Source organism: Streptomyces sp. NPDC017993, from assembly GCF_044328065.1.
Lineage (GTDB): Bacteria > Actinomycetota > Actinomycetes > Streptomycetales > Streptomycetaceae > Streptomyces.
Genome location: NZ_JBIRGO010000020.1, coordinates 1 through 115,343, shown reverse-complemented (window position 1 = coordinate 115,343; position 115,343 = coordinate 1). Strand labels below are relative to the sequence as shown.

The window sequence follows — 115,343 nt, the reverse complement described above, 5'->3', positions numbered from 1 at the left end:
CCGGCGGGAACCTTCTCGCGGACCACGCCCTCGGGGCCCGCGGCCAGTTCGCTCAGGCAGTCGATGACCAGGCCGGTGTCGACCTGGAGCAACTTCACGGTGTCGGCGATGAGTTGTTCCTCGGGGAGGAAGCAGTGTCCCTGGTCGGTCGACTGCGACAGGGCGTACTGGAGGCCGGCCTTGACGCGGTCGGGGCTGTCGTGCGGGATGCCGACGGAGCGGGCGATGCGGTCGGCGGTCAGGAAGCCGATGCCCCAGACGTCCGAGGCCAGGCGGTAGGGCTGGTTGCGGACGACGGAGATGGCGGCGTCGCCGTACTTCTTGTAGATGCGCACCGCGAGGGAGGTCGAGACGCCGACGCCCTGGAGAAAGACCATCACCTCCTTGATGGCTTTCTGCTCCTCCCATGCCGCGCCGATCATCTTCGTCCGCTTCGGGCCGAGACCGGGCACCTCGACCAGCCGTGCGGGCTGCTGCTCGATGACGTCGAGGGTGTCCGTGCCGAAGTGCTCCACGATGCGGTCGGCGATCCGCGGGCCGATGCCCTTGATGAGGCCGGAGCCCAGATAGCGGCGGATGCCCTGGATCGTGGCGGGCAGCACGGTGGTGTAGTTCTCGACGGTGAACTGCTTGCCGTACTGGGGGTGGGAGCCCCAGCGGCCCTCCATGCGGAGCGACTCGCCGGGCTGCGCGCCGAGCAGCGCGCCGACGACGGTGAGGAGATCGCCGGCGCCGCGGCCGGTGTCGACCCGGGCGACGGTGTAGCCGCTCTCCTCGTTGGCGTAGGTGATCCGCTCCAGGACCCCTTCCACCACGGCTGCGTTGACCATGACCCGACGGTACCGCCGGGGTCTGACACCGCGTCCCGCGTGCGCCGCGTTGCCCGCGCGCCCCCGGTCGTCATCGAGGGGCCCGTCCGATGGTCGGGCCCCTCGATTCCCCCTCCGCGTCAGCCCCCGGATCCCCCCGGATCCCTCCCCTTCACGAGACCGACGCCAGCTATGACTTCCGTGCACCGCCAACGGTTGTGCGTATTCGGTGAGTTATTTTCCGGTCACCGCAGGTACGGCTCACGGCAGGGGTCTCAGCCGACGTGCGCGCCGAATCGCGCGACGATCTCGGCCACGACCTGGGCCCCGTCCCGCTCCCACAGCGCCGGGTTGAAGATCTCGACCTCGATGGGGCCCCGGTAGCCGGTCGCGTCGACCTGTTCGCGGAACCAGCGCAGGTCCACCGACCCGTCGCCGAGCTGGCCGCGCCCCAGCAGGACGCCTTCCGGCAGTGGCGTGATCCAGTCGGCGAGCTGGAAGGCGGCGATCCGCGAGCCGTCCCGGCCGGGCCCGCCCCCGGCGCGGGCGATCTGCTCGCCGACGGTGTCGTCCCACCAGAGGTGGTAGGTGTCCACGACCACCCCCACCTGTTCGGCGGGGAACCGCTCGGCGAGCGCGAGCGCCTGGGCGAGTGTGGAGACCACGCACCGGTCCGCCGCGTACATCGGGTGCAGCGGTTCGATGGCCAGCCGTACGCCCCGCTCCGCGGCGTACGGCGCCAGTTCGGCCAGTGCCTCCGCGATCCGCTCCCGGGCGCCGTGCAGATCGCGGCTGCCGGCCGGCAGCCCGCCGGAGACCAGCACGAGGGTGTCGGTCCCCAGGGTGGCGGCCTCGTCGACGGCGGCCCGGTTGTCGTCCAGGGCGGCGGCCCGCGCGGCCGGTTCGGGGGCGGTGAGGAACCCGCCGCGGCACAGGCTGGTGACGGTCAGTCCGGCGTCCCGGACGAGCCGGGCGGCCGCCGTGACGCCGTAGTCCTGTACCGGCGCCCGCCACAGGCCCACGCCGCGCAGTCCCGCCCGTGCGCAGCCGTCCGCAAGCTCCGGCAGCGACCATTGCTTGACGGTCTCCTGGTTGATGCTCAGGCGGTCCAGCAGCGTCCGCGCGGCCGTTGGCGGCGTCTCCTGCGTCCCCTGGTCCGTCATGCGTCCTCCAGCCCGTGGAGGGCGAGCAGGGTGCGCATCCGGGTGGCGGCGAGTTCCGGGTCGGGGAACAGGCCGAGGCCGGACGCCAGTTCGTGGGCGCGCCGCAAGTGGGGCAGCGAGCGGGCCGACTGCAGGCCGCCGACCATGGTGAAGTGCGACTGGTGGCCGGCGAGCCAGGCGAGCAGGACGACGCCGGTCTTGTAGTAGCGGGTGGGCGCCTGGAAGAGGTGCCGGGAGAGGGCGACGGTCGGGTCCAGGGCCGCCCGGAATTCGGCGGTGGCCCCGGGGTGTTCGGTGTCCAGCAGGCGGACGGCGGCGGCGGCCAGCGGCGCCAGCGGGTCGAAGACGCCCAGCAGCGCGTGGCTGAACCCCTGGTCGTCGCCCGCGATCAGCTCCGGGTAGTGGAAGTCGTCGCCGGTGTAGCAGCGCACGCCGGCCGGGAGGCGGCGGCGAAGCCCTACCTCCCGGCCGGCGTCGAGCAGCGAGACCTTGACGCCGTCGACCTTGCCGGGGTGGTCGGCGATGATGGCCAGGAAGGTGTCCGTGGCGGTGTCGAGGTCGGCGCTGCCCCAGTAGCCCTCCAGCGCCGGGTCGAACATCGGGCCGAGCCAGTGCAGGATCACCGGGCGGGTGGCCTGGCGCAGCAGATGGCCGTAGAGCTCCCGGTAGTCCGCGGGTCCGCGGGCGGCCGCGGCGAGCTGCCGGGAGGCCATCAGGATCGGTTGGCCGCCGACGTCCTCGACGAGCCCGAGCTGTTCCTCGTAGGCGCCCCGGACGTCCGCCAAAGTGGCTTTGCCTGGTGGGAGTTGGTCGGTGCCGACGCCACAGGCAAGCAGGCCGCCGACGGCCCGTGCCTCGGCGGCGGAGCGGCGGATCAGTTCGGCGGCGGCCGGCCAGTCCAGGCCCATCCCGCGCTGTGCGGTGTCCATGGCCTCGGCGACGCCCAGGCCGTGGGACCACAGGTGGCGTCGGAAGGCGAGGGTGGCGTCCCAGTCGAGGGCGGCGGGGCCGTCGGGGGTGGTGTCGGCCAGCGGGTCGGCGACGACGTGGGCGGCGGCGAAGACGGTGCGGGAGACGGGCGGCGCGCTGCCGCCCGGCAGGGGCCCGCCGGCCGGGTGCGGGCCGGCTGCGGTGCGGCCGGGCGCGGTCACAGCGTCAGCTCCGGCACGTCGAGGCGGCTGCCCTCCGCCGAGGAACGCAGGCCCAGTTCGGCCAGCTGGACGCCGCGGGCGCCCGCCGCGAGGTCCCAGCGCCAGGGCTCGTCGCGGACGACGTGCCGCAGGAACAGCTCCCACTGCGCCTTGAAGCCGTTGTCGAAGTCGTCGTTGTCGGGCACCTCCTGCCACTGCGCACGGAACGGTTCGGTCGCCGGGATGTCGGGATTCCAGACCGGTTTGGGGGTGCCTGCGCGGTGCTGGACGCGGCAGCCGCGCAAGCCCGCGACGGCGGAGCCCTCGGTGCCGTCCACCTGGAACTCGACCAGTTCGTCGCGGTGCACGCGGACGGCCCAGGAGGAGTTGATCTGCGCGACGATGCCGCCGGCCAGCTCGAAGATGCCGTAGGCGGCGTCGTCGGCGGTGGCGTCGTAGCCGGCGCCGGACTCGTCCCAGCGGCGCGGGATGTGCGTGGTGACATGTGCCTGGACGGACCTGACCGGCCCGAACAGCTCGTGCAGGACGTACTCCCAGTGCGGGAACATGTCGGCGGCGATGCCGCCGCCGTCCTCGGCGCGGTAGTTCCAGGAGGGGCGCTGCGCCTCCTGCCAGTCGCCCTCGAACACCCAGTAGCCGAACTCGCCGCGCACCGACAGGACGCGGCCGAAGAATCCGCCCTCGACGAGGCGGCGGAGCTTGCGCAGGCCGGGCAGGAAGAGCTTGTCCTGGACGACGCCGTGCTTGATGCCGGCGTCCCGGGCCAGCCGGGCCAGGTCCAGGGCGCCGGCCAGGTCGGTCGCGGTGGGCTTCTCGACGTACAGGTGCTTCCCCGCAGCAATCGCTCTCTTCACCGCCTCCTCGCGGGCCGCGGTGACCTGGGCGTCGAAGTAGATGTCGATGTCGTCGTCGGCCAGCACGGCGTCGAGGTCGGTGCTCCAGTGGTCCAGGCCGTGCCGCTCGGCGATGGCCCGCAGCTTGTGCTCCGCCCGGCCGACGAGGACCGGCTCCGGCCAGATCACCGTCCCGTCCCCCAGGTCGAGTCCGCCCTGTTCGCGCAGGGCGAGGATGGAGCGGACCAGATGCTGGCGGTATCCCATGCGTCCGGTCACGCCGTTCATGGCGATGCGTACGGTCGTGCGTGTCACGGCCGGGCCCCCTCTCGCTTTCGGCTGTCGCCGGGTCGGGTCGTGCGTCATCGACGGCCGTCACCGGTGTGCGTGAGCGGTGTGCGCCATCGGTCTAGTAAGCGCTTTCTATCGCGGCAGAAGCTAGCCTGCGCTCAGGACACGGACAAGAGGTGGGACATGAGGAGCACGGGGAGCGCGGGGAGCGCCGGGGCCCTGCGGAGCGCGCCGTGGGGGTGACACTGGCGGATGTGGCGGCGCGGGCCCGCGTCTCGGCGGCCACCGTCTCGCGCGTGCTCAGCGGCAACTACCCGGTCGCCGAGAGCACGCGCGGCCGGGTGCTGCGCGCCGTCGAGGAGCTGGAGTACGTCGTCAACGGCCCGGCCAGCGCGCTTGCCGCGGCCAGTTCGGACCTGATCGGCATCCTGGTCAACGACATCGCCGACCCGTTTTTCGGAATCATTGCCGGCGCCGTCCAGACGGAGCTGAGCGGCGCGGCCGGGCCCGGCGGCGAGAAGCTGGCCGTGGTGTGCAGCACCGGCGGCTCCCCCGAGCGCGAACTGAACTACCTCACGCTGCTCCAGCGGCAGCGGGCGGCCGCCGTGGTCCTGACGGGCAGCGCGTCGGAGGACGCCGCGCACGCCGGGGCGCTGGAGGCCAAGCTGGCGCGGCTGTCCGGCGCCGGCACCCGGGTCGTGCTGTGCGGGCGGCCGGCCGCCGGTGCCGCGTCCCCGGACGCCGCCGCCCCCTTCACCACCCTGGCGTTCGACAACCGGGGCGGCGCAGAGCAGCTGACCGCGTACCTCGCCGGGCTCGGGCATGTCCGTATCGGCTGCGTCGCCGGGCCGGCCGGCCGCACCACCACCGGCGAACGGCTGGCCGGTCACCGCGCCGCGCTCGCCGCGCACGGCATCGAGGACGACCCGCGGCGCACCGTACAGGGCGCCTACGACCGCGCGTCGGGCTACGACGCGGCCGTCGAGCTGCTGCGCCGCGACGGGGCGCTGACGGCGATCGTGGCGGCCAACGACACCGCCGCCCTGGGCGTCTGCGCGGCGCTGCGGGACCGGGGGCTGCGGATCCCGCAGGACGTGTCCGTCGCCGGCTTCGACGATCTGCCGTTCAGCGTGGACGCGGCACCCGCCCTGACCACCGTCCGGCTGCCGCTGCAGGAGGCCGGGGCGCGGGCGGGCCGGCTGGCGACGGGACGCGAGGAGCCGCCGCCGGGCGGACTCGCGACCCTGCGCGCGGAATTGCTGGTACGCCGGTCGACCGCGGTCCCGCACGCCTGACCGGGCCGGAAGCGCGCACCCGGCTGCGGAGCGGGATGCGCGCGGGCGGCGTGCGCCGGATCGGCGGAGCCGGGCGCCACGCGCGGGCCGGTGGGCCTCTCGTCCGGCGCGCCGCGGACGGGGAGCGTCCACCGGCGCGCCGGACCGGAGCGGTCGCCGGGGCGGCGCACCATGGACCCGGCCGTGCCCGTGTACCGGCCCCGTCCCGGGACGGGCATGGACAGCGGGATCGCGGGCACGAACGACGGCACGGCGAGCTACGGCACAGGAGGCGGCATGGCAAGGGGCAGGGACGACACCAGGAGCGCGGTGCGGTTTGCGTTCTCGACCCTGGGGGTGCCCGGCATGCCGCTGCCGGACGTGCTGCGGCTGGCGAACGACGCCGGGTACCAGGGGGTGGAGCTGCGCGCGCATCCCGAGGAGCCGGTGCACCCGCTCCTCGGCATGCGCGAACGGGCCGCCGTGCGCGAGCGGTTCGCGGACGCGGGCGTGCAGGTCCTGGCGCTCGCCGGGTACGAGGAGGTCGCGGCCGCCCACGGCGAGGCGGGCGAGGAGAAGCTGGCGAACGAGCTGACCGAACTGGTGCTGCTCGCCTCCGATCTCGGGGCGCCGTTCGTGCGGGTCTTCCCCGGTGCCGGTGACCGCCCGGCCGCCGAGGCGGAGGCCGACGCGGCGCGGCGCCTCGGTGCGGTGGCGCCGCTCGCCGCCGACCGGGGCGTCCGGGTCCTGCTGGAGACCCATGACTCGCACCGCACGGGTGCGGACGCCGCGCGCATCCTCGGCCCGGTGGGGCACGGCAGCATCGGCGCCCTGTGGGATGTGCTGCACAGCTGGCTCGGCGGCGAGGATCCCGCCGACACGCACGCCGCGCTCGCCCCGCATCTGGGCTATGTCCAGGTCAAGGACGTCGCGTCGGCGGAGGACACCACGCCGCTGCCGCTCGGCGCAGGCCGATTGCCGCTGGCGGCGGTGCTGGCCTCACTGGGCGAGGGGCCGGCGGGCGCGGACGGCCAGGAGACGGGCAGCTGGCTCTGCTGGGAGTACGAGAAGCGCTGGTACCCCGAGGCGCAGGACCTCGCTCCGCTGCTGGCCCCCGGGCGCGCCCATCTCCAGCGCCTGCTGGACGCGCGGCCCGTCTCCTGAAGGAACGCGGCGCGGACGGGAGGGGCCCAAAGATGTCCGACTACCCCTCACACAGCCCTGCCCGCCCCGCAATACCTGAGCGCCACCACGTCCCCAGTCATTGACCGGCAATAGTTTTCCGGCTATCCGTGTCTCCTTGGAAGTTTCCTTCATTCAGCCGAGGAAGCCCTCCGGAAGGAGCGCACATGCACTCCAGACGTACCGTCCTGACCACTGCGGCGGCCGCGGCCGCCGCCTGCGCCGCGGGCGCCGTCCCCGCACACGCTGACGAGTCCCCCGCCGGGCGCCGGCCGCCCTCCCCTCCCACCGCCGCCACCCGTGCCCGGCTGCGCCGCCTCATCTCCCGTATGACGCCGGAGGAGAAGGTCGGCCAGCTCTTCGTGATGCGGGTCTTCGGGCACTCCGCCACCGACCCCGACCCCGCCGATGCCGCGTCCAACCAGAAGGAGATCGGCGTCGCCAACGCCGCCGAGCTGATCGCCAAGTACCACGTCGGCGGCATCATCTACTTCGGCTGGGCGCACAACACCCGCGATCCGCACCAGATCGCCGATCTGTCCAACGGCATCCAGAAAGCCGCCGCCGCCCAGCGAGTCCCCCTGCCGCTGTTGATCTCCACGGACCAGGAACACGGCATCGTGGCCCGTATAGGAGCGCCCGCCACGCTCTTTCCGGGGGCGATGGCGCTCGGCGCGTCCGGGTCCCGCGAGGATGCCGGTGCGGCGGCCCGGATCGCCGGCGAGGAACTCTTCGCGATGGGCGTCCGGCAGGACTACGCCCCGGACGCGGACGTCAATGTCAACGCGGCCAACCCGGTCATCGGGGTGCGCTCCTTCGGCGCCGACCCGCAGGCCGTGGCCCGGATGGTCGCCGCCGAGGTGAAGGGGTACCAGGCCGGCGGCGTGGCAGCCTGCGCCAAGCACTTCCCCGGGCACGGCGACACCGACACCGACAGCCATGTCGGGCTGCCGTACATCCACCACACCGCGGAGGAGTGGGAGCGGCTGGACGCGCCGCCGTTCACCGCGGCGATCGCCGCCGGCATCGATTCGATCATGACGGCGCACATCGTCGTGCCCGCCTTCGACCCGAGCGAGGACCCCGCCACCCTCTCCCGGCCGATCCTCACCGGCATCCTGCGCGAACGCCTCGGCTACGACGGTGTGGTGGTGACGGATTCGCTCGGCATGGAAGGCGTACGGGTGAAATACGGCGACGCCCGGGTGCCCGTCCTCGCCCTCAAGGCGGGCGTCGACCAGCTGCTCAACCCCCCGGACCTGGCCGTCGCGCACGGCGCGGTCCTCAAGGCCCTCAAGGACGGTGAGCTGACCGAGCGTGAGCTCGACATCAAGCTGCTGCGCATCCTGCTGCTCAAGGAGAAGCGCGGGCTGTTCGCGGACCCGTACACCACCCACGCGGCGGTGGACCGGGTCGTCGGCACCCGCGGCCATCTCACCACCGCGGACCGGATCGCGGACCGCACCACCACCCTGCTGCACAACGAGGGCGGGGTGCTGCCGCTGTCGCGCCGGCGGGAGCGTTCGGTGCTGGTGGTGGGGGCCGACGCCGCCGCGCCGTCCGGCACCGGCGGCCCGCCCACGAAGGTGCTGGCGACGGCCCTGACCGAGCTGGGCTTCACGGCCACCGCCCTGCCCACCGGCATGACGCCGACGCAGGAGCTGATCGACCAGGCGGTGGCGGCGCTGGGCGAGCGGGACGCGGTGGTGGTGGCCACCTACAACGTCACCGCCTCCTCGTCCCAGCGGCAGCTGGTCTCCGCACTGCTGGCCACCGGAAAGCCGGTGGTGCAGCTTGCCGTCCGCAATCCGTACGACATCGCCCAGCTGGCCGGTGTCAAGGCGGGGCTGGCGAGCTACTCGTGGACGGATGTGGAGCTGCGGGCCGCGGCGCGGGTGATCGCCGGACGGGCGAAACCGGGGGGCAAACTGCCCGTCCCGGTGATGCGCGCCGACGCCCCGGGCACCGCCCTCTACCCGATCGGACACGGACTGACGTACTGACGTGCGTGACGCGGCGCGCTCCCCGCCTCGGCGAGGGGCGCGCCGCGTCGTCGTGCGGACTACGGCCGCAGCAACGGCATCCGCCGGACTTCCTGCTTGTCCAGCTTCTTGTCGTACGGGGCCTGCGGAGTGGCCTTGCCGTTCTCGGGGACGGGGAGACCGGCCCATTGCAGGAGTTCGGCGGTGGCCTTGGTGCGGTCGGCTTCCTTCAGCTTGGCGATGTTCGAGCCGTGGTTGCCGCCGGGCACCGTGAAGCGATAGGCGTCCCGGGCTCCCTTGCCGAGCTCGAAGTGCTCCGAACTCCACGGGTCGTACTGGCCGTTGACGAACATCATCCGGTGGGCGTGGTGGCGTACCCAGCGGTCGATGTCCGGCATGGCGCGCGCGTCGAAGCGCATCGGGATGTCCTTGGGCACGAAGGTCCGGGAGTTGTTGATCCCCGGGTACTTCAGGAGGTCCGTGAGCTGGGGGTAGCCGTAGCCGGGCTCACCGAGCTGGGTGCCCGCCTGGTAGTAGTACGGCGTGTACGGGGCCATGCCCTGGTCGGTGTAGCTGGCGAAGCCGCCGACCTCGTCCATCCAGGCCCACAGGTCGTCCGTGGAGACGGTCGGCGCGGGCACCTGGGGGCAGGCGGTCTCGGCCGGCTGGTACTGCCAGAATCCGAACACCAGGTCGGTGACCATGACTTCGTAGGCCCGGTCGGCGCTGCCGACGGTCGTGAAGGTGTTGCCTTCCTTGTCCGCCCACTTCTGGAAGCGGTCGACCATCTCCGTGCGGCGCACCAGCGCCTCGCGCTCGATGGCCGCGAGGTCGGCGCGGCACTGCGCGGTGCCGACGGTCGCGAAGAACCGGTCGTAGGCGGAGTCCTCGTCGTTGCGCACGTCGTTGGGCGCGACATAGGCGACGGTGCCGTCCATGTCGTGCGGGAAGAAGCGGCGGTAGTACGTCGCCGTCATGCCGCCCTTGCTGCCGCCGGTGGCGATCCAGTTCCGGTCGTAGATCCGGTGCAGCGCCTTGAAGATGCGGTGCTGGTCGGTGGCCGCCTGCTGGATGTCCAGCTTTTTCCAGTCGGTCGGCGTGGGGCGGGACGGGGTGAAGTAGCGGTATTCCAGGGAGACCTGGTTACCGTCGATGATCTTCGTGGGTTCGCTGCGGGACGCCGTGGTGCTGACGTTGTAGCCCGAGGTGAAGAACACCGTCGGGCGGTCCACCGACTTGTGCAGCAGGGTCAGCCGCTGCTGGAAGGTCCCCTTGGCGGGGTGGCGGTGGTCGATGGGCTGGGTGTAGTTCAGGACGAAGTAGCGGTAGCCGTCGACCGGCTTCTCTTCGACGAGACTCATCCCCGGTATCGCGAGGATCCGGTCCTTGATGTCCTTGCTCTTCGGCTCGGCGGCTGTGGCCGCCCCTGCCGACGCGCCGCCGACTCCTACCGTGCCTATGAGCACGACGAGCGACAGCAGCCATCTGATGGCCTTGCGCATGCACCCTCCCCTTGGGATGACAAAGGTCGGGCTGAACCTATCCGCGCAACGAGACCGCCACCAGCCCTTGTCGCGTGCCGGGTCGGCCCGGCAGGCGGACGGGTGACGGCGCTCCGCTGGGCGGGTGGCGGTGCGGGTGTCCCTCAGGCCGCCACGGGTTCCTCCTCGCCGGTGAAGGTGCGCCACAGTTCCGCGTAGCGTCCGCCGCGGGCGAGCAGCTCGGTGTGGGTGCCGTCCTCGGCGACCCGGCCGTGGTCCATCAGCACGACACGGTCGGCGCGGGCCGCCGTCGTCAGCCGGTGGGCCACGACCAGGGTCGTACGGCGTCCGACGAGGCGGTCGGTGGCGTGGTTGACCACGGCCTCGCTGGCGAGGTCCAGGGCGGCGGTGGCCTCGTCCAGCAGCAGCACGTCGGGGTCGACCAATTCGGCGCGGGCGAGGGCGAGCAGCTGACGCTGGCCCGCCGAGAGGTTACGGCCGCGTTCGGCGACCTCGTGGAGATAGCCGCCCTCCAGGGTGGCGATCATGGCGTGCGCGCCGACCGCCCGGGATGCGGCCTCCACCTCGGCGTCGGTGGCGTCCGGCCGGCCGTAGGCGATGGCGTCGCGGACCGTGCCGGCGAAGAGGAACGACTCCTGGGGGACGACGCCGAGGCGGTGGCGGTAGCCCGTCAGGTCCAATTCGCGCAGGTCGGTGCCGTCGATGCGGACGGCGCCCGAGGACGGGTCGTAGAACCGCGCGACCAGCTTGACGAGGGTGGACTTGCCGGCGCCGGTCTCGCCGACGAAGGCCACGGTCTGGCCCGCCGGGATCGTCAGGTCGACGCCTGCCAGGGCCTGTTCGTCGTTCTCGCCGTAGTGGAAGTGCACCTTGTCGAAGGCGATCTCGCCGCGCAGCGCGGGCACCTTGCGCGGCGCCTCGGCGGCCGGTGTGGTGGTGGGCTCGCGCAGCAGCTCCTGGATGCGGCCCAGCGATACCGAAGCCTGCTGGTAGCCGTCGAAGACCTGGGAGAGCTGCTGGACGGGGGCGAAGAACAGGTCGATGTAGAGGAGGTAGGCGACCAGCGCACCGGCGGTGAGGGTGCCCGAACCGACCCGGCCGGCACCGACGATCAGCACCAGCGCCGCCGCGACGGAGGAGAGCAGCTGGACGAAGGGGAAGTAGATCGATATGAGGAACTGGCCGCGCACCCGCGCCTGGCGGTAGGCGTCGCTGCGGGCCGCGAACCGCTGCGCGCCGCGCTCCTCGCGCCGGAATGCCTGGACGATACGCAGGCCCGCGACGCTCTCCTGGAGGTCGCCGTTGACGACGCTGATCCGCTCGCGGGCGAGTTCGTATGCCTTCACGCTCTGCTTGCGGAAGAAGTACGTGCCGATGATCAGCGGCGGGAGGGTCGCGAAGACGACCAGCGCCAGCTGGATGTCGAGGGCGAGGAGGGCGACGAGTATGCCGAAGAAGGTGAGGGCGGAGACGACCGCGGTGACCAGGCCGGTCTGCAGGAAGGTGGACAGCGCGTCCACGTCCGTCGTCATCCGGGTCATGATCTTGCCGGTCAGCTCCCGCTCGTAGTAGTCGAGGCCGAGGCGCTGCAGCTGCGCGAAGATCTTGACGCGCAGGGAGTAGAGGACCCGTTCACCGGTGCGCCCGGTCATGCGGTTGGCGCCGATCTGCGCCGCCCACTGGGCGAGGACGACGCCCAGGGCCAGCGCGGCGGCCGTCCAGACGCCGACCAGGGCGCCGAGGCGGACGCCGTCGTCGATGCCCTGCCGGATCAGGATCGGTACGAGCAGTCCGGCCAGCGCGTCCACCGCGACCAGGGCGAGGGCGACGGCGAGCGGTGCGCCGAAGCCGTGCAGCAGCCGGCGCAGGCCGTAGGAGTTCTCGGCGCGTACCGCGCGGTCCTCGTCGACGTCCGGGGCGTCGGTGGCCGGCGGCAGTGCGGCGACCTGGGCCAGCAGCTCCGGTGTGGCGGGCAGTCCGGCCATGGCGGCACCGATCCCGGGGCCGGCCGCGGCGGCCGCTCCGGGCATCGCCCCGGCCAGGCCCTCCTCGGTCTCCTGCTCGCGGCGCACCCACAGCTCGGGGGTGATGGTGCCGGGCGCCCCGGTCCCCGGGCTCCCGCGGTCCGGGTCGGTGGTCTCCGCCTCGCCGGCCGGCAGCCCGGTGGTGGCGTGGTCGTCGCTGAAGGCGCCGGCCAGTTCGCCCGCCGGGTCGTGCTCGACGCCGCTCAGCTCCTCCGGGTCGGTCAGCAGCCTGCGGTACAGCGCGCAGCGGCCTTCCAGTTCCTCCTGGGTGCCGATGTCGACCAGCCGCCCGCCGTCGAGGACGGCGACCCGGTCGGCGAGCGCCAGGGTGGAGGCGCGGTGGGCGATGAGCAGGGTCGTGCGGCCCGCCATGACCCCGCGCAGCGCCTCGTGGATCTCGTGCTCGACGCGGGCGTCGACCGCGGAGGTGGCGTCGTCGAGGACCAGCAGCCGGGGGTCGGTGAGGATGGCGCGGGCCAGCGCTACGCGCTGCCGCTGCCCGCCGGACAGGGTCAGGCCCTGCTCGCCGACCGCGGTGTCGTAGCCGTCGGGCAGTTGGGATATGAAGTCGTCGGCCTGGGCGGCGCGGGCCGCGGCGCGCACCTGCTCGTCGGTGGCGTCCGGATGGCCGTAGGCGATGTTGTCGCGGACGGAGTCGGAGAACAGGAAGCTGCTCTCGGGGACCAGGCCGATGGCGGCCCGCAGGGACTCCAGGGTCAGGTCGCGTACGTCATGGCCGCCGACGAGGACGCGGCCCGCGGAGACGTCGTAGAAGCGCGGCAACAGCAACGAGACGGTGGACTTGCCGCTGCCGGAGGTGCCGACGACGGCGACGGTCTCGCCCGCTTCCATGCGCAGCGAGAAGTCCTTCAGGACCGGCCGGACGGTGGGGGCCTCGTCCGAGGAGGCGGCCTTGGAGAACTGTGCGGCGGTGCTGTGCTCCGACGGGGGCAGCGGGGCGTAGCCGAAGGTCACGGCGTCGAAGGTGACGGTGGCGGGGGCGTCGGCGGGCAGCTCGTGCGCGCCGGGGCGCTCGTGGATCGACGGCTCGGTGTCGATCAGCTCGTAGACCCGCTCCACACCGGCCCGTGCCTGCTGTCCGACGGTCAGCATCATCGCCAGCATCCGGACGGGGCCGACCAGCTGGGCGAGGTAGGTGGAGAAGGCGACGAAGGTCCCCAGGGTCACCTGGCCCTGGGTGGCCATCCAGCCGCCGAGGCCGAGCATCGCGACCTGGCCGAGCGCGGGTACGGCCTGCAGGGCGGGGGTGTAGCGGGCGTTGAGGCGGACCGTGCGCAGGCGGCCGGCGAACAGCCGGCGGCTCACCTCGCGCAGCTTGCCGGTCTCCTGCTCCTCCTGCCCGAAGCCCTTGACCACGCGGACGCCGGAGACCGCGCCGTCGACGACACCGGCCACCGCGGCGGCCTGGCCCTGGGCGTACCAGGTGGCCGGGAACAGTCGGGCGCGGCTGCGTTTGGCGATGAACCACAGGGCGGGGGCGACGGCCAGCGCCACGACGGTGAGCAGCGGCGACAGGATCGCCATCACCACCAGGGAGATCACGAAGAGCAGGACGTTCCCGATCATCATCGGGAGCATGAACAGCAGGCCCTGGATCAGCTGGAGGTCGCTGGTGGCGCGTCCGACGACCTGGCCGGTACTCAGCTCGTCCTGCCGCCGGCCGTCGAGCGCGGCGATGGCGCCGAACATGCGGGTGCGCAGATCGTGCTGGGCGTCCAGGGCGAGGCGGCCGCCGTAGTAGCGGCGGATGTAGGTGAGGACATAGACGGCGATCGCGGCGACGACGAGGACGCCGGCCCAGGGGGCGAGGGAGCGCTCGTGCTTGATGATGACGTCGTCGATGATCAGCCTCGGGACGAGCGGGACCAGGGCCATCACTGCCATGCCGGCGAGTGAGGCGCCGAGCGCGAGCAGCACGTCCTTCTTGTACTGCCAGCAGTCGCGCGACAGCCGCCGCGCCCAGCCCTGTCGTGCCGTATCCGTCCCCGCCACCCGATGCCTCCCGCACCTCGACCGTTGCCGCTGTCACCAACGCCGAGCGGGGCAGATTTCATCCCGCTGCAACATTCACCGACCGGTTTCGGCCACACTCCGCCCCCGGAGCGGGCGTGTACGGGCGGTGTGGGCGGCACCGGGTGGGGACCCTGAGACGGCGTCGGGGAAGACCGGGGTCCACTGCGGGGGATCCCTGATGGGTGACGGGCCGCTCGGGGCCAAGCTGAGCGTCATGAGGAAGCAACGGAACGTTACCAAGTACTCGATCGGGCGCCGCGTGGCGGTGGGCCTCGCCGGCGCCGCGTCCGCCACCCTGATCGCCGGCACGACCACGGCTGCCGCCGCACCCACACCACCATCCGAGCCCGCCCCTTCCTCCCTACCTGCCCCGCCCTCTCCTCCCCCTCCTTCCTCTTCCTCCTCTCCCCCTTCTCCTTCCTCTCCTTCCTCTCCCTCCACCCCGTCCTTCGACTTCCGCGACTGTCCGGCGCTGCCGGCGGGCGTCGACCCGGCCGCATGGCGCTGCGAGGTGTTCGTCATGGACAGCCACTTCACGGCCGGCGGGCTGGACGTCCCGGCTCTCGCCCCGATGACCGCCACCAATGCCGAAGGCCCCATGCCGGACGGCAGCCGGGGCCAGGTGTTCGGCGGGCTGCGCGCCGGCGAGGCGGACGCGGCAGCGATCCCCGCGCCGTTCGACGGGCTGCGGGTGCGGCCGCAGTACGCCGGCTTCTCCGACTTCTATTCCGACGGCGTGCACCGCGGCGCGATCGACATGACGTTCCGCCTCACGCATCCGCTGCTGGGCAAGCACTGCACGCTCGGCGCGGACTCCGACCCGGTGAAATTCCGGCTGATCCAGGACGGCGCGACGGAATGGGTCTCCAAGGAGCCGCCGATCGTGAGGTTCGCGGTGCACGACACCACCTTCGCGGCGCCGCGCGCCCACAACTGCGGCCCGCTCGGCAGGCTTCTCGACAAGCGGCTCCATCTGCCGGCGGCCTCCGGGGAGAACGGAATACGGGCGACCGCCTCCTACACCTTCCGCTCCTACGACCGGTTGCCGGAGCGGCAGGCGACGGAAGGCGGTCGCCCACCGGGGTACGCCGCGGGGTGAGGCGCTCGGCCTTGCCGAGCCCGGTGCCCGGCGTAGCGTGGGCAGTGTCTCGGGGCCCTGCCCAGGGAGTGCGCCATGGTCACCACCGCACCGGCCCCGGCCGTCGACATCCCTCGTACTCCGCCCGCCCGGGCCCGTGAGGTGAACGCGGCGGAAGTCCGCGCGACGCTCGACACCCTGCGCGCGTTGGCCCCGGCCGACTGGTCGCTCGATACGGCCTGTGCGGGGTGGACCGTGCGGGACGTCACCGCACACATGGTGGGGCAGCTCGAAGAACTTCCGCGGCCCTGGCTGATGATCGGCCGGACGCTGCGTGCCCGCAGGCGTTACCCGCGGCTGACGCCCCTGCACGGACACAACCAGTGCCAGGTCGACGACCGGCGGTCCGTCCCGCCCCAGGACCTGATCGCGCTGCTGAGCCGGTTCGGACCGCAGGGGGTGCGGGCGGCGGACCGCATACCGGGCGCCGTGCGGCGGCGGATACGTCTGAGTCCGCTCTTCCCCGAGTCAAAGGAGCTGCCTGAGGACTCCATGGACTACATGGACCGGGTCCTGATGTCACGCGACCCCTGGATGCACCGGGTGGACATCGCCGACGCCACCGGCCGTGAGCTGGTTCTCGACGACCACGACAGGGAGGTCGTCGGGCAGGTGCTGCTGGATCTCGCCCTGGCCTGGCGTGGCCCGCCGACCCTGCTGGACCTCTCAGGACCGGCCGGTGGCCGCTGGAGTCTGGGCCGGGGAGCGCCTGCCGTGACGGTCCGGGCGGACGCCGTCGCGCTGATGCGGCACCTGTCCGGCCGGGCGCCGCTCGACGCAAGGGCGTATGAGGGTGCCCCGGACGCCGGTGCGACCGTCGCCGCCGCCCGCGTCGTGTTCTGAGCCGGGAGCCCGGGAGCCCGGGAGTCGGGTGGCGCCCGCTGGGACGAGGTGCTGGGAGCGCGGGACGGCGCCCCGAGCCGGCCGGCTCGGGGCGCCGCGTCAAAGGCAGGTCAGCTGGCAGGTCAGCTCTTCTCCGCTGTCAGTCCTTGTCCACCGTCAGCTCCGAGATCCCGGGATGCTTCGCCGGCTTTCCGTCGCCCTTGGAGGCTCCGTCGCCGTGGACCTCGACGCGTACGTACCTCGCCCGGGTCCGGCCTTCGTCGCTCGTCGCGTGCCAGTGCTTTCCGTCCTGCGAGGTCTGCACGACGTGGGACTTCGGCCGGGTCGCCGTCCAGTGCGGGGTGATCCGGCCGACGCGGGTGGTGCGGCCGAGGTCGACGGTGAGCGTGCCGTCGGCGGCGTCCGGCACCCAGGCGGTGGTCGCGTTGCCGTCCACCGCGGCGCCCGCGTACATCCCGGGCTCTTCGGAGGTGGCGCGGGCCTGCGTGCACCGGGCGACGTTGTCGGTCGGGGTCAGGTCCGGGCGGCGGGTCTTGAGGACCGCCGGCTGACCCCGGCTCACGACCTTCTCGCCCTCCGGCGTGTCGATCCGCATCGGCGCACCGTCGGTCAGCCGCACGGTCGTGCGGTGCGCGCCGAGGGCGATGTCGTAGGTGCGCCCCTGCCAGCGCAGTCCGCGCAGGGTGACGCCCTTGGAGAGCTGCGGCGGCAGCATCGGGTCGAGCCGCACCTTGTCCTCGCGCAGCCGCAGGCCGGTCAGCCCGTGGGTGAAGGTCTGCAGGAAGCCGCCCTTGCCGGTGAGGAAGTCCTGTGCGGGCCGCCCGGCGTGCGGGTCGCCCGCGCCGGCCTTGTCGCCGCGCGCCTCGGAGAACTGCTTGAACGGGCCGCGGACGAACGGCTTGATGGAGCGCATCAGGTAGGTGTTCGTCGAGCAGCCTGCCTCGCCGATGCCGGCCGCGTCGATGGCGTGCACGGAGTCCGTCATGGCCGGGCCGTCCGGGTCGGTGCGCGCGGCGTAGTGGTCCAGCGTGCCGGCGGCCTGGTCAGGCTTCATCGGCCATTCCAGCGGATACATCAGCAGCACGGTGTCCGCCTGCTTGATGGTGGTGCCCTTGTATCCGGCGTACTGCTCGAAGACCTTCTTCTTCGCGTCGTAGGGGATGCGCAGCTTGTCGGCGATGGTGCGCCAGGAGGCGGGCGCCCGCTCGCCGAGGATGTCCGCGACGCGGGTGGCGTGCCGCAGGGCGGTGGCCGCACCGGCGTTGGTGAACACCCCGTCGTCGACACCGTTGCTGTACTCGTCCGGCCCGGCGACGTTCCGGACCGAGTAGCTGCCGTCGTCGTTACGGGTCGCCCGGGAGGCCCAGAATTCGGCGATTCCCTTGAGGACCGGCCAGCCGCGCGACCGCAGCCATCCGGTGTCCTTGGTGGCGAGGTAGTACTGCCAGGTGGCGAGGGAGATGTCGCCCATGAGGTGGTTCTGGGTACGGCAGTGCGGCGGGTCCCAGCTGTGGCACTCGTTGTTCAGGTCGCCCTTGCTGCCGCTGGTCCAGGAGTAGAACAGCCCGTCGTAGCCGAGCTTCTTGGCGTTGGCGCGGGCGCCGGCACGGGTCTTGTAGCGGTAGTCGACCACCGACCTGGCGAGGTCGGGGTGGCTCGCCAGCAGCCCTGGATACATCCACGTCTCGGCGTCCCAGAAGACCTCGCCGGCGTAGTTGTCGCTGGTCAGGCCGGTGGGCCCGATGCTGTTGCGGTTGCCGGCCCGGGTGCTGGACAGCAGTCCGTACTGCGCCGAGCGCACCCACGACTGCAGTTCACGACGCCCGTGGACCTCGATGTCACTGCGCCACAGCCGCTGCCAGGCCGCGGTGTGCCGTGCGAAGATCGCGTCCCAGCCGCGGTTCGCGGCCTGCCGGGAGGCGGCGTGGGCGGTGGCGCGCGGGGAGCGGGAGGTGAGTGCGGTGTCGACGCCGACGTACTTGGTGAGCTCGTACGAGCGGCCGCTGCTGACCGGGAAGCGCAGCTGCTGCCTGTTGCTCAACTTGGCGTTCTGCGCGCCCTGTCGGGGGCGTTCGGCGTGCACCTTCCGGTCGGCGCGCAGGGTCGAGGCGACCGCGCCGTCCGTCTTGGTGCCATCCGTGCGGAAGGCGACGTCCATCGTGTCGCGGGAGCCCCGCCCGCCGGCGGGGTCGCCGGCCTGCGTCATCCGGCGGGCGCCGCGCCCGTCGAGGGCGTCGGTGACGGTGGCCGAGCCGCTCCAGTGCGGGGTCATCCGCAGCCGTACGGCGCCGGTGTGGGCGCGCGTGCGGTCGGCGAGGACGTCGTAGACCAGGTCGGTGGCGCGGCCGTCGGCGGCCGTCCAGGTCAGCGAGGTACGGACGAAGCCGCAGCGCAGGAAGAGGGTCTGGCGGTAGTCGGAGATCCGGCCGGGCTTCGTGGCCGAGGAGAAGGTCTCGGAGTGCGCGCCGCCGGTGGCGACGTCGAGCGTGGTCCAGGTGGGGATCGCCGCGATGGCCTGGCGGCCCTTGAGGTCCTTGGGGCCCTTGGCGTAGAGGCCCGAGACGAACGAGCCGTCGTATTCGGGGGTCTTGAGCGGCCAGCCGGTCTCGCCTCCGGAGGCGGCGTAGCCGGTTCCGTTGGGCGGCACCCGCTGCCCGAGGTAGCCGTTGCCGACGAAGGCGTGGTGGCTGTCCTTGGGGTCGATGCGGGTGGCGGTGGCCGTCCAGCCGTCGCCACCGGAGGCGCCGTCGCCCTTCGTACAGGATCCGTGTGCGGCGCCGGGTGGCGCCGCAGCGGGCGCCGTCTCGTTCCTGGCCGAGGCCGCGGCGGGTGCGAGCACCGCGACGAGGGCTCCGGCGAGCAGCGGCGCGACGACCTTGCGCGGGAGACGCGCCCCGGGCCGGGCGGGGTGGTTCGACGGGGCCTGCGGTGGCGGATCCGCGGGGTGATGTGTCGAGCGATCCATGGTTCTCCGTCGTACATGCACAGCCGTACCCGGGTCCTGCGGTACGGACTGCGCCTTGAGCATGGCAATACATCGGCCCCCGCCGTGAAGGCACCCTAAAACGACACCCCCGTCCGGGTCACGGAGTCCAGGCCACGAATTCCCGTCCCCGCTCCGGCGCGCTCGCACGAAACTCCCCCCGATTGGTCAATAGGGCCACACTTACGGCACACTTTTAGACTGACCAGTCAGAACAAAGGAGGGGTTGTGGACACCACCCGTCAGGGGGCGGCGGTCAACGCCAGGGGGATCGGAGTCGAGGGCCCACGAGGATGGGCCTTCAGAGGTGTCGACGTCTCCGCGGAACCGGGCACGCTGATCGCCGTCCAGGGCCCTTCGGGCTCCGGCCGCACCTGCCTGCTGCTCGCACTCACCGGCCGGATGCGGATCACCGAAGGCGACGCGACGGTCGCCGGATTCCCCCTGCCCAAGCGGATGGGGGCGGTACGCGGCCGCACGGCCCTGGCGCACGTACCGGGCGTCGCCGACCTCGAACCGGCGCTCACCGCCGGCGAACACCTCCAGGAACAGGCCCTGTTGGGCCACCGCCTGCAAGGAACCCTGAGCGGCTCGCTGCCCTGGGGCCGCCGCCACAAGGAGACCACCCGGGCCCGGATCGAGGCGGCGCTGGCCGCCGTCGGGCTCGACCCGGACACGCTGCCCAAGGGGCTGCGGACCGCCGTACGCGACCTGGAGCGGCTCGAAGCGCTGCGGCTCTCCCTCGCGCTCGCCGTCATGCACGGCCCCCAGCTGCTGGCCGTCGACGACGTCGACCTCAAGCTGTCCGCGGACGAACGCGCCCTGGCCTGGCAGCTGTTGCGGGACCTCGCGCTGGCGGGCACCACCGTCGTGGCCTCCGGCAGCGACGCGCCGTCGGACGCACTCGTCGTCCGCACCAGGCAGGCCGCCACCGCGCGCACCGGCCCCGGCGCCGCGTCCGGCCAGGACGGCCAGGACAGCCAGGACGGCCAGGACGCACCCGCATCACCCACCACCACTTCCGGCCGGAACGACCCGGCCGACACCGATGAGGAGGAAGCAGCGCATGCGTTCGCCGCGACTGGCCGCGCTTGAGCTCAGGCGTTTCGGCAGGGGGAAGCTCCCCCGGCTGGGCCTCGTCGCCCTGATGCTGATCCCCCTGCTCTACGGAGCCCTGTACCTCTGCTCCTTCTGGGACCCCTACAGCCGCTTGGACAAGATCCCGGTGGCACTCGTCAACAACGACAAGGGCGCCTCCGCCGACGGCAAGAAGATCAACGCGGGCGAGGAGCTGGCCGGGAACGTCACGGACAGCAAGACCTTCCACTGGGAGGAGGTCAGCGCCGCCGAGGCCGCCAAGGGCGTCGAGGACGGCACCTACTACCTCTCCCTGACGGTCCCGAAGAACTTCAGTGAGCGGATCGCCTCCAGCTCGGGTGACTCCCCGCAGACCGGCGCCCTCAAGGTCCGGACGAACGACGCCAACAACTACATCGTCGGCTCGATCTCCAAGACCGTCTTCTCCGAGATCCGCGCCAAGACCTCGGCGAAGTCCTCCCGGGCCTTCCTCGACAAGATCTTCGTGTCCTTCTCCGACCTGCACGACCGGACGGCCGAGGCGGCCGACGGCGCGAGCAAGCTGGACGACGGGCTGGACGACGCCAAGAAGGGCTCCGGCAAGCTCGCCGACGGCCTCGGGACCGCCAAGGACAGCACCGGCAAGCTCTCCGGCGGCCTCGGCAAACTCGACAAGGGGTCCGGCGACCTGAGCAAGGGCGCCGGGGACACCCACCGGGGCGCCAAGACGCTTCAGGAGAAGCTCGGCCTCGCACACTCCAAGATCGAACAGCTCAGCCAGGGCACCCGGCAGGTCGCGGCCGGCACCCAGAAGCTCGCCGACACCGCCAACGGCCTGGCCGGCAAGGCCCGTCCGTTCCTCAAGCAGTACGCCAAGGACCTGGGTGAGAAGGCCCGGGTCGTCGCCGGCGCCTCCGGGGCACTCGCCGACGACCTCGGCACGCTGCCGCGGGACACCGCCCACGCGGCCTCCGAGGCGCGCGACGCGGCCGACCAGCTCGACACCCTCTACGACCAGCGCTGCGGGAGCGCCGTCTCCCTCGACGCCGACTGCCCCGCGCTCAAGAAGGCCCGGGACGCCACCGCACTGGCCGCCGACACCGCGGAGAAGGTCAACTCCCTTGTCAGTTCGCACACCTCGGGCATCGACAAGCTGACCGGCGATCTGCGCAGGCTCGACAAGGTGGCCACCGCCGTCGCCGACCGCGCGCCGACCTCCGAGAAGGACCTCGAAACGGCCGTCGCGGAGATCAACCGGCTCAACGCCGGCGCGCACAAGGTGTCCGACGGCGCCGGCAAGATCGCAACAGGGGCCGGGCAGCTCACCGACGGCGCGGGCCGGCTCACCGACGGGACGGGCAAGGTCGCCGACGGCGCCGGGCAGATGCACGACGGCATCGGCGCGGCCAAGAACGGCACCGACCAGCTGGAAGGCGGCATCGGCAAGCTCAAGGACGGCGCGGTCTCGCTCAACGGCGGTCTGTTCAAGCTCAAGGACGGCTCCAACCAGCTGGCCGAGGGCCTGCACAACGGCGTCGCCAAGATTCCGGACTACGACAAGCACGACCGCGACGCCCGCACCGAGGTGATGGCCGACCCCGTCGGGCTGGCCTCACAGTCGATGCACAAGGCGCCCAACTACGGCACCGGCCTGGCGCCCTACTTCATCCCGCTCTCCCTCTGGGTCGGCGCGATGGTCGCGTACATGCTGTTCGCCCCGCTGAGCAAGCGCGCCCTGGCCGCCGGCGCCCCCGGCTGGCGGATCGCACTCGGCTCCTGGCTGCCGGCGTTCGCGATCGGGGTGGCGCAGGTACTCGCCCTGATGGCCGTCCTCCACTGGGGGCTCGGCCTGGAGATGGCCCGCTCCGCCGCCACCATCGGCTTCCTGCTGCTGGCGACGGCCTGTTTCACCGCGGTCATCCAGCTGCTGAGCGCCTTCTTCGGGCCGGCCGGGCGGGTGCTCACCCTCGTCGTGCTGATGCTCCAGCTGACCTCGGCGGGCGGCACGTACCCGGTGCAGACCAGCCCCGGGTTCTTCGCCGCCATCCACCCGTTCCTGCCGATGAGTTATGTCGTCGACGGGCTGCGCCGGCTCATCACCGGCGGCGGTCTCGAACCCGTGTGGCAGGGCAGCATCGTGCTCACGGCCTTCACCCTCGGCGCGCTGGCGCTCACCGCTCTGGCGGCGCGCGGCCGGCAGGTCGTACGGATGAAGGACCTGCACCCGGAGCTCAGCCTGTGACCGAGCGTTCCGGTCCCGGGGGCGGTGCCGGCAACGGCACCGCCCCCGGGGCGCACCCCGGCACCGGCGCGGAAGCGGGCCACGCGGCCGCCTCCGGCAGCCATCGGCACGCCCCCGCCGGGCTCCGCCGTGCGGCCACCCGGCGCAAGCTCTTCGACGCCGCCGTCACCCTGATCGCGGAACAGGGCTTCTCCGCCACCACCGTGGACGAGATCGCCGACCGCGCCGGCGTCGCCAAGGGCACCGTCTACTACAACTTCACCAGCAAGAACGTCCTGTACGAGGAGTTGCTGCGGGACGGCATCGACCTCCTGGCCGGGTCCCTGCGGCAAGCCGCCGAGACGACCGCGGCGCGCGGCGGCACCCGGGTCGACGCCCTGGACGCGATGATCCGGGCCGGCCTGGACTTCATCGCCGGCTCCCCCGCCCTCACCCAGCTGTACGTCGCCGAGCTCTGGCGCACCAACCGGACCTGGCGCGACACGCTGCGGTCGGTACGGGGACGGGTGCTGACGGTCGTCGAGTCCGTCCTGCGGGAGGCCGTCGCACGCGGTGAACTCACCGCGGAACTCGACATCCCGCTCACCGCCTCCGCCCTGCTCGGCATGGTCCTGGTGGCCGCCCTGGACTGGCAGTCCTTCCAGCCGCACCGCTCGGTCGAGGACGTGCACGCGTCACTGTCCCGGCTGCTCCAGGGGCGCGTCGGCGCCGCACCCGCGTGCCGCGTCCGCGAGGTGCGCGCGCCGGGTCCGTGAGGCGGGAAGCGGCGTCACCTGCCGTCGGCCGGTACCTCGTCGAGGTGCGTCGGCGCGAACATCCGCAGCCGGGCGGGGAGCACCACCACCGAGGGCCCCGGCTCCGCGAGCGCCGCCGCCAGGTCCTCGCGCAGCCGCTCCGGATCCGTACGGACCGCGGGCACCCCGAAGGACTCGGCCAGCGCCACGAAGTCCGGCCGGGCCAGCTCGGTCGCGGTCGCCTCGCCGAACGCGTCGGTCATGTACTCCCGCAGGATGCCGTAGCCGCCGTCGTCCACGATGAGCCAGGTGACCGGCAGGTCGTACTGCCGGGCGGTGGCCAGCTCGGCGATCGAGTACATCGCGCCGCCGTCGCCGGAGACCGCGAGCACCGGCCGGTCGGGGTCGGCGACGGCCGCGCCGAGCGCCGCCGGAAAGCCGTAGCCCAGGCCGCCGGAGCCCTGCGCGGAGTGCAGCGCGTTCGGGCGGCGCGCGTCGAACGCGGACCAGGCCCAGTAGGCCAGGATCGTCATGTCCCAGCAGCTGACCGCGTCGTCGGGCAGCGCGTCGCGCACCGAGGCCAGGATCTGCTGTTCCAGGTCGAGTCCCTGCCCGTCGATACGCTGCCGGACCCTCTTCAGCAGGTCCGCCACCGCGTCCTGCGGGGCGGAGGCCGCGCCGTCGGCGCTCTCCCGTACCGGGCGGCCCGCCACCTCCTTCACCAGCGCGGCCAGGGCCGGCCGGGCGTCCGCGTGGACGCCGAGCGCGGCATGGTTCGACTCCAGCTTGCCGAGGTCCGCCTCGATCTGCACGACCCGGCCGCGGGGCCGGAACGTGTGGTAGTTCGAGGAGAGTTCGCCGAGCCCCGAACCGACCACCAGCAGCGTGTCGGCGTCCTCCAGGAACTCCGTCGTGTGGCGGTCCTCCAGCCAGGACCGGAGCGAGAGCGGATGCTCCCACGGGAAGGCGCCCTTGCCGCCGAACGTCGTGGCCACCGGCGCCCGCAACCGCTCGGCGAGCGCCAGCAACTCCGCCTCGGCGCCGGCGCGCACGACGCCGCCGCCGGCCAGGATGACCGGCCGTCGGGCCTCCGTCAGCCACCGCGCGGCCTCCGCCGTCACCTCCGGCCGTGGCGTCAACTCACGTGGTACGGCGTGGAGTTCCGCCACAGGCGGCACCTCGACGGGTGCCAGCAGCACGTCCTGGGGGATCTCCAGCCACACCGGCCCGTGGGGCACGCTCAGCGCCGATTCCCAGGCCGCGGCCACCGCGGACGGGATCTGCGAGGCCGTCCGAGCGGTGTGGACGGACTTGACCACGCCCCGGAACACGGCGCTCTGGTCGGTGAGTTCATGCAGATAGCCGTGGCGTCCGCCGCCGATGCCGGCCAGCGGCACCTGGCTGCCGATGGCCAGGACGGCGGCCGAGCCCGCGGCGGCCTCCTGGAGCGCGGCCAGCGTCATCAGCGCCCCGGGCCCGGTGGAGACCAGCAGCGGCGCCACCCCGTGCGTGGTCCTGGCGTACGCGTCGGCCGCGAAGCCCGCGTTGTTCTCCACCCGCAGCCCGACGTAGCGCAGCGCGGAGCGGCGCAGCGCGTCGAACACCCCGAGCGCATGCTGGCCCGGCAGCCCGAAGACGGTGCTCGCGCCGAGCGCGGTCAGCGATTCGACGACCAGATCGCCGCCGTTGCGCCGGTGCGGTGCCGCCGTGGGGGTGGTGGTGCTCATGGGTAGGTGCTGCCTTCCTGAGGAGGGTGAGCGGGGAACGGCACCGCGGAACGGTGCGCGAGGACGAGGTGCGTGAGGCGGGCGGCGCGGGCCGGGAGCCGGCTCAGACGCCGTGGGCCGCGGACGAGGGCGCCGGCTCCTCGCCGGCCTCGTCCGGCGCCGCCTCGCCGGCAAGCCGGGCACGCCAGGCGGTGAGCACCGCGGGATCGGTCGGCTTCGAGGCCAGGCTCACGGCGACGTACGTCACCAGCGAGGCCAGCAGTCCGTAGTAGATCGGCTCGTTGGCGAGGACGCCGAGCGTGGCCATCAAGCCGATCACCGTGAGGCCGCCCACCGCGACCGAGGCCAGGGCGCCGGTGGCGTTGCCGCGCTTCCACAGCAGCCCGCCCAAAATGGGCACCAGCAGGCCGCCGACGAGGACGTTGTAGGCGAGGGTCAGCGCCTCGACGACGTTGTTGAGCGCGATCGCGATGACGATCACCGCGACGCCCATGAGCAGGATGAACAGGCGGTTGTCCCGCACCTCGTCGGACCCGCCGGCCGCCTCCTCGCCCCGGCCGTCAGCGGGGTCTTGGCCCGTGTCCTGGCCGCCCGGCGTCGCCCCCCGAGCCGCCAGGAAGCCCTTCACCCGGGCCCAGATGTCGTTGTTGGCGACCGTCGCGCACGCGATCAGCGCTCCCGACGACGTCGACATCACCGCGGACAGTGCCGCCGCCAGCACCAGCCCGCGCACCCCCATCGGCAGCGCGTCCTTCACGATCGTCGCGAACGCGTCGTCCGGGCTGCCCAAGTGGGGGTAGAGCACCTTGGCCGCGGTACCGATGACCGCGCCGGCCACCGCGTAGACCAGACAGTACGTACCGGCGGCGGTGCCGCCCAGGCGCGCCACCTTGTCGCCGCGTGCGGTGAACACCCGCTGCCAGATGTCCTGCCCGATCAGCATGCCGAAGGAGTAGATGAGCACGTAGGTGAAGACGGTCTGGCCGCCGATGCCCAGGGGCGCGAAGTAGTCGTCCGGCAGCCGGTCCCGCATCTCGGCGAAGCCGCCCGCCTTGACCACCGCGATGGGCAGCAGGAGCAGCAGCACACCGATGGTCTTGACGACGAACTGGACCATGTCGGTGAGGGTGATCGACCACATCCCGCCGAGCGTCGAATAGGCGACGACGATCACGCCGCCGAGCACGATCGAGAGGGTGCGGTCCATGCCGAAGAGCACATCGAAGATCGTCGCGTAGGCGATGGTCGAGGTCACGGCCAGCATGAGCGTGTACGCCCACATCACGACGCCGGAGATGATCCCGGCCGAGCCGCCGTAGCGCAGGTCGAGCATCTCGGAGACGGTGTAGACCTTCAGCCGGGCGATCCGCGCCGAGAAGAAGATGCTCAGCGCCAGCAGCCCGAGACCGATGGTGAAGACCATCCACGCGCCGGAGAGCCCGTACTGGTAGCCGAGTCCGACGCCGCCGATGGTCGACGCGCCGCCGAGCACGATCGCGGCCATGGTGCCCGAATACATCGCGGGCCCGAGCCGGCGCCCGGCGACCAGGAATTCGCTCTTGGACTTGGCGCGCCGCATGCCCCACCAGCCCATGGCGAGCATTCCGGCCAGGTAGAGCACGATCACCGCGTAGTCGACAGCCATGGGCCATCCCTTCCAGCAACGCCGAGGGGAGAGGGGGAACGCAGAACGGGGGCGAGAGAGCGGTGCGGCGGGGGTGTGACGGGGAGGGGTGCCGTACGTGCGTCTCGTCTTGGGGGTTGACCCTAGGAGGCTGAAAGTCGACGCTGAAGTGTACGTTTCCTCCACTCACCGCTCCCTCAGTGGATGGTTCGCACATGACTCAGCCCACGCCGCCGGACCCGCACCCGTCACCGGGCCCGTCCGCACCCCCTGAGGCCGCGCGCAACGTGCCGCCTTCGACGCCGCCGGTCGCGCTGTCCGACCTCCTCGCACGCACCGACCTCGGCCTGCGGCAGATCGCGGGACCGCGGGAAGGCGTCGTCATCCACTGGGTGCACACCTCGGAGATGGCGGACCCGGTGCCGTACCTCCTGGGCGGCGAGATGCTGCTCACAGCGGGGATGCACCTGGCGGAGGCGGCCGGCGGGACGGAGGAGAAGGCGGGGCCCACAAGCGGCTCCGGGCCCGGCACCGGCACCACCGCCGCCGAGACCGACACCGACACCGACACCGACGGCACCGCCCGCTCCCCCGCGCCCGCCGCCTCCCCCGACGCCTTTCCCCCTGGCCCTCTCGACGCCTATCTCGACGGCTACGTCGCCCGGACCGTGGCCGCCGGTGCCGCCGCGCTCGGCTTCGGGATCGCGCCGGTGCACGACACCGTTCCCCGCGCCCTGGTGGCCGCCTGCGACCGGCACGGTCTGCCGCTGATCGAGGTGCCCCCGGCCACGCCGTTCACCGCCGTGGAGAGCGCCGTCTGGCAGGCCGTGACGGAGGCCAGGCACCGCGAGCTGACCCGGCTCAGCGAGGCCCAGCGGGCGTTGGCCTCGGCTGCCGCCCGCGCCGATCCCGCACCGGCCGTCCTGCGCGCACTGGCCCGCCATGTGCACGGCTGGACCGCCCTGCTCTCCCCGGACGGCACCGAGCACGGCACGGCCGGTCCCCCGCCCACTGCCGCCTGCCGGGCCGCGGCCGCGCACCTCGCCGGCATCGTCGGCCGCGGCGGCCCGTCCTCGGCGACCGACACCCTGCCCGACACCCACCTGACCGCGTACGCCCTCACCGGCCGCGGCCCCCGTCGCGAGGCGCCGGCCCTCGTGGTCGCCGCGCACCCCCTCGACCCGCCCGCCCACACCATCGCGGGAGTCGCCGCCGTCCTCCTTTCCCTGATCACCGGCCCGGCCTCGGGCCAGGGCCCGGTCGGGACGGACCACTCCGCCGCGTTGGCCGAACTACTGCTCGGCGCCGACCCCTCGCAGGTCGGCCCGCTTCTGGGCCACCCCCTCTGGACCGTCGTGCACGCCGAGCCGCGCCGCGACACGACCGCTTCCCCCGCCGCCCTCGCCGCCGCCCTCCACACCCCCCTCGTCGCCCGCTGCCCCACAGCGAACGCCACACCGGGCCCTACGGCTCCGGTCCGCGCCGAGGCCGGGTCCGGGCGGCCCACCGCACCGCACGCCGCGTCCCCCGCCCTCCGCGCCCTCGTCCCCGCCGACCGCGACGTCACCGGACACCCGGGCTGGACTCTCGGCGTCAGCGAAGCCGCCCCGGTCACCGAGCTGCCGGCCGCCGACCGGCACGCCGCCTCCGCCCTCCGACGCGCCCTCGCCGGCCGCGTCCCCCTCGTACACCACCGCACCCCTGGCCCCCACGGCATCACCTCCCTCGTCGCCCCCTCGGACGCCCGCCACCATGCCCAGGCCCTCCTTGCCCCGCTGGCGGGCTCCTCGCCCCTCCTCGCCACTCTCCACAACTGGCTCTCGCTGCACGGTAATTGGGATCGCACCGCGACCGCCCTTGGCATCCACCGCAACACCGTCCGCCAGCGGATCACCCGTATCGCGAGCCTCCTCGACACCGATCTGGACGACCCCGACGTCCGTATGGAGCTGTGGTTCGCCCTCCGCGCCCTCGACCGCGGCACACCGCGGGAACCGTGACGCCCACCAGGTCGTCATCACTCCGGAGTCGCCGGGCTCACCAACTTTCCACTGCCGCCCGCCGGGACGGTCTAATGTCAGCGTTGTCGCCCGTCCTCCGCACGCGCCGGGTGAGGGGATCGCACACCGCTCGGCACCGGTAACACGGCTGTGACAGAAGGCGTCTTGAGGCCGGACCGCCTCTCGTGCCTAGACTTGCCAGGCGCCACATGGTTACGACCAGCTCTTGAAACGAGGGATGCTGTGGCAGGGGACGGACTACAGGCCGACGTACCGTCACTCAAGGCGGGCGGCAAGGACTTCACCAGCGTGGGCCAGCGCTATCAGACAGCTGTGGACAAGCTCCAGACCGGACTGACCGGCCTGGAGGGCCAGGGCACCCCGCCGTGGGGCGACGACGACATCGGTTCGAAGTTCGGCGTCGTCTATGAAGGTCTGCGCGACGGCATGTACGAGTCGATGGGGCATCTCGCCGCCAAGCTCCAGGAGATCGGCGGCGCCTTGACCACGATGGGCAACAACCATGAGGCCGACGAGGACTTCAACGACTCGCTGATGAAGCAGCACATCGCGAACGCCGAGGCCCAGAGCACGTCGATCGCAAGTCTCAAGTCGCCCCACTCCGCGTAACCCTGCAGCACTCTCCTCTCCTCTCCGCCTCGCTCTGCTGTCCTACGGGGGATCGCCGTCATGTCGCTCATGCTTCCCGACTGGCTCGAATGGGTCCTTGAGATGCTCGGCTACGACTGGCCGACGGGCGACGAGGACAAGATGATGGAATCCGCCCAGCAGTGGCGGGACTTCGCGGCGGCGGTCGAACAACTGCAGGCGGAGGGCGTCAGCGCGGCCGGCAACGTCCTCTCGCAGAACGCCGGCGACAGCATCGACGGATTCAGCAAGACCTGGGAGAAGTTCTCCGGGACCGGCTCCGGCTATCTGGACGACGCACGGACGGCCGCCGAGCTGATCGCCATCGCGCTGGACGTGGGCGCCGGGATCATCATCGGGATGAAAGTCGCGGTGATCGCCCAGTTAGCGATCCTCGCAGCCGAGATCATCGCGGCGCAGGCGGCGGCCCCCTTCACTCTCGGCCTGTCCGAAATCGGTGCGGCAGGGGCCACCCAGCTCACCCGCGTGATCGTGCGCCGCCTGCTGAAGGAGGCACGCGAGGCGCTGGTCGAGGCGATCATGGAGACCCTCAAGGAGCCCGCCGTCTCCGCTCTGGAGGCGATGATCTCCGACGCCATCGCACAGGGCATGAACATGAACTTCGGGGCCCAGCAGGGCTTCGACGTCAACCGCAGCCTCAAGACCGGCGCGGATGCCGGCATCGAGGCCGCCAAGAACTCCGGCCAGACCTTCACGGAGGCGCTGCGAGACGGCGCGGGCGGCAGGGCCGGGGCGCACGCGCGCGGCGGCCTGGACTCGGCCGCCGGGCACGGCGGAGGGGGCTCGGACAGCAGCGGCGGCAGCAGTAGCAGCACCGGCAGCGAAAGCGCCTCCGGGAGCGGCTCGGGCAGCGGGAGCGGGAGCGGTTCGGGCAGCGGGAGCGGGAGCGGTTCGGGCAGCGGGAGCGGGAGCGGTTCGAGCAGCGGGAGCGGTTCGGGCAGCGGGAGCGGGAGCGGTTCGGGCAGCGGCGACAGCGGCGGCTCGGGCAGTGGCGGCTCGGGCAGTGGCTCGGGAGCGTCCGGCAGCGGCAGCGGCAGCGGTACAGACGGTGGCACGTCCGGAAGCGGTAGCGGTAGCGGTACGGACAGCGGCAGCGGCACGTCCGGGAACGGGAGCGGTCCCGGCAGCGGCGTGGGTACCGGAAGTGGCTCGGGCGGCGGAAGCGGCTCGGGCGGTCGAGCCGGCGACGGAGGGGGCTCCCCTTCGTCCACCGCCTCCGACGGCGCGCCTTCCACCAGCGGCCCGGCCGGTACGTCCGACGGTTCGACGGGCTCCACCCCCGGCTCGAACTCCGGGAACACCCCTGAGAGTCGGCCCCTGCCCCCGCCGGAGCAGCGTTCGCCCTTCGACGAGGGCTACCAGGGCGGCAACAACAGCCCCTACGCCGGCTCCACCACACCGGACGCGAGCAGCACACCGAACTCGGGAACCACACCCGATTCCAGCAGCGCTCCGGGCGCAGGCAACTCCCCTGACTCGGGCAGTACACCAGGCACGGGCAACTCCCCTGACTCGGGCAGCACACCGAATACCGGTGCCACACCTGACACCGGCGCCACGCCGGACTCACGCCCCGCACCGGACTCGGGTTCCTCACCTGATGCGGCGAGCACCCAACCGACGCCCGACAACACCCCGGACAACGCCCGCCCGAACCCGGACACGGTGAGCACCCAGCCCACCCCCGACAACACCCCGGACAACGCCCGCCCCAACCCGGACGCCACCAGTACGCAGCCGGCCTCCGACCCCTCCGCGCGCCCCGATGCGGCCCCGACGCCCGACGCCGGGCCGGACCGTTCCTCGCCGGGCCCGGACCAGTCGAGCGGCCACCAGTCCAACTCGCCTGCTTCGGACGGGACTTCGCGCCCGGATAACGCGCCCTCCCCGCAGCCGTCGGCCACCCCCGACCAGCCGTCCTCCCGGCCCGACCAGCCGTCGTCCACGCCCGACCCGGTGGCCGGCAACCCGCCCACCACCAGCGACACCTCCAGCCCCAACGCCGGCCCTCACAACGGGGACAGCAACAACACCGGCAACGGGAACGGGAACGGCAACGGGGACAACACCGGTGGCAGCGGACGCACCTCCACGCCTCACGTCAGCGTCCCCTCCCAAGGCGCCTCCACCCCCCACACCTCCTCCGGCCCACCTCTCGGCCAACGCGACCCCTCGCCCGCCGACGACACCACCGTCACCACCCAGTCCGCGGACACCATGACGGCGCCCCCGCCCACCCAGCACACGGCGGACCCCAACACCCCCACCACACCCGGCGCTCCATCCCAGCAGAACCCCCAGAACACGCCGCAGAACGCCGCCCCCATGATGGGCGGCCCCATGCCGCCCCAAGGCAACACCGCCACCGCCACACCCCCCACCGCCCCACCACGCGGCACCACACCCCCCACCGGCAATGGCAACGGCGGTACGGGCACCCCACCGTCCAACCGCCGTCCCGACGGCACCCAGCCCATCCACGACATCACCCAACAGCGCCGCCCCGACCGCCCCGCCTACAACCCCCGCCTCGACGGCCCCGACTCCAACCGCCCGGGCACCAACCGTCCGGACACGAGCCGTCCGGACACTCAACTCCCCTCGCAGCGGCCTCCGCGCGACACCGACCAGCAGCGTCCGCAGGACCGGCCCCGGAACGACCGCCCCGAGCAGGACCCCGCGCGTCCGGAGCAGGATTCGCCGCGCCCCGAGCAGGGCTCGGACGACCCGCGGAACCGGCCCTCCGAGGACACGGCGACCGACGACCGCCCCGAGCAGCAGCCGGACCAGGACAACGCCACCGACCAGGACGACCGTCCGGACCAGGACAACGCCACCGACGAGGACTCCGGCACCGACCGGAACAGCCCCGAGAGCGACCCGGCCGACAACGACACGGACAACCGCAACACCCCCTCGGACACCACGGACGCAACGAACGACAGCGACCGCGACAGCGACAGCGACAGCGACTCCGGCGACCCCACCCCGGCCTCCGAAACCCGTAACCGCGAGCAGCCGGGCGGTCTCGAAGGTCCCACCGACGAGCACCAGAACCAGGTGGCCGACAGCGTCCCCAAGGACGAGAACGGCAATCCGCAGCGTCACCCGGACCCCGACGACGGCAACTGGGTCGACACCATCAACGGCCCCGGCCCCGACGCCCCCGGCCGCAACAACAACTGCGTCGACGCCGCCCTCGCCACCGCCGACACCTACTCCGGCAACCCCACCGCCGCCGCCCAACGCACCCCCGACACCAACCCCGACGGCAGCCCCTCCGACCGCGGCGAGAACAACGGCCGCGACCGCATCGAAAACACCCTCGGCGCCCGCTTCAACGACTACGGCAACGGCCCCGACGCCTTCAACCGCCTCGAAAACACGCTCCGCGACTCCGGCCACGGCTCACAGGCCGTCATCATCACCCAGGACAACAACGGCCGCGCCCACGCCTGGAACGCCGTCAACCACAACGGCAAAATCACCTACGTCGACTCCCAGACCGGCCAACGCAGCGACCAGCCGCTCCACAACGGCGACAACGGCGTCTTCGCCGTCCCCCTCGACTCCGACCGCCGCCCGGTGCCGTCCACTCCGGACGGCCGCGCGGACGGCGAGACGGCGAACCAGGGCGACAACCGGCGCCCCGGTGACGCCGAACGGCCCGGGGACCGCACCCAACCCTCGGACACCAACCGGCCCAACGACGGGACCACGGACACCAACCGTCCCGACGACGGCACCACGGACACCAACCGTCCCGAGGACAGCAACCGCCCCGACGACGACAGCCGGCCTTCGGACAATGAGCGCCGACCGCACCCGGAGCCGGCCGACAACGACCCCTCTCAGCAGGACCGGACGCCCGACAACGACTCCGCCGACCCGGACCGGACGCCCGACAACGACCCCACCCAGCAGGACCGGACGCCCGACAACGACTCCGCCGACCCGGACCGGACACCCGACAACAACAACGAAGGCCCCGCGCACGACAACGACACGCGCGACGACAACAAGCACGACAACGACAAGCGCGACGACGTCAACGACGATCCGGACGGCGAGCGCCGGCCTCCGGCCGAACCGGCGGGCACCGACAACAACAAGCATCCGGACCAGACCGACGACGACGCCGACAGCGAGATGCCGGACGCGGACCACGACTCCGAGTCCGACGCCGACTCCGACTCCGACGCCGACTCCGACGCCGACATGGAGGACGCCGACGGTTCGGACGACGAACACGACGGCCGGCTCCGTGACGAACCGGACACCAGCAAGTTCACCGCGGCCGAGGCGCAGGATCTCGTCGGATCGCAGGAACGGGACTGGGACGACGGCGATCTGGGCCGGATGGTCGAGCGCGCGCGGCTCGACCACGAGTTCTTCCAGCAGTACGCGGTGCCCGACTCCGCCGCCGACCAGCACAGCGGCAAGAACAACTTCGGCATGTCACCCTCCGCGAACTACGCGGCGTTCAGGTACGTCGTGGAGCCCGGGACCCAGGAATACGTGATGCTGGCGCGCAGCTTCGGCACCACCGGAGCCGTCAACAAGGTCGACGACCAGCCCTGGACGGGCAAGTCGAAGCACTCCGAACGGGCCGCGGTCGAGTATCTCCAGCACATGCAGTCGACCCTGGACCCCGGCCAGCGCATTCGTCTCATGGAGGTCTACACCGAGCGGGCGCCCTGTGCGCAGAAGGGCTGTGCGGCCCTGATGTACCGCGTCTTCGGCAAGGTGCCGACGACGCACACCCTGCCGCATCCGGATGACGGCACGGGTTCGCAGAAGATGCGGGAGCACCTCAAGGATCTCAAGGCACGCCGAGGCGAGATCTTGGATGACGACTCCCGCGAGCACCCCGCGGGCATGGGCCCGGCGGACTCCGACGACGAGTAGTCGAACGGCTAGTAAGGTTGCGGACCATGGAATTTCGCCTGGTAGGCCGCTCGACCGCAGCGCATGCGCTGGTCACCTGGCTCGCCTCCGAGGCGCCCGACGACCATGTGCGGATCGTCACGGGCGCCCCCGGCTGCGGGAAGAGCTGGCTCTTGGCATGGCTGGCGATGGCGGCCGACACGGACGCGCGCGCGTTCGTCGACCAGTCCGTCGCGCCTCCCCCGCCGCCCGACGCCTTCGACCTCGTGCTGGACGCGCGGGGGCGTACGCAGCGGGAGATCGCGGCGGAGGTCGAGCGGTCCCTGCTGCCGGGAAATGAGCCCACCGGCCCCTTCCCCGAGGGAACTTGGTTTCCCGCGCCGCTGCTCTACCGGGCGGCGAAGCGACGCGGCACCCCCTTCACCGTCGCGCTGCTGGACACGGCGCGGGCCGGCCGGACGGCGCTGAGCCGGGTACCGGAGCGGCTGACCGAGGACGTCCTGCTGCCACTGGTGCGGCAGGGCGACGTGACCCGCAAGCGCGTGGGGGACGGCGCCGAGCCTCTCCGGCTGCTCCTCGACCTGCCCCGCGAGGAGGCCGAACAGCTGGTGCGCCGGGCCAAGTTGCCCGCCCATGCGCTCATAGATCTGGACAGCCCCGCCTTCGCACCGGACCGTGCCGCGTTCCAGCATTGGGTCACCGGCCTCCTGCGGGTCAACGGCTCCGCGTACAGCGAGGCCGACCCCGCGGCCGCCGAGGCCGTCGCGGAAGCCGTCACCCGCAGTTCCTGGCCCAACTTCCTGCTGGCCGAGACGATTTCCCTGGACCTGCGGGCCAGGGAAGAGGTGTGGGCACCGGACACGTCGGAGACACTGCCGACGACACTCGAAGCGGCCTGGCGCTTCTTCCTCAACTCCTTCGAGGAGGCCGCCGACGACGTGGGCACCGCGCTCACCCCGGTGGCGCTGGCCGAGGCGGAGCCGGGCATGCCGGTATCGCTAGCGGCCCGTGCCGTGTCGGCGCTCAGCGGACAACGGACGTCCGAGGCGGCGCTCGACCGCGTGGTCCAGGCAGCGGCCGCCTTCGTCACGGAGGAGGTCGTCACCGACGGTCCCCCCGGGGAGGAGGCGGGCGCGGAGGACTCCGGCAGCCCGGCGACCCCCGGTGCACAGGGTGCCGTGAGCGCGCCCGTCCGGCACCTGCGGCTGCGCGACCCCGCCCTCGCCGCCGCCGTCCGTCGCTCGTACGGCCAGGCCCTGCCCGGCTTGCAGCGCACGATCGCGACAGCGCTGGCCCCGGACGAGGTGCTCACCGACGCCGAACGCGCCGCCGCGGGCGGGCAGTCGCTCTCGCCGGAGGCCGAGTACGCGCTCGGCCCCGGGCTGGCCCACGCCGCCTCGGGGGGCGTCCTCGACGAGTGGATCGCCGACCCGGCCGTGGCGTTCCTGCTGGACCTGCCGTCCTTCGAGGACGCGGACAGCCACGCCGACCGGTCGCTCAGGCCGGAGCTGCGCGCGCGCCGTCGGGCCCTCGTACAGGCGCACCGGCTCTACGTCGGACCGCGCACCGGCCATGTCTCGGAGCACGCCGCGCGCCTGGGCCTGACCGCCGCGGTCTGCGGCGACACCGCTCTGCTGGACTGGCAGCAGCGGCTAGGCGTGCCCCGGGTCTGGCGCACCCACTGGGCGCACTGGCGGCCGCTGGGAGCCTTCGACCCGGCGGACTTCGACAGCGAATGGCCCGGCCCGGTGGAACTGCACGGCTGGCGCAGCGTGGAGGGGGCCGAGCAGTTCTGCACCCGCGGCGAGCTGAGCGGGCTCTACCAGTGGTGGGTGCTCGCTGACGGCTCTCCCGTCGGCGACGCGTCGACGGAGCCTCCGGAGGCCTCGGAGGAGCCCGCGAAGGACGCGTCGGCCCGGAGCGGGCCGGTGGAAATCGTGCTGGACGACATCGACGGCTGGGTCGGGGTGCGCCCGGTCGGTGACGAGTCCCTCGACACCACCGCGCTGGTCTGCCCCGAGGAGCATGCCGGGGAGGTGCATCCGCTGTCCGGCGAGCGCGCGTTGCTGCTCGGGCGCAGCGGGATGATGCTCATCGATGTGGCGCAGGGCCGCGGGGGGCAGCGGGCACTCCCGCAGCGACCGCGCCGGCGCTCCTCGTGGGTGCTCGTGGACGACGCCCTGTGGGGCGGCTCCGCGCTGGCTCCGGAGCATCTGGAGTCGCTGTTCGCCGTGGTCGGCAGGCCGGTGCGCGCCGATCCCGCGCGCCTCGGCCCGCTGGCGTCGCTGCCCGACACCGCGCGCCTGCTCACCGATGTCGGCCTGCCGGCGTCCGAGTTCTGGTTCGAGGGCGTGGAACGCTTCGTGCCGACGCTGCCGCTGCTGGGCGGCGGCGAGGACGCCCCCGGCGAGGCGTCCCCCGGGCAGGCCCCCTGGCCCGGCGCCTCCGTCATCGGCTTCGTGGGCGACGAGGGGATGCAGCTGTGCGTGGAGCACGGTGGGGGGCGCGTTCTGCTGGCCGAGGCGGGCGAGTTCGTGTGCCTGGTCAACAGTTCGCTGGATGCCTTTCTGCGCTGCTGGACGGTCGCGCTGAAGGCGGTCCTCACCTCGAAGGCGCGTGACGATCACGAAGCGGAGGAGTTCCGGGAGCACATCCTGGGGCAGCTCGGCCGGATCGACCCCGCGTGCACACGCCGTGCGGGGAAGGGCGCACTGGCCACCCTGTGGCCTCGGCTCGTCAGTGACAGCACCTACATTCTCGATTGACGCGCAGAAGCGGCCGCGGTCCGACGCGGGCTGCCGACGACGGGTAAGAGGACTCTCCAGATGAGCAGCGATGACAGTTACGACGGGGTGCCGCTGGGCACCGGCATCGGCTACACCGCGGTGTGCCGCTTCCGCGACCGTGACGGGTCGGAGGCGACCCAGCTGGCCCGCAGCGGCCCCGGACGCCCGCACCCCGAGTGGCAGTTGGTGGACCACCTCGCGCAGCGGGGCATCGCCCCCGAGGACGTCCTGGAGCTGTACAGCGAGTTGCAGCCCTGCGCCCTCCCCGGGGGGAACTGCGCCGCGCTGATCGTCCGTTCTTGGCCGCGGGTCAAGGTCAGTCACACGGTGGAGTACGGGACGGACGCCCGTTCCCGGGACAAGGGCCAGGAGGCGCTCCACCAGCACGCCGCCGACCTGGCGCGGCGCGAGGGCAGGCCCCTCGCGGCCCGCCCGGGGCGGCTGCCGCTCCCGCCGAGGCCGGAGGCCGCGGCGCCGCCCGCCCCTTCGGTGTCCGAGGTCGCCGCCGAGGTGCTCGCCGCGTTCGGCGAGGGGGCGCTCACCCGCCGCGACGCCGAGGAACTCCAGGACGGCCCGCTGCCGCCGGACGCGCTCGGCGTGCTCACCCAGGCCGGGCTGCCGGCCCGCTTCGCGCCCTTCTTCCGGCTGCCGGCGGAGGAGCCGGCAGCGGTGGAGCTGCCACGCCTCGCGGAGCTGCGCGGCGAGCCCCTCAAGCCGCACCTCAAGGAGTCGTACGACGAGTACGGCTACGTCCGGATCGGTGACGACTGCGGGCGGGAGATCTGCGTCGAGCCGGGGACCGGCAAGGTCTGGGCGGTGGAACTGCGGTCGGGCTGGGCGTCGTTCGTCAATTCCGACCTCGGCTCCTTCGCCCGTTCCCTGGCCCTGCTGCAGAGCCGCTGGGAGGGGCGCAGGCAGCTGAGTCCGATCGGCGCCGCGCAGGACACCGCCCGCTTCCAGCGGGAGCTGGCCTCTCTCGACCCGCAGAGCCTCGGCGGGCCCAACCGCTGGTGGTCCATGGTCGTGGAGCAGATGTGGGACGGGCTGCTGTGACGGCCCCGGGCGGGCCCGCGTCCCGGCGCGGGCACTGACAGCGGCGGGCCGTCGAAGCACGGCCCGCCGGACTCACTCACCCGAAAAGCACTCGCCGGGCGCCGCACACGGCGGGGCCCGGCGAGTGGCGTCGCATCGTGCGCGCCGGGGTCAGCCCCGCGCCGCCGCGATCTGCCGCGACATGATCGTGGTCAGCTCGTAGGCGGTGTGCGAGGCGGCCACCGACGTCATCTCCGCGTGGTCGTAGGCCGGGGCGACCTCGACCAGGTCGGCGGAGACGAGGTGGCAGGACGCCAGGCCCCGCAGGATCTCCAGCAGTTCGCGGGAGGTGAGGCCGCCGGCCTCGGGCGTTCCGGTACCGGGGGCGTGCGCCGGGTCCAGGACGTCGATGTCGATGGAGATGTAGAGCGGGCGGTCGCCGATGCGCTGGCGGAGCTGGTCGGCCACCTCGTCGACGCCGCGGCGCATGACGTCCGCCGAGGTGACGATGCCGAAGCCCATCTTCTCGTCCTCGTCGAGGTCCTTCTTGCCGTACAGCGGGCCGCGGGTACCGACGTGGGAGAGCGCGGAGGTGTCGAGGATGCCCTCCTCGACGGCGCGGCGGAACGGCGTGCCGTGGGTGTACTCGGCGCCGAAGTACGTGTCCCAGGTGTCCAGGTGGGCGTCGAAGTGGAGCAGGGCGACCGGGCCGTGCTTCTTGGCGACGGAACGCAGCAGCGGGAGGGCGATGGTGTGGTCGCCGCCCAGGGTCATCAGCCGGGCTCCGGTGCCCAGGAGGTCGTCGGCGGCGGCCTCGACGGTCTCCACCGCCTCGTTGATGTTGAAGGGGTTGGCCGCGATGTCACCGGCGTCCGCGACCTGGGCGAGGGCGAACGGGGACGCGTCCTGGGCCGGGTTGTACGGGCGCAGCAGACGGGACGCCTCCCGGATGGCGTTGCCGCCGAAGCGCGCGCCGGGCCGGTAGGAGACCCCCGAGTCGAAGGGGACACCGACGACGGCCACATCGGCCCGGGAGACCTCGTCGAGGCGGGGCAGCCGGGCGAAGGTCGCCGGACCGGCATAGCGCGGGATGCGGGAGGAGTCGACGGGGCCGACGGGCCCACTGGATGCGGTGGTCATGAGGCTGACATTAGGGAGGCCCGCGAGATCCGCACATGGACATTTCCGGGGACGGGGCGAGAGGCGTTCGACGTTTTGGCCAATCGGACGCCCACCGCCCGGCCTGCCGCCCGCCCTGCCGTCGCCGCCGGCCGCGGGCGCCGACCCCAGTCCCGCAGTCTCGCTGTCCAGCTGTCCCGCTGTCCCGCTGTCCCGCTGTCCCGCTGTCCCGCTGTCCCGCTGTCCCGCTGTCCCGCTGTCCCGCTGTCCCGCTGTCCCGCTGTCCGCGCTGCGGAACTCCGCCGCCCCGGGAGATCGGTACGGGCACAATGGCGCTATGCCGATAGCCTCTGCCGCCGCAGCCCCCACCCGCGCCGAACTCGTCGACCATCTCGTCCGGACCCGGATCGCCGGTGACGTCGCCACCCCCCGCGAGAACAACCTCTCCCACTACCGCAAGCTCGCCAACGGTGACCGCCACTACTGGCTCGGGCTGGAGCTGGGCGACCGGTGGAGCGACGAGCAGGACGTGCTCGCGGTGATGGCCGAGCGCTGCGGCGTGAACGACGACCCGCACCACCGGCAGGGGCAGGACACCATCGACCCCGAGCTGACGGTGGACGCGCTGGACCGCGCCGCCGCGGTGCTGCGCAAGGCGGCGGCCGACCGGCAGCGGGTGCTCTTCGCGACCGGCCACCCGGGCGGGCTGCTGGATGTGCACCGTGCGACGGCCGAGGCGCTGCGCGCGAAGGGCTGCGACATCGTCGTCATCCCGGAGGGGTTGCAGGCGGACGACGGCATGGTCTTCCAGTTCGCCGATGTGGCGATGTTGGAGCGCGGTGCCACGCTGTGGCACACCCACTCCCCCGCGCCGATGGCCGCGATCCTGGACGGCCTGGAGCGTGCGGGGCAGCCGCTGCCCGATCTGGTGATGGCCGACCACGGCTGGGCGGGCTGCGCCGGCCAGCGCGGCATCGAAGCGGTGGGCTTCGCGGACTCCAACGACCCGGCGCTGTTCCTGGGCGAGGCCGAGGGCACCCTCCAGGTGACGATCCCGCTGGACGACCACGTGCTGAGCCCGCGCCACTACGACCCGCTGACCGCCTACCTGCTGAACGCCGCCGGTCTGCGCTGACCACCAGCGGCCCCACCACGGCCGCGGCTACGGGCGGGGTACCCGGATCACGCCTTCCTGGATCACCGAGACGGCCAACTCCCCGTCGGCGGTGAAGATACGGCCCTTGCCGAGTCCCCGGCCGCCCTGGGCGGTGGGGGACTCCTGGTCGTACAGCAGCCAGTCGTCGGCGCGCAGCGGCCGGTGGAACCACATCGCGTGGTCCAGGCTCGCGCCGACCACATCGCCGACCGCCCAGCCGCCCCGGCCGTGCGCGAGCAGCACCGAGTCCAGCAGGGTCATGTCGGAGACGTAGGTGACCAGGCAGATGTCCAGCAGGGGCCGGGTGAGGGCGTCCTCGCCGTCGGCGCCGGCTTCCCTGACGGCCGCGTCGAGCGCGCCGTTGGTACGGAACCAGACCTGCGAGCGCGGCTCGCGAGCCTCGCCGACGCTGCCGAACGGCGGCTCGTCGACATACCGCAGGTCGACCGCGGCACGCGCCTCCAGCAGCCGCTCGACGACGCCCGGCTCGACGAACCTGTCGGCGTGGCGGGGCAGCATCTCGGCGGCGGTGGGCAGCGTCAGCGGGTCGGGCGCCTTGGGCATCGGCTCCTGGTGCTCCAGCCCCTCCTCGTGGATCTGGAACGACGCGGAGAGGTGGAAGATCGGCTGCCCGTGCTGGACGGCGACCACCCTGCGGGTGGTGAAGGAGCGTCCGTCACGGATCCGGTCGACCGTGTAGACGATCGGGGCGCCGGGGTCGCCCGGCCGCAGGAAGTACGCGTGCAGGGAGTGCGGCGGGCGGTCGGCAGGGACCGTCCGCCCGGCCGCCACCAGCGCCTGGGCGGCGACCTGCCCGCCGAAGACCCGCGGCACGACCGCGGCGCGGCTCAGGCCGCGGAAGATGTCCTGCTCGATCCGCTCCAGGTCGAGCAGGTCGAGCAGGGACCGCAGGGCTTCGTTCACGTGCGTGCGCTTTCGCTCAGGGCTCGGTGATACGGGCGCTACCGGCTCACAGGCCCATGTTCTTGGCGATGATCGTCTTCATGACCTCGCTGGTGCCGCCGTAGATGCGGTTGACGCGGTTGTCGGCGTACAGGCGGGCGATCGGGTACTCGTTCATGTAGCCGTAACCGCCGTGCAGCTGGAGGCACTTGTCGATGACGCGGTGGGCGACCTCGGTGGTGAAGAGCTTGGCGGAGGCGGCCTCGGCCGCGGTCAGCTCGCCCGCGTCGAGGGCTTCCAGGGCGCGGTCGGCGACGGCCTCGGCGGCGTCCACCTCGGCCTGGCAGGCGGCCAGCTCGAACTTGGTGTTCTGGAAGGCGGCGACGGGCTTGCCGAAGACGGTGCGCTCCTGCACGTACTCCTTGGCGAACCGGACGGCGGCCTTGGCCTGCGCGTAGGCGCCGAAGGCGATGCCCCAGCGCTCGGAAGCGAGGTTGTGGCCCAGGTAGCCGAAGCCCTTGTTCTCCTCGCCGAGCAGGTCCTCCGCCGCGACCTTGACGTCGACGAAGGCCAGTTCGGCGGTGTCGGAGACCTTCAGGCCGAGCTTGTCCAGCTTGCGGCCGACGGAGTAGCCCGGGGCCTTGGTGTCCACGGCGAAGAGGGAGATGCCGAACCGGCGGTCGTCCTCGCGGGGGGCGGCGGTGCGGGCGCAGACGATGACGCGGTCGGCGTGCACGCCGCCGGTGATGAAGGTCTTGGCGCCGTTGAGGACGTAGTGCGTACCGTCGTCCGACAGCTTCGCGGTGGTCTTCATGCCCGCGACGTCGGAGCCGGTGCCCGGCTCGGTCATCGCCAGCGCCCACATCTCCTCGCCGCTGACGAACTTCGGCAGGAAGCGCTTCTTCTGCTCGTCGGTGGCGAGCATCTCGATGTACGGCAGACCGAGCAGCACGTGCACGCCGGAACCGCCGAAGGTCACGCCCGCGCGGGCGGTCTCCTCGTACATCACGGCCTCGAACTTGTGCGATTCGATACCGGCGCCGCCGTACTCCTCGGGGACCCGGATACCGAAGACGCCCAGCTCACCGAGCTTGTCGTAGAAGTCGCGGGGCGCCTGCCCGGCGGCGTACCACTCGTCGTAGACGGGGACGACCTCGGCCTCTATGAAGGCGCGGATGGTGTCGCGGAACGCCTCGTGATCCTCGTTGAACACCGTACGACGCATGCCCATGGCCTCCTTGACCGCCGCAAATGGCTAAGCGCTTGCTCAGCTCTCTCGTCAGCGAAAGCTACCGGCCGGTCACCAGGACTGTCCAGAGGTATCGCCCGGTCCGCGGTGCGGCATGCGACACGTCTCCACCGGGAACCCGCCGCACCGGCCCGAAGGGCTCCGGGCGGCCGGCGGCCCCCTCTCCGCCGCCTACGCCCCCGCCGCTACGACCGCCACGGGGTCCGCGGCCACCGCGCCGAACGCCCCCAGCGCCAGCCGGTGCAGCAGTTCCGCCATTTCGGTACGGCCCGGCAGCGCGCCCGGCCTGCCCAGGTGCGGGGTGGAGTTCAGCAGGCCGAAGACGGCGTGCACGGAAGCGCGCGCCTGCGCCTCGGACGAGCCGGGGTGCACCCGGCGCACGACCTCCACCCACAGCTCCACGTACTGCCGCTGCAGCTGCCGTACCCGCTTGCGGTCGGCCTCCCGCAGCCGGTCCAGCTCACGGTCGTGGACGGTGATCAGCGGGCGGTCGTCCAGCGCGAAGTCGATATGGCCGTCGATCAGCGCGTCCAGCACCGCCTCGGGGCTCTCGCCGCCCTCCGCGACCCGCATCCGCCCGCCGTCCAGCAGCCGCTCGCTGATCCCGACCAGGAGTTCGGCGAGCATCGCGTCCTTGCCGGCGAAGTGGCGGTAGAGGCCGGGGCCCGAGATGCCCACGGCCGCCCCTATCTCGTCCACCCCGACGCCGTGGAAGCCGCGCTCCGCGAAGAGCCGGGCCGCCTCTTTGAGGATCTGCTCGCGGCGGCTGGTCGCGGCGGGCGCATGCGCATTGTTCATGCCGTCAATTGTAGACAGCCGGGTTAGTGCTCGTTAACCTGAAGGAAATGAGGTTAACGCCCATTAACAACGTGCCGTCGCCCCGCACACCGTGGCGGCCACGGCAGGTGACCGAGCAAGGGGGCTCGTACTGATGGAGCAGGCACCGGTGCTGGGGAGTGCCGCCGATCCGGCGTCCGACTCCTGGCGGGCCAACGAGGCCGCGCACCGCGAGCTGACCGCCCGGCTGCGCGAGAAGCTCGCTGCGGCCCGGCTGGGCGGCGGCGAGAAGGCCAGGGCGCGGCACACCGCGCGCGGCAAGCTGCTGCCGCGGGAGCGGGTGGACGCCCTCCTGGACCCCGGGTCGCCGCTGCTGGAGCTGGCGCCGCTGGCCGCCGACGGGATGTACGGCGGGGGCGCGCCCGCCGCCGGGGTGATCGCCGGGATCGGCCGGGTCTCCGGCCGCGAGACGGTGATCGTCGCCAACGACGCCACGGTCAAGGGCGGCACCTACTACCCGATGACCGTCAAGAAGCATCTGCGGGCGCAGGAGATCGCCCTGGAGAACCACCTGCCGTGCCTGTATCTGGTGGACTCCGGCGGGGCCTTCCTCCCGATGCAGGACGAGGTCTTCCCCGACCGCGATCACTTCGGCCGGATCTTCTACAACCAGGCGCGGCTGTCCGGCGCGGGCATCCCGCAGATCGCGGCCGTGCTCGGGTCCTGCACCGCCGGCGGTGCCTACGTCCCGGCGATGAGCGACGAGGCCGTCATCGTGCGCGACCAGGGCACGATCTTCCTGGGCGGCCCGCCGCTGGTGAAGGCCGCCACCGGCGAGGTCGTCACCGCCGAGGAGCTGGGCGGCGGTGAGGTGCACGCCAAGACCTCCGGCGTCACCGACCACCTCGCCGAGGACGACGCGCACGCCCTGCGCATCGTGCGCACCATCGTCTCCACCCTCGGCGACCGCGGCCCGCTGCCGTGGTCGGTGCGGCCCGTCGAGGAGCCGAAGGTCGATCCGGCCGGCCTCTACGGCGCGGTGCCCGCCGACTCCCGTACCCCCTACGACGTCCGCGAGGTCATCGCCCGGCTCGTCGACGGCTCCCGCTTCGCGGAGTTCAAGGCCGAGTACGGCACGACCCTGGTCACCGGCTTCGCGCATCTGCACGGCCACCCGGTCGGCATCGTCGCCAACAACGGCATCCTGTTCTCCGAATCCGCCCAGAAGGGCGCCCACTTCATCGAGCTGTGCGATCAGCGCGGCATCCCGCTGCTGTTCCTCCAGAACATCTCCGGCTTCATGGTCGGCCGCTCCTACGAGGCGGGCGGCATCGCCAAGCACGGCGCGAAGATGGTGACCGCGGTCGCCTGCACCCGCGTGCCCAAGCTGACGGTCGTCATCGGCGGCTCCTACGGCGCGGGCAACTACTCCATGTGCGGCCGGGCCTACTCCCCCCGCTTCCTGTGGATGTGGCCGAACGCCAAGATCTCGGTGATGGGCGGCGAGCAGGCCGCCTCCGTCCTCGCCACCGTCAAGCGCGACCAGTTGGAGGCGCGCGGCGAGGAGTGGAGCGCGGCGGACGAGGACGCCTTCAAGGACCCGATCCGCGAGCAGTACGACACCCAGGGCAACGCCTACTACGCGACCGCCCGGCTGTGGGACGACGGCGTGATCGATCCGCTGGAGACCCGGCAGGTGCTGGGACTGGCGCTCACCGCCTGCGCCAACGCGCCGGTCCCCGAACGGGACGGCGCGGCCACCGGCTACGGCGTCTTCCGGATGTGAGAGGGATGTCCAAAGGTATGTCCACGACGATGTTCGACACGGTCCTGGTCGCCAACCGCGGCGAGATCGCGGTCCGCGTCATCCGCACGCTGCGCGCCCTGGGCATCCGCTCGGTCGCGGTCTTCAGCGACGCCGACGCCGACGCCCGGCACGTGCGCGAGGCCGACACCGCGGTACGGCTCGGCCCCGCGCCGGCCTCCGAGAGCTATCTCTGCGTCGACCGGCTGCTGGCAGCCGCGGCGCGCAGCGGGGCGCAGGCGGTCCACCCCGGCTACGGCTTCCTCGCCGAGAACGCCGGCTTCGCGCGGGCCTGCGCGGACGCCGGGCTGGTCTTCATCGGCCCGTCCGCCGAGGCCATCGCTCTGATGGGCGACAAGATCCGCGCCAAGGAGACGGTGCGCACAGCCGGCGTACCGGTCGTGCCGGGCTCCTCCGGCAGCGGTCTCAGCGACGCCGAACTGGCCGCCGCGGCACGGGAGATCGGCATGCCCGTCCTGCTCAAGCCGTCCGCGGGCGGCGGCGGCAAGGGCATGCGGCTGGTCCGTGACGCCTCGATGCTCGCCGACGAGATCGCCGCGGCCCGCCGTGAGGCCCGCGGCTCCTTCGGCGACGACACCCTGCTCGTCGAGCGCTGGATCGACCGCCCCCGGCACATCGAGATCCAGGTGCTCGCGGACGGCCACGGCAACGTCCTCCACCTCGGCGAGCGGGAGTGCTCGCTGCAGCGGCGTCACCAGAAGGTGATCGAGGAGGCTCCCTCGGTGCTGCTGGACGAGGCCACCCGCGCCGCGATGGGCGAGGCGGCCGTGCAGGCGGCCCGCTCCTGCGGCTACCGCGGCGCCGGCACGGTCGAGTTCATCGTCCCGGGCAAGGACCCGTCCGCGTACTGCTTCATGGAGATGAACACCCGCCTCCAGGTCGAGCACCCGGTGACCGAGCTCATCACCGGCCTCGACCTGGTGGAGTGGCAGCTGCGGGTCGCGGCGGGCGAGCGGCTGCCGTTCCGCCAGGAGGACATCACCTTCACCGGGCACGCCGTCGAGGCCCGGATCTGCGCCGAGGACCCGACACGCGACTTCCTGCCGACCGGCGGCACGGTCCTCGCGCTGCACGAGCCGCAGAGCGCGTGGGGATCCCCCCTGCCCGACGGGAGCCGCCGGCTCGGCAGTGTGCGCACCGACTCCGGCCTTTCGCGGGGCGCGGAGGTCGGCAGCCTCTACGACCCGATGCTCTCCAAGGTCATCGCCCACGGCCCGGACCGCGCGTCCGCGCTGCGCACCCTGCGCGCCGCGCTGGCCGAGACCCGCACGCTCGGCGTGACCACCAACGCCGGTTTCCTGCGCCGTCTGCTGGCCCATCCGGACGTGGTGTCCGGCGAGCTGGACACCGGACTGGTGGAGCGCGAGGCGGCAGGGCTGGTCGACGGCGAGGTGCCCGCCGAGGTGTACGCCGCGGCCGCCGCGGTGCGCCAGGCCGCCCTGGAACCGGCGACCGCCGACGGCGGCTGGCGCGACCCGTTCGCCGCCCCGACCGGCTTCCGGCTCGGTGGCGAGCCCGCCCCGACCCGGCACTGGCTCAAGGTCGCCGGACACGACCCGGTGGCGTACGACCTGCGGCCGGCCCCGCGCGGCGAGCGCACCTGGCAGGTCGAGCCGGACCTCGTCCGGGTGACCGTCGACGACGTGCTGCACACCTTCCACCGCAGCGGCGACTGGCTCGGCCGGGACGGCGACTCCTGGCACGTCCAGGACCACGACCCGGTGGCGGCGACGCTGCGCGGAGCCGCCGGAGCACACGGCGCGGACGCCCTCAGCGCCCCCATGCCGGGCACCGTCACCGTCGTGAAGGTGGCCGTCGGCGATGACGTCGTCGCAGGTCAGGGCCTGCTGGTGGTGGAGGCGATGAAGATGGAGCACGTCATCACCGCGCCGCACGCCGGGACCGTCACCGAGCTGGACGTCACCGCGGGCACGACGGTGGCCATGGACCAGATCCTGGCCGTCGTCGCTCCGCACGAGAGTGATCAGGACGTCCCGCGGACCTCCCCCGACGGTGAGCAGGAGAGCGCATCATGACCGCGGCAGGACTGCCGATGGAGGTCCCCGCCGAGGGGCTGCCCGGCCGCGTCCGTATCCATGAGGTCGGCGCCCGCGACGGCCTGCAGAACGAGGCGTCGGTCGTCCCCACCGAGATCAAGGCCGAGTTCATCCACCGGCTCGCCGACGCGGGGCTGCCGACGGTCGAGGCCACCAGCTTCGTGCACCCCAAATGGGTGCCCCAACTCGCCGACGCCGAGGGCCTGTTCCCGCTGCTCGGGGACATCGACGCGCACCGGCTGCCGGTCCTGGTGCCCAACGAGCGCGGCCTGGACCGCGCGCTCGCCCTGGGCGCCCGCCGGATCGCGGTGTTCGCCAGCGCCACCGAGTCGTTCGCCAAGGCCAACCTCAACCGCACGGTCGACGAGGCGCTGGCGATGTTCGCGCCCGTCGTGGAGCGGGCGAAGGACGCCGGGCTGCACGTACGCGGCTACCTCTCGATGTGCTTCGGCGATCCCTGGGAGGGCCCGGTGCCCGTCGCGCAGGTGGTCAGGGTCTGCCGCGCGCTGACCGACCTCGGCTGCGACGAACTGAGCCTGGGCGACACCATCGGCGTCGCCACCCCCGGCCACGTCCACAAGCTCCTCACCTGCCTCAACGAGGCCGGCATGGCCACCTCCCGGCTGGGCGTCCACTTCCACGACACCTACGGGCAGGCCCTCGCCAACACCCTCGCCGCGCTCCGGCACGGCGTCACCACCGTCGACGCCTCGGCGGGCGGCCTCGGCGGCTGCCCGTACGCCAAGAGCGCCACCGGCAATCTCGCCACCGAAGACCTCGTGTGGATGCTGCACGGCCTCGGCATCGAGACCGGTGTCGACCTGGAGCGGCTGACCGCCACCTCCGTGTGGATGGCCGAAACCCTGGGCCGCCCGAGCCCCTCCCGCACCGTCCGCGCCCTCTCCCACAAGGAGTGACCCCCATGTCCCTGGACCACCGCCTCCCCTCCGAGCTGGAAGAACTCCGGCGTACGGTCGAGGCGTTCGCGCACGACGTGGTCGCCCCGAAGATCGGCGACTTCTACGAGCGCCACGAATTCCCGTACGAGATCGTCCGCGAGATGGGCCGGATGGGCCTGTTCGGCCTGCCGTTCTCCGAGGAGTACGGCGGCATGGGCGGCGACTACCTCGCGCTCGGCATCGCCCTTGAGGAACTGGCCCGCGTCGACTCCTCGGTGGCCATCACCCTGGAGGCCGGTGTCTCGCTGGGTGCCATGCCGATCTACCACTTCGGCACGGCGGAGCAGAAGCGCGAGTGGCTGCCGCGGCTGTGCGGCGGCGAGATGCTCGGCGCGTTCGGCCTGACCGAGCCCGACGGCGGCTCGGACGCCGGCGGCACCCGCACCACCGCGGTGCGCGAGGGCGACGAGTGGGTGATCAACGGCACCAAGTGCTTCATCACCAACTCCGGTACGGACATCACCGGCCTGGTCACCGTCACCGCCGTCACCGGCCGCAAGGAGGACGGCCGCCCGCAGATCTCGGCGATCATCGTGCCGGCCGGCACCCCCGGCTTCACCGTCGGCGCCCCGTACTCCAAGGTCGGCTGGAACGCCTCCGACACCCGCGAGCTGTCCTTCTCCGACGTCCGCGTACCGGCCGCCAACCTCCTGGGCGAGGAGGGCCGCGGATACGCGCAGTTCCTGCGCATCCTCGACGAGGGCCGGATCGCCATCGCGGCGCTGGCCACCGGTCTCGCACAGGGCTGCGTCGACGAGTCGGTGAAGTACGCCGGGGAGCGGCACGCCTTCGGCAGGCCGATCGGCAGCAACCAGGCGATCCAGTTCAAGCTCGCCGACATGGAGATGCGCGCCCACACCTCCCGGCTGGCCTGGCGGGACGCCGCGTCCCGCCTGGTGCACGGCGAGCCCTTCAAGAAGGAGGCCGCCATCGCCAAGCTGTACTCCTCGGAGATCGCCGTCACCAACGCCCGTGAGGCCACCCAGATCCACGGCGGCTACGGCTTCATGAACGAGTACCCGGTCGCCCGCATGTGGCGCGACTCCAAGATCCTGGAGATCGGCGAGGGCACGAGCGAGGTCCAGCGGATGCTGATCGCACGGGAGTTGGGGGTGTAGCGAGCGCTCCACGGCCGGCTCGGCGCTGCCGGGCCGGCCGGGCGGGCAAGCGGCCCCTTCGCGCTGCCGCGGCCCGCCCGGCGGCCCGGGGGCGGCCGCGGGCGGGGCGCCCGCCGACGCCCCGCGGGCTCAGCTCACTTCGCGGGCCACGGCACCTCCGGCGCCCGGTAGTACCCGATGCCCATCGCGTCCCAGCGGGGCCCCTGGGCGGCCAGCCGGACCTTGTACGTCTCCCAGTCGTGGGTCGAGGCCGGCGACCAGCCCAGCTCCGCGATGCCCGGCAGGCGGGGGAAGGCCATGTACTCGATGTGCGCGGACGTCGACAGCGTCTCGGACCACAGGGGCGCCTCGACGCCGAGGATCGACTCCGGCGGCGCGCCCTGGAGGTAGCTGCCGGGGTCCCAGTCGTAGGAGCGCCTGGTGTCGACGTAGCCGGCCCAGGACAGGCCCAGCGGCGTGTTCTTGTCGTACTTCATGTCGAGGTAGGCGCGGTCGGCGGGCGAGAGGATCAGCGGGGTGCCGTTCCTGGCGGCCGCGGCGACCTGTTCGCGCTCCGCCGCGCTGGTCGCGTCGTAGCCCCAGTACTGCGCGACGGCGCCCTTCGCCGGGTGCGCGCCGGTCAGCTGGTGCCAGCCGATCACCTTCTTGCCGTACTTGGCGACCACCGGCTGGACCTTGTCCATGAAGGCCACGTAGTCCTCATGGCTGGTGGAGTGGGCCTCGTCGCCACCGATGTGGATCGAGGGGCCGGGGGTCATCGCCGCCAGCTCCCGGATGACGTCGTCGACGAGGTCGTACGTCCGCGCCTTCGGCACGCACAGCGAGCTGAAGCCGACCTGGGTACCGGTGTAGAGGGGCGGCGCCACGCCGTTGCAGTTCAGCTCGGCGTAGGAGGCCAGCGCGGCGTTGGTGTGACCCGGCATGTCGATCTCGGGGACCACCGTCAGAAAGCGGTCGGTGGCGTAGTCGATGATCTCGCGGTAGTCGTCCTTGGTGTAGTAGCCGCCGGGACCGCCGCCCACCTGGGTGCTGCCGCCGTAGGTCGCCAGCTTCGGCCAGGACTTCATGGCGATCCGCCAGCCCTGGTCGTCGGAGAGATGCAGGTGCAGTTTGTTGATCTTGTACAGGGCCAGCTGGTCGATGTAGCGCTTGACCTGCTCGACGGTGAAGAAGTGCCGCGAGACGTCGAGCATCGCGCCGCGGTAGCCGTAGCGCGGCGAGTCCGCGATGGTGCCGCCCGCCACCTGCCAGGCCGCGTGCTGCGTGCGTCGCGTCTCCAGGCTCGCCGGGAGCAACTGCCGCAGGGTCTGCACGCCATGGAAGAGGCCCGCGGGGCGCGCGGCGCTGATGGTGACCCCATGGCCGCCGGAGGTCAGCCGGTAGCCCTCCTCGCCCAGCCCCTTGGCGCCCCGGCCGCCGAGCCGCAGGACGATGCCGTCCCGGCCGTCCTTGGCGGTCACCGGCAGCGCGAAGCCGGTCGCGGGCCGCAGCAGCCCGGCGAGATAGCCGGCGACCTGCCGCGCCTCTCCCGAGCCGCCGGGAACGCGGATCACGGTCCGGCCGCCGATCGTGTACGGATCGCCGCCGCTGTGCACCGAGGCGGGCGCGGGGATCACCTGCCCCAGCGGCGTGGCGGCCCGGTCGGCGGCGGGCTGGGGCGGTACGGCGGCGGTTCCCATTCCCGCCGCCGCGGCCAGCAGCAGCGAAAACAGGAGTCTGCGTCGTCTCATCGACGGTCCCTTCGGCGAGCATCGTGCATGGATGGCGTGGAGAGCACCTTCTGCATGGCATGGAGCGACCGAACGGTGACCATGCGTACCGTGAGCCTCGGATCTGGTCAAGGTTTAGACCACTTTCCGGCCGCCATCTCAGGGACCTGCCCGATATCGGGCAGATTTCTTGCGTTCCTGCGCCGGGCCCCGCAGTATCGACGAGTGCTCGATCGCCGCCCGTCCCATGAGGACCTCGTGGACCACCTGGTGCGCAGCACGCCGCTGCACCGCGGCGAAGCTGCCCGGGTGGTCCTGGACGTGCTCGCGTACTTCGACGAGACCACGGAGGACTTCGTCCGCCGCAGACACCGCGAGCTGCAGTCCCAGGGGCTGCGCAACGAGGTGATCTTCGAGCGGATCGCCGACGAGCTGCCGCACCGCGCGGTGGCCCCGCCGTCACTCTCGATACGCCAGCTACGCCGCCTCGTGTACGGCTGACACGCCGGACGCACGCGAACGCAGTCACCACGAACGCAGTCATGAACACTCGTCAACACGTTTCTCGGAGGGCCACTGTATGTGCGGGATCGTCGGATATATCGGCAAACGCGACGTTGCTCCCCTGCTCCTTGAGGGCCTGCAGCGCCTGGAGTACCGCGGCTACGACTCGGCCGGCATCGCCATCCACGCCAAGGCGGCCGGCAAGACCCCGGGCGGCCTGAAGACCGCCAAGGCCAAGGGCCGGGTCCGGGAGCTGGAGTCCCGGCTGCCGAAGCGGTTCGCGGGCAGCACCGGCATCGCGCACACCCGCTGGGCCACGCACGGCGCGCCCACCGACGAGAACGCCCACCCCCACCTCGACACCGAGGGCAAGGTGGCGGTGGTCCACAACGGCATCATCGACAACGCCTCCGAGCTGCGCGCCCGGCTGACGGCCGACGGAGTGGTCTTCGCCTCCGAGACCGACACCGAGGTGCTGGCCCACCTGATCGGCCGCTCCACCGCCCCGAAGCTGGAGGAGCGGGTCCGCGAGGCGCTGCGCCACATCGAGGGCACCTACGGCATCGCCGTGCTGCACGCCGACTTCACCGACCGCATCGTCGTCGCCCGCAACGGCTCCCCCGTCGTGCTGGGCATCGGCGAGCACGAGATGTTCGTCTCCTCGGACGTCGCCGCGCTGGTCTCGCACACCCGCCAGGTCGTCACCCTGGACGACGGCGAGATGGCCACCCTCAAGGCCGACGACTACCGCACCTACACCACCGAGGGCTCGCGGACCACGTCCGCTCCGGAGACCGTCGAGTACGCGGCCGAGTCGTACGACCTGGGCGGCCACGACACCTACATGCACAAGGAGATCTCCGAGCAGGCGGACGCGGTGGACCGCGCGCTGCGCGGGCGGATCGACGACCGGTTCTCCACCGTGCACCTGGGCGGCCTGAACCTCGACGCCCGCGAGGCGCGCGGCGTGCGCCGGGTGAAGATCCTGGGCTGCGGCACCTCGTACCACGCGGGCCAGATCGGCGCGCAGATGATCGAGGAGCTGGCCCGCATCCCCTCGGACGCGGAGCCGGCCTCCGAGTTCCGCTACCGCAACCCGGTCGTGGACCCCGACACGCTGTACGTGGCGGTCTCGCAGTCCGGTGAGACCTACGACGTGCTGGCGGCCGTCCAGGAACTCAAGCGCAAGGGTGCGCGGGTGCTCGGCCTGGTGAACGTGGTCGGCTCGGCGATCGCCCGGGAGACCGACGGCGGCATCTACGTGCACGCGGGGCCCGAGGTCTGCGTCGTCTCCACGAAGTGCTTCACCAACATGGTGGTCTCCTTCGCGCTGCTCGCCCTGCACCTCGGCCGGATCCGCGACCTGTCCGTCGCGGACGGCAAGCGGGTCATCGAAGGCCTGCGCAAGCTGCCCGCCCAGATCACCGAGATCCTGGAGGGCGAGGCGGACATCAAGAAGCTGGCGGAGCTGTACGCGGACGCCAAGTCGATGATGTTCATCGGCCGGGTGCGCGGCTACCCGGTGGCGCGCGAGGCCTCGCTGAAGCTCAAGGAGGTCTCCTACATCCACGCCGAGGCCTACCCGGCCTCGGAGCTCAAGCACGGCCCGCTGGCCCTCATCGAGCCCGCGATGCCGACGGTCGCGATCGTCCCGGACGACGACCTGCTGGAGAAGAACCGCGCCGCGCTGGAGGAGATCAAGGCCCGCAGCGGCCGCATCCTCGCCGTCGCGCACCAGGAGCAGGAGAAGGCCGACCACACCATCGTGGTGCCCAAGAACGAGCCGGAGCTGGACCCGATCCTGATGGGCATCCCGCTGCAACTGCTCGCCTACCACACGGCGTTGTCCCTCGGCCGGGACATCGACAAGCCGCGCAACCTGGCCAAGTCCGTCACCGTGGAGTAGATCCGGCAGGCCCGCAAGGGTCGGGAGCCGGCGGCTGCGCGCGAGCCACCGAACGCGCGCGGCAACCGGCTCCCTGTGCCGGCGTCGCCCGAACGCCGGCAGGATGCCGCCACCCCGGGAGCCGTCATCTCCCGGCCGGCAGCACGCCGTTGAACCGTGGCGCGGCCGCCGGCGGCCCGTACCGTGGCGCGCTCACGTGACCGTTTCCTACCCCTCACAAGCGCACAATCCACCTCTACGCATCAGTAGACACGGCGAACCCCGCGCGACGTGACGTGCACTCAGGCGGCTGCGGTGTGAGGGGGGTTGGCGGATTCGGCCGCTCAGGGAATGACGATCACCGGGCGCTGCGCGCGGCGCGCCAGGCGTCCGGCGACCGAACCGAAGATCCGGCCGACGATGCCGTGCGTGGAGCCGACCACGATCGCGTCGGCCTCGTACTCCTGGCCGACCTCCTCCAGCTCGTGGCAGATGTCCCCGCCGCGCTCGACGAGGATCCACGGGACCTCGGTGAGGTGATCGGCGCACGCGAGCTCCAGCCCGAGCACTTCCGTACGGTGATCCGGCACGTCCACGAAGACCGGGGGCTCACAGCCCGCCCAGACGGTCGTCGGCAGCCGATTGGCCACATGGACGATGATCAACCCGGAGCCGAGGCGCCGGGCCATACCGATTGCATACGCCAACGCGCGCTCGCTCGACATGGAGCCGTCGAAGCCGACCACGACGCCGTGCTGGAAGGCGGGGTCGCAGGAGTGGCGTGTCTCTTCCACCGCTTCCAGGCCCGCCAGAGGATCGGCGACCTGCTTGCGGTCCGCGGGTTCGGGGATTTCGTGACCGGCCATGGGTGTCTCGGCGAGGACATCCTCTTGCGGAGGGGCGAACGGGGAACGGCGATTGACTTGATCCGGCAGTTGACTGAGCTGGCTCGATGGCGGAGCGCGAGCCATAGTTCAATGAGGAACGATACGACTGGGAATCACCTTCCCAACCTGATACCCCAAGAGTACGGCGCCACCCCTCCGCTGCCCAGAGCCCACCGCGGACACAGTGGCCCGCCCACGGCGACCCCGGGCCTCGAACGTTCCCCGGAGCATGCCGGAGCGTGGCCCGGATGGCAATGCCCCGCCCTGCCCCCGTACGTACCCCTCGCGGTGACCCATGATCGCCGGAGACGTTGTAGTAGCTGCCTGTGTGAAGGGAGCACGACGTGCCCGTGCCGTCCGACAGATCACCCGACCCGGTGAGCGATGTGGTGCGCTGGGGGGCGTTCAGCTGCGCCCTGGTACCCCTCGTCCTCCTCGTGAGCGGCGCCTCCCTGGCCGGCGCGCTAGGTGCCGCCGCCGGCCTGGCGGCCGTGACCTGCGCCTGCCGCGCCCTGCTGCGGCAATCCGAACGGACCGCCGCGCGGGCCCTCACCGAGGACACCGGCCGACACCGGTACAGAAGGGCGGAAAGCGGGACGGCGGCGCATGGGGGCGGACGGCATTCCGGACGGCGTACGCCGGTCGATTAGGCCGCCCGCAAGTCTGCGCGCGACCGTTTTCAGCCAACTTCCGGCCGGGTCCCCTCCCTTGTCCCCACCACCCCACAACCCCGGTGTGAGCAGGGAGGAAAGGACCGCTGGGCATGGTTGTGCCCTACGGCGAGCGGGCAGAGCCGAGACGCGTACTTCCCATGCAGGCCCGACGAGTGGAACGCTTCGTGATCGAATGCTTCGCGCCAAGTTGCCATATCGACATACCAGCGGGTGGTGAACTTGGCACTCCATCCTCACGGGACACAGTAGATTCGATCTTGGTAGTGACGGCGGGGGAACTGTGCAGTACCGAGAGGGCGAGACGACCGAGGGGGGCTTAAGTGCCATGAGCCAGGACTCCGCTGCCGTACCAGATGCCGCACGCAAGCTCGCCGCCCGACGACGCCGCGAAATAGTCGCGGTGCTCCTCTTCAGTGGCGGCCCCATTTTCGAGAGCTCCATTCCGCTCTCGGTCTTCGGCATCGACCGCCAGGACGCAGGCGTTCCGCGGTACCGGCTGCTTGTGTGCGCCGGCGAAGACGCACCTTTGCGCACGACCGGGGGGCTCGAACTTTCGGCCCCCTACGGGCTGGAGGCGATCTCCCGTGCCGGGACGGTCGTCGTACCGGCCTGGCGCTCCATCACCCAGGCCCCGCCGCCCGCCGCGCTCGACGCGCTGCGCCGCGCGCATGAAGAAGGGGCCAGGATCGTCGGGTTGTGCACGGGGGCGTTCGTCCTCGCCGCAGCCGGACTCCTCGATGGCCGCCCCGCCACGACTCATTGGATGTACGCACCGACGCTCGCCAAGCGTTATCCGTCCGTCCATGTCGACCCCCGCGAGCTCTTCGTCGACGACGGCGACGTGCTCACCTCCGCGGGGACGGCGGCCGGCATCGATCTGTGTCTGCACATCGTGCGGACCGACCACGGCGCGGACGCCGCGAACGCGCTGGCACGCCGGCTCGTCGTACCGCCCCGCCGCACCGCGTCCGACCTCGGGCACCAGCGCTACCTCGATCGGTCATTACCGGAGGAGATCGGCGCCGACCCGCTTGCCGAGGTCGTCGCCTGGGCGCTGGAGCACCTCCACGAGCAGTTCGACGTGGAGACCCTGGCCGCCCGCGCCTACATGAGCCGGCGCACCTTCGACCGGCGGTTCCGTTCCCTGACCGGGAGCGCCCCCCTGCAGTGGCTGATCACCCAGCGGGTGTTGCAGGCCCAGCGACTGCTGGAGACCTCCGACTATTCGGTGGACGAGGTCGCGGGGCGCTGCGGATTCCGCTCGCCGGTCGCCCTGCGCGGCCATTTCCGGCGGCAGCTGGGCGCCTCGCCCGCGGCCTACCGCGCGGCGTACCGCGCGCGTCGACCGCAGGGTGGGCCCGATTCGCTGCGGCCGGAGCGCGGCGAGCGTACGGCGCCGGGATCCGGGGGCGCGGACCGGTTCTCCGCCGCCGCGGTGGCCGGCCACGGGCAGACGCCCGCCATGGCGGCCGCGGAAGCGGGCGAACAGGGCGAAGCGGGCAAGCCGCGTTCCGACGCCTTCGCCTCACGACTGCCGGAAGCACCCGTCGGGAGGGGCGCCGGACGCCCCGTGCTCCCCAGCCAGCGTGAGCGCCCCGTAGGGTGAGGCGTATGAACGATCGCATGGTGTGGATCGACTGCGAGATGACCGGACTCTCGCTGGCGAATGACGCGCTCATCGAGGTGGCCGCACTGGTCACCGACTCCGAGCTGAATGTGCTGGGCGACGGGGTGGATGTGGTGATCCGCCCCCCGGCCGAGTCGCTGACCACCATGCCGGAGGTGGTGCGCCAGATGCACACCGCCTCCGGGCTGCTGGAGGAGCTGGACGGCGGCACGACGCTGGAGGCCGCTCAGGCGCAGGTGCTCGCGTACATCAAGCAGCACGTGCCGGAGCAGGGGAAGGCCCCGCTGTGCGGGAACTCCGTCGGCACCGACCGCGGCTTCCTGCTGCGCGACATGCCGACCCTGGAGAGCTACCTCCACTACCGGATCGTCGATGTCTCGTCCGTGAAGGAGCTGGCCCGGCGCTGGTTCCCGCGGGCCTACTTCAACAGCCCGGACAAGAGCGGCAACCACCGGGCCCTGGCGGACATCCGCGAATCCATCGCGGAACTGCGCTACTACCGGGAGGCGGTCTTCGTGCCGCAGCCCGGTCCCGACTCGGACACCGCCAAGGCCATCGCCGCCAAGCACGTCCTGCCCACCGAGCCGCAGTCCGCGGCGGAGTGAAGCGGCCGGGGACCACTCCCCGGCGCACAGCAGGCCACGCCTTGTGGGCTTTCCCGTGGACCTCCGCCCGCCTTCCCGGCAGGGGGAGGTCCACGGGGCTTTCCGGGGTCCGGCAGGGCGAAGCGCCCGGCGGGCGGTCTGCGGACGCCTCGTGACGGACCCGCAGGCCCGGCCCCCGAACCGCGAGACACGCCCGTGTTCCCGGGCCGCGAAACCTGGGAGCGAGCACCCCTCGGGACCCTGTACACTTTTTCTCAGCCGGTGGGGAACAAGAACCACACAGCACCGGTCATGGTGGGTATAGCTCAGCTGGTAGAGCACCTGGTTGTGGTCCAGGATGTCGCGGGTTCAAGTCCCGTTACTCACCCCACTGTCAAGGCCCCCGACCTCGGTCGGGGGCCTTGCTGTTTCCGAGCACACCGCTGCGGTCGCTGTCCGTTCCGGGCGCTCCCCCGGCTCGCCTCCGGCCGGAGCCGCCGGCGAGCCCGCGGCAGGCCGAGCGCACGGTGCGTCAGTAGGCGACGGTGAAGCGCTCGCCGAGGTGGCGAGGCCGCTCGATCTCGTCGAGGACGGCGACGGCGTAGTCCTCGGTGGAGATGCGGCTCACGCCTTCCGCGTCGACGATCAGGTCGTCGGTGGCGGTGCGGTAGCTGCCGGTGCGCTCGCCGGGCTCGATGGTGGCGGCCGGGCTGAGGTTGGTCCAGCGCACGTCGGAGACGGTGCGGTAGTGGTCCAGCGCGTCGCCGTGCGCGTGCATGATCTGCAGCAGGAACTCGGGCAGGCCCTCCGCGTCCCACACCTGCTTGCCGTCGGGGGTGCGCAGCGAGCCGGCGCCGCCGACGGTGATCAGGCGGGGTGCCACGTCGCCCAGCGTGCGGAGGCCGGCGACGAGGGACTGGGCCGCGGGCTCGATAGTGGCGAGGTGGCCCGGACCGTCGCCGCCGCCGACCGCGCTGATCAGGACGTCCTGCCCCTTGGCGACCGCGGCGACGGACGCCGGGTCGAGGATGTCGCCGGTGGTCACGGTCAGCTCGGGGTGGGTCGTGGTGATTTTCGCGGGATCGCGGACGACCGCGGTGACCCGGTGGCCGCGCTGCAGGGCCTCGTGCAGGATGCGGCTGCCGATGGTGCCGTTGGCCCCGAACAGAGCGATCGTGGACATGGTGGGTCTCCCAGGTGTTTCGTGCGTCCGGTAAGGACTTCCGTTTTCGGTCATCAGCCTCGCTGACGTCTTCTACGCTAGGGGCACCAGCTGGACATTTCGGGGTACCCAGGAGACGGGTGATGGTCAAAAACCGACAGCACGGCGGGGAGCCCGTGACCGAGATCCCGGAGGTGGCGTTCTCTGCGCCGGCCGGGCGGCCCGCGGGTGTGGAGGTGATGACGCTCGCCGAGCTGCGCGAGCGCGCCGATGCCTGTCAGCTGTCCACACCGCACCGCCCCGGCTTTCACCATCTGCTGACCTTGGAGAGCGGTCGGCTGACGCACAGCGTCGACTTCCGCGAGCACCTCCTCACCCCGGGTGATCTGCTGTGGTCGCGTCCTGGGCAGGTCCAGCACTTCGGTGACCTGACCGGGGCGGAGGGGCTGCTGGTGCTCTTCGAGGCCACCTTCCTCGACCCGTCCACCGCGGCCGCGGCCCGGATCGAGGACTGGTACGGGCCTGCCGTGCGGCGTCCCGAGGGGGCCGCGGCGCGGGCCCTGAGCGAGGCGATGCGGCAGCTGCATCGCGAGTTCGGCGCCCTGGGCGGGTTGCCGCTGGAGGTGCATGTCGAAGTGCTGCGGCATCTGCTGGCCGTGCTCGTGCTGCGGGCCGCCCATCCGGCCGGTGCGGTGGACACCGACAGGGAAGGGGCCTGTGAGGCGAGCGAGACCTATTTGCGCTTCCGGGACGCGGTGGAGCGGGAGTTCACCAGGAGCCGACGGGTCGCGGACTACGCCCGGTCGCTGGGCTACGCGCCGCGCACCCTCTCCCGCGCGACCGAGGCCGCCGCCGGAGTCGGGGCGAAGGAATTCATCGACCGCCGGGTGGTGCTGGAGGCGAAGCGGCTGCTGGCGCACGGCGACCAGTCGGCGGCCCGGATCGCGGACCGGCTGGGCTTCGACGACGCGACCAACTTCAGCAAGTTCTTCCAGCGGCGGGCGGGCACCACGCCCATCGCCTTCCGGGCGGCCGTCCGGGGCGGCGCGGTGGCCGCCGTCTCTCCGGGCTGAGCCGCCCGGCGCTCAGGTCGAGGATCTGAGCACCAGCTCGGTGGGGAGCACCAACTGGGCCCCGGGCGAGGGGCGTTCGGCGATCTCTCCCAGCAGGACCCGCACCATCGCGCGGCCCATGTCCTCGATCGGCTGGCGGACGCTGGTCAGCGGCGGCTCCATGTGGCGGGCGACCGGGGAGTCGTCGAAGCCGACCAGTGCGACATCGTCGGGGACCCGCCGGCCGCGCTCGCGCAGCACCGCGCGGGCCCCGGCGGCCATCACATCGGAGGCGGCGAACACCGCGTCCAGACCGGGGTTGCGATCCAGCAGCTCGGCCATGGCGCGCCGGCCGCTCTCCTCGGTGAAGTCGGCGTGGGCGACCAGGGGTGGGGCCGGGTGGCGGCCGGCCGCGGCGGCCAGGGCCTGCCGGTAGCCGTCCAGCCGGCAGCGGGCGACGTACATGTCCAGCGGCCCTGTGATGGTGGCGATGGCGCGGCGGCCGGTGGCGAGGAGATGCTCGGTGGCGGCCCGGGCGCCGCCGGCGTTGTCGGAGTCGACGTACGGCACGGACTCCCGGGCGGTGCGACGGCCGCTGAGCACCGCCGGCAGGGCGAGCCGGTCCAACAGGGCGGGGAGCGGATCATCGGCGTGCACCGAGAGCAGCAGGACGCCGTCGACGCGCTGCGCGGTGAGGAACTGGGCCAGCCGGCGGCGCTCCTGGGGGGTGGCGATCAGGGTGAGCAGCAACTGGTAGTCGGTCGCGGCGAGTTCGGCGCTGACGCCGCGGATGATGCCGGAGAAGTAGGGCTCGGCGAACAACCGGGTCTCGGGCTCGGGGATGACCAGGGCGAGGGCGTCGGTGCGGTTTGCGGCCAGCGCGCGGGCGGCGCGGTTGGGGACGTAGCCGAGTTCGGCGACGGCGCGCTCGACGGCCTCGCGGGTGGCGGGGCGGACGCGGGGCGAGCCGTTGATGACGCGGGAGGCCGTGCCGCGGCCGACGCCCGCGCGGGCCGCGACGTCCTCCAGGGTGGGGCGGCCCGTGCGCCGCCTGCCGTACGCCGCCACTGCCATGCTGACCGCCTCCGGGTTCCGGGACCGCGCCGAGCCGCAGCGGCACCGCCACCGGCGCGCCGCTGTGTTCCGTCATTGAACACCGGAGCACTGACAGTACGTGGGCCCGGCGTGCCGCTCGGTAAGCGGCCATCGGTCAACTCCGGCCAGAGTCATACGAGTTGATGCGCACTCCCTTGACACCACGGAGCGTTGCGGTGACTCTTCAACTCATCACGGCTGGGAGCGCTCCCAAGGTATCCATTCCCTACATCTCTCGTACGCACACCGTACGCGTCAGGGCACCAGGAGGACGCACATGCGCAGCGGTTCCACCCCACCACGCAAGCTGGTGATCCTCACGACCGTCGCCGCTCTCGGCGCCGCACTGCTCGCCGGCTGCGCCGACGACTCCGCGGGCGACGACGCCGAAGGCGAGACCACTGTCACCGTCGGCACCTTCGGGGTCTTCGGTTATCAACAGGCCGGTCTTTACAAGGAATACGAGAAGCTGCATCCCGGCGTGAAGATCAAAGAGAACGTGATCGAGCGCAATGACGCCTACTATCCGCAGCTGCTCACCCACCTCGCCGCGGGCAGCGGACTGTCCGATGTCCAGGCCATCGAGGTCGGCAACATCAACGAGGTGGTCACCACCCAGGCCGACAAGTTCGAGGACCTCAGCCACGCCGAAGGTGTCGACAAGAGCCGGTGGCTGGACTGGAAATGGGCTCAGGCCACCACCGAGGACGGCAGGACGGTGGGGCTCGGCACGGACATCGGCCCCACCGCGATGTGTTACCGCAAGGACCTCTTCCGGAAGGCGGGGCTCCCCACACAGCGCGAGCAGGTCGGCAGGCTGTGGGCCGGCGACTGGCGGAAGTACGTCGACACCGGCGCCTCTTACATGAAGAAGGCCCCCCAGGGGACGGTCTTCATGGACTCCGCGGCCGGACTGTTCTCCGCCGTCTACAACGGCTACGCGGAGCGCTTCTACGACTCCGGCGGCAAGCTCATCTACCGGGACAGCCCCGCCGTGAAGACCGCCTGGTCGCTGGCGATCCGTGCGGCGGAGGAGAAGATGACCGCCCGGCTCAAGCAGTTCGAGAAGCCCTGGGACCAGGCGTTCGCCAACGGCAGGTTCGCGACGGTGGCCTGCGCTCCCTGGATGCTCGGCTACATCAAAGAGAAGGCCGGCGCGGCCGCCGAGGACAAGTGGGATGTCGCGCCCGCCCCCAGGCCGGGCAACTGGGGCGGTTCGTTCGTCGGGGTGCCCAAGGCGGCGAAGCACAAGGCCGAGGCCGTCAAGCTGGCGGTCTGGCTGAGCGCCCCCGAGCAGCAGGCCAAGGTCTTCGCCGCGCAGGCCAGTATCCCCAGTACCCCGGCCGCCTACGACCTGCCCGAGGTGAAGAACGCCAGGAACCCCTACTTCGGTGACGCACCGACCGGCAGGATCTTCTCCGCCGCGGCCAGGCGCATCCCGACGCTGGTGCTCGGCCCCAAGGACCAGCAGATCGGCAATGCCTTCACCGATATCGGCATTCTGCAGGTCGAGCAGCAGGGCAAGTCTCCCGCGGCCGGATGGCGGGCGGCGCTCAAGGAGGTCGAAAGCGCGGTGGACGGGTGACCGGCACGGTCGTGCGCCCCGCCGCGGGCGCGGCGGCGGACCACAAGGAGGCCCGCCGCCGCGCCCGGCGAAGCCGCCGCTACCGCTGGGACGTGCGCTACAGCCCGTACGCCTTCATCGCGCCGTTCTTCCTCTTCTTCATCGCCTTCGGGCTCTTTCCGCTCCTCTATACGGGGTGGGCCTCGCTGCACCGGGTGGAGCTGTCGGCGCCGGACGACATGGAGTGGGCGGGGCTGCACAACTACACCCGGCTGCTGGAGGACGAGTTCTTCTGGAACGCGCTGCGCAACACCTTCACCATCGGGGTGCTGTCGACCGTCCCGCAGCTGCTGATGGCCCTCGGCCTCGCCCATCTGCTCAACCACCGGTTGCGCGGCTCGTCCTTCTTTCGCGTCGCGCTGCTGACGCCGTACGCCACGTCGGTGGCCGCCGCGACGCTGGTGTTCGTGCTGCTCTTCGGGCGGGACTACGGGATGATCAACTGGGCGCTCGGGGCGGTCGGCTTCGGGCCCGTCGACTGGCAGAGCGGCACCCTCGCCTCGCAGCTCGCGGTCTCCTCGATCGTGATCTGGCGCTGGACGGGCTACAACGCGCTGATCTATCTGGCCGCGATGCAGGCGATCCCCCGGGATCTGTACGAGTCCGCGGCCCTGGACGGCGCCGGCAGCGGCCGGCAGTTCCTCCATGTGACCGTGCCGTCGCTGCGGCCGACGATCCTCTTCACGGTCGTCGTCTCCACGATCGGCGCGATGCAGCTCTTCGGTGAACCGCTGCTCTTCGGCGGCGCGGCCGGCCACAAGGGCGGCGCCTCGCACCAATTCCAGACCCTGGGGCTCTACCTCTACGACCAGGGCTGGTTCAACTTCCATCTCGGCCGGGCCTCCGCCGTCGCCTGGGCGATGTTCCTGATCCTGCTGCTGATCGGCGCGGTGCATCTGCTGATCGCCCGGCGGCTGCGCGGGGATCGGTGAGGAGACACTGTGCTGCTCAAGGCCGAGGCAAGCGAGCACCGGGACGGGCGAAGGGCGACGGGCCTGTCGGGAGGCGGCGGGCGACGTGGCCGGTGGCGCACCGCTGAGCGTCGGACGGGCGGGCGGCGCGGGGGCGTCGAAGGGGGCCGGGCTCTGCGCGGTGGGCCCTTCACTCTCGCCGTGCTGACGCTGTTCAGCGTCGGTTCGCTCTTCCCGCTGGTGTGGACGGCGATCGCCGCCTCCCGCGACAACGGCCGGCTCGCCCGGACGCCGCCGCCGTTCTGGTTCGGCTCCGATCTGCTGAAGAATCTGGGAACGGCCTGGACCGACGCCAACATGGGCCTGGCGCTGGCCAATACGACGGTGGTGGCCGGCACCATCGCGCTGGGCACCGTGCTCTTCTCGACGATCGCCGGCTTCGCTTTCGCCAAACTGCGGTTCCGGCTGAAGAACCTGCTGTTGTTGCTGGTCATCGGGACGATGATGATTCCGCCGCAGCTCGGTGTCGTGCCGCTGTTCATGACCATCGCCGAGCTGGAGTGGACCAACCATCTGCAGGCGGTGATCCTGCCGACGCTGGTGAGCGCCTTCGGGGTGTTCTTCATGCGGCAGTACCTGATCCAGGCGCTGCCGACGGAGCTGGTCGAGGCCGCGCGGGTGGACGGCGCGAGCAGCCTGCGGGTGGTGTGGCACATCGTCCTGCCGGCCGCCCGCCCCGCGATGGCCGTCCTGGGAATGCTGACCTTCGTCCAGGCGTGGAACGACTTCTTCTGGCCGATCATCGCGCTCACCCAGGAGAACCCCACGGTGCAGGTCGCGCTGACCGGTCTGGGCCGGGGCTATGTCCCCGACCAGGCCGTGATCATGGCGGGCGCGCTGCTCGGCACCCTGCCGCTGCTGCTGGCGTTCGTGCTCTTCGGCCGGCAGATCGTCGGCGGCATTATGCAGGGCGCGGTCAAGGGGTGAGGTCTCCGCTCTTCCTCGGCCTCCCCCTTCTTCCTCGCCCTGTCGCCTCGGGCCGCCGGGCGGTCCGCGTCCCCTGACACCGAACAGGAGCACCTCCATGACTCATCGCTTCCCCCCTGGATTCCTGTGGGGCTCGGCCACCGCCGCGTACCAGGTCGAGGGCGCGGCGCGGGAAGGCGGCCGCACCCCCTCGATCTGGGACACCTTCGCCCACACGCCCGGCAAGGTCCTCGCCGGCGACACCGGTGATATCGCCGTCGACCACTTCCATCGCAGCTCCCAGGACGTGGCCCTGATGGCCGAACTCGGGCTGGGCGCCTACCGCTTCTCCGTCTCCTGGCCGCGGGTGCAGCCCACGGGCCGCGGTCCGGCCCTCCAGCGCGGCCTGGACTTCTACCGGCGGCTGGTCGACGACCTCCTCGACCACGGGATCAGCCCGATGCTCACCCTCTACCACTGGGATCTGCCCCAGGAGCTGGAGGCCGACATCCATGGCGGATCCGCCGCCGGGGGCGGCTGGCCGCACCGGGACGCGGCCTACCGCTTCGCCGACTACGCGGCGATCATGGCCGAGGCCCTGGGCGACCGCGTGGAGTTGTGGACGACCCTCAACGAGCCGTGGTGCAGTGCCTTCCTCGGCTACGCGTCGGGGGTGCACGCCCCGGGACGTACGGACCCGGTGGCCGCACTGCGCGCCGCGCACCACCTCAACCTCGCGCACGGCCTCGCCGCCCGGACACTGCGCGAGGCTCTGCCCTGCCGCGCCGACATCATGGTCAGCCTCAACCCCGCGGTCGTGCGGGCGCGTTCGTCCGACCCGGCCGACCTCGACGCTCAGCGGCAGATCGACGCGCTGGCGACGCGTATCTTCACCGGGCCGATGCTGCACGGTGCGTACCCGGACGACCTGCTCGCGGACACCGCGCCGCTCACCGACTGGTCCTTCGTGCACGACGGCGATCTGGCCATCGCCCACCACCCCCTCGACGCGCTGGGCATCAACTACTACACACCGTCAGTGGTATCAGGGAGCACTGACAACGCCCCGCCGCGCCATGACGGCCACGGCGCGGGCAGCCGCTCGCCATGGGCCGGCGCCGAGCACATCGCCTTCCACCAACCGCCCGGCGACCGCACCGAGATGGGCTGGTCCATCGACCCGTCGGGCCTCTACGACCTGCTGCTGCGCTTCCACCGCGAGGCCCCGGGCCTCCCCCTCTACATCACCGAGAACGGCGCCGCCTTCGACGACAAGCCCGACGCCGAGGGAGCCGTGCACGACCCGGAGCGGATCTCCTATCTGCGCGGCCACCTCGCTGCCGCCCACCGGGCGCTCGCCGCGGGCGTCGATCTGCGCGGCTACTTCCTGTGGTCGCTGCTGGACAATTTCGAGTGGTCCTACGGCTACAGCAAGAGATTCGGCGCCGTGCACGTGGACTTCCCGACGCAGACCCGTACGCCGAAGTCCAGCGCCCGGTGGTACGCCGCGGTGGCCCGCGACAACGAGCTGCCGGACAGCTGACGGACCGCGCCGCGCTCCGGGCAGGACGACGGGGCGCAGCGGGTGGGGGAAGCCGCTGCGCCCCGTCCGTGGCGGCCGGGGAGCGCCCGGCCGCCACGGGATCAGCTGGCGTACGCCCCGAACGCCTTGGTGAAGTCCAGCGGACCCTGCTCGATCGAGCTGCAGGTCGGCTGCGCGGAGGGCGAGGTGCCGCCCTCGCATGCCTTGTCGCGGGTCGAGGACCACATCGACAGCCAGCCCAGATGCTTGTCCTGGGCGAACTTCACCAGCTCGGTGGCGTCGTCGACCTTGAAGACCTCGCTCTGGACGTCATTGACGCCGATCATGGGGGTCACCGCGACGGTCTTCCAGGCGTCCGCGTCGTTCAGCCCGAGGGCCTCCTTGATCTGCGCCTGGGTGGCGGTGGCGGCCTTGGTGGCGTAGGTGCCCATGTCCCCGTCGTAGGAGGGGCCGTAGTCCATCGCCATGATGTTGACGGCGGAGACCTCGACACCGTTCTTCTTGGCGTCCGCGACGAGCTTCACGCCGTCCGGGGTCAGCCCCTCGGGCATCACCGGCAGGGTGAACGAGACGTCCAGGTCGGGGTGCTTCTTCTGCAACTGGGCGATGGCCTGGGCGCGGCGGGTGTTGGCCGCGGTGTCCGGGAGCGCGCCGCCCTCGATGTCGAAGTCGACCTTGGTGAGCTCGAACCGGTCGATGACCTTGCCGTAGGCGGCGGCCAGTTCGTCGGCGGACCCGCAGGCCAGTCCCAGCTCCGAGCCGTTGGCGCCGCCGAAGGAGACCCGGACGTCGCCGCCCGCCGCCCGCAGATCCGGTATCTGCTTGGCCACCGGGTCGCCGTCCAGCTCGCCCGAACCGCCCCACTTGGGGTCGCAGCCGCCGCCGGAGGTGATGAACGCGAGGTTGAAGTTCTTCACCCCGGTCTTCTCGGCGGTGCCGAGGAGGTCGTAGGCGGGGGCGAGGGAGGTGTCGACGAACGGGGCGAAGGCGGCGGACGCCTTCGCGGGGCTCGCGTCGCCGCTCCGCGGCGTCTTGGTGGCCATGGCCGAACCGGTGACGGCGATCGCGCCGCCCGCCGCGATCGCGGCGGCCACGGCGGCGCCGATCAGCTTGGTGGTGCGGCTCATGCGCCTGCGGTGTGCCGAGGAACTCATCTCGTGCCTGCCTGTCGTCACGTGGGGGGTATCCGGTGCGTCCCGCACGCTAGCGACTGCGAAACGGACAAATGCCCGTTTCTGTAAGGCTGTTGACGGACTTATGGACCGCTTAAGGCAGGGGAAGGGAGCGCTTAAGAGCGGGCGTCCCAGAGCCCCTAGGGCGACACGTCAGAGGCGAGCGTCCGCGCCCTTGGTGACCGGCGCCCGGCCCCGGACGCGGGCACCGCGGGAGCCCTCAGACCCTGCTCGCCGCGCGCTTGCCACGGCTGCCGAGCGTGCGCCGCAGGCGGTGCCCGCGCCGCTCTCCGTGCCGTGCGCGCCGGTCGTCCAGTGCCAGCCAGACCCGTACCTCGGTGCCGCCCAGGACCGAGCGGCCGATGCGCACATCGCCGCCGGTGGACTCGGCCAGCCGCCGCACGATGTCCAGCCCGAGGCCGGTGGAGCCGTCCCCGCCGCCGCCGTGACCGCGGCGCAGTGCCGCGTCGGGGTCGGGGATGCCGGGCCCGGCGTCCGAGACCAGCACGATCACCGCTTCCTCGGCGTTGTGGACGTCCACCGCGAAGGCGGTGCCCTCGGGGGTGTGCCGGAAGACGTTGCCGAGCATCGCGTCCAGGGCGGCGGCCAGTTCGGGCCGGGCGACGGGGACGCGGACCGGGCGGTCGGCGCCGGCGACGCGCACGGTGCGCCCCTCGTCCTCGGCGAGCGCCGACCAGAAGCCCATCCGCTCGCGGATCACCTCGGCCGCGTCGGAGCCGGCCGCGGCCGCGGCCTGCTGCGTCTGCGCCTTCTGTTCGCGTGCGGTGCGGATGATCTGGTCGACCTCGCGCTCCAGCTGTTCCACGGCGGCTCTGGTCTGCTCGGCGGCCGGCCCGTCACCGAGCGAGGCGGCGTTCAGCCGCAGCACGGTCAGCGGCGTGCGCAGCCGGTGCGAGAGGTCGGCGGCCAGCTCACGCTCGTTGGCCAGCAGCTGGACGACCTGGTCGGCCATGGAGTTGAAGGCGACCGCCGCGGACCGCAGCTCCTTGGGCCCGTCCTCCGGGACCCGGACGCCGAGTTCGCCCTTGCCCAGGTCGTGAGCGGCGCCGGCCAGCCGCTCGGCGGGCCGCACCATCCGGGTGCCGAGGCGGTCGGCGACGGCGACCGAGCCGACGATGAGCGCGAGCCCGACACCGGCGAGCACCACCCAGGAGGTGGCGACGCCGTTGGTGAGGGCGTCGTCGGGGACATAGATCTCGACGACGGCGATGCCCGAGGCGACCGCCGTCGGCTGGAGCAGCGAGGAGCCGCCGGGTACCGGTGAGATGGAGGCCCGGCCGAGCCTGGCCGCGGACGCGACGTCCTCGGGGGCCGCGCGCCGGGAGCCGATCTCGGCGGGCTTGCCGCCCTTGGGGCCCGGCGGCACATGCACGCCGATGCGGCCACCGGCGCCGGTCTCGGCGCTGGCGACGGCCCGCTCCAGCTGGGCGCGGTCGGAGGTGATGGCGAGTACCGGCCCGATGGTGGCGGCCTGCCGCTCGGCGTTGGAGAACGCGCGGTCGCGCGCCATCTCCTTGACGACGAGCCCGAGCGGAACGGCGAAGGCGACCACGACCATGGCGGTGACGGCCAGGGCCACCTTGACCAGGGCCCATCTCACAGCGGGGGCTCCAGTTTCACGCCGACACCGCGCAGGGTGTGCAGATAGCGCGGATTCGCCGCGGTTTCCCCCAGTTTCCGGCGCAGCCATGAGAGGTGGACGTCGATGGTCTGGTCGTCGCCGTAGGACTGCTGCCAGACCTCGGCGAGCAGTTCCCTGCGGGCCACGACGACGCCGGGGCGGCCGGCGAGGAACGCCAGCAGGTCGAATTCCCTGCGGGTCAGGTCGAGCGCGGCACCGTCCAGTTCGGCCTGGCGGCGCAGCGGGTCGATGGCGAGGCCGCCTACCCGGATCACTCGTGAGGGCGGTTCTGCGCCGGCCGTGGTGGCGCGGGAGCGACGCAGTACGGCCGCCATCCTGGCGGAGAGGTGCTCCACGGAGAACGGCTTGGTGAGGTAGTCGTCGGCGCCGTCGTTCAGCAGCCGGACGATTTCCGCCTCATCGTCCCGCGCGGTGGCAATGATCACGGGTACATCGGTGATCCCGCGCAGCATTTTGAGCGCCTCGGACCCGTCCAGATCGGGCAGTCCCAGGTCGAGGATGACGACGTCGAATCCGACGTGCGCCACCTCGCGCAGCGCCTCCAGAGCGGTGCCGACGCTCCGTACGGTGTGGGATGCCTCGGTCAGATGCCGGATGAGGGCCGAGCGTACGAACTGATCGTCTTCGACGACGAGCACACGAGCCATGGGCGGCACCGTACGCCATACGAGCGGGTTTCCTTATCCGGGGTTGACGCCCGCATCGCGGTTGACGGCAGCCGCTGACGGGCTGCGACCCGGCGGGCGGGTGGTGCAGTATGAGCCAAATGCAACGAGGACTGGTTCACGCCGCGGCCTGGACGTTGGCGACGGGTGCCGCGGTCACGCTGTCGTGGTTCGGTGTGCACACCGTGCTGGCCGGCACGGCGTACGACGCGCCGCGCGCGCTGCCCCTCTCCGACCGGGCTCCCGCCGCGGGGAGCGGGCCGGACAGCGGCATTTCGCCGCGTTCCTCCTCCACCCACCGGCCGAAGCCGTCCGGCTCGTCGGACCGGTCCGGCAACGGCACCTCCCCGTCGGACGCGAAGGCGTCGCAGCCTTCGGTGCCCTCCCACTCCGCGGGCGCCGGGACGCGCGGCCCCTCCGCCACCGCGCCGGGAAGTGCGTCGCCCGCCGGCGGTGGCCAGATCAAGAGCTACTCCACGCAGGGCGGCCGGGTCGTCTTCGACATGGGCACCGATTCCGCCCAGCTGGTGTCGGCGACCCCGAACTCCGGCTGGGAGATGCAGGTGTGGAAGCAGGAGAAGTGGATCCGCGTGGACTTCACCGGCGGTGCCGCCCACACGTCCGTGATCTGCACCTGGAACGATCACCCGCCGACCGTCGTGACCAGCAACAACGCGACGTAGCAGGCGGTTTGGCCGGGCCCACCCGGCTCGTGGTGAAGGGGCGCTCCTCACCACGGCGGACTTCCCGCCGCCGTCTCAGTCGAAGACCTCGGGGGGCGGGGGCGGCGAGGCCACCGCTGTGGCGTCGGTCACCGCGGCCGCGCCGCCGGTGAAGTCCAGCAGCGCCCGTCCGTGTTCGACCCGGCCCGCGTGCGGGTCGGTCGCCGCCCGCCGGGTCAGGTCGGCGACCGGCAGCTGCCCGTCGGCCGCCAGCAGGATGGCGTTGCCGAAGCGCTTGCCCCGAAGGACGGCGGGCTCGGCGGTCAGACACAGCTCCGGGAATATCGTATGGACGGTGGCGATCTGCCCCCGCAGGAACCGCAGCGGCGGACCGTCCGCGAGGTTCGCCGCGTACCAGCCGCCGGGCCGCAACGCCCGCCTGACCTCTCCCACGAACTCCGCACTGGTCAGATGCGCGGGCGTGCGGGCCCCGCTGAAGACATCGGCGATGACGAGGTCCGCCCAGCCGTCCGGGATCTTCGCCAGTCCCGCACGGGCGTCCCCGCCGCGCACCCGGATCCGCCAGCCGCTCTCCAACGGGAGTACGCGGCGAACCAGTTGCACCAGCGGCGCGTCGATCTCGACGACCTGCTGGGTGGAGCGCGGGCGGGTCGCGGCGACATAGCGCGCCATGGTCAGCGCACCGCCGCCCAGGTGCACGACCTGGAGCGGTTTGCCGGACGGCGCGGCCAGATCCACGACGTGCCCGAGCCGCCGCTGGTAGGCGAAGTCGAGGTACGCCGGGTCGTCGAGGTCGACGTGGGACTGCGGGGCGCCGTCGATCAGCAGCGTGAATCCGCGCGGCCGGTCACGGTCGGGGCGCAGCTGCGCGACCCCGCCGTCCACCGTCTCCTCGACGGTCTCCGGGCCGCCGCGCCCGCGCCTGTTTTTGGCCATGCCCCCAGTATGGCGCCCGGTGCCGTGGCCGTATCCGCTGGTCAGCACCTGGGGCGGGCACCGGCTCGCGCACATGGCGATGCGGTGGGCCGTCCACGCGCGAAGTCGTGGACGGCCCACCGCTGTACAGCCTCACCACACCGGCCCGACACCTTCCGGAGCCGGCAGCGGGATCACTTGTTGACGCAAGAGTTCCCGAAGGCCGGGTTCAGCAGCGCGAGCACGTTGACGGTGTTGCCGCACACGTTGACCGGGATGTGGATGGGAATCTGGATGACATTCCCGCTCAGGACACCCGGGGAGTGCGACGCACGGGCCTTGGCCGTCGCGCCCTTGCCGCCCTTGTGGTGGTGGTGACCACCGTTGGTGGCCGATGCGACACCGGCGCCACCGATCACCATGGCGCACGTGACGGCAGCCGCCGAGGCGGTCTTGGCGAAGCGCTTCATCATCATTCTCCTTTCAGTTCACGAATGGGGCACCGCACTCAACGAGCGAATTACGGCATGGATGCGGGGCGTTCGGCCGTCCGGTAAAACGTTCTTCCTGCCGCCGGCCCGCACTCCGCCACCCTCCGCAGTCCGTTATTCGGACGATGGAATCCCCCACGGGTCGCGGCGTGCCTCCCGCAATTTCCAACAGGCTTAATGTCAGAGTGCTCTCCTGTTTGACTGATAGAAGTCGGAGAGGAAGACATGCGGAAGTCGATGGGCCTCACCGGGCGTGGTGTCGTATGTGCGCTCGTGTCCGTGACACTGTCGGCCACCCTGTCTTCGGCGGCAGCTGCGCCGGCCCCGGAGGAATCCTCACGAATTCCCTTCGCGGAGCGCTACCGCGCCGTCCAGCACGGCGGAATCGCGCGTGCGGCCAACTCCTCGATCACCTGCGGGGCGGCGGTGGCCGGCACGGCCGCGCCGTGCGCGGGAGCACAGCAGGGCGGCCCCGGCGTCAACGGCCATTACAAAATGGCGTACATCGACGTCGACTCCGACGCCAACACCTACAACTCCAGCAGCGCCGACCTGCGGTTGCCGGCCGACTCCCGGGTCAGCTACGCCCGGCTGTACTGGGGCGGCAATCTCCGGGTCGGTGAGCAGAAGCCGCCCAAGGACAACCGGCGGGTGCTCATCGCCGAGCCGGGCGGCCGGTACAAGCAGGTGCTCGCCGACACCGTGACCGGACACCGCACCACGTCCAGGACCGATGCCTTCCAGGCGTCGGCGGACGTCACCAAGCTGGTGCGCGACAGCGGGTCAGGCGCGTACACGGTGGCGCAGATCAATGTCGCGATGGGCCATTCCCCGGCGGGGGCGTGGGGCGGCTGGACACTGGTCGTCGCGTACGAGAACGCCCGGGAGCCGCTGCGCAGTCTGGCGCTGTGGGACGGCTTCCAGCCGCTGGGCACGAAGCAGCCCGCGCTCTCGGTGGGACTGGACAAGCTGCGGATCCCGGCGAATGCGAGCGGTAGTGCGGGCATGGTCGCCTATAACGGCGACCGGGGTGCGGCAAATGACGCACTGAGCGTCGCGGCCGACCAGGGGCCGCCCGTTTCCCTCACCGATTCCGCCAACCCGGTCAATGATGTGATGAATTCGACGATCACTGATTTCGGCCGGGATACGGTCCGGCTGCCCGCGTACCGGAATACTCTCGGATTCGACTCCGATGTATTCGACATCAAGTCGGCCCTCCGGTCCGGTGGCGACCGCCTCACTTTCCGCTTCGGCACCAGCAAAGCGGGATACCTGGTCGGCGCGCTCTTCGTCCAGGCCGAGAGCAGGCGCTGAAGGACGTGCCTCGGAAATTCCCGCAGAGAGTTCTGTCAGCTCGGTAATCAGGGGAGCAGTGCGCGTGCTGCCGCATGACTTGCAGTCCGAACAGCGGCCAACGATCCTCCATGTCTCCCAGCCCGTCGACGGCGGGGTCGCCCGCGTCGTCGCCGACCTGGTGCGGGCCCAAGTGGCCGCCGGCCTACGGGTCGTGGTGGCCGCGCCACCCGACGGCGGGTTGCACGATGACGCCGCGGCGGCGGGCGCGGAAGTGGCCCCGTGGTCCGCGAGCCGGTCCCCCGGGCCGACGCTGCCGGGTGAGACACGACGGCTGGCCGGGCTGATCCGGCGCACCCGTCCCGACCTCGTCCACGCGCACAGCGCCAAGGCGGGGCTCGCCGCCCGACTGGCCGTCCGTGGCCGGATTCCGACCGTCCATCAGCCGCACGCCTGGTCGTTCGAGGCGGTCGGCGGACCGACGGCACGCCTCGCGCTCGCGTGGGAGCGGTATGCCGCGCGCTGGTCGGACCGGGTGCTGTGTGTGAGCGAGGCGGAGCGGCTGCGTGGCGCGGAGGCGGGCGTGGCGGCCCGGTGGGCGGTGATCCACAACGGCGTGGATGTGCACCGTTACGCACCCGGCAGCCCGGACCCGAGGGCCCGGCAGCAGCTGCGCGCCTCGCTGCCCGCCGTGAGCGAACTGCCGTCCGATACACCCCTGGTGGTGTGTGTGGGACGGCTGTGTCCACAGAAGGGCCAGCTCACCCTGCTGCAGGCGTGGCCCCAGGTCACGGCCGCGGTGCCCGGTGCCCGCCTCGTTCTGGTGGGTGACGGACCGGACCGGCAGCTGCTGCACGAGGCCGCACCGCCCGGTGTGCTCTTCGCGGGCGCCGCCGAGAACGCGGCCCCCTGGTATCGCGCGGCAGATCTCGTGGTGCTGCCGTCGCGCTGGGAAGGCATGGCGCTGGCCCCACTGGAGGCGATGGCCTGTGGCCGCCCGGTGGTGGTCACCGATGTGTGCGGTGCCCGGGAGAGCCTGCCGCCCGGAGCGGCGCCCTCCTGCCTGGTGCCGCCGGAGGACCCCGCCGCCCTGGCTCGGGCCCTGTGCGGGTTGCTGACCCACCCACAGCTGTGCGTGACGCTGGGCCACCGGGCCCTGGAGCACGTGCGGACCACATACGACGTGCGGCGAACAGCGGCAGCGGTTCTGGATCTTTACCGCGAACTGCTCGGACTGCCGTGCCCCGAGAACAGGGAGCAGAGCAGGCGATGACGACCGAGAGCGCGGACGCGACCCAAACCGCCCGGGTCCTGCCCCGGTCCACAGCCACCCGGCCCCAGACCGCCGCGGTCTATCCACCGCGGCGGCCGGGCCACGACCACACCTCACCACCGACTCGGACCCGCCGCGCCGGCCGCAACGGGACCACCGCCCCGCTGATGGCCGCCGACTGCCTGGCCACCGCCGGTGCCGCCTTCCTCGTACGGGACCCCGGCCCGACGCTGGCGCTGCTCGGCCCCATGGTGCTGTGCCTGGTGCTGCTCAACGCCCACGCCGGGCTCTACCGCCCCGGCCTCGTCCCGACCGCGCTGGGCGACCTGCCCGCACTGCTGGGCCGGGCCGCTGTCTGCTGGTGCGTGGCAGCAGCGACGCTAGCCGCCATGAACGCGGGGCAGGCGCTGCCTCCGGGCGCGCTGCTGTGCGCCGTCGCGGCGCACGTCACGCTGGCGTGCGGCGGCCGGGCCGCGGTCTACCGGGCGCGGCGCGGCGCGGCCCGCCGCAGGCCACGCTCCACGCTGATCATCGCCGCCGACCCGGCCGCCCGCCGGCTCTCCGCCGCACTGCACGCGCACCCGGAATACGGCATGCGCCCGGTGGGCGTGGTCGTGCCGGGCTCCTCCGTGCCGGGCGCGCACGCGGCGCCCGCGGACGGTGGCGCGCCCGCACTGCCCCGCCTCAACTCGCCCGACGACATCGCCCGTGCCGTCCTCCAGAACACCGTGCGCGAAGCGGTGTTCATGCTGCCTCCGCACGCCGATCCGCAGACCGCGGCCCTGCTCCAGCGGTTCCTCGATCAGGACATCGCGGTCTGGCTCGCGGGCTCGGCCGTCCCGCACGACGGCCGGCTGCCGCGGCGCGACAGCGAGCACCTGTGGGGCTTCACGTGCCGCCGGCTGGAGAACCCCGCACCACCGCGCGGCGGCTGGGCCAAGCGCCTGCTGGACATCGCCCTGGCCGCGCTCGCGCTGTCGGTGGCCGCTCCCGTGCTGCTGGGCTGCGCGGTGGCGGTGCGGCTCTCCGACGGGCCCGGCGTCATCTTCCGGCAGGAGCGGATCGGCCGGCACGGCCGCGCCTTCACCCTGCTCAAGTTCCGTACCCTGCGGCCCTGCAACGAGCACGAGTCGGCGACGCTGTGGAGCGTGGCGGACGACCGTCGGATGAGCGCGGTCGGCCGGCTGCTGCGGCGCTCCTCCCTCGACGAGCTGCCCCAGTTGTGGAACGTGCTGCGCGGCGACATGAGCCTGGTCGGCCCCCGCCCCGAACGCCCCTACTTCGTCGAGCAGTTCAGCCAGCGCTACCCGGAGTACGGCGCCCGGCACCGGATGCCGGTGGGCATCACCGGCCTGGCTCAGGTGCACGGGCTGCGCGGGGACACCTCCATCGAGGACCGGGCGCGCTTCGACAACCTCTACATCGACAGCTGGACGCTCTGGCAGGACATCCGGATCATGCTGCGTACGGCGTCCTCGCTGTTCCGGCTGGAGGGCAGGTGAGCGCGGGCGCGCCGTCGTCCGTACTCACCGGACCGTGGCCCGCGGTCGAACGGGCCAGAGCGCTGTCGACGCGGTACGCACCGCTGATCCCGGCGCTCGCCACGGTACTGCTGCTGTGTGCGCCGGCCGACCGGGGCGATGTCACGGCCACCGGCCGGATCACACCGGCGGACGCGGCGTCCGCGGTACTGCTCCTGTGCTGCCTGGTCCGGCTGCTGCGGCAGCGCGCGCGTCCGCTGACCCTCACGGCGGCCCTCGTACTGGGTTCGCTGGCGGTGGGCTTCGCGGTGGCCACCATGGCCTCGGACGACCCGGCCGCGAGCCTGCCCGGTTTCGCGCGCTCCCTGCAGATCTTCGTGCTGGTGCCTGCCGCGCTGGTGCTGACCCTGCGCACCCCCCGGGACTTCCGGGTGGTGGCCGGGTCTGTGGTGCTGCTGGCCCTGGTGCAGGGCGCGATCGGCGTCCAGCAGTTCCTGACGGGGACGGGCGCGTCCTACATGGGACAGGACATCCGCGCGGTCGGCACGTTCGGGCCGCTGGACGTCATGGGGATGGCCACGGTGGTCGCCTACGGCCTGGTGGCGGCCCTGGCCCTCGGGCTCGCGCCGGCCCCGGACGCGCCACGCCACCTCCGGCCGGCCGCCCTGTGCAGCGCCGCGCTTTTGGTGGTGCCCCTCGCGTTGTCCTTCAGCCGGGGCGCCTGGATCGCCACGGCGGTGTCCGCCATCGTGGTGCTGCTGCTGGCCGGGCCGCGGCTCGCCGTGCGGACCCTGGCCGTGCTGGGTGCCCTGGCGGTCGTGCTGGTCGGCGGGGCCGGCGTCGGCTCCGAGGTGATCAGTGAGCGGGTCGGCAGCATCACGGAGGTCTCCGCCGCCCCGGACCGGTCGGTCACCGACCGGTACGCCCTGTGGTCCGCGGCGGCCTCCATCTGGAGCGACGCCCCGGTGACCGGCGTCGGCCTCAAGGGCTTCGCCGCCCACCGCGACGGCCACGCCTCACTCGGCCTGTCCTCGGGCAGCGACACCGGCGGCGCCGGAAGGGCCTTCCAGCGGGAGCCGTTGCTCTCACCGCACAACATGTATCTGCTGGTCCTCAGCGAACAGGGCCTCGTCGGGATCACGGCGCTGCTGGGCAGTTGGGCGGCGCTGCTGGTGTGCGCGCTGCGCCGGCTGCCGGGCGCCCGTCGCGGGGGCCGGCACGCCGACTGCGGGCTGATCGCGATCGGCCTGCTGGTCTGGCAGGCCGTCGACTTCCTCTACGCCGACATCGGTGGCCCCACGACCGTGCTGACCGCGGTGCTGTTCGGGCTCGTGTCCTGGTGGGCGCTGGCCACCCCGGAGCACGCGGGCGGGGCGGACGCGCGATGAGCGAGACGACCGCCGAGCAGCGGGTGCCGGCCGACGCGCGGCCCCTGGCCGCCGTACACCCCCAGGCGGCGCCCCCGGAGCCGGGCGGTACGCCCCCCGGCGGTCCCCCCAACTCCAGCCCGCTCGGCCGGTTCCTCGCCCGCGCCGCGGCGCTGACCGCGGTGCTGACCGCCGCCGGCTCGCTGTGCGGGCTGCTGCGGGACCAGACGATCGCGCATCTCTTCGGCGCGGGCAGCGACACCGATGCGTTCCTGGTGGCGTGGACGGTGCCGGAGATGGCGGCCACGCTGCTGATCGAGGACGCCATGGCGCTGCTGCTGGTCCCGGCGTTCAGCCTCGCGCTGTCCGCACGGGCGGCCCGGCCCGCCGAGGGCGCCGCAGGGCAGCTGCCCGCCGACGGCCGCGACCCCGTTTGGGCCCTGCTGACCGCCACGTTCCCGCGGCTGTTCTGCGCGCTGGCCGGCGGCTCCGCGCTTCTCGCGCTCGGCGCTCCGCTGCTGGTACGGGTGCTGGCGCCGGGCCTTGCGGACCCGGGCGCGGCGGTCGACTGCACCCGGCTGACCGCGCTGACCGTTCTCACCTTCGGTGTCGCCGGCTACTTCAGTGCCGCACTGCGCGCCCACCGCAGCTTCATGGCGCCCGCCGCCATCTACATCGCCTACAACCTCTGCATCATCGGCACGATGCTGACGCTGCACTCCGCGTGGGGCGTGCGGGCCGCGGCCGCCGGGGTGGCCCTCGGCGGGGCCTCGATGGCTCTCCTCCAACTTCCCTTCTTCGTGCGCCGGCTGCCCTCCCGTAAGGCGCTGCGGCCGGTCCGCCGGGCTGCCCGAAAGCGCACCGCGCTACTGGGCTTCGGGCTGCTGGCGCCCGTCGTCTGCTTCGCGCTCGGCCGGCAGGCGCAGGTGCTCGTCGAACGGTTCCTGGCCTCGTCGCTGCCGGCCGGCGCCATCTCGCATCTGAACTACGCGCAGAAGGTCGCGCAGATGCCGATGGTGTTCTCGCTGATGATCTGCACCGTCACCTTCCCCGTGGTGGCCCGCGCGGTCGCCGAGGGCCACGCGGAGCGCGCCAGGCGCCGGGTGGAACGCGATCTGACGCTGGCCGGGCTGGTGGTGCTGCTGGGCACGTCGTATGTGATCGCCTGCGCGCCGCAGATCGTCGAGATCCTCTTCCAGCGCGGCGCGTTCACCGCCGCGGACACCGCCGCCACCGCGTCGGTGATGCGGGTGTACGCGCTCGGTCTGCTCGGCCACAGCCTGGTGGGGGCGCTCATCCGGCCGTTCTTCTGCGCCGCCAGGCCCACCTGGTACCCGGCCGCCGCCATGGCGACCGGGCTGCTGCTCACCGTGGTGACCGGGCTGTTCGCGGTCCGCTGGTGGGGCGTGCACGGCATCGCCGCCGCCAACGCGGCCGGCATCACGGCCACCGCGCTGCTCCTGCTGCACGGCCTCGGCACCCGCGTCATCGCCATCACCGTGCGCCGGGTCGCGGCGGGCCTCGGCCGTCTCGTGCTGGCCGCCACCGTGGCCACCGCCGTCGGCGGGCCGGCCGCGGCGCTGTCCCCGCATCCGCTGCTCGGCGCGGCGGCCGGCGCGCTGCTGGTGCCCGCCGTCTTCGCCGCCACCGCCGTAGCGGCCCGGTCCCCCGAGGTCCGGCAGCTGCTGGGGACCGCCCGGCGGACCACCCCGGCCGCGCGGGGCCGGGATCGCGCCCACTCCGCATCGCCGAACGGCCCCCGGCGCACCACCGCAGGCGGACCCGGCCGCGTGGCGGCCGCCCGCAGCAGGCTTCGCTCCGCGCTCCGCGGAGACCCACCGCAGACCCCCTAGCCACCGTCGAAGGAAAGCTCACCCATGCCCGTTGAACCCGCGACCGGCAACGACGACATGACGCCGGGCACCCGCGCCGTCGCCTCCGTCCCGGCCGCCCGCCGCTCCCGCGGCACCCCGCCGTGGGTGCTGATGTACCACTCGGTCGCCGACGTCACCGAGGACCCGTACCACGTCACCGTCTCCCCCGACCGGCTGCATCGCCAGCTGGGCTGGCTGCGCGGACGCGGACTGCGCGGCGTCGGTGTCGCCGAGCTGCTGCGGGCCCGCGCGGCCGGCCGGGGCGCCGGCCTGGTGGGGCTGACCTTCGACGACGGCTACGCCGACTTCCTCTCCGACGCGCTGCCGCTGCTGCGCCGCCACGACTGCACCGCCACGGTGTTCGTGCTGCCCGGCCGGCCCGGCGGGGAGAACGCCTGGGACCCGCTCGGGCCCCGCAAACCGCTGCTGACCGAGGACGGTATCCGCGCCGTCGCGGACGCCGGCCTGGAGGTCGGCTCCCACGGGATGCTGCACCTGGACCTCACCACCGTCGACGACGGCACGCTGGAGCGGGAGACCGCGGGCAGCCGGACACGGCTCGCCGGGGTGACCGGACGGGCCCCCGACGGTTTCTGCTACCCGTACGGCACCGTCGACGCGCGGGCCGTGGCGGCGATCCGCGCGGCCGGCTACCGGTACGCCTGCGCCATCGACCCCGGCCCGCTGACCTCGCTGCACGCCCTGCCGCGGGTCCACATCGGCGCCTCCGACACCTCCTGGCGGCTGCATCTCAAGCGCGCGCTGCACCCACTGCGCCGCCGTCCCCTCCCCACCGAAGAGGCCGCCCCGGCCGCTACCGCTGGAGGTTTCCGATGAAAGTTCTGCACATCATCACCGGCCTCGAAGTGGGCGGTGCGGAGCAACAGTTGCGGCTGATGCTGCGGCGGCTGCCGGTGTCCTGCGAGGTCATCACCCTCACCAATCCGGGCCCGGTCGCCGAGGGCATCGAGGCGGACGGCACCCCCGTCCACCACCTCGGCATGTCCGACAACCGGGACCTCACCGCGCTCCCCCGCCTGACCCGGCTGATCCGCAGGGGCAACTACGACCTGGTGCACACCCACCTCTACCGCGCCTGTGTCTACGGCCGGATCGCGGCCCGGCTGGCCGGTGTACGCGCCGTGGTCGCCACCGAGCACTCGTTGGGCGACGCGGTGATCGAGGGCCGCCGGCTGACCCGCGGCGTCCGCGGGCTGTACCGGGCCACCGAGCGCCTGGGGGCCGCCACGGTCGCCGTCTCCGACACCGTCGCCGCACGGCTGGTGCGCTGGGGAGTGCCCGAGCAGCGGATCCACGTGGTGCCCAACGGCATCGAGGCCCACCGCTTCGCCTTCGACGCGGACGCCCGCACCGCCACCCGCTCCCGGCTGGGGCTGCCGCCGGACGCCTTCGTGGTCGGCGGCGTCGGGCGGCTGGTTCCCGGCAAGCGGTTCGACGTCCTGGTCCGCGCGGTCACCCAACTGTCGGGCGTCCACCTGCTGTTGGCGGGCGAGGGGCCCGAGCGGGACACCCTGCGGCGTCTGGCGGAGCAGTTCGGCGCCGGTGACCGCATCCACCTGCTGGGGCAGCTCGGCGGCGCGGTCAGCCCCTCGTCCCCCGCCGCCGGCCCGGGCGACGAGGTCGACATCCCCGACCTGCTGTCGGCGATGGACGTCTTCGTCTCGCCGTCCGCGGACGAGGCGTTCGGCCTGGCCGTGCTGGAAGCGCTCGCCGCCGGACTGCACGTCCTGCACGGCAGCTGCCCGGCCGTCGACGAACTCCCCGCCGACCAGGCCCCCGGCGCCCACCGGTTCCGCGCCGGTGCCTACGAGCTGTCCACCGCGATCCGCGAACTGCGACGCACCGGGCCCGGCCGGCTGCCGGTGCCGCCGGTGGTGGAGCACTACGACATCGCCCGCAGCGCGGAGTCGCTCATGGCGGTCTACCAACAGGCCCTCGCCGGGCCGGCGGTGAAGGCCGCGCACCCCGGGTCTGCCGTCCCCGCGGCCCACCCGCCGGAGCCGTATCCCTCGAACGTGTCACTGCCCGACCCGTCCCCGTCCCCGAGCGACCAGTCGCTCTCCAAGAGGTGAGCATCATGATGGACGAGACCGTACGGGAAGAATCCGCCACTCCCGCGCCGGGTGCGCGGCGCGCGGGCGGCCGGCTGCGGGCGCGGTTGCGCCGGCTGCCCCACTGGTGGCCCCTGCCGGTGTGTGCCCTGCTGGGCGCGGCCGGTGGCCTGGCCTTCGGGGTGTCGCAGCCCGCGCAGTACGCCGCGACGAGCTACGTCGTGGTGGTGCCCGCGAAGGGCTCCGACGCGGCCACCGCCCTCGGCTTCGCGCAGGCGTACGGCCGGGTCGCGACCAGCGGGGCGGTGCTCGCCGACGCGCACCACGTCTCCGATGTGCCGCTGGCCGCGCTGCGCGGCGGGGTCCGCGCGACGACGTCGCCGGACGCCCCGATGATCGAGATCACCGGCACCGCGGCGGCCCCCCGCGCCTCCGCCGACATCGCCAACGCGGTGGCCCGCTCGCTGGCCCGGGCCGGCAACGGGACGGCCATGCGCACCGGCGCCAAGCTGATGGTCTTCTCCCCCGCCACGTCCCCCGTCGCCCCCTCCTCCCCGTCCGTGCCGATCGCCACCGAGGTGGGGGCCTGCGCCGGCGGCCTGATGGGCGGGCTGTTGCTGCTCGTCCGGCCCCGCGAGCGGCGCGGGGCACTCCGCGGCGCCACCGTGCCCGCCCCGGCGCACGGCCCCGCACCCACGCCGGGTGCGAAGACCACGGCCAGGGAAGCGGCGCGATGACGGCACAGCGGACCGCGTGGAACCTGTCGGCCGCGGCGCCCGTACCGGGCGTCCCGAAGGCGCCGGCGCCGCAGACGACGGTGCCGGCGCCCTCGCGGGCACCGGCGTGCGAGAACCCGGACACCGTGGAGACGGTGGTGTGCCGCGATCCGGAGCAGTTCGCCGCGCTGGCCCCGGAGTGGCGTGCGCTGCACGGCCGTTGCCGGGCCGCCACCCCCTTCCAGAGCCATTCCTGGCTGTACTCGTGGTGGCTGTCGTACGGCGTTCCGGGGCGGCTGCGGGTGATCCTGGTGCGTCGTGGCGGCCGGCTCGTCGGGGCCGCGCCGCTGATGCTGACACACCGTCCGCTGCCGGTGCTGGTGTCCCTCGGCGGCAGCATCTCCGACTTCTCCGACGTACTGCTCGACGACTCCTGCGCCGCACTCGCGGCCGGCGCGCTCGCCGAGGGGCTGCGCGATGCGGCCCGCGGCGCGCTCGTCGACCTGCGGGAGGTCCGCCCCGGCGCCGCCGCCGAGCAGCTCTACGCGGCCTGGCAGGGCCCGCGCCGTTCGCTCGTCGACTCGGTGTGCCTGGAGCTGCCCGGCGTGTCCATGGACGCGCTGCTGCGGCGACTGCCCGGAGCCCGCGCCCGAGGCGTACGGGGCAGGCTGCGCAGGCTCGACGCCCTCGGTGTCGAGGAGCGTTCCGTGCCGGCCCATGAGGTGCCCGTCGCGGTGGAGACCTTGCTGCGGCTGCACGGGCTCCAGTGGCAGGGGCGCGGGGTGACGCCCGAGCATCTGCGGCCGCGGTTCGCCGAGCACCTGGTGCGCGCCACCCGCGAGATGGTCGGCAACGGCGAAGCGGAACTCACCGAGTACCGGATGGACGGCCGGGTGATGGCCACGGACATCATGCTGCTGTCCGCGGACCTGGCGGGCGGCTACCTGTACGGGGCGGACCCCGAACTGCGTGCCAGGAAGGTGGACATCACCACCATGCTCATGCGTCACGACGCACGCCACGTCGTCGGCACCGGCCGCACCATCCTCAGCCTGCTGCGCGGCACCGAGCCGTACAAGCTGCACTGGCGCCCGGAGCCGGTGACCAATCAGCGGCTGCTGCTGGCCTCCCGCGCGCTGCGTCCGGCGCTGGGCCTGTACGCGGCGCAGGTGACCGGCCGTGCGCTGGCGGCCGGCGTCGTCCGCAGCCGGATGACGCCGGTCCGCGGTCTGCGGTCCCGGCTGAACACCTGGCAGGCGAAGGGTGTGTGCAGGAAATGACCCTCCGGTCCACGGTCCGTCGGGCCCGCCGGGACCGGCGGGCACTAGTCCGTCTTCCCCAGCAGCCGCTCCAACAGGTCGATCCGGATGCACAGCCTCCGGGTACCGAACCAGCGCTCGACGCGCTCCCCGAGGTCGAGGGGGAAGCAGTTCTCCCGCCTGCCGGGCGGCGTCGGGCGTGCGGGGGACGGCGCGGGCTCCGGCAGGTCGTAGAGCGCGGAGCGGTACGCGCGGGAGGAGCGCGGATTCTCCTCGCACTGCCAGACGCCGTGCGGGCAGTAGTCGGTGATCGTCTGGTAAAGCGGCTTCTGTTCGTCGATCCAGTCCAGCATGCGCCGGACGAATTCGTCGTTGTCGCCGTTACGGAACAGTCCCCATTCGGGGTACGAGATGTCCTTGTCGTGCTCGTCGGCGAAATCGACCTGATCCTGGAGCCCGTACGGTTCCTCGATCATTTCGTCGAATGTCATTCCGGTCGGCTGGTCATAGGAGTCCATGCCGATGATGTCCACGACGTCATCGCCCGGGTAACACTTGGTCCAGCCGATGGCGTCCCGGCCACGGTTCGGCGTGAAATCGAATCGGAAATCCTCCCCCTCAACCGAGCGCATCGCGGCCACGATGCGGTTCCAGTACTCCTTCCAGGCTTCCGGGTCGGGTCCGCAGCGATGCGTGTAGGTGACGCCGTTCATCTCCCAGCCGAGGGTGATGACGGTGTCCGAAAGTCCTTGCTCCACCAGGTTTTCCGCCAGTCGGCGGAAATGGTGGTCGAAGTCTCCGTCCGCGGCGTACTGCAGCAAGTCGCGGACGTCGTCGTCGGACACGCCCTCCTCGTTGCGCTCCATCATCGGCACGTTGAGCACGAACAGCCGGTCCTCGTCCTCGCCGCGCCAGTCCGCCCAAGGCCGGAGGAAGTCCGGGTGCCCCTCGATGTTCGCCCACCGGTCCCCCGGCAGATAGGTGTGGCCGACCCCGATGTCCGTCCCGCCGAGCCAGTCCTGAAGGTCGGGCATCCGCCGCACCCCCTCCTCGTCGGATCCAAGGAAGGCGCCCAACGATGTCGAGGGCGTCGAGACCGCGGCGGAATTGCGTGCGTCGTCCTTCTCGGCGGCGTGATCGGGTACGGACACAAGGCTGCAGGAGGCGAGCAGGCTGATGGTCATCGCCCCGAGAGCAGCGCCCGTCAGCCTCCGGCTTCGCTGGGACATAGTGACTCCTTTGGAGACGCCCGCTGTTCGGCGTCCGGTTCCTGTGACGGTAATAGGGAGATCTCCCATTTCGGCCGCCTGAATGCATTCTGATAGCCCATTAGCGAATTGCATCCCCCACACGGTCCATCGAAGTGAAGGACTCCCCTCATGCCATCGTTCGACACCGATGTGCCCGCCCTGTTGCTCAGACTCGACCCCAACCCCTTTCATCACGGCACCCTGGGAGCGATCAGATCACTGGGCCGGTCCGGAATCGAGGTCCATGTCGTCGCGGCCGCCGCCGGCGGTCCCGTGGATCGATCGCGATACCTGTACCGGAGCCACGAACTCCCACCGCCGCCGGTGGCCGATATCCCGTTGCTGGAAAAGCTGCGTGATATTTCCGAACGCATCGGCAGCCCCGCCGTACTCATCCCCATGGACGACCGGGGCGCCATTGTCGCGGCCCGGCTCGCAGGCCGGCTCCTGGGCCGCTATCTGCTCCCCGACCAGCCCGCCGACCTGCCGGAGCGGGTGGCCGACAAGGCCGAACTCGCCCGCCTCTGCAGGGAGCTGGACGTGCCGCACCCGGCGACCTCCATCCCCGGCAGCGCCCAGGAGGCAGCCGACGCGGCGACCGAGCTGGGGCTGCCCGTCATCGCCAAGTGGAGCCGCCCCTGGCTGCTGTCACCCTCCACCGGACTGCGCAGCACCACCCTGGTGCGCACCCCCGACGACGCCCGCAGGCTGTACGAGCGGTCCGAACGCGCGGGCAGCGCCCTGCTACTGCAACGGCAGCTTCCCGGCGGCCCGGACACCGACTGGTTCTTCCACGGCTGCTTCACGCACGGCGGCGGGTGCCTGATCGGCGGCTCGGGGCGCAAGGAACGCGCCTGGCCGCTGCGCACCGGGCTGACGGCGGTCGGCCGCTGGCTGCCGAACCCCCAGGTGGAGCAGGCGTCGTTGCGGCTGGCCCGGCATCTGGGCTACCGCGGCATCCTCGACCTCGACTTCCGCCGGGACGCCCACGGGCGCTACCACCTCCTCGACTTCAACCCCCGGCCGGGCGCCCAGTTCCGGCTCTTCACCGACCCCTCCGGCCTGGACGTGGTCCGCGCGCTGCATCTGGACCTGACCGGCCGCGAGGTGCCCGGTCGCAGCAGTACGCCCGGGCGCGTCTTCCGCGCCGAGAACTACGCCCTGCTCTCCGCCGTCACCGCGGCCTTCGGCGAACGGCCGCGGGCCGCACTGCCGGACGTCCCGCGCGGGCGCCCGGAGGTGGAGCGGGCGTGGTTCGCCGCCGATGACCCGCTGCCGTTCTTCGCGATGACCGGCGCCTGGCTGCGCCGCGGCGCCCGCAAGGGCGCGTACCGGGTGCGCGCCGCGGCACCGGGCAGCACACCGCACACCGCCCGCGCGGTCACCACGCACCGCGTCGGCGCACCTCAACAGCCTTGACCATCCCTGGCCTTGACGTGCCCCGCCGGGACCCCGGCGGGCGACGCCAGGCCGACCGCACAATGAGAAAGAGCAGGGACTCCCATGTACGACCTCGTGGTGGTGGGCGCCGGCCCCTACGGACTTTCGATCGCCGCACACGCGGCCGCGTCCGGGCTGAGCCTGCGGGTGCTGGGACGGCCGATGGCCTCCTGGCGCGATCACATGCCCGGCGGCATGTTCCTCAAGTCCGAACCCTGGTCCTCCAACCTGTCCGCCCCGGGCGGTGACCACACCCTCGCGGACTACTGCGCGACCCACGACGTGGCCGTACGCCACGGCGTCCCCCTCCCCATCGGCACCTTCACCGCCTACGGCCAGTGGTTCGGGGAGCGGGCGGTACCGCAGGTCGAGGAGGTCACCGTCACCTCCGTACGGCCGGACTCCGGAGGCTTCCGGGTGGAGACGGACGCCGGCGAGACCATCGCGGCCCGGACCGTCGTGCTCGCCATCGGCGTGATGCCGTTCGTCCACCGGCCCGAGCCGCTGCACGGCCTGCCCGCGGAACTCGCCTCGCACAGCAGCGACCACCACGACCTGAGCCGCTTCGCCGGCCGGGACGTCACGGTGGTCGGCTCCGGACAGGCCGCCCTGGAGACCGCGGCCCTGCTGGCGGAGGAAGGCGCCCGGGCCCGCATCCTGGCCCGCGCCGACCGGCTCAACTGGAACACCCCGCCGCAGCCCTTGGAGCGCGGCCGGCTGCGCGCGCTGCGCGATCCGCACAGCGGTCTGGGCACCGGCTGGCCGAACTGGGTCTGGTCGGAGATCCCCTGGGCGGTGCGCAGGCTGCCGGCCGCGGCGCGGGTGCACATCGCGGAGACCGCGCTGGGCCCGGCCGGCGCCTGGTGGCTGCGCGACCGGTTCGAGTCCGCGGTACCGGTCCTCCTGGGGCACCGGATCCGGGCCGCGGCCACCCGGGACGGAGGAGTGCGCCTCGGCCTCACCAAGAGCGACGGCGGCACCGAGACCCTGGACACCGAGCACGTGCTGGCGGCCACCGGCTTCACCCCGGACCTCGGACGCCTGCGACTGCTCGACCCCCATGTGCGCGGCACGCTGCGGACGGTGGGCGGCAGCCGGGCGCCGGAGCTGACCGCCGGCTTCGAGTCCTCGTGGCCCGGCCTGTTCTTCGCGGGTCTGCTGACGGCGCCGTCGTTCGGCCCGTCAATGCGCTTCGTGTACGGCGCGACGTTCACCGCGGACCGGTTGATGCGCGGGGTGCGGCGCCGGCTGGGCGACCGGCCCGGCGGCATCACCATCCCCCGTCCGGCCAGGGACGGCGCCCCGGCCGTCGCCGACCCGGCGCCGGGTGCGCCCGCCGGCGGGCGCATCCACTAAACGCCGTCGCCACGAGGGGCCGCCCGGTTCGCCCGGGCGGCCCCTCGCCGTTCACCGCCTCATTGACAGCGGTCGACGGCCTCGATCGTGCGGGCCGCCTCGCCCAGCGCCTCGCGCAGCACGGCGGGGTCGGTCGCCGCGGCGAACGCGCCCTCCGGCGGGACCAGCCAGCCGGTGCCCGTCACCGGGGACTCGATGACGGCCCCTTCCTCACCGCAGGCCGCGGTCAGCGCGAGCCCGCGGCCGTGGGTCTGCGTACAGGCGCTGCCCGGCACGTCCCACCCATCGGCCGTGCCGGGCGGCACCAGAAAGCCCAGAGTGTGACAGGCGCCGTCGTGCAGCACCGGACCGACGCCGTCCCGCAGCCGGAGGATGTCGACGGCTTCCATGCCCTGCCGGGCGGGCACCGTGACGAGGTCACAGGGCTGCGCCGGGTCGGGCAGTCCGGTCCGCTCCCGGAGGGGGTGGTGGCCCGGGGCGGCCGCGATGGCCGGTGCGCCGCCCGCCACGGTGTGCCCCGTACGGCCGGCGCCCCGGGCCGCGGACCCCTTGACGCCTCTGCTCACGCCGGTCTCCCACACGGAGAACCCCTCCTCATGCACGCACCGCACCCTTTACATCGTCTTCAACGGCGTGGCGCGTCAACGGCTACGGCGGCGTAACGCTGCAAAGGATGGCACTTCATGGCGGATCGCGGGAGAGATATCCGATTCGTGGCCAAACTCTGTGTGGCGACACCGTCACAGCTAGTACGGTCGTCCCGCCGCACCGCCAGACGCGGCAGAGTACGAAAGATGGCACGGAGAGGGCACGGAGAGGGTCCGCCATGGCGTCGCAACCAGCACGATCAGCGTCGTCCCGCACCGTATCCGCCCGCCCGAACACCGCCTTCCGACAGCTGCGCGGCAGGCTGTCACCGGGCGAGTTCGCGGCGGCGGTCCGTCGGTCCGCCCGTGAGATCGGCGAGCAGGTCTCGTGCGACGCCCGCTATGTGGGTCGCGTCGAGTCCGGGGAGATCCGGTGCCCGAACTACGCCTACGAGCGGGTGTTCCGGCACATGTTCCCCGGCCTGACGCTGCCCGACATGGGGTTCGCGCCACGCGAGACGGTACGCGGACGGGGGGCGCGTACGGCGACGACCGACACCGCGCCCCTGGCAACGGACACCGACCACCGCGATACCTGTATCCAGATCTGCGAGGAGAGCGACGTGCTGCGTCGCGCGTTCATCACCGGCGGCCCGGCGGCCGCCCTGGGCATCACCACCCTGCATCCCCTGGGAACCGCCGCCTTCGCCGTCCCCGGCCCGCGCTCACCCGGCAACCGGGCCGGCGCCACCGAGGCGACCGCAGTCGAGGAAGCCGTCCGGCGGATCCGGCTGCTGGACGACCGGCACGGCGCGGAGGGCATCTACCGCCGCGCCACCCAACCGCTGCGCACCGCGTACGAGTTGCTGGACTCCGACGTCCAGCGCCGCTCCGTCGCGGACCGGCTGCACTCCGGGGCGGGGGAACTCGCCATCACCGTCGGCTGGTTGGCGCACGACTCGGGCCGTTTCGACGACGCCCGCTCGCACTACGCCGAGGCATTGGCCACGGCCCGGGTCTGCGGCGATCCCGCCCTGGAGGCACACGCCTTCTGCAACACGGCCTTCCTCGCCCGTGACGCCGGCCGGCCCCGCGAGGCGGTACGGGCCGCGCAGGCCGCCCAGCAGGCCGCCAAGCACCTCGGCTCACCCCGTCTGCTGTCGCTGCTCGCCCTTCGGGAGGCGGGCGGCTGGGCGGGGCTGGCCGACCGTACGGGCTGCGAGCAGGCACTGGTCCGGGCGCAGCGCCTCTTCGCGGGCGGGCCGTCGGACAACGATCCGGAGTGGATGACCTTCTACGGCGAGGCCGAGCTGGAGGGCCTGGAAGCGCAGTGCTGGTCGGCCCTGGGCGAGCGGGGGCGCGCGGCGGAACACGCACACCGGGCGGTGGCCCTGCAGGACCCTCATTTCAGCCGCAACATCGCCCTGTTCACCGCGGAACTCGCGGCCAATCTCGCGGCCGGCGGGGCCCCCGAGGAGGCCGCCGCGGCCGGCAGCCGGGCGCTGACTCTGCTTCAGCAGGTCCGCTCGGCCCGGATCCGCACGATGCTGGACGGCACGGCCCGCACGCTGCGCCCGCACCGCGACCTCGCGCCGGTCGCGCACTTCCTGGACCGGCACGAGGCATCGGCCGAACCGGCGGATCCGACGGGCCGTCAGCCGGCCTGAGGCCGGGCCGTCGTCAGCCCAGGTGCCCGGTGTCGTTCCAGCGTTCGATCGCCGGCTCCCCGTAGGCCCAGCCGAGCACCGACAGGGACGTCGGCTCCAGGCGGATACGGGCCCCGAAGGAGATGTCCAGCCCCAGCCAGCGGGCGCCCAGCGCGCGCAGGATGTGGCCGTGCGCGAATACCAAGACATCACGGCCGTCGCGGTCGGCGGACCGGGCCCACGCCACGACCTCGTCGACCCGCGCCGAGACCTCGGCGAGCGTCTCCCCTTCCGGGACCCCGTCCCGCCAGATGAGCCAGTCCGGCCGCCCGGCCTTGATCTCGGCCGGCGTCAGCCCCTCGTACGCGCCGTAGTCGACCTCCATCAGGGCGTCCCACTCCTGCGCCCGGTCACCGAAACCGGCCAGCTCGCAGGTCTCCTTCGCGCGGACCAGCGGGCTGGTGCGGACCTCGACGTCCGGCAGGCCGTTCCAGGGCGTGCGGTGCAGCCGCTCCCCCAGCAGCTTGGCGCCGCGCCGGCCCTCGTCCAGCAGGGGAATGTCCGTCCGGCCGGTGTGCTTGCCGGAAAGGGACCACTCCGTCTGCCCGTGCCTGGCCAGGAGAATGCGCGCTGCCATGGGTCGTACCTCTCGCCGGTCACCCGGCTTGTCGTCGCTCGGTGCGGGCCGGCCTGCGGCATGCCGCCTGCGCCGACCACGGGATCTCCATCATCGCGCATGGGGTCGTTTTGTCCGTGGGCGGGGACGGCGGCGGAGTTCCTCGGGGGGATCCTGCGGCCACTCGCCCCGCATGTCGGTGCCGGATGCGAGACTTCCGCAGGTGAACGTTTCCCGCGACAGCCGACCCGCGGCAGCCGCACCGCAGGCGGCGCAGCCGACGACGACGCCGAGCCCGCGGCCGGGGGCACCTGCCGGCATCGGCCGGGGCAGGCTCACCGAGCTGCGCGGCCCCGGCGTGCCGCCCCGCTCGCTCGACGCACGCGCCCTCGCCGCGCTCGCCGCCAACCCCGGCTGTCGCCGCCGCGCGCTGCTGGACGGCGCGGGTATCGACAAGAGCGCGCTCGCCCGCGCGCTCGGCTCGCCCGCGGCGTACGGCCAGTCGCAGTTCGCGCTCGTCCGCGGCAACGCGTTCGAGGCGCGGGTGAAGGCCGACGGCGGGCAGGACCTGATGCGCCTGTTCCACGAACGGCTGCGGCCGGGCACCCCGGCGCCCGAGGCCGAGGCGGTCGCCACCCCCGATCTCTCCGCGGCCGGCCCCGAGGGCCGCGCGGCCCGTACCGCGCTCGCGCTGCGCGAGGCGACCGCGGCCGGCGGCTGGGCGCTGCTCGACCATCCGATGCTGGTGGTCGAGGTGGCGGGCTCGCCGGCCTACGTCGAGCCGGACGCGGTCGTGGTCCATCCGGACGGCAGCTGGACGGTCGTCGAGATCAAGTCCTTCCCGATGATCGACGGCGCGGCGGACGCCGCCAAGGTGGGCGCCGCGGCCCGCCAGGCCGCGGTGTACGTCCTCGCCCTGGAGACCGTCGCCGGGCACGTCACCGCGCGGACGGGCCGCGAGGTCCGGGTTCGCGACCGGGTGCTGCTGGTCTGCCCCAAGGACTTCTCCAACCTCCCCACCGCCGCGGCCGTCGACATCCGCAAGCAGCTGGCGACGACCCGCCGGCAGCTCGCCCGGCTCACCCGCGTCGAGGAGATCGCCGCCGAGCTGCCCGAGCGGACCACCTTCGACCTGCGGCTGGCGGACGACGGCAAGACACCGACCCGGCCGCCCGAGGAGCTGACGGAGGCCGTCGAGGCGGTCGACGCGGCCTACGCCCCGGAGTGCCTGGCGGCCTGCGAGCTGGCCTTTCACTGCCGCAAGCACGCCCGCCACGCCGGTGCGGTGGAGACGTTGGGGCGGGGCGTGCGGGGCGAGTTGGGCGGTATGCGCACCGTCGGCGAGGTGCTCTCCGCGTCCTCCGCGGTGCCGGGCCCGCGGAGCGCGGACGCCCCGGGCGCGGACGCCCCGGGCGCGGACGCCCCGGGCGGGGATGCCGGGGGCGCCTGCGACGACCCTGCCGTGACGGCCCTGCGCAGAGCCGCCGCGCTGCGAGCGGAGGCGCTGGCCGACGCGGCGCGGCCCGCCGGCTCCCGGGCCGCAGCGGAACGCCCCGAGGAGCCCGAGGAGCCCGGATGTCGCTGATCGAGACGCTGGCCCGGATGGAGGCCGTGGCGGCCGGCCGGGCCCAGCCGCTGGCCACGGTCCGCCACCGCCATCTCTCCGACCGCCCGCTGGTCCTCGTTCCGCTGACCACCGCGGGCGAGGCGGGCGCCCCGCTGGGCGCCCTGGTCGGTACGGACCGCGAGAAGCCGCTGCTGCTGGCCGTACCGCAGCCCCGCGACCGCGATCTGCGGTTCGCGTTCCTCGCCGAGCTGGCCGAGTCGGTGCTGCCCTATGTCGACGGCTTCGCGGACGGCATCGAGTGGGAGGAACGCAAGGAGACCGACCCGGAGACCGGCAAGAAGGTGGCCGTCCAGGTCGAACTGTGCGCTGACGCGCCGCAGTTGATCGTGCCGAGCGCCGCCGGCATCGACTTCGTACGGCTGCTGGGTCGTTCGATGCGGTTCCGGCGGACGGCCGAGCAGGAGCCGGAGGCGCCGTATCCCGCGCCGCCGCATGTCCCGCTGCTGGGCCGCTGGCTGACGCACTTCGGCGAGCGGGCCCGGGTGCCCGGCGCCTGTCTGCTGCTGTCCATGACGGGTCTGCTGACCCGTCATTGGGCGACCGGCCAGAGCATGTTGGAGGACCAGCACCTGGGGGCGCTGCTCGCCTGGATCGACCCGCCGGAGGGCATGTCGGGCCGGGCGGCGGCGGAGCAGGCGGAGTCCGCGCGGGACGAGCAGGGCCGGCTGCGGTGCCCGCCGGCCGGCCCGGCCACCGACCCGGCGTTCGACAACCGGCTGCTCGCCCCCGCGATGGCCCGTTATGACGCCGGGCTGCCGGGCGCGGAGGACGAGGTCCGCGCGCTCGTCGAGGGGCAGTTGCGGCCGACTTGGGACGCCGTCTGGCAGGGCATCGATCTGCTGCGCGGCCTCCCCGCGGGCCCCCGGGGCGCCGACCGCTGGAAGCGCGACCGCTGGTCCTACACCGCGCACCGCGACCGGGTGCGCGCCGGGGAGCCACCGCAGCCCAAGCAGGACGACGCGATCACCGCGGCCCGGAAGCTGTCCTCCCGGGAGACCGCGCAGGCACAACTGGACGCCCAGGAGGCGCTGGACGATCCACTGGTGATGGCCGGGCGCAGGCTGGCGGGTGAGGCGCTGGTCGGCACGGTCACCGCGGTCGAGATGGCGTTCTCCGACGGCAAGCGGCCGATGCCGCGCCCGCTGGTCACGCTCCGCACGGCCGACCGGCCGCATCTGGCGGAGCGGGCCAAGCTGCACCGCCCGCTGGCGGACGGCAGGACGCAGCCCGCCGAGTTCGTCGCGTTCGCGGCGGACGAGCCGGGTGCGCTGGTGGTGCGGCTGACCGGCGGGATGGGGCGCGGCAGGACGCCGGAGCCCGGTTCGGTGCCCGAGCCGGACGACACCGTGTGCTGGACGCTGTTCGAGCACGCTCCACGCGGCGGCCCGGAACTGCCGGACCCCGAGGACACTCCCTGGACGCACGGCGGCCCGCCGCCGGACGCCTCCGGTGCGGGCGCGCCCGCGGACACCCCCGACCCCGTCACCGCGGAGGATTTCCTGTGACCGGCGACCGGCACCCGGCAGCCACCGGCATCCTGGAGGGTCCGGCATGACGGCACTTCAGCTCTCCCACGGCGCGGGCTCCTTCGACCCGGGTGCGGCGGCCGCCGCGGCGACGGACGCGATCCTCGCCGACACCCTGCACGGCACCGAACGCGGTGTGGTCGTGGACTCCCCGCCCGGTGCGGGCAAATCGACCCTGGTGGTCCGCGCGGCCCGCGAACTGGCTGCGGCGGGCCGCCCGTTGATGGTCGTCGCGCAGACCAACGCACAGGTCGACGACCTGGTCCTGCGGCTCGCCGAGAAGGACCCGCAGCTGCCCGTGGGCCGGCTGCACAGCAGCGAGCCCGGCGCGTTCGACCCGGCGCTCGCGGAGCTGCCCGCGGTCCGTACGTCCGCGAAGGTGGCGGATCTGGCCGGGATGGACATCGTCGTCTCGACGGCCGCCAAATGGGCGTACACCAAGGTCGAGGAGCCGTGGCGGCACGCCATCGTGGACGAGGCGTACCAAATGCGCTCCGACGCGCTGCTGGCCGTCGCCGGGCTCTTCGAGCGGGCGCTGTTCGTGGGGGATCCGGGGCAGCTCGATCCGTTCAGCGTGGTCGGCGGCGACCAGTGGGCCGGGCTCGCGTACGACCCGTCGGCGAGCGCGGTGTCCACCCTGCTGGCGCACAATCCCGGACTTCCGCAGCACCGCCTGCCGGTGTCCTGGCGGCTGCCGGCGTCCGCCGCGCCACTGGTGTCCGCCGCGTTCTATCCGTACACGCCGTTCCGCAGCGGCACCGGCCACGGCGACCGCCGGCTGGCGTTCGGGGTGGCCGGGGACGGTTCGGGTGTCGACCGGGTCCTGGACGAGGCCGCGGAGTCCGGCTGGGGGCTGCTGGAGCTGCCGGCCCGGCACACGCCGCGGACGGATCCGGAGGCGGTGCGCGCGGTGGCGTCCGTGGTGCGGCGGCTGCTGGACCGTGGTGGCGCCGCGACCGGGGAGAGCTCCCCCGACCCGGTCCCGCTGACGGCCGCCAGGATCGCCGTCGGCACGGCCCACCGCGACCAGGCGGCGGCCGTCCGCGCCGCGCTCGCCGACGCGGGGGTGACGGGTGTCGCGGTGGACACCGCCAACCGCCTTCAGGGCCGCGAGTTCGACGTGACGGTCGTCCTCCACCCGCTCTCCGGCCGCCCGGACGCGACCGCCTTCCATCTGGAGACCGGCCGGCTGTGCGTGCTCGCCTCGCGCCACCGGCACGCCTGCATCGTGGTGTGCCGGGCCGGGGTCGCCGAACTGCTGGACGAGCACCCCTCGACGGAGCCGGTGCAGCTCGGCGTGACGGTCAAGTTCCCGGACGGCTGGGAGGCCAATCACGCCGTCCTGGCCCATCTGGAGGAACACCGCGTCGCCTGGCGCCCCTGAGCCGGGCCGCCGGTCGGCACCGTCGGCCCCGGTCCGGGGCTCCGGGCGGGCCGGACCGGCAGGCCCACTTGCGCGGGGCGGGACAATGGAATGCGGCACACGATCCAGGAGGTACGTCCATGTCCGAGCCGCGACCGGCTCCCGACCCCCGCGGTACGGCGCCCACACCCCGGCGGATGAAGCCCGCGCCGCTGCTCTTCGAGCCGCCCGAGGCCGTCGCCGACCCCGAGCACTTCTTCGACCTGGAGTCGATGGAGGACCCGCACGAGCTGCTCGGCCGTGCGACGGAGCTGGCGCTCGCCTTCCGGGCGGCCGCCGACCGGGCGACGGAGTTCCAGGCGCTGGCGGCGGCGCAGCTGACCGACCCCAAGCGCTTCGACCGGCTGCCGCTGTCGGTGCTCGCGGAGCAGGCCGACTGGACCGAGGACTACGCGCAGAAGATGGTCGAGTTCGGCCGCAGCCTGATGCGCGACGGCGATCCGCTGCTCGGCGACAACGGCTGAGCGGACCACCCGCCCCCTCCGCCCCACGCGCCTCACTACGGCTCATGGTCCATGATCATGAGCCGCTGGCATATGCGAGGGGCGGGAAGATACTCCTCACGACTCGACCTTGTCCCGGATTCCGGCATTCGGCAGCAGCGGATCGCGCCGAATCGGTAGACCTGTCCCCATGAGCGACTGGCTGCCCGAGACACCCCGGAATCTCGCCTTCCCCACCACGGCGTACGTCACCCTCGCCGGTGCCGACTGGCTCGCCTCCGCCAGCCCTCACCCGCGCAGCATGCACACCCTGTGGGCGGCGCGCCCGACCGCGCCCAGCGTCCTGCCGTGCGGCACCGCCTTCGACGTGATCAACGCCCCCGCGCTCTTCGGGCGCCGCATGGTGAACCACCTGTGGTCCACGGGGCCCGGCTCCGGGCCGGTGGCCGCGCACCGCGGCCGGATCCTGCTGTTCGCCGCCCCCGGCACCGCCCAGCGGCTGCCCGCTCTGCTCGACTGGATGGGGGCGCCGTCGGCGAGGTCAGGTGGCGAGGGGCGCGTCGCCGTGCCGGCTCTGCTGTGCCACGGCACCGGGGACGCGGTGACGGTCCCGCCGCTGCATCCCCGGCCCGCCGCCGAGGGTCCCGTCGCGGCCGTCGACGGGACCGCCACCGAGGACACCCTCGCCCCGAACGTCTCCCGCTGGCTGGTCGCCCCGGATGTCCGCAACCCGTGGCTCCCCGGGCCGGACGTGCTCCTCTGGGCGTGCCTCCGCGTCGCCCGCGCCGGGGCCGACGGGGGCGACGAAGGCGAAGGAGACGAGAAAAGCACGGAAAACGCAGCTCAGAGCGGCCTTCCGGCCCTGATCCCGCAGTGAGGGAAATCGATTTTTGCCCTCCCCGATCCGGGTGCTAATGTTTTCCCCGTCAGCAGGCGCCGCTAGCTCAGTTGGTTAGAGCAGCTGACTCTTAATCAGCGGGTCCGGGGTTCGAGTCCCTGGCGGCGCACCGACAGACGAAGGCCCTCACCACGGTGAGGGCCTTCGTCGTTGTCCGCCGAAACCGCGGAGGGTTCGCTCACCCGCCCCCCACCTTGACCGTCCAGTCCCCGTCGGCCGACCGCCCGACGACCTGGACGCGCACCCCGTCCTCGGTGTCGCGCAGGCTCTCGCCCACCCCGAGCGGCGCGTCGGCGAGCGGCGGGTAGACGGAGGTGCCCCAGCACGCCTCGGTGCCGGGGTGCCCGTCGAGCACCTGCACCGGGCCGGACCCGGAGGCGACGTCGCTGCGCACCCGGTAGACGAGGATGCCCTCGGAGCAGACCGACCGGTCGTTGCCCGTGGCGCCGCGCGCCTCCATGGCGAGCGCGCTGTCGGGGCCGGTGCGGACCACCAGGAGGCGCGGCCGGCGCTTGTCGCCCGGCGCCCTGGGGGCGGACAGCGTCTGCAGCGTGTGCACGGTGGAGCTGGTCAGTTCGGCGCAGTCGACCTGGTTGTCGGCGATCCACCCGAGCTTCCACTTGTGCCAGGCGAACGGGTCGGGCGCGAGACCGAACTGGCTGCCCATGAGATCCCAGTCCCCGACGTGGGTGTCCCAGTCGCCGTTGCCACTCTCCGGGCGGTGGTAGAGATCCGGCAGGTCGAAGACGTGTCCGGTCTCGTGGGCGAGGACGTTGCGGTCCGGCGGGCTCTGTTCGAAGACGGTGACGAAGCGGCGGAGGTCGGCGTTGTCGGCACGCATCGGCTGATCGAGATTGACGACCTTGGTGGCGTCGGAGTCGACGCCGGGCGCGTCGGGGTCGGCGACGAAATAGACCATGTCGTAGCGGCTGAAGTCCACCGCGGAATCCGCGGCGGCGACCGCGTCGCGGAGGTAGTTCGCGCGCCGGTGGGAGTCCCAGTCCCGCTGTATGCCGTAGGCGGTGGAGACGTGCGGCATCTGCACCCATTTCTTCTGGATGCTGGGTCGCAGCCGGAACCTGCCGTACGAGGCGCGCTCGAAGAAGTGGGACGTGGCGGGGAAGTAGTCGGCGGCCAGGTCCCGGGGGCGGACGACGGGCTCGGCATCGGGGAAGGACAGGAAGACCATCACCGCGTCGAGCGTGCCGGCCGGGCGTGGATACGAGCCGTTCCAGGAGTCCACACCCTCGGAATGGTGGGCGTCGGAGCGTCCGAGCGCGCACGAGAGGGACGCCTCGGAAGCGGTGGCGGGGCCCGCCACGATGGACGTCGCGACGAGCGCGCTCAGGGACGTGGCGATGGCCGCGACGCGCCGCAAGCGGCGGCGGTCCACCCCGTCGGGTGTCTGGACGCGCGACACATCGACCTCCAGGGACGGAACAGTGACCCCTCACCCACCCTGTGGCGATTTAAGGGTATTTGCCCTGTTCCGGAGGACCAGACGAGTGACCGGCGCGTCTCGGCCACGCCATAACGGAAAGTGACAAACGGCCAAATGGGCAATCCGCGCGAACAGACACGGGCAGAAATGGCTGAAGTTCCGTCATGCGTGCCGACCATCACGGCTGCGTCGCTGGATCGGCCGCTGCGCCAGCCTCTATGATCGCCACACTTTCCAGCGCGAGATCCCCCCTCCATCACGAGACAAGCGCCATGCGGGAGCGAGCAGTGAGCGGACACCCCGACAGTCCGGGCCGCACGCCCGGAGCGACGCTCTCCTCGGTAACGGAGCGTAACGGTACGACCAAAGGAACCGGTGGCGCTCACCCCGCCCCGGCCGGCCCCCGCGACGACTCGGCCGCCGCGCTCGGCGACTACCGCGCCGCCTTCCACGCCGGCCGCCTCCCGATGGCCGTCCTCAACCGCGACGGCCTGGTACTCGCCGCCAACCCCGCCTTCGGCGAACTGGTCGGCGCCGACCCGGACGAGCTGGTCGCCTCGACCGCGGCGGACCTGACCGACCTCGGCGCGGACCCGCGGGTATGGACCGCCTACCGCGAAGTGCTGTGCGGCCGCAGCGACCGGCTGCGCTGCACCCGGCGGCTCAAGCACCCCGACGGGCACTCCGTCTGGGTGGAGGTGACCGTCGAGCCGATGACGCACGAGGGGCGGGTACTGCTGTCGGTCTCGGACATCAGCGACCGGCACGACCTGCTGGCCCGGCTGCGGCATCTGCAGATGCACGACCCGGTCACCCGGCTGCCCAACCGCGCCCTGTTCTTCGAGCGGCTCTCCACCACCTTGGAGACCGCCGGCTTCGAACCGTCCGGGACCGGCCGGATCGGGCTGTGCTACCTCGACCTGGACGGCTTCAAGGCCGTCAACGACACCCTCGGGCACCGTGTCGGCGACCGGCTGCTGAGCGCGGTGGCACAGCGGCTGATGCGCTGCGCGGACAGCGCCGGGGAGCGCGGGCCGGGCCGGGGCGGGTATCTGGTGGCGCGGCTGGGCGGCGACGAGTTCGCGATCCTGGTGGAGGACTCCACCGGCACCGACCAGCTGTCCGAGCTGGCCCAGAGCGTGCTGGACGCGCTCCAGCGGCCGTTCGACCTGGCCGGGCAGCGGCTGTCGGTGTCGGCGAGCATCGGGGTGGTGGAGCGGACCGCGAACGGCACCACCGCGACCGGTCTGATGCAGGCCGCGGACACCACGCTGTACTGGGCCAAGGAGGACGGCAAGGCCCGCTGGACGCTCTTCGACCCCGAGCGCAACGCCCACCGGATGACCCGGCAGGCACTGTCCAGCACCCTGCGGCCGGCGGTGGACCGGGGGGAGTTCACCCTGGAGTACCAGCCGCTCGTCGGGCTCGACGACGGGCGGGCGCAGGGTGTCGAGGCATTGGTGCGCTGGCGGCACCCGCAGTTCGGGACGCTCGCGCCGAATCGGTTCATCGCACTGGCCGAGGAGAACGGCGCCATCGTCGAGCTGGGGCGCTGGGTCCTGGAGCGGGCCTGCCATCAGGCGCGCGCCTGGCAGCTGGCGCACCCCGGCGACCAGCCGCTGTTCGTCAGCGTCAATGTGGCCGTGCGTCAGGTGTGGGATTCCGACCTGGTCGCGGACGTGGCGGGCATCCTGGCCGAGACCGGGCTGCCGCCACGGCTGCTCCAGCTGGAGCTGACCGAGTCCGCGGTGATGGGTTCGGCCGGCCGGCCGCTGCAGGCCCTCCAGGCGCTCAGCGACATGGGGGTGCGGATCGCCATCGACGACTTCGGCACCGGCTACTCAAACCTCGCCTACCTCAGCCGCCTGCCGGTGTCCGTACTGAAGCTGGACGGGTCCTTCGTGCGCGGCTTCCGCTCCGAGGAGCACCCCAACCCGGCGGACGAGATGATCGTGGAGGCGCTGGTCGCGCTGGCCCACCGGCTAGGGCTCACCGTCACCGCGGAGTGCGTGGAGAGCGCGGAACAGGCCGAGCGCCTGCGCCGCATCGGCTGCGACACCGGCCAGGGCTGGCTCTACTCCCGGCCGGTCTCGCCGGCCCGCGTCGAGGCGCTCCTCGACGCGGGCCGGCGCACCGGCAGCTGAGGCCCGCGCCGGTCTCCTGACGCGGCGGTGGGGCGGCCGTCGTACGGGCCGCGACGAGGAGCCGTCCGCCTACTCCACCGGACGGCGCCCGGCGCCTCCCCGCGCCGGCCGCGGCCCGCACGACGGCCGCCCCACCTACCGGTCCGTCAGGCTTCCGGCAGTCCGTACGCGTCCGCGATCAGCTCGTACGAACGCAGCCGGGCCGGGCCGCCGTGGGCATTGGCGGTGATCATCAGCTCGTCGGCGCCGGTGCGCTTGGCGAGGTCGTCCAGGCCCTGGCGGACGGCGTCCGGGGTGCCGTGGATGACGTTGCCGAGCCAGCTGTCGACGAAGTCACGCTCCCGCTCGGTGAAGTGGTGGGCGGCGGCCTCCTCCGGGCTCGGCACCAGGCCGGGGCGGCCGGTGCGCAGCCGGATCATGGACAGCGCGCCGGTGAGCACCTGGCGGCGGGCCTCCTCCTCTTCCTCGGTGGCCAGTGCCGAGACGCCGATCAGGGCGTACGGCTCGGCGAGCACCTCGGAGGGGCGGAAGGACGCGCGGTAGAGGTCGAGCGCGGGAACGGTGTTGGCCGCGGAGAAGTGGTGGGCGAAGGCGAACGGCAGCCCGAGGGATCCGGCGAGCTGGGCGCTGAAGCCCGAGGAGCCGAGCAGCCACAGCGGCGGCCGGTGAGCGGACTGCACGCCGCCGGGCGAGGTGGCCTGGACCGGTCCCGGCACCGCGTGGATCTTGGCGTACGGGTGGCCGTCGGGGAAGCTGTCGTCGAGGAACCGGGTCAACTCGGCCAGCTGCTGCGGGAAATCGTCGGCGCCTTCATGCGGCCGGTCGCTCCTGCGCAGGGCCGCCGCGGTGCCACCGTCCGTACCCGGCGCGCGCCCCAGGCCCAGATCGACGCGGCCGGGGGCCATCGCCTCCAGCGTCCCGAACTGCTCGGCGATGACCAGCGGCGCGTGGTTGGGCAGCATGACGCCGCCGGAACCGAGCCGGATGGACTCCGTGTGCGCCGCCAGATGGGCCAGGAGCACAGCGGGCGACGAGGAAGCGACGCCGGGCATGGAGTGGTGCTCGGCGACCCAGTAGCGGTGGAAGCCGCGGCGCTCGGCGGTCCTGGCGATGCCGACGGCGGTCCGCACCGCGTCGGACGCGGTGCGGCCGGCGCCGACCGTCACCAGGTCGAGTACGGACAGGGGGACGGGTGCGGTGCCCTTGGCGGTGCCCCGGATGCCGTCGCCGGTGTCCCGGATGTCGTCTTCGCCGCTCACGGTGCGGGTCCTCCTCGCGTTGCCGGTGTGCGACGAGGACAACCGGAGCACTTCTCCGCTTATTCCCGGGAGCGGGCCGGGGCCCGGGGTCCGGCCCCGGGGAATCCGGCCTGCTTTCGGGGACAGATCAGCGACCCCCGCCTGCCGCTGTGCCCGCGTCAGGTGCGCGCGGGCCGCGAGAAGAGAGTGCCCAGCGCCGGGCAGGCGATCTCGCGGTCGAGCAGGCGCAGCCCTTCCCAGGCCGTCACCTGGTTCGCGGTGAGCACCGGCTTGCCCAGCTCCGCTTCGAGCGCGGGCAGATGCGCGGCGGTGTGCAGGGCCGTATCGGGCAGCAGGACCGCCTCGGCGTCCGGATGGTCGCCGGCGCGGGCGAGTTCCAGCACCTCCGCATGGCCCCAGGTGCCGACCTCGGCGGCGGTGATGATGCCACTGCCGCGGGTCGAGACGACTTCCGTTCCGGAGGACTTGAGGAACGCGTGGAAGTGCTCGGCGACATCGGCGGGGTAGGTGGCGGCGATCGCGACCCGCTGGGCGCCGAGCGCCTGGATGGCGTGCGCGAAGGCGAAGGACGTACTGGAGGCGGGCAGGCCGGCGGTGGCGGACAGCTCACGGACCTGTTCGTGCGCGCCCTCCCAGCCGAAGACGAAGCTGGCGCTCGTGCAGGCCCACACGACGGCTTCGGCGCCACGACTCTTCAGCTCCGCGACGCCGGCGGCGAGCCGCGAGGCGGAGCCCATCTCCAGCAGCGCGTCCACCCGGTGGGCGTCCTCGCCGATGTCGGTGTGCACGAGCGGCAGGCGGACCGTGCCGCCCAGGAGCGTTTCGAGCCGGGGGTAGTCGTCCTCGGCGGAGTAGCCGGGGTAGAGGAAGCCGACCGATGCCATGCAGGTCTCCCTTGCGTGTACGACTGCGGGTGCGGGTGGTTCTGCTGGTGTGGATGGTTCTGCTGGTGCGGGGGGTTCGGTGAGGGCAGACGGGGCGTCGGGGGGGCGCGAGTGCGCCGGCGGACGCGATGACGGCCGTGCCGGTGCGGCTGTACGGGTACGGCTGCGCCGGTACGGCGGTGCGGGTACGGCGGTGCGGGTACGGAGGTGCGGGTGGTCGCTGCCGGCGATTGCGACGCCGGCAGCGGATGGGTGAGTGTCGGATCCGGGCCGGCCTCAGACCGGTGGCTGGGGCCCGGGATCCTCGGGGATATAGGGCGGCGCATCGCCCCCGTCGGGCACCTCGCCGTCCGGCGGGGGGACCGACGTGCCGGCGAAGGCTGCCTCGGGCGTCGCCCGAGGACCTCCCTCGACGGCCCCCGACCCGGACATCGCGGCGGGCCCGCGCCGCGCCACCGGGTCGAGCAGTGCCTGATACGGGCCTACCGCCTGGACGCCGATGGCACGCAGCGCGGCCCACATCGTGACCTGGTTGGCGGACAGGACCGGCATCCGCAGCTCGGCCTCCAACTGCGGGATGACGTCGTAGGTGGGCAGGTTCGTGCAGCTGATGAACAGCGCGTCGGCATCGCCGACCACGGCCGTGCGGGCCATGTCGACGACGTCGCGGTAGGGCACCTTCCAGATGTGCCGGGTCAGTCCGAGGTAGGCGCGGCCGGTGACCGTGATGCCTGCCTCGCCGAGATAGTCCTCCAGTGAGTCGGTGACCGATTTGGTGTACGGCGTCACCACCGCGATGCGCCGCGCGCCGATCTCGCGCAGCGCTTCGATGAGCGCGCCGGAGGTGGTGAGAGAGGGGACCTCTCCCGCCTGGGCCATGGCGGCGCACATGGCCCGTTCGCCGGCCATGCCCGCGACGAAGCTGCCGGAGGTGCAGGCATACGAGATCACCTGCGGGGAGACCGCGCACAGCGCCTGGACGGCGGCGTGCAGGGTTTCGTGCTCGCTGACGAGACGGGCCAGGTCGAGGCTGACCTCGACGGGCACGAAGGGAGTGCGGGTGAGGTGGAGGGAGACATCGTCGGGAACCCAGCGCCACAGCTCACGGTCGAGCGCGAAGTCGAAGGGAGCGACGACGCCCACGCCGAGCTGCGGCTGTGGGCCACCCAGAAAGGAGACGTCCATGAAGGCCCCTAGAAGAAAAACGAAGGGCTGGAGTGGCCAGGCCAGTGGCCGTGGGTATTGGTGCAGCCGGTACAAGCCGGGACGTCGGGACAGAGCCGTTGTTGACACCGTAGATACGACTTCTTAGCGTGGTCAATCCTCGCATCTCAGGCATCTGTCGGCGCCCCCTTCAGTAAAAGGGGCTCATGTTTCAGAACGGTTTCTGGCTATGTCCGAAAGCACCGTCCTCGTCCTTGGTTCCGACCCGCCGCCGAAGCTGGACAGACTGACCGGCCGCGCCCAGGTGATCTACGCCGACGAGGCGTCCCTGGCCGACCTGATTCCGTCCGCCGACGTGCTGTTGGCCTGGGATTTCACCTCCGATGCGATCCGGGACTCGTGGCCCTCCGAGGGGCCGAAACCCCGATGGGTGCACACCGCCAGCGCCGGCGTGGACCGGCTGCTGTGCCCGGCGCTGGTTGCCGACGACACGCTGGTGACCAACGCGCGGGGCGTTTTCGAGCAGCCGATTGCCGAATATGTGGCCGGGCTGGTGATCGCCATGGCGAAAGATTTTTACGGAAGTTGGGAATTGCAGCGCCAGCGGCGCTGGCGGCACCGTGAGACGCTGCGGGTCGCCGGCACCCGCGCGGTCGTGGTGGGCTCCGGCCCGATCGGGCGGGCCATCGGCACCACCCTCCAGGCGCTGGGCATCACCGTCGATCTTGTCGGCCGCCGGGAACGATCACCGGATCCCTCCTTCGGCACGGTCCATGCGAGTGACGCGCTCAACGGCTTGCTGCCGCAGGCCGATTGGGTGGTCTGCGCGGCGCCGCTGACCGAGGCGACCCGCGATCTCTTCGACCGGCAGGCGTTCGGCCGGATGAAGCCGCAGGCGCGGTTCATCAACATCGGACGCGGACAGCTGGTCGTCGAGGACGATCTGGTCGCGGCCCTGCGCGAATGGCGGATCGCCGCGGCCGCCCTGGACGTCTTCCAGCACGAGCCGCTGCCCGAGAACAGCCCCCTGTGGGACGTCCCGCATCTGATCATCTCGCCCCACATGAGCGGGGACACGCTGGGCTGGCGGGACGCCCTCGCCGAGCAGTTCCAGGACAACTTCGACCAGTGGGCCTCCGGCAAGCCCCTGAGCAACCTCGTCGACAAGCGGCTCGGATACGTACCGGTGAGCTGACGCGGCGGAGATCGACCGGTCCGGCACCCGGAGGTGGCCGGACCGGTCGACCTCCCCAACCCGCAAGCCCCACCAGCCCCCACCGGGCCGCGCCGGACACACCGGTCTCGGCCCGGCCCTTCGATCGGCCACGCCCTCGCACGTCCCCACCCCGCAGCAGCCCCGTACCCGCCCGCTGCCCCGCTCCGGGGCGGCCCACGCTCGGAGGACGCATGACGACCGCACCGACCCACCTCGCCGATCTCAACGCCACGCGGCTCACGGCCGGGTACGCCGCCGGCGAGTTCTCCCCCGTCGAGGTCACCCGCGCGACCTTGGAGCGCGCCGAGGCCGCCCAGGCCCGGACGAACTGCTTCACCCTGATCACCGCGGACGAGGCGCTGGCCACCGCCAAGGAGTCGGAGGAGCGTTGGCGGGCCGGGGAGCCGGCCGGCCCGGTGGACGGCGTGCCGACCACCGTCAAGGACCTGATCCTCACCCGCGGCACGCCGACGCTGCGCGGCTCCCGCACGGTCCGGGCCGAGGGCCCGGCCTGGGACGAGGACGCCCCGTCGGTGGCCCGGATGCGCCAGGCCGGTGCGGTGTTCGTCGGCAAGACGACCACCCCCGAGTTCGGCTGGAAGGGTGTCACCGACAGCCCGCGGCACGGCGTGACGGGCAATCCGTACGACGCGGGGCGCACCGCGGGCGGCTCCAGCGGGGGCAGCGCGGCGGCCGTGGCGCTGGGCGCGGGGCCGCTGAGCCTGGGCACCGACGGCGGCGGATCGGTCCGCATCCCCGCGTCGTTCTGCGGGATCTTCGCCCTCAAGGCCACCTACGGCCGGATTCCCCTCTATCCGGCGAGCCCGTTCGGGACGCTGGCGCACGTCGGGCCGATGACCCGGGACGCGGCCGACGCGGCGCTGATGATGGACGTGATCACCGGCGCGGACTGGCGGGACTGGTCCCAGCTCGCACCGGGCACCGCCTCCTTCCGCGACACACTGACCGGCCCGGTGGCCGGGCTCCGGGTGGCGTACAGCCCGTCGCTCGGCTGGGATGTGCCGGTGGCGCCCGAGGTCGCCGCGGCGGTCCGCGGCGCCGTCGACCGTCTCGCCGCGCTCGGCGCGCACGTCGAGGAGGTGGATCCGGGCATCACCGACCCGGTGGAGGCGTTCCACACCCTGTGGTTCAGCGGCGCGGCACGGGTGGTGCAGAACCTGGGCGACGACGACCGGCAGCTGCTCGACCCGGGCCTGCGGGAGATCTGCGACCAGGGTGCCCGCTACAGCGCGCTGGACTACCTGGCCGCGGTGGACACGCGCATGGCGCTGGGCCAGGCGATGGGGCGCTTCCACGAGACCTACGACCTGCTGATCACGCCGACCGAGCCGATCACCGCCTTCGAGGCGGGCGCCGAGGTGCCGGCCGGGTCGGGGCACACCCGCTGGACGGGCTGGACACCGTTCACCTACCCCTTCAACCTCACCCAGCAGCCCGCCGCCACCGTCCCCTGCGGGGTGGACGGCGACGGGCTGCCGATCGGCGTGCAGCTGGTCGGGGCGCGGCACGCGGACGCGCTGGTGCTGCGCGCCGCGCACGCCCTCTACGAAGCGGGGGCCGCGGAGATCCCCGCTCCCGCTACACCCGGCGGAAGTTGAGCGACTCCCCCAGGGCGCCGGCCCGCCACAGGTCCTGACAGGCATCGGCCATCCGGTCCAGGCCGTCGACGACGGCGCCCCACACGATCCCGGGGACCCAGCCCGCGTCACCGTTGATCAGCAGATTGTTGCGCTCGTAGAAGAGCGCGAGATCGACGACGGTGGCGCGGCCCTGGTGCTTGGCCTGGGTCTCGTAGCCGTAGGACTTGGTGCCCAACTGGGTGTCACTGAAGGTGAAATAGCACAGATCACCGGGGATCGGGGTGATCGTCGGGTTCTCCAGCGGTGGCTCCTCGGGGGCGAACGGCGGGACGAGCGTGTAGATCTCGTTGCGGGCGTACTTGGCGTGGTAGACGTCGCCGCCGAGCGGGAGGGCGTCCCATACGGCGTCGCAGGTGATCGGCGCGCGGTCGTCGAGCAGCTTGGCCGTGCAGCTCACGCCGCGCTTGTCCAGGGAGACTTCGATGAAGCGATCAGTCATGCCCAGATCGTAGGGGGGCAATACCGGCGTACGGAACAACTCAGAGGCGCTTATATCAAGGGCTGGAAACGATCGGCATATCTGCCGATCGTTCGGGTAGTCGCGCGCCCATGGCGCCACCACACGGGAACACCTCAAAATCCAAAGGACAATGGCCTAGCGGCATCCGCCGTCGCACGCTGCTCGCGGGGGTAGCGGCGCTCGGCACAGCGGGTGCGATCGGAGGGACCAGCGGCTGCAGTCAGGTACCGACGGCCGACGCCAAGGACGGCGGCCACCTGCTGGAGCGGCTGCGTGCGAAGGGCTCGGTCACCCTGGGTCTGGCGGGTGAGCAGCCGTACAGCTACATCGGCCGGGACGGCAAGATGACCGGCTCGTCACCCGCCATCGCCAAAGAGATCTTCAAACGGCTCGGCGTACCCAAGGTCGAGCCCTTTCCGACCGATTTCGGCTCTTTGATCGTCGGGCTGAATTCTCAGCAGTTCGATGTGGTCGCCGCCGGGATGTACATCAATCCGGAACGCTGCGCCAAGGTCATCTTCGCCGATCCCGAGTACCAGATGCTGGACGCTTTCATTGTCCGCAAGGGCAATCCCATGAAACTCCGCACCTACAAGGACATCGCCAAAACCGGGGCAAAGATGGCGACCGGCGTCGGATACGCCGAACTGGACTACGCCAAGGAAGCCGGCGTCAAGAACGTCTCCACCCTCCCGGACCAGCTGGCCGGGCTGCTCGCCGTCGAGCAGGGCCGGGTGGACGTCTTCGTGGGCACCGCGGTCACCGTGCGCAACGTCGTACGCCAGTCGAGGACCACCAAGGCAGAGGCGACCGCCGAGGTCACGCCGCTGGTGGACGGCAAGCCGGTCATCGATGTCGGCGGCTTCGCCTTCCGGACCCCCGAGACGGCGCTGCGCGACGCGTTCAACCGCGAGCTGCACAAGATGAAGAAGACCGGCGAGCTCCTGGACCTGATGCGGCCTTTCGGTTTCAAGAAGGACCAGATGACGGAGATCACCGCCAAGGAGAAGTGCCGGCCATGAGCGATATCACCTGGGGTTTGTGGGAACTCCTCCTCAAAGGCGTGTGGATCACCGTTCAGCTGACCGTATACAGCGCCGCACTCGGCGCCGCGGTGGCCTTCGTGATCGGCATCGCGCGCACCCACCGGCTGTGGATCGTCCGTTTCCTGTCCGGCGCCTATTTCGAGATCTTCCGCGGCACCTCCGCGCTGATCTTGATGTTCTGGGTGTTCTTCGTGCTGCCGATGGGCTTCGGCTGGCAGCTGATCCCGATGTGGGCCGCGGTCCTCACACTGGGCCTGACGTACGGCGCGTACGGCTCCGAGGTGGTGCGCGGCGCGATCGCCGCGGTCTCCCCGGCGCAGCGCGAGGCGGGCATCGCGCTCAGCTTCTCGCCGGCCCAGCAGCTGCGGAAGATCATCCTGCCGCAGGCCTGGCCGGACATGATCCCGCCCTTCAACAACCTGCTGATCGAGCTGCTCAAGGGCACCGCGCTGGTGTCGATCCTGGGCGTCGGCGACATCACCTTCGGTGCTTCGCTGGTGCGCAACGCCACCGCGCAGAGCGCTCCCGTCTACACCGTCATCCTGGTCATGTACTTCGTACTGGCCTTTGTGCTGACCCGTGGGATGCGCGTGGTGGAGCGGCACGCCAAGGCAGGCATCGGCCAGGCACCGCCCGAGCGGACCGCCATGACAAGCAAGCTGAGCATCGGCGGGCAGGCCGGGCCGGCGAACGGCACGGCGGCCGGCGCCGCGGCGGAGGGTGATGTGCGATGACGTTCGACTGGTCCGCGGTCGGCGATTTCCTGCCGACGTTCTGGAAAGGCGTCCTGGTCACCCTCCAGGCCCTGGCGCTCGGTTCGCTGATCGCCTTCGCCCTCGGCCTCGTATGGGCCCTGGCGCAGCGCTCCCCCCTCAAGGTGGTGCGCTGGCCGGTGACCGCGCTCACCGAGTTCGTGCGCAACACCCCGCTGCTGGTGCAGCTGTTCTTCCTCTACTACGTCATGCCCGAGTGGGGCATCACGCTCACCGCCATGGTCACCGGCGTGATCGGCCTGGGCCTGCACTACTCGACGTACACCGCCGAGGTCTACCGCGCCGGCATCGACGGCGTGCCGGCCGGCCAGTGGGAGGCGGCCACCGCGCTGAGCCTGCCGCGCAGCCGCACCTGGATAGCGGTGATCCTGCCGCAGGCCATCCGCCGTGTGGTTCCGGCGCTGGGCAACTACGTCATCGCGATGCTGAAGGACTCGCCGATGCTCTTCGCGATCGGCGTGCTGGAGATGCTGGGTGAGGCACGGCAGTTCTCCTCCTCGACCTTCCAGACCGTCGAGCCGTACACGGTCGTCGGTATCGCCTTCATCCTGATCGCCTACCCCGCTTCTCTTCTCCTGCGAGCCCTGGAGCGTCGTCTTGTCCGCTGACAGCAACACCCCCAACACCACCGGCCCCCAGGACGCGGCGGACCGGTCCAAGGAGACGGCCAACCCGGCGGTCGACGGCAGCGAGCTGATCCACTTCGACAAGGTCACCAAGCGCTTCGGCTCCCACACCGTCCTCGACTCGCTGGACATGAAGGTGTTCTCCGGCAAGCACGTGACCCTGATCGGGCCCTCCGGCTCCGGCAAGACCACGATTCTGCGGCTGATGATGACGCTGCTGAAGCCGGACGAGGGCACCATCAAGCTCAACGGCGAATACCTCACGCACGAGGAGAAGGGCGGCAAGCTCGTCCCGGCGAGCGACCGCCACAGCCGTGAGGTCCGCAAGAACATCGGCATGGTCTTCCAGCAGTTCAACCTCTTCCCCAACATGAAGGTGCTGCGGAACATCACCGAGGCCCCGGTGCACGTCCTGGGCCTGGAGAAGGACGCGGCCGAGGAGCGTGCCCGGGAGCTGCTCGACCTGGTCGGCCTCACCGAGCACCTCGACAAGTACCCGACCCAGCTCTCGGGCGGACAGCAGCAGCGGGTCGCCATCGCGCGGGCGCTGGCGATGCGGCCGCAGGTCCTGCTGCTCGACGAGGTGACCTCGGCGCTCGACCCGGAGCTGGTGGCGGGCGTGCTGGACGTCCTGCGGGACATCGCGCACACCACCGACATCACGATGCTCTGCGTCACGCACGAGATGAACTTCGCCCGCGACATCTCCGACTGCGTGATGATGTTCGACGCCGGCCGGGTCATCGAGTACGGGCCGCCGGAGCAGATGTTCACGGACCCGGAGCACGAGCGGACCCGCGAATTCCTGAGCGCGGTGCTCTGACACCGCCCCCCGTGCCGGAGCCCGGTCCCCTCGGTGGGGGGGCCGGGCTCCGGCGCGTCACGAAGATGCCGGAGCCCACCCGGCGATCCCACGGGCGCCGTTCGGGCGGCCACCGGCGACCCTCGATCGGGTTCCCGTGCCATGGTCATATGCCAGGGTGGCGCGCTCCTGGACAGACGCGTGCCCGCCTATGCTTTTCGGTCAAGACCCCCTCCATCGGAGGCCGTTGACCGCTATCGTGAGACGAGCCCCGTTGTACGGGAACGGTCGCGGCCAAGCGTCGACCGCGTCCAGTGCGACGACGGTCACGACGCAAGCGGTAACAACCTGCTAGGGGGACACCGTGGCGCTGAAGCCCGAGCCGACCGCGCCGTTCCATTCGGTGCAGTACGCCCTTCGCGTGCTCGAAACGATCTCCAGGCACGCCCACGGCGTGACCGACGCGCAGATCGCACGCGAAACAGCCATGTCCCCGGACCACCTCTCCCACATGCTGTCGATGCTGCAGCGCGAAGGCTATGTGGAGCAGGTCGGGGACGGGGCATATGTGGTCGGCGATTCACTGCTGCTGCTGGGATCGGGCGGTGAGCGCACCCATGCCCTGCGGGACAAGCTGCAGGTGACGCTCGACGAACTGCGGGACTCCGTCGGCGCGGCGGTCTACATCAGCCGGTACATCGACGGCGAGGTCAAGATCCTCCACTACGCCGACGGACCGCTCGCCCCGAAGGTCAACGAGTGGGCCGAATTCCGCCGTACGGCGCACGCCAGCGCGGTCGGCAAGTGCCTCCTCGCGCAGCTCGACCACGACGGCCGCAAGGACCACCTCTCCCGTCACAAGACCGCCCGGCTCACCTCGCGGACGATCACCAACGAGAAGGTGCTGTTCCACAAGCTCGACAGCCAGCCGCCGACGGTCCCGGTCCTCGACCTCCAGGAGTACGCCGTCGGCACGGTCTGCGCCGCCGTACCGATCACGGCCGGTTCGACGGTCGGCTGCCTCGCGCTGTCCATGCCGCTTGAGCATGCCCACCGCCTGCGCCAGGCCGCCGATGCCCTCAACCGTCGCGCCGCTCCGGTGCTGCTCTCGCTCGCGATCTGACCGGCCGGATCCGATTGGCCGGATCTGACCGGCCGGGCGTGTCACGGCCGGCCGGCGCGGAAGCGTCCCCGCGGCGCGCACGCCGGTTCACGCGCGGGCTGCGCCCCGCGGGCACCGTCGGCCGGCCCGGCCGGGAGCTCCCCCGGGCATGGTCTTCAGCACCCTTTCGGACCAGGTAGTATTTCTTTCGTCAGCGCGCGCCGCTAGCTCAGTTGGTTAGAGCAGCTGACTCTTAATCAGCGGGTCCGGGGTTCGAGTCCCTGGCGGCGCACGTGTGAAGTGGGCGTTCTCGGTTCTCCGGGGACGCCCACTTCGTCGTTGCGCACAGGCGGTCGCTCACCGGTCCAGCAGATGGTCCCGTTCGTGGTCGCGGTAGTGCGCCAGGAGCACGGCACGGTCCCCCGCGGTGAACGGCCGGTACCTCCGCCCCGATGCCCCCTGGCACTCGGCGCCTCCCGCGGCACCGGCCCCTTGTGGCGACCACCACACCTGCTCGGGACAGCGGAAGCCGGTCCGGCGCAGCGCGACCCGGTGCACCTTGTTGGTGGCGGTCACCGGCAGCGCCACCACCGGCCGTACGAAGCGGGGTGCCATCTTCGTCCCCAGGTCCGGCTGGGCGGCGAGGAAGGCCGCGAAGTCGTCGGGGTCGAATGCCGCGCCCTCGCGCAGTGCGAGGGCCGCCATCACCTGGTCGCCCGCGACGGGGTCGGGCACGGCGTACACGGCGACTCCGGCGGCCGGGGCGTAGCGGGCAAGGATGTTCTCGATCATCGCGGCAGCGAGGTTCTCGCTGTCGACCCGCAGCCGGTCGTCCGTGCGCCCGGCGAAATGGAAGAACCCCTCGGCGTCCCTGAAGAAGAGGTCGCCGCTCCAGTACCAACCCGCGCCGCGGCCCGCGGCCCTGCCCCTGGTGCGGGCGGCGGTGGCCTCGGGGTTGCGCCAGTAGCCCTCGAAGGAGCTGCGGCCGCGGTTGACCAGCTCCCCTATGGCCTGCTCGCCGTTGAGCAGGCGGCCTGCCGCGTCGAGGTGGGCGGGCGGCAGCTCGACGCCGGTCTCCGGGTCGACGACGGCGAGGTCGTCCCCCGGGGCGGGCCGCCCGATGGCGCCCGGTGGGGTGTCCGGCGAACGCTGGAGCGCGGCGCCGCCCTCGGACGAGCCGTATCCCTCGGTGAGGCGCACACCGAACCGTTCGGCGAAGCGGGCGGCGTCCACGCTGCCGGCCTCGGTGCCGAAACCGGCGCGCAGCCGGTGGTCGTGGTCGTCGGGGCCCGGCGGGGTGGCGAGCAGATACTGCACGGCACGGCCGACGTAGGTGAAGTAGGTGGCGCCGTAGCGGCGGACGTCCGGGAGGAAGGCGGAGGCGGAGAAGCGGCGGCGCAGCGCGACGGCAGCGCCGCCGGCCAGCGCGGGCGCCCAGCCGGCGATGACGGCGTTGCCGTGGAACATCGGCATGCAGAGGTAGTGGACGTCGTCCCGGCGCACGCCGAAGTACCCGGCCAGGGAACGGCCGGCGGCCGCCAGTCTGCCTTGGGTGCAGAGGGCGGCCTTCGGCGCCCCGGTGGATCCGGAGGTGAAGCAGAGCAGCATCCGGGTGGCCGGGGTGGGCGTGCCTCCCCGGCCGGTGCCGATGACTTCGGCGGGGCGGGCCCCCTCGTACGGCGTGAGCAGTTCCTGGTAGGCCGGGTCGTCCACGACGAGCACACGGTCGGGCGGGACGGGGAGTTGCAGGCCGGTCAGCAGCGGCAGGTGGGCGCGTTCGGTGATCACCAGCGCGCAGTCGGTGTGGGCGATGTCGCGGGCGAGCTCCGGGCCGCGGCGGGTGGGGTTGATGCCGGCCACGGCCGCCCCGGCGAGCGCCGCCGCACTCAGCCACAGCGCGTATTCGGGGACATTGTCCAGCAGCACACCGATGTGCGGCGGTGCGGCGGGCGGCAGCAGATCGCCGAGCAACGCCGCTCGGGCGGCTGCCCCGGCGGCCAGCTCGTGATGGGTCAGAGTGAGGTCGCCGCAGGTGGCGCCCGGCCGGTGGTCGCCCCACTGCGCGAGCACGAGTTCCGCGACGGTGGCGGCGCCGTGGCCTTCGCGGGAGGTGCCGCCGCTACTGGTGCCGTTGGCTGCCATGGCGCCGCAGCGTAGCTGACGCTCCGTCAGTTGTGGAGAGGGTTGGAGGGGATGAGGTGTACGGGACGCCGCCCGCGCAGCACTCCCGGCGACGCGCCGAGGGCCTCCCCGGGGGAAGTCAGGGAGGCCCAGCGGTAGCGCGCCGCCGTCGCCGGGCGGGCCGAACGTCAGGAGACGTCGACGTCCGAGCAGGCGTAGAAGGCGTTGCCCGTGTCGGCGACGTTCCAGACGCCGAGAATGAGGTGCCGGCCGGACTTCTGGGTGGGCACGGTGCCCTGGTGCTGCACCGTCTGGCCCGGCTGGGCGCCGCCCATCGGGACCGTCATGAACGGCTCGGGTTCGAGGTCGGCACGGGTGAGGGGCTTGCTCGGGTCGTAGCCGTCCTTGGTGATGAAGTACTGGAAATCAGCGGTCGAGTGACGTGCGGTCAGCCGCCAGGTGAAGGTGTATCCCTGCCCCGCGGAGAGCTTGGTGCCGGGCCAGTCGCCGCCCCGCGGGTCGTCCAGCTCGGCGAAGTTGTCGTGGCCGCCGGAGCAGATCTTGCCGTCGGCGGGGCCGGCGGCAGGGAAACCCTTGGGCGCCTCGACGCTCTGCGGTTCGTACTGGATCGCGCCGCAGTCCTTGACGGTGCCGTTGGCGCAGAGCGCCTGCCGGCTGGGGGGCGCGTCGCTGTAGCCGTGGCTGGAGGCGCTGCCGGTCGACAGGAAGGAGACGCCGACGATGCCGAGACCTATCACGGCAGCACTGAGCTTTTTGCGCATGCTTCGCTCCTGAAGAACGTGGGGGGAGTTCCGTGAGCTGGAAGTGCGGTCTAGACCAAACCGCAGACTAGTAAGCGGTGTTGGACATGTCCAGACCAATAACGCTCGGATCTCCGGGACTGCCCCACGGGCCTTGACGGCACGCCACTGACAGGCAACAGGGGGCGACGAGCGGCGGCGCGTGGGCCGCTTCCTGCCACGCGCCCGCCCTTGTCGGCCAGGGCGCCCGACCGCCGCCCCACCGTCCCCAGGGGTCAGGCCGCCGCCGTGAGGGAGCCGGATTCCGGGCGGGCGGCCGCGTGCACCAGCGCGGTGTACGTGCGCCGGAGTGCGATCAGCGACTCCTGGGCCTCGCGGTAGACCGCGGCATCGGGGCCACCCCGGTGCGCCAGGGTGCGCACCGGCGCGCAGTGGCGGTCCATCGCGCTGAGCCAGGCGCGGTGCTGCGCGGGCAGGTGGCGGCGCTGGTACTGGCGCCCGCCCTCCCCCACCCGTCCTCGCCCGCCGATGCCCAGCACCGCGTCCGCGGCCTGAAGGACAGGCGGCTCCAGGGCGCCCTGTTCGGCGAGCGCGGCAAGCACCGCGCTCTGCGGCGAGGTGGTCACCGGAGCGTCCGCCAACTCGGCCGTCTCCGCGCGTAGCTGGGCGCGGAGAGCGTGCTGGATGCGGACCAGACGACGCAGCGCGGTGGGCGTGGAGGAGTCGTCGGGCGCGCGGCCGGCGAGGGTCTCGGCGAGCCGGAAGAGCCAGATGCCGTGCGCCTCCAGCCGGGTCGCGGCGAGCATCAGCCGGTCCAGGCGGCTCAGCGGCTGCCCCTCCGGTGCCCAGCGGACGATCGGTACGAGCGGTTCGGTGCGGGCCAGCTGGTCGATGGGGATGTGCCGGCGCGGCTTCCGTTCGGGGGCCCAGTTGTGCAGCGCGAGGGTGGGCAGCGCGACGAACTGGTCATGGTCGATCCGTTGCGCGATCGCCGCCCACAGGTCGAGGAACGCCTCGTCGGCGACCTTGCGGGCAGCCGGTGCGAGCGGGTCGAGACCTCCCCAGCCGCAGGCCACCGCGATCACCGCGACCCGCATCGCGGCGGCCTCGGCGTTGCGCGGCGAGAGCCGCGAGACCCGCTGCCGCAGGGCACTCAACTCCTGGGCGTGGTGCGCACGGTCGACCAGGTCGACGGCACTCTCGCGGCCCGGGGCGAGCGCCGCGGCGCGGGCCATGGCGTCCAGCCGCGTCCAGGTACCGATCATGGAACGGACCGGGGGCCGCTCGGGCAGGAAGCCGTGCGCCCGCGGGTCGTGCGGCGCGTTCGGGGAGAGGGCGTGCCCGTCCTCGCTCGCGGTGTGGTCCGCGCCGCCGCGCGGCGGCCGGGCCGCCCGGGACCGCCCGCCCTCCCCCGGCGCTGTACGCGGCGCCGGGTCTCGTTCGGGCGGCACGCCCTGGCCGGGAACCGTCACAGTGGTCAGGGACGTCATCAGCACTTCCCCGCGAGCAGCCGGGCCAGATGGGTGTCCATGTCGAGGTAGTCGTCCTCGTGTCCGGGCGGCACGATCGCCACCGTCTGCTCCAGCCATGCGGTCAGCTCCGTCGCGCGCACCGACAGCTCGCAGACGCTGTCGTCGGTGGACAGTTCGATGTGCACGCGCCGCCGGCCGCCCGGCTCCCCGGTTGGCCACACCCGTACGTCCCCCTCGCCGGCTTCGCCGCACAGCCCGGCGAGCAGCAGGTCACGGGCGAACAGCCAGGTGGCGATCGTCCGGCCGCGGCTGAGGAAGGCGACCTCGACCTCGTACGGACGGTCACTGCGGTAGCTGAAGCGGCCGGCCACCGGAGCGGTTTCGTCCGGCCCGAGGAGGAACTGCATCTCAAGGGTGCGCTTGGCTGTCGACACCACGACGATCAACCTTTCCGAGGGAGGGGCGGATCCCGGTGGACCCGGGCCTGGGCGCGCGTCCTACCAGACGCACCTGTGCAGGTCGGGGTTGCGGGAGGTGAAGAAGGAGTGACGGACGCCATGCCGGGGCGGGCCGCGCGGTCGCCCCGGCCCGGAGCCCGGACCCGGCACGCGGGTCCGGCGCGGGGGCCGGCACGGGGGCTCGGCGCCTCGCGGCGGCGCGCGAGGTGTCCCGCCACCGCCATCTCGGGCCCTCCTGAGCTCCGGAACCCTTCGACTCTCGCCTCGGCATCGACCTCAGCCTCTCAACTGGTGGGAGATACCGCATGTTGACGGGGCAACTGATGAAGAAGAGGAATAAAAAGGGGCATTTTGCCCTGTACCGGGCGAATGGCCGCGGGGGCGGACACCTCGGACGGAACGTACGTTCGGGCCTCGTCGGGGCGGACCCGCAGGGCGGAAAGGCGAGACCCGGAAGGGGCGCACCTGTGCCGGGGATCACACCGCTTGACCGCGTGAGGAGCCCTGCTGTGGGTACGGGGCATGCCTGGAGTTCGTGTAAAGTTCTTCAGGTCAGCGCGCGCCGCTAGCTCAGTTGGTTAGAGCAGCTGACTCTTAATCAGCGGGTCCGGGGTTCGAGTCCCTGGCGGCGCACATAACACTGAGGCCCCTCGCCATGCGAGGGGCCTCAGTCGTTGTCGGGACCAGGCCGCGGGCGGGGCCTTCCCTTGTGCGGAGCAGCCGGGGGGGGGGGGGGGGGGCCGCCCCCCCCCCCCCCCCCCGGGGGGGGGGCCGGCGCGGCGCCCCCCCCCCCCCCCCCCCCCCCCCCCCCCCCCCCCGCGCGGGGCGCGCGCACCCGGCC

Annotated in this window: 87 protein-coding genes and 4 tRNA genes (1 of these 91 running past the window's edge); 57 read left to right on the top strand and 34 right to left on the bottom strand. The window is 72.4% G+C overall.

What is annotated here, in order from left to right; genetic code table 11:
- The 4 genes from ACH4FH_RS30555 to ACH4FH_RS30540 form a co-directional block, all read right to left on the bottom strand.
- Positions 1-830, bottom strand: the start of a protein-coding gene (locus tag ACH4FH_RS30555; RefSeq protein ID WP_398559182.1) for an ATP-dependent RecD-like DNA helicase. Its footprint begins 1,429 nt before the window's first position; the window shows 830 of its 2,259 coding nt (coding positions 1-830); it begins with the start codon at positions 828-830; its stop codon lies off the left edge, out of view.
- A 254-nt stretch (positions 831-1,084) separates the two neighbouring features.
- Positions 1,085-1,972: a sugar phosphate isomerase/epimerase family protein gene (locus ACH4FH_RS30550; RefSeq protein ID WP_398559181.1), complete on the bottom strand. Its 888-nt coding sequence runs from the start codon at positions 1,970-1,972 to the stop codon at positions 1,085-1,087.
- Complete coding sequence (locus tag ACH4FH_RS30545) at positions 1,969-3,123, bottom strand: dihydrodipicolinate synthase family protein (protein WP_398559180.1); 1,155 nt, start codon at positions 3,121-3,123, stop codon at positions 1,969-1,971. Before ACH4FH_RS30545 ends, ACH4FH_RS30550 begins: the two co-directional genes overlap by 4 nt.
- Positions 3,120-4,271 (bottom strand): Gfo/Idh/MocA family protein, encoded by a 1,152-nt coding sequence (locus ACH4FH_RS30540; RefSeq protein WP_398559179.1) that lies wholly within the window; start codon positions 4,269-4,271, stop codon positions 3,120-3,122. Before ACH4FH_RS30540 ends, ACH4FH_RS30545 begins: the two co-directional genes overlap by 4 nt.
- A gap of 209 nt (positions 4,272-4,480) precedes the next feature.
- On the opposite strand from ACH4FH_RS30540, the gene ACH4FH_RS30535 reads away from it, so the two are divergent.
- The 3 genes from ACH4FH_RS30535 (at position 4,481) to ACH4FH_RS30525 (ending at position 8,706) form a co-directional block, all read left to right on the top strand.
- Positions 4,481-5,542, top strand: a complete 1,062-nt coding sequence (locus tag ACH4FH_RS30535; RefSeq protein WP_398559178.1) for a LacI family DNA-binding transcriptional regulator — start codon at positions 4,481-4,483, stop codon at positions 5,540-5,542.
- Positions 5,543-5,851: 309 nt separating this feature from the next.
- A complete protein-coding gene (locus ACH4FH_RS30530; RefSeq protein ID WP_398559207.1) occupies positions 5,852-6,685 on the top strand; it encodes a sugar phosphate isomerase/epimerase family protein in 834 nt (277 codons plus the stop codon).
- A gap of 185 nt (positions 6,686-6,870) precedes the next feature.
- On the top strand, positions 6,871-8,706 hold the full coding sequence (locus ACH4FH_RS30525) for a glycoside hydrolase family 3 protein (protein ID WP_398559177.1): 1,836 nt from the start codon (positions 6,871-6,873) through the stop codon (positions 8,704-8,706).
- Positions 8,707-8,765: 59 nt separating this feature from the next.
- Here the strand turns inward: ACH4FH_RS30525 and ACH4FH_RS30520 are convergent, their stop codons facing one another.
- Positions 8,766-10,187 carry a S28 family serine protease gene (locus tag ACH4FH_RS30520; protein WP_398559176.1) on the bottom strand — a complete coding sequence of 474 codons (1,422 nt, stop codon included), beginning with the start codon at positions 10,185-10,187 and terminating at the stop codon, positions 8,766-8,768.
- A 143-nt stretch (positions 10,188-10,330) separates the two neighbouring features.
- Positions 10,331-14,224 carry an ABC transporter ATP-binding protein gene (locus ACH4FH_RS30515; RefSeq protein WP_398559175.1) on the bottom strand — a complete coding sequence of 1,298 codons (3,894 nt, stop codon included), beginning with the start codon at positions 14,222-14,224 and terminating at the stop codon, positions 10,331-10,333.
- 541 nt (positions 14,225-14,765) lie between these two features.
- On the opposite strand from ACH4FH_RS30515, the gene ACH4FH_RS30510 reads away from it, so the two are divergent.
- On the top strand, positions 14,766-15,344 hold the full coding sequence (locus tag ACH4FH_RS30510; protein ID WP_398559174.1) for a hypothetical protein: 579 nt from the start codon (positions 14,766-14,768) through the stop codon (positions 15,342-15,344).
- 75 nt (positions 15,345-15,419) lie between these two features.
- Positions 15,420-16,226, top strand: a complete 807-nt coding sequence (locus ACH4FH_RS30505; protein ID WP_398559173.1) for a maleylpyruvate isomerase family mycothiol-dependent enzyme — start codon at positions 15,420-15,422, stop codon at positions 16,224-16,226.
- A gap of 139 nt (positions 16,227-16,365) precedes the next feature.
- Here ACH4FH_RS30505 and ACH4FH_RS30500 read toward each other — a convergent pair whose 3' ends face one another.
- Complete coding sequence (locus ACH4FH_RS30500) at positions 16,366-19,191, bottom strand: discoidin domain-containing protein (RefSeq protein ID WP_398559172.1); 2,826 nt, start codon at positions 19,189-19,191, stop codon at positions 16,366-16,368.
- Positions 19,192-19,437: 246 nt separating this feature from the next.
- Between ACH4FH_RS30500 and ACH4FH_RS30495 the strand changes: the two genes are divergently transcribed.
- The 3 genes from ACH4FH_RS30495 to ACH4FH_RS30485 are packed head-to-tail and all read left to right on the top strand — an operon-like array spanning position 19,438 to position 23,283.
- Positions 19,438-20,304, top strand: a complete 867-nt coding sequence (locus ACH4FH_RS30495; protein ID WP_398559171.1) for an ATP-binding cassette domain-containing protein — start codon at positions 19,438-19,440, stop codon at positions 20,302-20,304.
- Positions 20,276-22,528: a YhgE/Pip family protein gene (locus ACH4FH_RS30490; RefSeq protein ID WP_398559170.1), complete on the top strand. Its 2,253-nt coding sequence runs from the start codon at positions 20,276-20,278 to the stop codon at positions 22,526-22,528. The genes ACH4FH_RS30495 and ACH4FH_RS30490 overlap by 29 nt, the downstream gene beginning before the upstream one ends.
- Positions 22,525-23,283, top strand: coding sequence for a TetR/AcrR family transcriptional regulator (locus tag ACH4FH_RS30485; protein WP_398559169.1), 759 nt, complete (start codon positions 22,525-22,527; stop codon positions 23,281-23,283). The genes ACH4FH_RS30490 and ACH4FH_RS30485 overlap by 4 nt, the downstream gene beginning before the upstream one ends.
- 14 nt (positions 23,284-23,297) lie before the next feature.
- Here the strand turns inward: ACH4FH_RS30485 and ACH4FH_RS30480 are convergent, their stop codons facing one another.
- Complete coding sequence (locus ACH4FH_RS30480) at positions 23,298-24,989, bottom strand: thiamine pyrophosphate-binding protein (protein ID WP_398559168.1); 1,692 nt, start codon at positions 24,987-24,989, stop codon at positions 23,298-23,300.
- A gap of 103 nt (positions 24,990-25,092) precedes the next feature.
- Positions 25,093-26,634 (bottom strand): sodium:solute symporter, encoded by a 1,542-nt coding sequence (locus ACH4FH_RS30475; RefSeq protein WP_398559167.1) that lies wholly within the window; start codon positions 26,632-26,634, stop codon positions 25,093-25,095.
- A 194-nt stretch (positions 26,635-26,828) separates the two neighbouring features.
- Here ACH4FH_RS30475 and ACH4FH_RS30470 point away from each other — a divergent pair, with 194 nt between their 5' ends.
- The 5 genes from ACH4FH_RS30470 (at position 26,829) to ACH4FH_RS30450 (ending at position 38,008) form a co-directional block, all read left to right on the top strand.
- The gene (locus ACH4FH_RS30470; RefSeq protein WP_398559166.1) at positions 26,829-28,613 is read left to right on the top strand and encodes a helix-turn-helix domain-containing protein; all 1,785 of its coding nucleotides are present in this window, start codon (positions 26,829-26,831) and stop codon (positions 28,611-28,613) included.
- A 243-nt stretch (positions 28,614-28,856) separates the two neighbouring features.
- Positions 28,857-29,243 carry a hypothetical protein gene (locus ACH4FH_RS30465; RefSeq protein WP_398559165.1) on the top strand — a complete coding sequence of 129 codons (387 nt, stop codon included), beginning with the start codon at positions 28,857-28,859 and terminating at the stop codon, positions 29,241-29,243.
- A 60-nt stretch (positions 29,244-29,303) separates the two neighbouring features.
- Complete coding sequence (locus ACH4FH_RS30460; protein ID WP_398559164.1) at positions 29,304-34,190, top strand: toxin glutamine deamidase domain-containing protein; 4,887 nt, start codon at positions 29,304-29,306, stop codon at positions 34,188-34,190.
- 26 nt (positions 34,191-34,216) lie between these two features.
- Positions 34,217-36,934: an SUKH-4 family immunity protein gene (locus ACH4FH_RS30455; RefSeq protein ID WP_398559163.1), complete on the top strand. Its 2,718-nt coding sequence runs from the start codon at positions 34,217-34,219 to the stop codon at positions 36,932-36,934.
- A 60-nt stretch (positions 36,935-36,994) separates the two neighbouring features.
- Entirely contained in the window at positions 36,995-38,008 is a 1,014-nt protein-coding gene (locus ACH4FH_RS30450) for an SUKH-4 family immunity protein (RefSeq protein WP_398559162.1), read from the top strand.
- 150 nt (positions 38,009-38,158) lie between these two features.
- On the opposite strand, the gene speB is transcribed toward ACH4FH_RS30450, so the two are convergent.
- Entirely contained in the window at positions 38,159-39,127 is a 969-nt protein-coding gene (gene speB / locus ACH4FH_RS30445) for an agmatinase (protein WP_398559161.1), read from the bottom strand.
- 316 nt (positions 39,128-39,443) lie between these two features.
- On the opposite strand from speB, the gene ACH4FH_RS30440 reads away from it, so the two are divergent.
- Entirely contained in the window at positions 39,444-40,241 is a 798-nt protein-coding gene (locus tag ACH4FH_RS30440; protein ID WP_398559160.1) for a phosphatase, read from the top strand.
- 27 nt (positions 40,242-40,268) lie between these two features.
- On the opposite strand, the gene ACH4FH_RS30435 is transcribed toward ACH4FH_RS30440, so the two are convergent.
- The 3 genes from ACH4FH_RS30435 to ACH4FH_RS30425 form a co-directional block, all read right to left on the bottom strand.
- The gene (locus tag ACH4FH_RS30435) at positions 40,269-41,186 is read right to left on the bottom strand and encodes an acyl-CoA thioesterase (protein WP_398559159.1); all 918 of its coding nucleotides are present in this window, start codon (positions 41,184-41,186) and stop codon (positions 40,269-40,271) included.
- Between the two features lie 46 nt (positions 41,187-41,232).
- Positions 41,233-42,390 (bottom strand): acyl-CoA dehydrogenase family protein, encoded by a 1,158-nt coding sequence (locus tag ACH4FH_RS30430; protein ID WP_398559158.1) that lies wholly within the window; start codon positions 42,388-42,390, stop codon positions 41,233-41,235.
- Positions 42,391-42,585: 195 nt separating this feature from the next.
- Positions 42,586-43,212, bottom strand: a complete 627-nt coding sequence (locus tag ACH4FH_RS30425) for a TetR/AcrR family transcriptional regulator (protein ID WP_398559157.1) — start codon at positions 43,210-43,212, stop codon at positions 42,586-42,588.
- A gap of 133 nt (positions 43,213-43,345) precedes the next feature.
- Here ACH4FH_RS30425 and ACH4FH_RS30420 point away from each other — a divergent pair, with 133 nt between their 5' ends.
- The 4 genes from ACH4FH_RS30420 to ACH4FH_RS30405 are packed head-to-tail and all read left to right on the top strand — an operon-like array spanning position 43,346 to position 49,150.
- Complete coding sequence (locus ACH4FH_RS30420) at positions 43,346-44,977, top strand: carboxyl transferase domain-containing protein (RefSeq protein WP_398559156.1); 1,632 nt, start codon at positions 43,346-43,348, stop codon at positions 44,975-44,977.
- Positions 44,978-44,994: 17 nt separating this feature from the next.
- Positions 44,995-47,052 carry a biotin carboxylase N-terminal domain-containing protein gene (locus ACH4FH_RS30415; protein ID WP_398559155.1) on the top strand — a complete coding sequence of 686 codons (2,058 nt, stop codon included), beginning with the start codon at positions 44,995-44,997 and terminating at the stop codon, positions 47,050-47,052.
- Complete coding sequence (locus ACH4FH_RS30410; protein WP_398559154.1) at positions 47,049-47,990, top strand: hydroxymethylglutaryl-CoA lyase; 942 nt, start codon at positions 47,049-47,051, stop codon at positions 47,988-47,990. The genes ACH4FH_RS30415 and ACH4FH_RS30410 overlap by 4 nt, the downstream gene beginning before the upstream one ends.
- 5 nt (positions 47,991-47,995) lie before the next feature.
- Positions 47,996-49,150, top strand: coding sequence for an acyl-CoA dehydrogenase family protein (locus tag ACH4FH_RS30405; protein WP_398559153.1), 1,155 nt, complete (start codon positions 47,996-47,998; stop codon positions 49,148-49,150).
- A gap of 134 nt (positions 49,151-49,284) precedes the next feature.
- Here ACH4FH_RS30405 and ACH4FH_RS30400 read toward each other — a convergent pair whose 3' ends face one another.
- A complete protein-coding gene (locus tag ACH4FH_RS30400) occupies positions 49,285-50,880 on the bottom strand; it encodes a beta-N-acetylhexosaminidase (RefSeq protein ID WP_398559152.1) in 1,596 nt (531 codons plus the stop codon).
- A 204-nt stretch (positions 50,881-51,084) separates the two neighbouring features.
- Here ACH4FH_RS30400 and ACH4FH_RS30395 point away from each other — a divergent pair, with 204 nt between their 5' ends.
- Positions 51,085-51,360, top strand: coding sequence for a hypothetical protein (locus ACH4FH_RS30395; RefSeq protein WP_398559151.1), 276 nt, complete (start codon positions 51,085-51,087; stop codon positions 51,358-51,360).
- Between the two features lie 79 nt (positions 51,361-51,439).
- Positions 51,440-53,269: a glutamine--fructose-6-phosphate transaminase (isomerizing) gene (gene glmS / locus ACH4FH_RS30390; protein WP_398559150.1), complete on the top strand. Its 1,830-nt coding sequence runs from the start codon at positions 51,440-51,442 to the stop codon at positions 53,267-53,269.
- 323 nt (positions 53,270-53,592) lie between these two features.
- Here glmS and ACH4FH_RS30385 read toward each other — a convergent pair whose 3' ends face one another.
- Positions 53,593-54,114 (bottom strand): universal stress protein, encoded by a 522-nt coding sequence (locus ACH4FH_RS30385; RefSeq protein ID WP_398559149.1) that lies wholly within the window; start codon positions 54,112-54,114, stop codon positions 53,593-53,595.
- Positions 54,115-55,134: 1,020 nt separating this feature from the next.
- Between ACH4FH_RS30385 and ACH4FH_RS30380 the strand changes: the two genes are divergently transcribed.
- From ACH4FH_RS30380 to ACH4FH_RS30370, 3 genes are all read left to right on the top strand, one after another.
- A complete protein-coding gene (locus ACH4FH_RS30380) occupies positions 55,135-56,415 on the top strand; it encodes a GlxA family transcriptional regulator (RefSeq protein WP_398559148.1) in 1,281 nt (426 codons plus the stop codon).
- Positions 56,416-56,420: 5 nt separating this feature from the next.
- The gene (orn, locus tag ACH4FH_RS30375) at positions 56,421-57,041 is read left to right on the top strand and encodes an oligoribonuclease (RefSeq protein ID WP_398559147.1); all 621 of its coding nucleotides are present in this window, start codon (positions 56,421-56,423) and stop codon (positions 57,039-57,041) included.
- A 294-nt stretch (positions 57,042-57,335) separates the two neighbouring features.
- A tRNA-His gene (locus ACH4FH_RS30370) sits at positions 57,336-57,411 on the top strand.
- A 141-nt stretch (positions 57,412-57,552) separates the two neighbouring features.
- Here the strand turns inward: ACH4FH_RS30370 and ACH4FH_RS30365 are convergent.
- Complete coding sequence (locus ACH4FH_RS30365; RefSeq protein ID WP_398559146.1) at positions 57,553-58,203, bottom strand: NAD(P)-dependent oxidoreductase; 651 nt, start codon at positions 58,201-58,203, stop codon at positions 57,553-57,555.
- A gap of 122 nt (positions 58,204-58,325) precedes the next feature.
- Between ACH4FH_RS30365 and ACH4FH_RS30360 the strand changes: the two genes are divergently transcribed.
- Entirely contained in the window at positions 58,326-59,255 is a 930-nt protein-coding gene (locus ACH4FH_RS30360; protein ID WP_398559145.1) for an AraC family transcriptional regulator, read from the top strand.
- 12 nt (positions 59,256-59,267) lie between these two features.
- Here ACH4FH_RS30360 and ACH4FH_RS30355 read toward each other — a convergent pair whose 3' ends face one another.
- The gene (locus ACH4FH_RS30355) at positions 59,268-60,302 is read right to left on the bottom strand and encodes a LacI family DNA-binding transcriptional regulator (RefSeq protein ID WP_398559206.1); all 1,035 of its coding nucleotides are present in this window, start codon (positions 60,300-60,302) and stop codon (positions 59,268-59,270) included.
- A 304-nt stretch (positions 60,303-60,606) separates the two neighbouring features.
- Here ACH4FH_RS30355 and ACH4FH_RS30350 point away from each other — a divergent pair, with 304 nt between their 5' ends.
- The 4 genes from ACH4FH_RS30350 to ACH4FH_RS30335 all read left to right on the top strand — a co-directional run bounded on the left by ACH4FH_RS30350 (position 60,607) and on the right by ACH4FH_RS30335 (position 65,373).
- Complete coding sequence (locus ACH4FH_RS30350) at positions 60,607-61,914, top strand: ABC transporter substrate-binding protein (RefSeq protein WP_398559144.1); 1,308 nt, start codon at positions 60,607-60,609, stop codon at positions 61,912-61,914.
- On the top strand, positions 61,869-62,885 hold the full coding sequence (locus ACH4FH_RS30345) for a carbohydrate ABC transporter permease (protein WP_398559143.1): 1,017 nt from the start codon (positions 61,869-61,871) through the stop codon (positions 62,883-62,885). Before ACH4FH_RS30350 ends, ACH4FH_RS30345 begins: the two co-directional genes overlap by 46 nt.
- A 153-nt stretch (positions 62,886-63,038) precedes the next feature.
- A complete protein-coding gene (locus ACH4FH_RS30340) occupies positions 63,039-63,851 on the top strand; it encodes a carbohydrate ABC transporter permease (RefSeq protein ID WP_398559205.1) in 813 nt (270 codons plus the stop codon).
- 97 nt (positions 63,852-63,948) lie between these two features.
- A complete protein-coding gene (locus tag ACH4FH_RS30335) occupies positions 63,949-65,373 on the top strand; it encodes a GH1 family beta-glucosidase (RefSeq protein WP_398559142.1) in 1,425 nt (474 codons plus the stop codon).
- Between the two features lie 101 nt (positions 65,374-65,474).
- Here ACH4FH_RS30335 and ACH4FH_RS30330 read toward each other — a convergent pair whose 3' ends face one another.
- The 3 genes from ACH4FH_RS30330 to ACH4FH_RS30320 form a co-directional block, all read right to left on the bottom strand.
- A complete protein-coding gene (locus ACH4FH_RS30330) occupies positions 65,475-66,527 on the bottom strand; it encodes a chitinase (protein WP_398559141.1) in 1,053 nt (350 codons plus the stop codon).
- 238 nt (positions 66,528-66,765) lie between these two features.
- Positions 66,766-68,166: an ATP-binding protein gene (locus ACH4FH_RS30325; protein ID WP_398559140.1), complete on the bottom strand. Its 1,401-nt coding sequence runs from the start codon at positions 68,164-68,166 to the stop codon at positions 66,766-66,768.
- The gene (locus ACH4FH_RS30320; RefSeq protein ID WP_398559139.1) at positions 68,163-68,855 is read right to left on the bottom strand and encodes a response regulator transcription factor; all 693 of its coding nucleotides are present in this window, start codon (positions 68,853-68,855) and stop codon (positions 68,163-68,165) included. The genes ACH4FH_RS30325 and ACH4FH_RS30320 overlap by 4 nt, the downstream gene beginning before the upstream one ends.
- Before the next feature lie 110 nt (positions 68,856-68,965).
- On the opposite strand from ACH4FH_RS30320, the gene ACH4FH_RS30315 reads away from it, so the two are divergent.
- Positions 68,966-69,556 carry a hypothetical protein gene (locus ACH4FH_RS30315; protein ID WP_398559138.1) on the top strand — a complete coding sequence of 197 codons (591 nt, stop codon included), beginning with the start codon at positions 68,966-68,968 and terminating at the stop codon, positions 69,554-69,556.
- 75 nt (positions 69,557-69,631) lie between these two features.
- On the opposite strand, the gene ACH4FH_RS30310 is transcribed toward ACH4FH_RS30315, so the two are convergent.
- Both ACH4FH_RS30310 and ACH4FH_RS30305 read right to left on the bottom strand, forming a co-directional pair.
- Entirely contained in the window at positions 69,632-70,492 is an 861-nt protein-coding gene (locus ACH4FH_RS30310; protein ID WP_398559137.1) for a spermidine synthase, read from the bottom strand.
- A gap of 173 nt (positions 70,493-70,665) precedes the next feature.
- Positions 70,666-70,941: a chaplin gene (locus tag ACH4FH_RS30305; protein WP_398559136.1), complete on the bottom strand. Its 276-nt coding sequence runs from the start codon at positions 70,939-70,941 to the stop codon at positions 70,666-70,668.
- Between the two features lie 246 nt (positions 70,942-71,187).
- On the opposite strand from ACH4FH_RS30305, the gene ACH4FH_RS30300 reads away from it, so the two are divergent.
- From ACH4FH_RS30300 to ACH4FH_RS30260, 9 genes are all read left to right on the top strand, one after another.
- On the top strand, positions 71,188-72,279 hold the full coding sequence (locus ACH4FH_RS30300; protein WP_398559135.1) for a hypothetical protein: 1,092 nt from the start codon (positions 71,188-71,190) through the stop codon (positions 72,277-72,279).
- 67 nt (positions 72,280-72,346) lie between these two features.
- Complete coding sequence (locus ACH4FH_RS30295; protein ID WP_398559204.1) at positions 72,347-73,531, top strand: glycosyltransferase family 4 protein; 1,185 nt, start codon at positions 72,347-72,349, stop codon at positions 73,529-73,531.
- Complete coding sequence (locus ACH4FH_RS30290) at positions 73,528-75,033, top strand: exopolysaccharide biosynthesis polyprenyl glycosylphosphotransferase (RefSeq protein ID WP_398559134.1); 1,506 nt, start codon at positions 73,528-73,530, stop codon at positions 75,031-75,033. Before ACH4FH_RS30295 ends, ACH4FH_RS30290 begins: the two co-directional genes overlap by 4 nt.
- A 62-nt stretch (positions 75,034-75,095) precedes the next feature.
- Positions 75,096-76,400 carry an O-antigen ligase family protein gene (locus ACH4FH_RS30285; RefSeq protein WP_398559203.1) on the top strand — a complete coding sequence of 435 codons (1,305 nt, stop codon included), beginning with the start codon at positions 75,096-75,098 and terminating at the stop codon, positions 76,398-76,400.
- A complete protein-coding gene (locus ACH4FH_RS30280) occupies positions 76,397-78,232 on the top strand; it encodes a lipid II flippase MurJ (RefSeq protein ID WP_398559133.1) in 1,836 nt (611 codons plus the stop codon). The genes ACH4FH_RS30285 and ACH4FH_RS30280 overlap by 4 nt, the downstream gene beginning before the upstream one ends.
- Positions 78,233-78,256: 24 nt before the next feature.
- Positions 78,257-79,090, top strand: a complete 834-nt coding sequence (locus tag ACH4FH_RS30275; protein ID WP_398559132.1) for a polysaccharide deacetylase family protein — start codon at positions 78,257-78,259, stop codon at positions 79,088-79,090.
- Positions 79,087-80,346, top strand: a complete 1,260-nt coding sequence (locus ACH4FH_RS30270; protein WP_398559131.1) for a glycosyltransferase — start codon at positions 79,087-79,089, stop codon at positions 80,344-80,346. The genes ACH4FH_RS30275 and ACH4FH_RS30270 overlap by 4 nt, the downstream gene beginning before the upstream one ends.
- 5 nt (positions 80,347-80,351) lie before the next feature.
- Positions 80,352-81,062, top strand: a complete 711-nt coding sequence (locus ACH4FH_RS30265) for a lipopolysaccharide biosynthesis protein (protein ID WP_398559130.1) — start codon at positions 80,352-80,354, stop codon at positions 81,060-81,062.
- Complete coding sequence (locus ACH4FH_RS30260) at positions 81,059-82,321, top strand: GNAT family N-acetyltransferase (RefSeq protein ID WP_398559129.1); 1,263 nt, start codon at positions 81,059-81,061, stop codon at positions 82,319-82,321. The genes ACH4FH_RS30265 and ACH4FH_RS30260 overlap by 4 nt, the downstream gene beginning before the upstream one ends.
- A gap of 44 nt (positions 82,322-82,365) precedes the next feature.
- Here the strand turns inward: ACH4FH_RS30260 and ACH4FH_RS30255 are convergent, their stop codons facing one another.
- Entirely contained in the window at positions 82,366-83,529 is a 1,164-nt protein-coding gene (locus tag ACH4FH_RS30255) for a glycoside hydrolase family 26 protein (protein ID WP_398559128.1), read from the bottom strand.
- Positions 83,530-83,679: 150 nt separating this feature from the next.
- Here ACH4FH_RS30255 and ACH4FH_RS30250 point away from each other — a divergent pair, with 150 nt between their 5' ends.
- Positions 83,680-84,969 (top strand): ATP-grasp domain-containing protein, encoded by a 1,290-nt coding sequence (locus ACH4FH_RS30250; protein ID WP_398559127.1) that lies wholly within the window; start codon positions 83,680-83,682, stop codon positions 84,967-84,969.
- 84 nt (positions 84,970-85,053) lie between these two features.
- On the top strand, positions 85,054-86,346 hold the full coding sequence (locus ACH4FH_RS30245) for an NAD(P)-binding domain-containing protein (RefSeq protein WP_398559126.1): 1,293 nt from the start codon (positions 85,054-85,056) through the stop codon (positions 86,344-86,346).
- 59 nt (positions 86,347-86,405) lie between these two features.
- Here the strand turns inward: ACH4FH_RS30245 and ACH4FH_RS30240 are convergent, their stop codons facing one another.
- Positions 86,406-86,948: a hypothetical protein gene (locus tag ACH4FH_RS30240; RefSeq protein WP_398559125.1), complete on the bottom strand. Its 543-nt coding sequence runs from the start codon at positions 86,946-86,948 to the stop codon at positions 86,406-86,408.
- A 224-nt stretch (positions 86,949-87,172) separates the two neighbouring features.
- On the opposite strand from ACH4FH_RS30240, the gene ACH4FH_RS30235 reads away from it, so the two are divergent.
- Complete coding sequence (locus tag ACH4FH_RS30235) at positions 87,173-88,600, top strand: tetratricopeptide repeat protein (protein ID WP_398559124.1); 1,428 nt, start codon at positions 87,173-87,175, stop codon at positions 88,598-88,600.
- Positions 88,601-88,613: 13 nt separating this feature from the next.
- Here the strand turns inward: ACH4FH_RS30235 and ACH4FH_RS30230 are convergent, their stop codons facing one another.
- Positions 88,614-89,216: a histidine phosphatase family protein gene (locus ACH4FH_RS30230; RefSeq protein WP_398559123.1), complete on the bottom strand. Its 603-nt coding sequence runs from the start codon at positions 89,214-89,216 to the stop codon at positions 88,614-88,616.
- Between the two features lie 172 nt (positions 89,217-89,388).
- On the opposite strand from ACH4FH_RS30230, the gene ACH4FH_RS30225 reads away from it, so the two are divergent.
- From ACH4FH_RS30225 to ACH4FH_RS30200, 6 genes are all read left to right on the top strand, one after another.
- A complete protein-coding gene (locus ACH4FH_RS30225; protein ID WP_398559122.1) occupies positions 89,389-90,780 on the top strand; it encodes a hypothetical protein in 1,392 nt (463 codons plus the stop codon).
- On the top strand, positions 90,771-92,327 hold the full coding sequence (locus ACH4FH_RS30220; protein ID WP_398559121.1) for a hypothetical protein: 1,557 nt from the start codon (positions 90,771-90,773) through the stop codon (positions 92,325-92,327). Before ACH4FH_RS30225 ends, ACH4FH_RS30220 begins: the two co-directional genes overlap by 10 nt.
- A 46-nt stretch (positions 92,328-92,373) precedes the next feature.
- Positions 92,374-93,732 carry an AAA domain-containing protein gene (locus ACH4FH_RS30215; RefSeq protein ID WP_398559120.1) on the top strand — a complete coding sequence of 453 codons (1,359 nt, stop codon included), beginning with the start codon at positions 92,374-92,376 and terminating at the stop codon, positions 93,730-93,732.
- A gap of 119 nt (positions 93,733-93,851) precedes the next feature.
- Positions 93,852-94,235, top strand: coding sequence for a hypothetical protein (locus tag ACH4FH_RS30210; protein WP_398559119.1), 384 nt, complete (start codon positions 93,852-93,854; stop codon positions 94,233-94,235).
- 169 nt (positions 94,236-94,404) lie between these two features.
- The gene (locus tag ACH4FH_RS30205; protein ID WP_398559118.1) at positions 94,405-95,091 is read left to right on the top strand and encodes a bifunctional DNA primase/polymerase; all 687 of its coding nucleotides are present in this window, start codon (positions 94,405-94,407) and stop codon (positions 95,089-95,091) included.
- A 56-nt stretch (positions 95,092-95,147) separates the two neighbouring features.
- A tRNA-Lys gene (locus tag ACH4FH_RS30200) sits at positions 95,148-95,221 on the top strand.
- Between the two features lie 69 nt (positions 95,222-95,290).
- Here the strand turns inward: ACH4FH_RS30200 and ACH4FH_RS30195 are convergent.
- Positions 95,291-96,532 (bottom strand): M6 family metalloprotease domain-containing protein, encoded by a 1,242-nt coding sequence (locus ACH4FH_RS30195; protein ID WP_398559117.1) that lies wholly within the window; start codon positions 96,530-96,532, stop codon positions 95,291-95,293.
- Positions 96,533-96,825: 293 nt separating this feature from the next.
- Between ACH4FH_RS30195 and ACH4FH_RS30190 the strand changes: the two genes are divergently transcribed.
- Positions 96,826-98,697: a putative bifunctional diguanylate cyclase/phosphodiesterase gene (locus ACH4FH_RS30190; RefSeq protein WP_398559116.1), complete on the top strand. Its 1,872-nt coding sequence runs from the start codon at positions 96,826-96,828 to the stop codon at positions 98,695-98,697.
- Positions 98,698-98,843: 146 nt separating this feature from the next.
- Here ACH4FH_RS30190 and ACH4FH_RS30185 read toward each other — a convergent pair whose 3' ends face one another.
- The 3 genes from ACH4FH_RS30185 to ACH4FH_RS30175 form a co-directional block, all read right to left on the bottom strand.
- Positions 98,844-99,956: an LLM class flavin-dependent oxidoreductase gene (locus tag ACH4FH_RS30185; protein WP_398559115.1), complete on the bottom strand. Its 1,113-nt coding sequence runs from the start codon at positions 99,954-99,956 to the stop codon at positions 98,844-98,846.
- Positions 99,957-100,114: 158 nt separating this feature from the next.
- Positions 100,115-100,840, bottom strand: coding sequence for a decarboxylase (locus tag ACH4FH_RS30180; RefSeq protein WP_398559114.1), 726 nt, complete (start codon positions 100,838-100,840; stop codon positions 100,115-100,117).
- Between the two features lie 276 nt (positions 100,841-101,116).
- Positions 101,117-102,025: a decarboxylase gene (locus ACH4FH_RS30175; RefSeq protein WP_398559113.1), complete on the bottom strand. Its 909-nt coding sequence runs from the start codon at positions 102,023-102,025 to the stop codon at positions 101,117-101,119.
- A gap of 208 nt (positions 102,026-102,233) precedes the next feature.
- Between ACH4FH_RS30175 and ACH4FH_RS30170 the strand changes: the two genes are divergently transcribed.
- Together ACH4FH_RS30170 and ACH4FH_RS30165 are read left to right on the top strand one after the other, a co-directional pair.
- Positions 102,234-103,199, top strand: a complete 966-nt coding sequence (locus tag ACH4FH_RS30170; protein WP_398559112.1) for a D-2-hydroxyacid dehydrogenase — start codon at positions 102,234-102,236, stop codon at positions 103,197-103,199.
- 212 nt (positions 103,200-103,411) lie between these two features.
- On the top strand, positions 103,412-104,839 hold the full coding sequence (locus tag ACH4FH_RS30165) for an amidase (RefSeq protein WP_398559111.1): 1,428 nt from the start codon (positions 103,412-103,414) through the stop codon (positions 104,837-104,839).
- Here the strand turns inward: ACH4FH_RS30165 and ACH4FH_RS30160 are convergent.
- Positions 104,820-105,320 (bottom strand): DUF3830 family protein, encoded by a 501-nt coding sequence (locus tag ACH4FH_RS30160; protein WP_398559110.1) that lies wholly within the window; start codon positions 105,318-105,320, stop codon positions 104,820-104,822. The two genes, ACH4FH_RS30165 and ACH4FH_RS30160, sit on opposite strands and share 20 nt — an antisense overlap.
- 110 nt (positions 105,321-105,430) lie before the next feature.
- On the opposite strand from ACH4FH_RS30160, the gene ehuB reads away from it, so the two are divergent.
- The 6 genes from ehuB to ACH4FH_RS30130 all read left to right on the top strand — a co-directional run bounded on the left by ehuB (position 105,431) and on the right by ACH4FH_RS30130 (position 109,982).
- Positions 105,431-106,363, top strand: coding sequence for an ectoine/hydroxyectoine ABC transporter substrate-binding protein EhuB (ehuB, locus tag ACH4FH_RS30155; RefSeq protein ID WP_398559109.1), 933 nt, complete (start codon positions 105,431-105,433; stop codon positions 106,361-106,363).
- Positions 106,360-107,121, top strand: coding sequence for an ectoine/hydroxyectoine ABC transporter permease subunit EhuC (ehuC, locus tag ACH4FH_RS30150; RefSeq protein ID WP_398559108.1), 762 nt, complete (start codon positions 106,360-106,362; stop codon positions 107,119-107,121). Before ehuB ends, ehuC begins: the two co-directional genes overlap by 4 nt.
- The gene (gene ehuD, locus ACH4FH_RS30145) at positions 107,118-107,768 is read left to right on the top strand and encodes an ectoine/hydroxyectoine ABC transporter permease subunit EhuD (RefSeq protein ID WP_398559107.1); all 651 of its coding nucleotides are present in this window, start codon (positions 107,118-107,120) and stop codon (positions 107,766-107,768) included. The genes ehuC and ehuD overlap by 4 nt, the downstream gene beginning before the upstream one ends.
- Complete coding sequence (gene ehuA / locus ACH4FH_RS30140; RefSeq protein WP_398559106.1) at positions 107,758-108,609, top strand: ectoine/hydroxyectoine ABC transporter ATP-binding protein EhuA; 852 nt, start codon at positions 107,758-107,760, stop codon at positions 108,607-108,609. Before ehuD ends, ehuA begins: the two co-directional genes overlap by 11 nt.
- A 343-nt stretch (positions 108,610-108,952) precedes the next feature.
- The gene (locus ACH4FH_RS30135; RefSeq protein ID WP_398559105.1) at positions 108,953-109,711 is read left to right on the top strand and encodes an IclR family transcriptional regulator; all 759 of its coding nucleotides are present in this window, start codon (positions 108,953-108,955) and stop codon (positions 109,709-109,711) included.
- 197 nt (positions 109,712-109,908) lie between these two features.
- Positions 109,909-109,982: transfer RNA gene (locus tag ACH4FH_RS30130), tRNA-Lys, on the top strand.
- 65 nt (positions 109,983-110,047) lie between these two features.
- Here the strand turns inward: ACH4FH_RS30130 and ACH4FH_RS30125 are convergent.
- The 4 genes from ACH4FH_RS30125 to ACH4FH_RS30110 form a co-directional block, all read right to left on the bottom strand.
- A complete protein-coding gene (locus ACH4FH_RS30125) occupies positions 110,048-111,832 on the bottom strand; it encodes an AMP-binding protein (protein ID WP_398559104.1) in 1,785 nt (594 codons plus the stop codon).
- Between the two features lie 167 nt (positions 111,833-111,999).
- A complete protein-coding gene (locus tag ACH4FH_RS30120; protein ID WP_398559103.1) occupies positions 112,000-112,593 on the bottom strand; it encodes a lytic polysaccharide monooxygenase in 594 nt (197 codons plus the stop codon).
- 254 nt (positions 112,594-112,847) lie between these two features.
- Complete coding sequence (locus tag ACH4FH_RS30115) at positions 112,848-114,062, bottom strand: hypothetical protein (protein WP_398559102.1); 1,215 nt, start codon at positions 114,060-114,062, stop codon at positions 112,848-112,850.
- Positions 114,062-114,481, bottom strand: a complete 420-nt coding sequence (locus ACH4FH_RS30110) for an SsgA family sporulation/cell division regulator (RefSeq protein ID WP_398559101.1) — start codon at positions 114,479-114,481, stop codon at positions 114,062-114,064. Before ACH4FH_RS30110 ends, ACH4FH_RS30115 begins: the two co-directional genes overlap by 1 nt.
- Positions 114,482-115,061: 580 nt before the next feature.
- On the opposite strand from ACH4FH_RS30110, the gene ACH4FH_RS30105 reads away from it, so the two are divergent.
- Positions 115,062-115,135, top strand: a tRNA-Lys gene (locus tag ACH4FH_RS30105).
- Positions 115,136-115,343 lie beyond the last annotated feature (208 nt).

Bases quoted from the DNA above. Each gene is read 5' to 3' on its own strand.
- ACH4FH_RS30500 (WP_398559172.1), bottom strand. From the start codon at position 19,191: ATGGATCGCTCGACACATCACCCCGCGGATCCGCCACCGCAGGCCCCG.
- ACH4FH_RS30380 (WP_398559148.1), top strand. From the start codon at position 55,135: ATGAGCCAGGACTCCGCTGCCGTACCAGATGCCGCACGCAAGCTCGCC.
- ACH4FH_RS30510 (WP_398559174.1), top strand. From the start codon at position 14,766: ATGGACAGCCACTTCACGGCCGGCGGGCTGGACGTCCCGGCTCTCGCC.
- ACH4FH_RS30420 (WP_398559156.1), top strand. From the start codon at position 43,346: ATGGAGCAGGCACCGGTGCTGGGGAGTGCCGCCGATCCGGCGTCCGAC.
- ACH4FH_RS30505 (WP_398559173.1), top strand. From the start codon at position 15,420: ATGGTCACCACCGCACCGGCCCCGGCCGTCGACATCCCTCGTACTCCG.
- ACH4FH_RS30115 (WP_398559102.1), bottom strand. From the start codon at position 114,062: ATGACGTCCCTGACCACTGTGACGGTTCCCGGCCAGGGCGTGCCGCCC.
- ACH4FH_RS30280 (WP_398559133.1), top strand. From the start codon at position 76,397: ATGAGCGAGACGACCGCCGAGCAGCGGGTGCCGGCCGACGCGCGGCCC.
- ACH4FH_RS30480 (WP_398559168.1), bottom strand. From the start codon at position 24,989: ATGAGCACCACCACCCCCACGGCGGCACCGCACCGGCGCAACGGCGGC.
- ACH4FH_RS30170 (WP_398559112.1), top strand. From the start codon at position 102,234: ATGTCCGAAAGCACCGTCCTCGTCCTTGGTTCCGACCCGCCGCCGAAG.
- ACH4FH_RS30120 (WP_398559103.1), bottom strand. From the start codon at position 112,593: ATGCGCAAAAAGCTCAGTGCTGCCGTGATAGGTCTCGGCATCGTCGGC.
- ehuB (WP_398559109.1), top strand. From the start codon at position 105,431: ATGGCGCCACCACACGGGAACACCTCAAAATCCAAAGGACAATGGCCT.
- ehuD (WP_398559107.1), top strand. From the start codon at position 107,118: ATGACGTTCGACTGGTCCGCGGTCGGCGATTTCCTGCCGACGTTCTGG.
- ACH4FH_RS30315 (WP_398559138.1), top strand. From the start codon at position 68,966: ATGAGCCAAATGCAACGAGGACTGGTTCACGCCGCGGCCTGGACGTTG.
- ACH4FH_RS30165 (WP_398559111.1), top strand. From the start codon at position 103,412: ATGACGACCGCACCGACCCACCTCGCCGATCTCAACGCCACGCGGCTC.
- ACH4FH_RS30345 (WP_398559143.1), top strand. From the start codon at position 61,869: ATGGCGGGCGGCGCTCAAGGAGGTCGAAAGCGCGGTGGACGGGTGACC.
- ACH4FH_RS30415 (WP_398559155.1), top strand. From the start codon at position 44,995: ATGTCCACGACGATGTTCGACACGGTCCTGGTCGCCAACCGCGGCGAG.
- ACH4FH_RS30215 (WP_398559120.1), top strand. From the start codon at position 92,374: ATGACGGCACTTCAGCTCTCCCACGGCGCGGGCTCCTTCGACCCGGGT.
- ACH4FH_RS30190 (WP_398559116.1), top strand. From the start codon at position 96,826: ATGCGGGAGCGAGCAGTGAGCGGACACCCCGACAGTCCGGGCCGCACG.
- ACH4FH_RS30520 (WP_398559176.1), bottom strand. From the start codon at position 10,187: ATGCGCAAGGCCATCAGATGGCTGCTGTCGCTCGTCGTGCTCATAGGC.
- ACH4FH_RS30475 (WP_398559167.1), bottom strand. From the start codon at position 26,634: ATGGCTGTCGACTACGCGGTGATCGTGCTCTACCTGGCCGGAATGCTC.
- ACH4FH_RS30440 (WP_398559160.1), top strand. From the start codon at position 39,444: ATGCCGATAGCCTCTGCCGCCGCAGCCCCCACCCGCGCCGAACTCGTC.
- ACH4FH_RS30455 (WP_398559163.1), top strand. From the start codon at position 34,217: ATGGAATTTCGCCTGGTAGGCCGCTCGACCGCAGCGCATGCGCTGGTC.
- ACH4FH_RS30230 (WP_398559123.1), bottom strand. From the start codon at position 89,216: ATGGCAGCGCGCATTCTCCTGGCCAGGCACGGGCAGACGGAGTGGTCC.
- ACH4FH_RS30160 (WP_398559110.1), bottom strand. From the start codon at position 105,320: ATGACTGATCGCTTCATCGAAGTCTCCCTGGACAAGCGCGGCGTGAGC.
- ACH4FH_RS30310 (WP_398559137.1), bottom strand. From the start codon at position 70,492: ATGGCCAAAAACAGGCGCGGGCGCGGCGGCCCGGAGACCGTCGAGGAG.
- ACH4FH_RS30255 (WP_398559128.1), bottom strand. From the start codon at position 83,529: ATGTCCCAGCGAAGCCGGAGGCTGACGGGCGCTGCTCTCGGGGCGATG.
- ACH4FH_RS30245 (WP_398559126.1), top strand. From the start codon at position 85,054: ATGTACGACCTCGTGGTGGTGGGCGCCGGCCCCTACGGACTTTCGATC.
- ACH4FH_RS30550 (WP_398559181.1), bottom strand. From the start codon at position 1,972: ATGACGGACCAGGGGACGCAGGAGACGCCGCCAACGGCCGCGCGGACG.
- ACH4FH_RS30365 (WP_398559146.1), bottom strand. From the start codon at position 58,203: ATGTCCACGATCGCTCTGTTCGGGGCCAACGGCACCATCGGCAGCCGC.
- ACH4FH_RS30210 (WP_398559119.1), top strand. From the start codon at position 93,852: ATGTCCGAGCCGCGACCGGCTCCCGACCCCCGCGGTACGGCGCCCACA.
- ACH4FH_RS30125 (WP_398559104.1), bottom strand. From the start codon at position 111,832: ATGGCAGCCAACGGCACCAGTAGCGGCGGCACCTCCCGCGAAGGCCAC.
- ACH4FH_RS30410 (WP_398559154.1), top strand. From the start codon at position 47,049: ATGACCGCGGCAGGACTGCCGATGGAGGTCCCCGCCGAGGGGCTGCCC.
- ehuC (WP_398559108.1), top strand. From the start codon at position 106,360: ATGAGCGATATCACCTGGGGTTTGTGGGAACTCCTCCTCAAAGGCGTG.
- ACH4FH_RS30175 (WP_398559113.1), bottom strand. From the start codon at position 102,025: ATGGACGTCTCCTTTCTGGGTGGCCCACAGCCGCAGCTCGGCGTGGGC.
- ACH4FH_RS30425 (WP_398559157.1), bottom strand. From the start codon at position 43,212: ATGAACAATGCGCATGCGCCCGCCGCGACCAGCCGCCGCGAGCAGATC.
- ACH4FH_RS30250 (WP_398559127.1), top strand. From the start codon at position 83,680: ATGCCATCGTTCGACACCGATGTGCCCGCCCTGTTGCTCAGACTCGAC.
- speB (WP_398559161.1), bottom strand. From the start codon at position 39,127: ATGACCACCGCATCCAGTGGGCCCGTCGGCCCCGTCGACTCCTCCCGC.
- glmS (WP_398559150.1), top strand. From the start codon at position 51,440: ATGTGCGGGATCGTCGGATATATCGGCAAACGCGACGTTGCTCCCCTG.
- ACH4FH_RS30350 (WP_398559144.1), top strand. From the start codon at position 60,607: ATGCGCAGCGGTTCCACCCCACCACGCAAGCTGGTGATCCTCACGACC.
- ACH4FH_RS30525 (WP_398559177.1), top strand. From the start codon at position 6,871: ATGCACTCCAGACGTACCGTCCTGACCACTGCGGCGGCCGCGGCCGCC.
- ACH4FH_RS30460 (WP_398559164.1), top strand. From the start codon at position 29,304: ATGTCGCTCATGCTTCCCGACTGGCTCGAATGGGTCCTTGAGATGCTC.
- ACH4FH_RS30180 (WP_398559114.1), bottom strand. From the start codon at position 100,840: ATGGCATCGGTCGGCTTCCTCTACCCCGGCTACTCCGCCGAGGACGAC.
- ACH4FH_RS30320 (WP_398559139.1), bottom strand. From the start codon at position 68,855: ATGGCTCGTGTGCTCGTCGTCGAAGACGATCAGTTCGTACGCTCGGCC.
- ACH4FH_RS30405 (WP_398559153.1), top strand. From the start codon at position 47,996: ATGTCCCTGGACCACCGCCTCCCCTCCGAGCTGGAAGAACTCCGGCGT.
- ACH4FH_RS30400 (WP_398559152.1), bottom strand. From the start codon at position 50,880: ATGAGACGACGCAGACTCCTGTTTTCGCTGCTGCTGGCCGCGGCGGCG.
- ACH4FH_RS30220 (WP_398559121.1), top strand. From the start codon at position 90,771: ATGTCGCTGATCGAGACGCTGGCCCGGATGGAGGCCGTGGCGGCCGGC.
- ACH4FH_RS30305 (WP_398559136.1), bottom strand. From the start codon at position 70,941: ATGAAGCGCTTCGCCAAGACCGCCTCGGCGGCTGCCGTCACGTGCGCC.
- ACH4FH_RS30225 (WP_398559122.1), top strand. From the start codon at position 89,389: ATGTCGGTGCCGGATGCGAGACTTCCGCAGGTGAACGTTTCCCGCGAC.
- ACH4FH_RS30330 (WP_398559141.1), bottom strand. From the start codon at position 66,527: ATGAGTTCCTCGGCACACCGCAGGCGCATGAGCCGCACCACCAAGCTG.
- ACH4FH_RS30265 (WP_398559130.1), top strand. From the start codon at position 80,352: ATGATGGACGAGACCGTACGGGAAGAATCCGCCACTCCCGCGCCGGGT.
- ACH4FH_RS30235 (WP_398559124.1), top strand. From the start codon at position 87,173: ATGGCGTCGCAACCAGCACGATCAGCGTCGTCCCGCACCGTATCCGCC.
- ACH4FH_RS30275 (WP_398559132.1), top strand. From the start codon at position 78,257: ATGCCCGTTGAACCCGCGACCGGCAACGACGACATGACGCCGGGCACC.
- ACH4FH_RS30205 (WP_398559118.1), top strand. From the start codon at position 94,405: ATGAGCGACTGGCTGCCCGAGACACCCCGGAATCTCGCCTTCCCCACC.
- ACH4FH_RS30290 (WP_398559134.1), top strand. From the start codon at position 73,528: ATGACGACCGAGAGCGCGGACGCGACCCAAACCGCCCGGGTCCTGCCC.
- ACH4FH_RS30470 (WP_398559166.1), top strand. From the start codon at position 26,829: ATGACTCAGCCCACGCCGCCGGACCCGCACCCGTCACCGGGCCCGTCC.
- ACH4FH_RS30430 (WP_398559158.1), bottom strand. From the start codon at position 42,390: ATGCGTCGTACGGTGTTCAACGAGGATCACGAGGCGTTCCGCGACACC.
- ACH4FH_RS30385 (WP_398559149.1), bottom strand. From the start codon at position 54,114: ATGGCCGGTCACGAAATCCCCGAACCCGCGGACCGCAAGCAGGTCGCC.
- ACH4FH_RS30335 (WP_398559142.1), top strand. From the start codon at position 63,949: ATGACTCATCGCTTCCCCCCTGGATTCCTGTGGGGCTCGGCCACCGCC.
- orn (WP_398559147.1), top strand. From the start codon at position 56,421: ATGAACGATCGCATGGTGTGGATCGACTGCGAGATGACCGGACTCTCG.
- ACH4FH_RS30270 (WP_398559131.1), top strand. From the start codon at position 79,087: ATGAAAGTTCTGCACATCATCACCGGCCTCGAAGTGGGCGGTGCGGAG.
- ACH4FH_RS30490 (WP_398559170.1), top strand. From the start codon at position 20,276: ATGCGTTCGCCGCGACTGGCCGCGCTTGAGCTCAGGCGTTTCGGCAGG.
- ACH4FH_RS30360 (WP_398559145.1), top strand. From the start codon at position 58,326: ATGGTCAAAAACCGACAGCACGGCGGGGAGCCCGTGACCGAGATCCCG.
- ACH4FH_RS30300 (WP_398559135.1), top strand. From the start codon at position 71,188: ATGCGGAAGTCGATGGGCCTCACCGGGCGTGGTGTCGTATGTGCGCTC.
- ACH4FH_RS30450 (WP_398559162.1), top strand. From the start codon at position 36,995: ATGAGCAGCGATGACAGTTACGACGGGGTGCCGCTGGGCACCGGCATC.
- ACH4FH_RS30260 (WP_398559129.1), top strand. From the start codon at position 81,059: ATGACGGCACAGCGGACCGCGTGGAACCTGTCGGCCGCGGCGCCCGTA.